General features: G+C 44.6%; 86 protein-coding genes, 1 tRNA gene and 2 pseudogenes (1 of these 89 cut by a window edge). 34 read left to right on the top strand and 55 right to left on the bottom strand.

What is annotated here, in order from left to right:
* From accC to BLT07_RS17660, 5 genes are all read right to left on the bottom strand, one after another.
* On the bottom strand, positions 1–533 hold the beginning of the coding sequence (gene accC / locus BLT07_RS17640; RefSeq protein WP_091872701.1) for an acetyl-CoA carboxylase biotin carboxylase subunit. 820 nt of this gene lie to the left of the window's left edge; the window shows 533 of its 1,353 coding nt (coding positions 1–533); its start codon is at positions 531–533; its stop codon lies beyond the left edge, outside the window.
* 127 nt (positions 534–660) lie between these two features.
* Positions 661–1,158 carry an acetyl-CoA carboxylase biotin carboxyl carrier protein gene (accB, locus tag BLT07_RS17645; RefSeq protein ID WP_091872706.1) on the bottom strand — a complete coding sequence of 166 codons (498 nt, stop codon included), beginning with the start codon at positions 1,156–1,158 and terminating at the stop codon, positions 661–663.
* Between the two features lie 46 nt (positions 1,159–1,204).
* Entirely contained in the window at positions 1,205–2,200 is a 996-nt protein-coding gene (locus tag BLT07_RS17650; RefSeq protein WP_091872711.1) for a beta-ketoacyl-ACP synthase III, read from the bottom strand.
* 274 nt (positions 2,201–2,474) lie between these two features.
* The gene (gene rpmF, locus BLT07_RS17655) at positions 2,475–2,672 is read right to left on the bottom strand and encodes a 50S ribosomal protein L32 (protein ID WP_091872714.1); all 198 of its coding nucleotides are present in this window, start codon (positions 2,670–2,672) and stop codon (positions 2,475–2,477) included.
* Positions 2,673–2,678: 6 nt separating this feature from the next.
* Positions 2,679–3,212, bottom strand: a complete 534-nt coding sequence (locus BLT07_RS17660; RefSeq protein WP_091872717.1) for a YceD family protein — start codon at positions 3,210–3,212, stop codon at positions 2,679–2,681.
* A 344-nt stretch (positions 3,213–3,556) separates the two neighbouring features.
* Here BLT07_RS17660 and BLT07_RS17670 point away from each other — a divergent pair, with 344 nt between their 5' ends.
* Positions 3,557–4,021, top strand: coding sequence for a GAF domain-containing protein (locus BLT07_RS17670; RefSeq protein ID WP_091872725.1), 465 nt, complete (start codon positions 3,557–3,559; stop codon positions 4,019–4,021).
* Positions 4,022–4,150: 129 nt separating this feature from the next.
* Here the strand turns inward: BLT07_RS17670 and pdxA are convergent, their stop codons facing one another.
* Positions 4,151–5,197 carry a 4-hydroxythreonine-4-phosphate dehydrogenase PdxA gene (pdxA, locus tag BLT07_RS17675; RefSeq protein ID WP_091872728.1) on the bottom strand — a complete coding sequence of 349 codons (1,047 nt, stop codon included), beginning with the start codon at positions 5,195–5,197 and terminating at the stop codon, positions 4,151–4,153.
* Between the two features lie 87 nt (positions 5,198–5,284).
* Between pdxA and BLT07_RS17680 the strand changes: the two genes are divergently transcribed.
* Positions 5,285–5,875, top strand: a complete 591-nt coding sequence (locus tag BLT07_RS17680; RefSeq protein ID WP_091872732.1) for a riboflavin synthase — start codon at positions 5,285–5,287, stop codon at positions 5,873–5,875.
* A 79-nt stretch (positions 5,876–5,954) separates the two neighbouring features.
* Here the strand turns inward: BLT07_RS17680 and BLT07_RS17685 are convergent, their stop codons facing one another.
* The 5 genes and pseudogenes from BLT07_RS17685 to BLT07_RS17705 form a co-directional block, all read right to left on the bottom strand.
* The gene (locus tag BLT07_RS17685) at positions 5,955–7,151 is read right to left on the bottom strand and encodes a hypothetical protein (protein ID WP_091872735.1); all 1,197 of its coding nucleotides are present in this window, start codon (positions 7,149–7,151) and stop codon (positions 5,955–5,957) included.
* A complete protein-coding gene (locus BLT07_RS17690; RefSeq protein ID WP_091872737.1) occupies positions 7,148–7,984 on the bottom strand; it encodes a type 1 glutamine amidotransferase in 837 nt (278 codons plus the stop codon). The genes BLT07_RS17685 and BLT07_RS17690 overlap by 4 nt, the downstream gene beginning before the upstream one ends.
* Before the next feature lie 208 nt (positions 7,985–8,192).
* A complete protein-coding gene (locus BLT07_RS17695) occupies positions 8,193–9,290 on the bottom strand; it encodes a carboxylate-amine ligase (RefSeq protein ID WP_091872742.1) in 1,098 nt (365 codons plus the stop codon).
* A 345-nt stretch (positions 9,291–9,635) separates the two neighbouring features.
* Positions 9,636–10,583 (bottom strand): annotated as a pseudogene (locus tag BLT07_RS17700) (ATP-grasp domain-containing protein); the annotation flags it as partial.
* Between the two features lie 150 nt (positions 10,584–10,733).
* Positions 10,734–11,444, bottom strand: coding sequence for an alpha/beta hydrolase-fold protein (locus BLT07_RS17705; protein ID WP_091872745.1), 711 nt, complete (start codon positions 11,442–11,444; stop codon positions 10,734–10,736).
* Between the two features lie 127 nt (positions 11,445–11,571).
* Between BLT07_RS17705 and BLT07_RS17710 the strand changes: the two genes are divergently transcribed.
* Positions 11,572–12,426, top strand: coding sequence for an alpha/beta hydrolase (locus tag BLT07_RS17710; protein WP_091872748.1), 855 nt, complete (start codon positions 11,572–11,574; stop codon positions 12,424–12,426).
* Between the two features lie 42 nt (positions 12,427–12,468).
* Here the strand turns inward: BLT07_RS17710 and BLT07_RS17715 are convergent, their stop codons facing one another.
* The 4 genes from BLT07_RS17715 to BLT07_RS17730 all read right to left on the bottom strand — a co-directional run bounded on the left by BLT07_RS17715 (position 12,469) and on the right by BLT07_RS17730 (position 17,446).
* A complete protein-coding gene (locus BLT07_RS17715; RefSeq protein ID WP_091872752.1) occupies positions 12,469–12,834 on the bottom strand; it encodes a DUF2237 family protein in 366 nt (121 codons plus the stop codon).
* Between the two features lie 112 nt (positions 12,835–12,946).
* Positions 12,947–14,383: a dihydrolipoyl dehydrogenase family protein gene (locus BLT07_RS17720; protein ID WP_091872757.1), complete on the bottom strand. Its 1,437-nt coding sequence runs from the start codon at positions 14,381–14,383 to the stop codon at positions 12,947–12,949.
* A gap of 169 nt (positions 14,384–14,552) precedes the next feature.
* Complete coding sequence (locus BLT07_RS17725; RefSeq protein WP_394331317.1) at positions 14,553–15,668, bottom strand: acyltransferase family protein; 1,116 nt, start codon at positions 15,666–15,668, stop codon at positions 14,553–14,555.
* Positions 15,638–17,446, bottom strand: coding sequence for a sodium:solute symporter family protein (locus BLT07_RS17730; RefSeq protein WP_091872760.1), 1,809 nt, complete (start codon positions 17,444–17,446; stop codon positions 15,638–15,640). Before BLT07_RS17730 ends, BLT07_RS17725 begins: the two co-directional genes overlap by 31 nt.
* Positions 17,447–17,698: 252 nt before the next feature.
* Here BLT07_RS17730 and BLT07_RS17735 point away from each other — a divergent pair, with 252 nt between their 5' ends.
* The 3 genes from BLT07_RS17735 (at position 17,699) to BLT07_RS17745 (ending at position 22,964) form a co-directional block, all read left to right on the top strand.
* Positions 17,699–18,454: a sulfite exporter TauE/SafE family protein gene (locus BLT07_RS17735; RefSeq protein WP_091872764.1), complete on the top strand. Its 756-nt coding sequence runs from the start codon at positions 17,699–17,701 to the stop codon at positions 18,452–18,454.
* Positions 18,455–18,770: 316 nt separating this feature from the next.
* A complete protein-coding gene (locus BLT07_RS17740; protein ID WP_091872769.1) occupies positions 18,771–20,168 on the top strand; it encodes an AGE family epimerase/isomerase in 1,398 nt (465 codons plus the stop codon).
* Positions 20,169–20,399: 231 nt separating this feature from the next.
* Positions 20,400–22,964, top strand: a complete 2,565-nt coding sequence (locus tag BLT07_RS17745; RefSeq protein ID WP_091872773.1) for a zinc-dependent metalloprotease — start codon at positions 20,400–20,402, stop codon at positions 22,962–22,964.
* Positions 22,965–23,150: 186 nt separating this feature from the next.
* Here BLT07_RS17745 and BLT07_RS17750 read toward each other — a convergent pair whose 3' ends face one another.
* The 7 genes from BLT07_RS17750 to BLT07_RS17780 form a co-directional block, all read right to left on the bottom strand.
* Positions 23,151–24,215, bottom strand: coding sequence for a mandelate racemase/muconate lactonizing enzyme family protein (locus BLT07_RS17750; RefSeq protein ID WP_091872775.1), 1,065 nt, complete (start codon positions 24,213–24,215; stop codon positions 23,151–23,153).
* Positions 24,216–24,261: 46 nt separating this feature from the next.
* Positions 24,262–25,332 carry an N-acetyltransferase DgcN family protein gene (locus BLT07_RS17755; protein ID WP_091872778.1) on the bottom strand — a complete coding sequence of 357 codons (1,071 nt, stop codon included), beginning with the start codon at positions 25,330–25,332 and terminating at the stop codon, positions 24,262–24,264.
* Between the two features lie 5 nt (positions 25,333–25,337).
* Positions 25,338–26,399, bottom strand: coding sequence for a pyridoxal-phosphate dependent enzyme (locus BLT07_RS17760; protein ID WP_091872782.1), 1,062 nt, complete (start codon positions 26,397–26,399; stop codon positions 25,338–25,340).
* A 140-nt stretch (positions 26,400–26,539) separates the two neighbouring features.
* Entirely contained in the window at positions 26,540–28,012 is a 1,473-nt protein-coding gene (locus BLT07_RS17765) for a potassium/proton antiporter (protein WP_091872785.1), read from the bottom strand.
* On the bottom strand, positions 28,009–29,328 hold the full coding sequence (nhaA, locus tag BLT07_RS17770) for a Na+/H+ antiporter NhaA (RefSeq protein WP_091872788.1): 1,320 nt from the start codon (positions 29,326–29,328) through the stop codon (positions 28,009–28,011). The genes BLT07_RS17765 and nhaA overlap by 4 nt, the downstream gene beginning before the upstream one ends.
* 218 nt (positions 29,329–29,546) lie before the next feature.
* The gene (locus BLT07_RS17775; RefSeq protein ID WP_245726587.1) at positions 29,547–30,713 is read right to left on the bottom strand and encodes a CynX/NimT family MFS transporter; all 1,167 of its coding nucleotides are present in this window, start codon (positions 30,711–30,713) and stop codon (positions 29,547–29,549) included.
* A 151-nt stretch (positions 30,714–30,864) separates the two neighbouring features.
* On the bottom strand, positions 30,865–31,077 hold the full coding sequence (locus tag BLT07_RS17780; RefSeq protein WP_091872793.1) for a hypothetical protein: 213 nt from the start codon (positions 31,075–31,077) through the stop codon (positions 30,865–30,867).
* 386 nt (positions 31,078–31,463) lie between these two features.
* Between BLT07_RS17780 and BLT07_RS21085 the strand changes: the two genes are divergently transcribed.
* Positions 31,464–31,625 carry a hypothetical protein gene (locus BLT07_RS21085; RefSeq protein WP_175455359.1) on the top strand — a complete coding sequence of 54 codons (162 nt, stop codon included), beginning with the start codon at positions 31,464–31,466 and terminating at the stop codon, positions 31,623–31,625.
* A 63-nt stretch (positions 31,626–31,688) separates the two neighbouring features.
* On the opposite strand, the gene BLT07_RS17790 is transcribed toward BLT07_RS21085, so the two are convergent.
* Both BLT07_RS17790 and BLT07_RS17795 read right to left on the bottom strand, forming a co-directional pair.
* Positions 31,689–33,083 (bottom strand): purple acid phosphatase family protein, encoded by a 1,395-nt coding sequence (locus tag BLT07_RS17790; protein WP_245726588.1) that lies wholly within the window; start codon positions 33,081–33,083, stop codon positions 31,689–31,691.
* Positions 33,084–33,138: 55 nt separating this feature from the next.
* Complete coding sequence (locus BLT07_RS17795) at positions 33,139–34,134, bottom strand: Gfo/Idh/MocA family protein (protein ID WP_091872800.1); 996 nt, start codon at positions 34,132–34,134, stop codon at positions 33,139–33,141.
* 148 nt (positions 34,135–34,282) lie between these two features.
* Between BLT07_RS17795 and BLT07_RS17800 the strand changes: the two genes are divergently transcribed.
* Entirely contained in the window at positions 34,283–35,131 is an 849-nt protein-coding gene (locus BLT07_RS17800; protein WP_091872804.1) for an AraC family transcriptional regulator, read from the top strand.
* 69 nt (positions 35,132–35,200) lie between these two features.
* On the opposite strand, the gene BLT07_RS17805 is transcribed toward BLT07_RS17800, so the two are convergent.
* Positions 35,201–36,472: a hypothetical protein gene (locus tag BLT07_RS17805; protein WP_091872808.1), complete on the bottom strand. Its 1,272-nt coding sequence runs from the start codon at positions 36,470–36,472 to the stop codon at positions 35,201–35,203.
* Between the two features lie 131 nt (positions 36,473–36,603).
* The gene (locus tag BLT07_RS17810) at positions 36,604–37,527 is read right to left on the bottom strand and encodes a dihydrodipicolinate synthase family protein (RefSeq protein ID WP_091872812.1); all 924 of its coding nucleotides are present in this window, start codon (positions 37,525–37,527) and stop codon (positions 36,604–36,606) included.
* A gap of 408 nt (positions 37,528–37,935) precedes the next feature.
* On the opposite strand from BLT07_RS17810, the gene BLT07_RS17815 reads away from it, so the two are divergent.
* Entirely contained in the window at positions 37,936–39,018 is a 1,083-nt protein-coding gene (locus BLT07_RS17815) for a sialidase family protein (RefSeq protein WP_091873065.1), read from the top strand.
* Between the two features lie 302 nt (positions 39,019–39,320).
* Here BLT07_RS17815 and BLT07_RS17820 read toward each other — a convergent pair whose 3' ends face one another.
* From BLT07_RS17820 to BLT07_RS17850, 7 genes are all read right to left on the bottom strand, one after another.
* Entirely contained in the window at positions 39,321–39,761 is a 441-nt protein-coding gene (locus BLT07_RS17820; protein ID WP_139205161.1) for a hypothetical protein, read from the bottom strand.
* 110 nt (positions 39,762–39,871) lie between these two features.
* On the bottom strand, positions 39,872–40,510 hold the full coding sequence (locus BLT07_RS17825) for a hypothetical protein (protein WP_091872818.1): 639 nt from the start codon (positions 40,508–40,510) through the stop codon (positions 39,872–39,874).
* Positions 40,494–40,985 (bottom strand): RNA polymerase sigma factor, encoded by a 492-nt coding sequence (locus BLT07_RS17830; protein WP_091872821.1) that lies wholly within the window; start codon positions 40,983–40,985, stop codon positions 40,494–40,496. Before BLT07_RS17830 ends, BLT07_RS17825 begins: the two co-directional genes overlap by 17 nt.
* A gap of 8 nt (positions 40,986–40,993) precedes the next feature.
* The gene (locus BLT07_RS17835; protein ID WP_091872826.1) at positions 40,994–41,209 is read right to left on the bottom strand and encodes a hypothetical protein; all 216 of its coding nucleotides are present in this window, start codon (positions 41,207–41,209) and stop codon (positions 40,994–40,996) included.
* Positions 41,210–41,383: 174 nt separating this feature from the next.
* The gene (locus tag BLT07_RS17840; RefSeq protein WP_091872830.1) at positions 41,384–42,418 is read right to left on the bottom strand and encodes a serine hydrolase domain-containing protein; all 1,035 of its coding nucleotides are present in this window, start codon (positions 42,416–42,418) and stop codon (positions 41,384–41,386) included.
* Positions 42,419–42,487: 69 nt separating this feature from the next.
* The gene (locus tag BLT07_RS17845) at positions 42,488–43,219 is read right to left on the bottom strand and encodes an NAD(P)-dependent oxidoreductase (protein WP_091872834.1); all 732 of its coding nucleotides are present in this window, start codon (positions 43,217–43,219) and stop codon (positions 42,488–42,490) included.
* A gap of 15 nt (positions 43,220–43,234) precedes the next feature.
* Complete coding sequence (locus BLT07_RS17850) at positions 43,235–44,026, bottom strand: acyltransferase family protein (protein WP_245726589.1); 792 nt, start codon at positions 44,024–44,026, stop codon at positions 43,235–43,237.
* Here BLT07_RS17850 and BLT07_RS17855 point away from each other — a divergent pair.
* Positions 44,006–45,562 (top strand): tetratricopeptide repeat protein, encoded by a 1,557-nt coding sequence (locus BLT07_RS17855; protein ID WP_245726590.1) that lies wholly within the window; start codon positions 44,006–44,008, stop codon positions 45,560–45,562. The two genes, BLT07_RS17850 and BLT07_RS17855, sit on opposite strands and share 21 nt — an antisense overlap.
* A 329-nt stretch (positions 45,563–45,891) precedes the next feature.
* On the opposite strand, the gene BLT07_RS17860 is transcribed toward BLT07_RS17855, so the two are convergent.
* The 7 genes from BLT07_RS17860 to BLT07_RS17890 form a co-directional block, all read right to left on the bottom strand.
* Complete coding sequence (locus BLT07_RS17860) at positions 45,892–46,539, bottom strand: HAD family hydrolase (protein WP_091872840.1); 648 nt, start codon at positions 46,537–46,539, stop codon at positions 45,892–45,894.
* 26 nt (positions 46,540–46,565) lie between these two features.
* Entirely contained in the window at positions 46,566–47,573 is a 1,008-nt protein-coding gene (locus tag BLT07_RS17865) for a Gfo/Idh/MocA family protein (protein WP_175455360.1), read from the bottom strand.
* 125 nt (positions 47,574–47,698) lie between these two features.
* Entirely contained in the window at positions 47,699–48,988 is a 1,290-nt protein-coding gene (locus BLT07_RS17870) for a DegT/DnrJ/EryC1/StrS family aminotransferase (protein ID WP_091872848.1), read from the bottom strand.
* Positions 48,948–51,569: a glycoside hydrolase family 2 protein gene (locus BLT07_RS17875; protein WP_091872851.1), complete on the bottom strand. Its 2,622-nt coding sequence runs from the start codon at positions 51,567–51,569 to the stop codon at positions 48,948–48,950. The genes BLT07_RS17870 and BLT07_RS17875 overlap by 41 nt, the downstream gene beginning before the upstream one ends.
* Before the next feature lie 161 nt (positions 51,570–51,730).
* On the bottom strand, positions 51,731–51,964 hold the full coding sequence (locus BLT07_RS17880; protein WP_091872854.1) for a manganese efflux pump: 234 nt from the start codon (positions 51,962–51,964) through the stop codon (positions 51,731–51,733).
* A gap of 12 nt (positions 51,965–51,976) precedes the next feature.
* Positions 51,977–52,192 (bottom strand): hypothetical protein, encoded by a 216-nt coding sequence (locus tag BLT07_RS17885; protein ID WP_091872858.1) that lies wholly within the window; start codon positions 52,190–52,192, stop codon positions 51,977–51,979.
* 1 nt (position 52,193) lies between these two features.
* A complete protein-coding gene (locus tag BLT07_RS17890; RefSeq protein WP_091872861.1) occupies positions 52,194–53,702 on the bottom strand; it encodes a sodium:solute symporter family protein in 1,509 nt (502 codons plus the stop codon).
* 484 nt (positions 53,703–54,186) lie between these two features.
* Here BLT07_RS17890 and BLT07_RS17895 point away from each other — a divergent pair, with 484 nt between their 5' ends.
* The 7 genes from BLT07_RS17895 (at position 54,187) to BLT07_RS17925 (ending at position 65,679) form a co-directional block, all read left to right on the top strand.
* Positions 54,187–57,600: a SusC/RagA family TonB-linked outer membrane protein gene (locus tag BLT07_RS17895; RefSeq protein WP_091872865.1), complete on the top strand. Its 3,414-nt coding sequence runs from the start codon at positions 54,187–54,189 to the stop codon at positions 57,598–57,600.
* Between the two features lie 36 nt (positions 57,601–57,636).
* Positions 57,637–59,328, top strand: coding sequence for a SusD/RagB family nutrient-binding outer membrane lipoprotein (locus BLT07_RS17900; protein ID WP_175455361.1), 1,692 nt, complete (start codon positions 57,637–57,639; stop codon positions 59,326–59,328).
* Positions 59,329–59,568: 240 nt separating this feature from the next.
* Positions 59,569–61,911 carry a hypothetical protein gene (locus tag BLT07_RS17905; protein ID WP_091872873.1) on the top strand — a complete coding sequence of 781 codons (2,343 nt, stop codon included), beginning with the start codon at positions 59,569–59,571 and terminating at the stop codon, positions 61,909–61,911.
* 41 nt (positions 61,912–61,952) lie between these two features.
* Complete coding sequence (locus BLT07_RS17910; protein WP_091872878.1) at positions 61,953–62,651, top strand: orotidine 5'-phosphate decarboxylase / HUMPS family protein; 699 nt, start codon at positions 61,953–61,955, stop codon at positions 62,649–62,651.
* Between the two features lie 115 nt (positions 62,652–62,766).
* The gene (locus tag BLT07_RS17915) at positions 62,767–63,792 is read left to right on the top strand and encodes a zinc-binding dehydrogenase (protein WP_091872882.1); all 1,026 of its coding nucleotides are present in this window, start codon (positions 62,767–62,769) and stop codon (positions 63,790–63,792) included.
* 182 nt (positions 63,793–63,974) lie between these two features.
* Positions 63,975–64,775 carry an SDR family NAD(P)-dependent oxidoreductase gene (locus BLT07_RS17920; protein WP_091872886.1) on the top strand — a complete coding sequence of 267 codons (801 nt, stop codon included), beginning with the start codon at positions 63,975–63,977 and terminating at the stop codon, positions 64,773–64,775.
* A 10-nt stretch (positions 64,776–64,785) separates the two neighbouring features.
* Positions 64,786–65,679 (top strand): sugar phosphate isomerase/epimerase family protein, encoded by an 894-nt coding sequence (locus BLT07_RS17925; protein WP_091872891.1) that lies wholly within the window; start codon positions 64,786–64,788, stop codon positions 65,677–65,679.
* A gap of 44 nt (positions 65,680–65,723) precedes the next feature.
* Here the strand turns inward: BLT07_RS17925 and BLT07_RS17930 are convergent, their stop codons facing one another.
* Together BLT07_RS17930 and BLT07_RS17935 are read right to left on the bottom strand one after the other, a co-directional pair.
* Complete coding sequence (locus tag BLT07_RS17930) at positions 65,724–67,985, bottom strand: ligand-binding sensor domain-containing protein (protein ID WP_091872894.1); 2,262 nt, start codon at positions 67,983–67,985, stop codon at positions 65,724–65,726.
* A 371-nt stretch (positions 67,986–68,356) separates the two neighbouring features.
* Positions 68,357–69,934: an FG-GAP repeat domain-containing protein gene (locus BLT07_RS17935; protein ID WP_091872899.1), complete on the bottom strand. Its 1,578-nt coding sequence runs from the start codon at positions 69,932–69,934 to the stop codon at positions 68,357–68,359.
* A 117-nt stretch (positions 69,935–70,051) separates the two neighbouring features.
* Between BLT07_RS17935 and BLT07_RS17940 the strand changes: the two genes are divergently transcribed.
* A complete protein-coding gene (locus BLT07_RS17940) occupies positions 70,052–71,470 on the top strand; it encodes a sialate O-acetylesterase (protein WP_217633336.1) in 1,419 nt (472 codons plus the stop codon).
* A gap of 15 nt (positions 71,471–71,485) precedes the next feature.
* On the opposite strand, the gene BLT07_RS17945 is transcribed toward BLT07_RS17940, so the two are convergent.
* The 3 genes from BLT07_RS17945 to BLT07_RS21090 form a co-directional block, all read right to left on the bottom strand.
* Positions 71,486–71,668, bottom strand: coding sequence for a LamG domain-containing protein (locus BLT07_RS17945; RefSeq protein WP_091872902.1), 183 nt, complete (start codon positions 71,666–71,668; stop codon positions 71,486–71,488).
* Positions 71,669–71,737: 69 nt separating this feature from the next.
* Complete coding sequence (locus BLT07_RS20805; RefSeq protein WP_139205164.1) at positions 71,738–71,956, bottom strand: hypothetical protein; 219 nt, start codon at positions 71,954–71,956, stop codon at positions 71,738–71,740.
* Positions 71,957–72,131: 175 nt separating this feature from the next.
* Positions 72,132–72,200: transfer RNA gene (locus BLT07_RS21090), tRNA-Ser, on the bottom strand.
* Between the two features lie 170 nt (positions 72,201–72,370).
* Here BLT07_RS21090 and BLT07_RS17955 point away from each other — a divergent pair.
* Positions 72,371–73,591, top strand: coding sequence for a site-specific integrase (locus tag BLT07_RS17955; RefSeq protein WP_091872910.1), 1,221 nt, complete (start codon positions 72,371–72,373; stop codon positions 73,589–73,591).
* A gap of 526 nt (positions 73,592–74,117) precedes the next feature.
* Here the strand turns inward: BLT07_RS17955 and BLT07_RS17965 are convergent.
* Positions 74,118–75,752, bottom strand: a complete 1,635-nt coding sequence (locus BLT07_RS17965; protein WP_091872920.1) for a helix-turn-helix domain-containing protein — start codon at positions 75,750–75,752, stop codon at positions 74,118–74,120.
* 538 nt (positions 75,753–76,290) lie between these two features.
* Between BLT07_RS17965 and BLT07_RS17975 the strand changes: the two genes are divergently transcribed.
* The 5 genes from BLT07_RS17975 (at position 76,291) to BLT07_RS17995 (ending at position 80,104) form a co-directional block, all read left to right on the top strand.
* A complete protein-coding gene (locus tag BLT07_RS17975; RefSeq protein WP_091872927.1) occupies positions 76,291–77,136 on the top strand; it encodes an RteC domain-containing protein in 846 nt (281 codons plus the stop codon).
* A 222-nt stretch (positions 77,137–77,358) separates the two neighbouring features.
* A complete protein-coding gene (locus BLT07_RS17980; RefSeq protein WP_091872930.1) occupies positions 77,359–77,649 on the top strand; it encodes a helix-turn-helix domain-containing protein in 291 nt (96 codons plus the stop codon).
* 150 nt (positions 77,650–77,799) lie between these two features.
* Positions 77,800–78,315 (top strand): hypothetical protein, encoded by a 516-nt coding sequence (locus BLT07_RS17985; RefSeq protein ID WP_091872933.1) that lies wholly within the window; start codon positions 77,800–77,802, stop codon positions 78,313–78,315.
* Positions 78,299–78,955 (top strand): P-loop NTPase family protein, encoded by a 657-nt coding sequence (locus BLT07_RS17990; protein ID WP_091872936.1) that lies wholly within the window; start codon positions 78,299–78,301, stop codon positions 78,953–78,955. Before BLT07_RS17985 ends, BLT07_RS17990 begins: the two co-directional genes overlap by 17 nt.
* A 45-nt stretch (positions 78,956–79,000) precedes the next feature.
* Positions 79,001–80,104: an endonuclease/exonuclease/phosphatase family protein gene (locus BLT07_RS17995; protein ID WP_091872940.1), complete on the top strand. Its 1,104-nt coding sequence runs from the start codon at positions 79,001–79,003 to the stop codon at positions 80,102–80,104.
* Positions 80,105–80,286: 182 nt separating this feature from the next.
* Here the strand turns inward: BLT07_RS17995 and BLT07_RS18000 are convergent, their stop codons facing one another.
* Complete coding sequence (locus BLT07_RS18000) at positions 80,287–80,919, bottom strand: N-acetylmuramoyl-L-alanine amidase family protein (protein ID WP_091872944.1); 633 nt, start codon at positions 80,917–80,919, stop codon at positions 80,287–80,289.
* Positions 80,920–81,138: 219 nt separating this feature from the next.
* On the opposite strand from BLT07_RS18000, the gene BLT07_RS18005 reads away from it, so the two are divergent.
* The 10 genes from BLT07_RS18005 (at position 81,139) to BLT07_RS18050 (ending at position 88,788) form a co-directional block, all read left to right on the top strand.
* Positions 81,139–81,426: a hypothetical protein gene (locus tag BLT07_RS18005; protein ID WP_091872949.1), complete on the top strand. Its 288-nt coding sequence runs from the start codon at positions 81,139–81,141 to the stop codon at positions 81,424–81,426.
* Positions 81,426–81,707 carry a hypothetical protein gene (locus BLT07_RS18010; RefSeq protein ID WP_091872954.1) on the top strand — a complete coding sequence of 94 codons (282 nt, stop codon included), beginning with the start codon at positions 81,426–81,428 and terminating at the stop codon, positions 81,705–81,707. Before BLT07_RS18005 ends, BLT07_RS18010 begins: the two co-directional genes overlap by 1 nt.
* The gene (locus BLT07_RS18015; protein WP_091872958.1) at positions 81,694–84,123 is read left to right on the top strand and encodes a TraG family conjugative transposon ATPase; all 2,430 of its coding nucleotides are present in this window, start codon (positions 81,694–81,696) and stop codon (positions 84,121–84,123) included. The genes BLT07_RS18010 and BLT07_RS18015 overlap by 14 nt, the downstream gene beginning before the upstream one ends.
* A 7-nt stretch (positions 84,124–84,130) precedes the next feature.
* Positions 84,131–84,715: a conjugal transfer protein gene (locus BLT07_RS18020; protein WP_091872966.1), complete on the top strand. Its 585-nt coding sequence runs from the start codon at positions 84,131–84,133 to the stop codon at positions 84,713–84,715.
* Between the two features lie 11 nt (positions 84,716–84,726).
* Positions 84,727–85,557 carry a hypothetical protein gene (locus tag BLT07_RS18025; protein WP_091872971.1) on the top strand — a complete coding sequence of 277 codons (831 nt, stop codon included), beginning with the start codon at positions 84,727–84,729 and terminating at the stop codon, positions 85,555–85,557.
* Between the two features lie 20 nt (positions 85,558–85,577).
* Positions 85,578–86,192: a conjugal transfer protein TraK gene (locus tag BLT07_RS18030; protein ID WP_091872975.1), complete on the top strand. Its 615-nt coding sequence runs from the start codon at positions 85,578–85,580 to the stop codon at positions 86,190–86,192.
* Positions 86,193–86,206: 14 nt separating this feature from the next.
* Positions 86,207–87,121 carry a conjugative transposon protein TraM gene (gene traM / locus BLT07_RS18035; RefSeq protein ID WP_245726591.1) on the top strand — a complete coding sequence of 305 codons (915 nt, stop codon included), beginning with the start codon at positions 86,207–86,209 and terminating at the stop codon, positions 87,119–87,121.
* Positions 87,118–87,948: a DUF4138 domain-containing protein gene (locus BLT07_RS18040; RefSeq protein ID WP_091872985.1), complete on the top strand. Its 831-nt coding sequence runs from the start codon at positions 87,118–87,120 to the stop codon at positions 87,946–87,948. The genes traM and BLT07_RS18040 overlap by 4 nt, the downstream gene beginning before the upstream one ends.
* Positions 87,949–88,021: 73 nt before the next feature.
* A complete protein-coding gene (locus BLT07_RS18045; protein WP_091872988.1) occupies positions 88,022–88,369 on the top strand; it encodes a hypothetical protein in 348 nt (115 codons plus the stop codon).
* A gap of 224 nt (positions 88,370–88,593) precedes the next feature.
* Entirely contained in the window at positions 88,594–88,788 is a 195-nt protein-coding gene (locus tag BLT07_RS18050) for a hypothetical protein (RefSeq protein WP_091872992.1), read from the top strand.
* Here BLT07_RS18050 and BLT07_RS18055 read toward each other — a convergent pair.
* From BLT07_RS18055 to BLT07_RS18080, 8 genes and pseudogenes are all read right to left on the bottom strand, one after another.
* Positions 88,763–91,177, bottom strand: a complete 2,415-nt coding sequence (locus BLT07_RS18055) for an Eco57I restriction-modification methylase domain-containing protein (RefSeq protein WP_394331318.1) — start codon at positions 91,175–91,177, stop codon at positions 88,763–88,765. The genes BLT07_RS18050 and BLT07_RS18055 overlap by 26 nt on opposite strands.
* A gap of 105 nt (positions 91,178–91,282) precedes the next feature.
* Positions 91,283–91,999: a type I restriction enzyme HsdR N-terminal domain-containing protein gene (locus BLT07_RS21450; protein ID WP_245726593.1), complete on the bottom strand. Its 717-nt coding sequence runs from the start codon at positions 91,997–91,999 to the stop codon at positions 91,283–91,285.
* A 335-nt stretch (positions 92,000–92,334) separates the two neighbouring features.
* Positions 92,335–93,315 carry an IS3 family transposase gene (locus tag BLT07_RS18060; RefSeq protein WP_245726594.1) on the bottom strand — a complete coding sequence of 327 codons (981 nt, stop codon included), beginning with the start codon at positions 93,313–93,315 and terminating at the stop codon, positions 92,335–92,337.
* Positions 93,282–93,434, bottom strand: a pseudogene (locus BLT07_RS21455) (transposase); the annotation flags it as partial. The gene BLT07_RS18060 and the pseudogene BLT07_RS21455, both read right to left, overlap by 34 nt.
* Before the next feature lie 277 nt (positions 93,435–93,711).
* Positions 93,712–94,107: an MORN repeat-containing protein gene (locus BLT07_RS18065; protein ID WP_091873000.1), complete on the bottom strand. Its 396-nt coding sequence runs from the start codon at positions 94,105–94,107 to the stop codon at positions 93,712–93,714.
* A gap of 287 nt (positions 94,108–94,394) precedes the next feature.
* Positions 94,395–94,601 (bottom strand): hypothetical protein, encoded by a 207-nt coding sequence (locus BLT07_RS20810; RefSeq protein ID WP_139205165.1) that lies wholly within the window; start codon positions 94,599–94,601, stop codon positions 94,395–94,397.
* Positions 94,602–94,958: 357 nt separating this feature from the next.
* Positions 94,959–95,747 carry a hypothetical protein gene (locus BLT07_RS18075; protein WP_091873007.1) on the bottom strand — a complete coding sequence of 263 codons (789 nt, stop codon included), beginning with the start codon at positions 95,745–95,747 and terminating at the stop codon, positions 94,959–94,961.
* 71 nt (positions 95,748–95,818) lie between these two features.
* Positions 95,819–96,745, bottom strand: a complete 927-nt coding sequence (locus BLT07_RS18080; RefSeq protein ID WP_217633337.1) for a DUF2268 domain-containing putative Zn-dependent protease — start codon at positions 96,743–96,745, stop codon at positions 95,819–95,821.
* Positions 96,746–97,019: the final 274 nt, after the last annotated feature.

Raw genomic sequence — 97,019 nt, forward strand, 5'->3', positions numbered from 1 at the left:
TCCATTTCCTCCGCTTTCCTCACGGCACGCATACCCTTGCCACCGCCGCCGGCGGTAGCCTTTATCATGACGGGGTAACCCATCTTTTTTGCGACTTTTCTGGCATCGGCAAGGTCTTTCAGCAAACCGTCGGAGCCCGGAACGGTCGGTACGCCCGCTTTCTTCATAGTAGCTTTTGCCGAGGCTTTATCGCCCATTCTGTCAATCTGCTCCCCAGATGCCCCGATAAATTTTATTTCGTGCTCGGCACAGATTTTCGAGAATTTGGAATTTTCGGATAAAAATCCGTAGCCGGGATGTATGGCATCGGCATTGGTAATCTCGGCCGCCGCAATGATATTGGGGATTTTAAGGTAGGATTCGCTACTCGCCGCAGGGCCTATACAGACCGCCTCATCGGCAAAACGTACGTGCAGGCTTTCTTCATCGGCCTTGGAGTAGACCGCCACTGTTTTGATGCCCATCTCTTTACAGGTACGGATGACCCGTAATGCAATTTCTCCCCTATTCGCTATCAATATTTTTTTGAACATGGTCTATTGAATTAATATTCGTGAAAACCAATTTGTCCCCGAGAGTTGGGGATGTGCTTGGCGCTTCGACTTCAGTTGATACCGAGAACAGCCAAAGTACTCAGTGTAACAATTTTAGAATTTACCTTTAGGAGGGGTCCACCATAAACAAAGGCTGATCAAACTCTACGGGCGAGGAATCCTCCACCAATATTTTCACGATTTTTCCAGAAACCTCGGATTCGATATCGTTGAAAAGTTTCATCGCTTCGATCACGCAGAGCACATCGCCCTTTTTGATAGCGGAGCCCACTTCAACAAACGTATCTTTATCAGGGGACGGTTTTCGATAAAAAGTACCAATAATGGGCGACTTGATCGTAATGTACTTTGAATCGTCCTCCTTTTTATTCTCTTTGGATGCTTCGGAAGTAGCCGCTTCCCCGGCTTGTGCAGGTGGTGATGACGGTTGTGTCATCTGGGGCTGCCCCATAGGAATTTGCTGAATGTACGTGGGCTCGTGATGATCAGATTCCGCAGGGCCTGTCTTAATTGTAATCTTCAGATCGTCGGTTTCTAATTTTACCTCTCTGGCCCCTGACTTCGCAACGAATTTTATCAGGCTTTGAATTTCTTTTATATCCATGGAATTTGAATTTTATAGTGTTCGATCGGTTTTGTTCTGTTCTATTTTAATTATACGCCCATGTCAAGTATATCGACCCCCAGGTAAAGCCTCCGCCGAAAGCTGCAAACACAAGGTTGTCTCCTTTTTTAAGCTGTTTCTCATAATCGTACAACAATAGGGGCAGGGTTCCCGATGTGGTGTTCCCGTAGCGTTGAATGTTCATCATCACTTTCGAACTATCAATGCCCATTCGGCTGGCCGTCGCATCGATAATCCGCCTATTGGCCTGGTGGGGCACCAACCAAGCTACGTCTTTATGATCTAGATCGTTCTGCCGCATAATTCGCGCCGCCACGTCGGCCATATTCGAAACGGCGAACTTAAATACCGTTTTCCCTTCTTGATAAATGAAATGTTTTCTGTTTTTGACTGTTTCTTCGGTCGCCGGCATTAAAGAACCACCGGCATCCATGCCCAAAAATTTTCTCCCGTTGCCATCTGCCCGAAGATATTCGTCTTGCAGACCAAGGCCCTCATCGTTCGGTTCGAAAAGCACCGCCCCGGCTCCGTCACCAAAAATAATGCATGTGGTACGGTCGGTATAGTCGATGATGGACGACATTTTATCCGCACCGATCAGCAGCACTTTTTTATATCTGCCGGACTGAATATAGCTCGCCGCGGTCGACATCCCAAAAAGAAAACTGGAACAGGCGGCCAATAGGTCATAGGCAAAAGCATTTTTTGCCCCTATTTCGGATGCTACGAAAGCAGCTGTCGAAGCTACCATACTGTCCGGTGTAGCGGTAGCTACGATAACCAAGTCGATTTCCCCAGGATTTATATTTTTTCTTCGGATAAGGTCTTTGGCAGCCTTTATGGCCAAGAATGAAGTACCTTCGCCCTCTTCAGGTTTTAAAATGCGCCTTTCCTTGATTCCGGTTCGGGTGACAATCCACTCATCGTTGGTATCGACCATACCTTCTAGCATTTGATTGGTCAGCACAAATTTTGGCACGTAACCCCCTACAGCCGTAATCGCTGCCGTTAATCTACCCATCTTACGTCGGTTTGATCTAAAATCCTTTGAAAATCCCTTAAAACTCGTGAAAATTAATCATTTTCCATGAAAAATATTCCAAAAACCAAGTGTTTTTAAAATATAAGCCCACCCATTGATTCTAAAACCACAAAATACAACATCACCTTAGTATATCCATAGATTATTGTAGCTCCGATAAGGCGTGCATTGCAACAAGAAATTTCCATCCATAAAAAAACTCCCGCTTACATCACGGGAGTCCTTGAATCTTTAAGGGTTTGGTCTATATGACCTAAGCTTCGACCTCTTCGGTTTTATCGATTAAAACTTGACCTTTGTAATACAGTTTGCCCTCGTACCAGTGCGCCCTATGGAACAGGTGCATTTCACCAGTCGTCGGATCGGTCGCCAACGTAGGGGCTACCGCTTTGTAGTGGGTTCTTCTCTTGTCTCTTCGGGTTCTCGAAATTTTTCTCTTGGGATGTGCCATCGTATTTTATTTATCCGTTAACAGTTTTTTTAATTCGTCCCATCGGGGATCGTTTTCGTTTTTATTTTCTTTTATTTGCTTGGGCTGCAATTCTTCCAGTTTTTTCAAAGCTTCCGATTGCAAACTGCCATCAAGCACCCCGGGATGTATTCGTTTCAGTGGAACGGCTAAAACCAACATTTCATATACATACTGGGCGATATTGACCTGATGTGACCCGTGGGGAACAATCAAAATATCATCGTCATCGTCATTGTATTCGTCTCCGAACTTTACCACCAGTTCCAACTCGGCCGAAATCGGTTGGTCATAAGGTTCACTCGTCAAATCGCAATCTACATTTACCGTTCCCGTAGCTTCCATCTCGAATTCGAGCATGGTACTCATTTTTTTTAAGGCGACATTTAGAACGATATTGGCCCCATTGAACTCATCATACCCAAAAGACTCAAAGAACGCGTTATCTACCGTATATTGAAAATTGTGTTTTCCTTGCTTTAATCCCGAGAAAGGAATGCTAAACTCCTTTTGCACCATCATTTCAACACTAATTTTAAAAACCTATATGCCTATTATGCTCCTGCTGAGTACAAAGGCGGGCGCAAAGATACTATTATTTTCATTAATACCAAACCCTTACACATGGTCTTAGCGACCGCTTTAAAGTCTTACAATGCTTGCGGCAAATGCCGAAACCTATGTACCTTTAATCTATACAATTGTCGTTCCGTGAAAAAGCAAAAAACAATTTATCGGGAATCTTATCGCCAAGTTTTGAAAAAAATGTTTTACGGCTACGCGCAGGTCGAAGTCCGGTTTGAAATGATAGGTAGGTCCGGCAAATTTTGATACATTAGCTAAAACGACAAAGAAAAATAGTAAAAATGGATATCTTAAAACGTGAAAGCATTAGTTCCTTATTACAACGGACTCCCGTCGATTGGCAAAAAGTTCTTTCTGACTGTATTTCTTGTTTTGGTTGTTCGACCGGAACCCTGCATTTTTTAGTAGCGAACACCGATATATTGAAATTGCAGGCCCAAATCGGTATTCCACAATTCTTACTTCCCAAAGTATCGCAGATTCCCATAGGAAAGGGCATGGCGGGTATCGCGGCTGAGAGGCGAGAACCGGTAGAAATGTGCAATCTGCAGACGGATACTTCGGGAGTAGCCCGTCCGGCAGCGAAAGAAACTAAAGTAGAAGGATCGATTGCGGTGCCTATGATGCTCGATGGCAATTTGTACGGTACGTTAGGTATTGCGAAACCGGTGCCTTATAATTTTACCGAAAACGAACGGAACGAACTTGTAAAAATCGGGGAGGAAATCGCTAAGCATTTAGCTTAAAGCGCTATTCGGCGTTCGGCGTTCGGCGTTCGGCGTTCGGCGTTCGGCGTTCAGCGTTCAGCGTTCAGCGTTCAGCGTAAAAAAAAGGAAATTCTTGTAAACCACAAGAAAATCCCACAGAACTTTTAACTATCGCCGTACCCTTTGACGCTGTAGCGGGTTCTCCGTCAGTTCTAGATATTCCTTGCGGTTCCTGAAAATTGAAATGGCAGTAAATACCGCCTCCTTGAAGGAACTAGGGTCGGCCTTGCCTTGCCCGGCGATTTCGTAGGCAGTGCCATGGTCAGGTGAGGTGCGTATCTTTGATAGACCCGCGGTAAAGTTCACGCCCCTACCAAAGGATAGGGTTTTAAACGGAATCAAGCCTTGGTCATGATATGCAGCCAAGATAGCATCGAAGTTTTTGTAATTATCCGATCCAAAAAAGCTATCGGCGGAATAGGGGCCGAATACCAGATGGCCGGCATCCGACATTTCCTTGATTATGGGTTTGAGTATCTCCTCGTCTTCCTTACCGATTACACCATTGTCCCCGCTATGCGGATTGATACCCAAAAGAGCCACTTTGGGCGCACGAATGCCAAAATCCATCCGCAATGATTTTTCGATGGTCCTGACCTTACTTCGGATCAAGATCGGGTTAATGGCCGAAGACACGTCCTTTACGGCTACGTGATCGGTAAGCAAACCCACTTTTAATCCCTCGGTGACCATGAACATCAAGCTTTCGCCTTCAAGCTCCTGCGTAAGAAAATCGGTGTGCCCGGGAAATTTAAAGTCCTTCGTTTGAATGTTGTTCTTGTTGATGGGCGCGGTGACCAAAACATCGATGTCTCCGTTTTTCAAAGCGTCTACGGCCGCAAGTAAAGATTTCAAGGCGTATTTCCCCCCTTCTTCGGTGGCCTCGCCGAACTTGATATCGGGAATTTCCTTCCATACGTTGACCACATTGACTTTGCCGTCAACGGCCATTGAAGCTTCCTGAACGCCGTTGTATTTAATATCGATATTCAGTTCTTTTTGTTGAAAGGAAATGGTCTTGCTAGAGGCAAAAAGTATCGGGGTACAGAAATCCAACATCCGGGAATCCTCAAACGTCTTGAGCACGACCTCGCATCCAATACCGTTCAAATCACCTATGGAAATACCCAATTTTATTTTACCGTCTTCCTGCATGATATTCTTTACCTTTGTAAGGGTGAATTGATTTATACTTTTTTTTGCGATTGCACTAGCTACAAAACTAGTTAATTTAGACGGAATATGTTTACGGGAATCATCGAAACCTTGGGGGAAATTAAGCGATTGGAGCGCGATGGGGAGAACCTTCACGTCACCATAAAATCACCTATGGCAGAAGACCTGAAAATCGACCAGAGCGTATCCCATAACGGGGTCTGTCTAACGGTCGTAGCTCTAGACGGACAGACCTACACCGTCACCGCCATAGCCGAAACCCTTCAAAAAACGAACTTGAATCGGCTAAAGGTGGGCGAAAAGGTCAATTTAGAACGTGCGATGATATTGGGAAGCCGTTTTGATGGCCATATCGTTCAGGGCCATGTTGATCAAACCGGTGTTTGTACCGCTCGAAAAGAAGTGAACGGCAGCTGGGTATTTACCTTCGAATATGATTCTGAAATGGGCAACCCTACCATTGAAAAGGGTTCGATTACTATCGACGGCACTAGCCTTACCGTAGTGGATTCCGGTAGCAATACCTTCAGTGTGGCCATTATTCCATACACCTACGAACATACAAGGTTTAACGCTTATGAAGTCGGCAGCGTTGTAAATTTGGAGTTCGATGTAATCGGAAAGTATGTGGCGAAGTTGATGAAACAGAATATTTAAAATCGGCAATCTGACACCCCGCTCAATCTTGAACCATGTCGTGGAACTATGCAGATCTATAGAAACAAGCTAAAAGTTTTCATTCCTCAAAAAAGCTGATTGATGATCCGATCCAGGTTTCGTCGACCTGATGCGAAACATTAATCATTTCACCTTTGCTCATCCGGGTCAGATTGATTACTGGTTTCAATCGATTTTCTTCGGTACTCCAGACGTAAAGCATCCGTAGCTCCACCTTTGAATTCTTCTCATTTTTGGTTTTCACCACAGCGGCATATTTCACTTTTTGTTGAAGGATATAGTTCTGTTTTTCTTCTATCGCTTCAATAGTTTTTTGATCGGGATGTAAATTTACACCTTGGCCCGCAAAGGAAAACAAGGGTTTCAATACATAATCCCCTAGATTTAAATTTTTTGGATAGTCGTTCAAATAATAGGATGCCGGTATGTTCTTGTGCTTTAACAAAGGCATAATGCACTTTGAAATCACGAAAAACCAATCGGGGTGGGTAACCCACCGCACGTCAAGGTCGTCGCTAAGATTGAAAGCGACATCAAGGTTTTCGATACGTTGCAGTTCGTCAAAGATAACGCGATTATAAATCCTGTGGATGGGGATTTTTCGACCGTCTTTTTCATAGAAGAGTTTTTTTCCTTGCTTAATGACCTTGGTCATACAGACCACTTCGATACCCAAGGCCTTTTTGGTGGCCCAGAAATCGATGCGCGTCTTTTGCTTTTCGGGGAAAAGCTCCAAAAGGATGACGTTCTCCGGTTTTTCATTTCCAAGGATTACTTCCTTGATTTCCTTGAGATAGCTTTCTTCGTTCAATCCGCTGAAATAATAATTTAGGCCCTCTTTAGGAAGGTTCGGATAGCACTTGCGATACGCCTCTCCAAGAAAAGGCTGGTAAAAGAACAAAGTCGGAAAGGCCTGCAGTTCGATAAGCTGGGGCGTAATACCCCCCTTGCCGTCATCACAAAGTCCGAAATCGATGGCCAAAAAATCAGGATTGCCCATCGGAAGCGGGGATTGTAATTCTTTTGGAATAAAGGTATCCCGTATTTTTTGGAAGTCGATTTCCCCAAGCTGTTCTATTATGGCATCACAAGCGGAAAATACATCCTTTTTTAGGTTTACATCGATAAAAACCGGTGTTTCAGAAATTCTGAAGGCACTGGGTTCCGAATAGGTGTTTTCAATATGTTTGAGTAGATCTTCGTAATATTCCGGTTTGAATTCCGCATTGAACCTATCCCTGATTTCTGATATCATACTACTTGTAATTTTTCGATGTCTATGGCTTCCGCTGCCAACCGTAAGAAATTGGGGATAATCGTATGGTTGGTTTTCATTATCTTTTCATCGTCTACCAATTGTTCCAGCATATTGAGATATTTCCGTTTGCCGTATTTTTTAATGATGGCATTGCGCTTGTCCTCTTTCTTAAAGTGGCGCAACATCCCTTCGGAATCCGCTTCCGGATGAAACTGCACTCCAAAAATCTCCCTGCTGTAACGAATGGCCATAACTGCCCTCTCTAAAGGCACATGCGCGCGCACCTTCTCCCTACATAAGACTTTGCCCTCTAAGGTATCAAGTTTCCATTCAGAAGGACCGACAACTTGATAATCCCTTGAGTCAACGGCGTAAAATGGATTGGCCAAGCCTTCGAGCAATATTTCATGCTCCCCGCTGTTGGTCTTAAATATAGGATAAATTCCAAAAGAGGTAGAGCGGCGCTTAGTGACCTTCGCCAGATCCCAATGCACGCAGGCCAATTGAAACGAATGGCAAATCAAAAAAAGGTGTTTTTTATCCGGTTTCGACAGGTTATGCAAGAGCAGGGCGTCAAGAAAACCGAAATATTTAAACTCCCAATCTTGCCCTGATATTAATGGTGATCCGGGGCCGCCGGAGGATAGATAGATGTCAAAATCATCCAATAGGGGAATCTCTTCATTGACCCTTACCTCGAAAACTTCGTAGTGACCCTCCCTACCTTCTTGCGCCAAAAACTCGCCCGCTAGCATTTTCAGACAGCGCATACCTTCATTGGGCTCTCCGGCATTCATATCGAGAATTGCTATTCTGTATTTGTTGATCATGTTTTTTTCTAATCGTCATTGCGAGCTTTTCAGGCCTTTGGCCTCAAAAGCGTGGCAATCTGTTGAACATCGGCGAATGGCGTTATGAAACTACTTGCCCACTTCAACGGATTGCCACGCCAATTTGGGCTACACCCTCATTGGCTCGCAATTGTTCAGTTAAATAACGCCATTCATGCTTTAATAGTGTGTGTTCTCGATACGATGTCTAAAGCCCCTTCTTTGTCTGCTGCACGATATACTTTGACACATCACACAGGTCGCCAGTTTGTTCGAACACCTTAAGTTGGCGGTCGGCACCTGACCCCTGCTCGAGCATTTGATACACGTAATTCACTTCGCTTCGGCATCCGAGGTCGTCGACGACATCATCGATGAATTCCAACAACTCGTTCATCAACTGATTAAAGTGAACTTCCTCTTCCTTGCCGAAATCGATTAGTTTGGCCTCTACGCCCCATCTTGCGGCACGCCATTTGTTCTCGTTCAGGAGCAGGCGGCGGTAATTTTTGAAAGTCTGGTTCTTTTTGTGCATTTTATACAACTTAGCCACGATACACTGCATCAGGGCCGCGATGCAGGTCACCTCATCGACCGTCATTACGACATCACAGATCCGGAACTCGATCGTTGGATAGAACGGATGCAAACGAATGTCCCACCATATTTTTTTGGCGTTGTCAAGGCAATTGGTACGCACCAGAATATCAACGAACTTGTCATATTCTCCAACGCTGGAAAAAAAAGGCGGAATTCCGGTTCTGGGAAATTTATCGAACACCTTGCTCCGAAATGATTTGAACCCGGTTTCGCGCCCCTCCCAAAACGGACTGTTTGTTGAAAGGGCATAGAGATGCGGCAAAAAATATCGCGCCACATTCAGTATCTCAAGGCCCTCTTCACGACTGGGGATGGCCACATGCACGTGCATGCCAAAAATGAGGTTGCCCCGTGCCACGTCTTTCATTTCCTCGACTATTTCGTCGTATCGGGGTTTCGAAGTAATCAGCTGTTCGTGCCAAAGCGAACTGGGGTGCGTACCGGAAGCGGCCACCTTGAGACCTTCGGCATCGGCCAGTTTGATGATCTGTTGCCGAAGATAGGAAACCTCGTCCCGCACCTGATTTATGTTCTCGCATACATTGGTACCCATTTCAATCATCGACTGGTGCATTTCTTCCTTGATTCGTTCTTGCAGCAGTACCTTGCCCCCATCGATGATTTTCGACATCTGTGACCGAAGCTTGAACGTATCGCTGTCGAGAACCTGGAATTCTTCTTCTATACCCAGTGTGAATTTATGCATGTTGATGGTTTTGTTTGATCAGATTGCCTATTTGGTCTTTTTGGGAGCCGACTTAGCCGGGGATTTTTTAGTTACACCAGTTTTTGGTTTGACAGGGGTTTTGCCTTTGGCAGGGGCTTTAGCTTTCACCGGAGCCTTTTTATTAGCCTCCACCTTCGCTGGGGCCGGAACTTTCGATTTTGTTTGGGCTTTTGACTTGGCGGGCCCTTTTTTGGGCGGTGCCCCTTTTTTATCGGATTCTGTTTTTTTCTTGGCGGCGGCTGCTTTTTTCTTTGCTTCCGTAGCTTTTTTAACCTCTTCCGCAGTTTTTAGATTGACCTTGCCTCTTTTTGGGGCTTCGGGTGCAATCGAATCCTTAACGAAACCGCCCCAAGAGGTATTGTTCTGTTTCGCCTTGTGGGCATTTGCCTTTTCAACGGCATACTTGGCGGAATGCTCGACAATCCAATCAAAATTTTCTTGGCCTACGGAATGTAAATCCGCATCTGGCGCGGGATTACAAAAATCGATGGCGTAGGGTATTCCGTCCCTTACCGCAAATTCTACGGTGTTAAAATCATAGCCAAGGGCCTTATTAAGTTTTAAGGTGTAGTTGTGTATCGTCTTCAATAATTTATCACGTTCGTCACCCGTGGCCTTGATTTCACTCACATACCGCTCGTGAAAAGGTTTTCTAGGGTCGTAGGGCATAATATGCACATATTTTTGACCGAGACAATACACCCGGAAATAGTCGTCAAAAACGATTTCTTCCTGTAACATCATAACCAACTGTCCGGTTTCGGCATGGCTGGCGAAGAGTGCATCTGCATTTTCTACCTTATATACATCTTTCCATCCGCCTCCATCAAAAGGTTTCATGTAAGCGGGGAAGCCGATGTAATTAAATATATAATCCCAGTCTAACGGGCCCACTAGATTTCTGAACGATTTCTCACTCGTATCATTGGGCCTTGTGTTCGAGGGCAATAATACCGTTTTTGGCACGGGAACGCCCAATTCCATTGCCAGACAATTGTTAAAAAATTTCTCGTCGGCACTGAACCAAAACGGGTTGTTGATGACCGCCGTACCCATTAGGGCCGCATTTTTGACATACGATCGATAAAAGGGAACACCTTGCGACATACGGTCGAGTATGACATGATACCCATAATCGATACCCTGTTGCACCTTATCTATCTGAACGGGTTCGGCAACTACTTTACCTTTGCCCAATTCGTTCACTTTGTCTATAAAGGCCCAGGGAAACGTGTCTTCCTGACCGAAAATAATACCTACTTTTTTTGCCATAATAATTTTTGTTTTAATTGTCATTCCCGCACTTCGGCTCTAGTTTATGCTGAGCGCAGTCGTAGCACTAAGCACATGCTTCGGCGGGATTCTTTATGTTATTTTAATATTTTTAGCTAGATCGGTTCATGGTTAAATTGAAGAGATAATTCAAAAAAATCGGTCTATATACTCCGGAAACATCATTTTCCACAGCGGCCAGTCATGGGGCGTCCATTTTTTTTCGTCGTACCAGTGATCAATGCCCTTGGCGTTTAAAATACCGGCCATGTGCAAGTTTTTATCCCTACAGATATCCCAATCTGAAGTGCCCAATACGATTTGCATGTGGTTATACTTCCAGGCTTCCTCATTTTGCATAAACTCATCAGGACAGTTATAATAAATGCGCATGTCGTCGCTCAGCTGGGCCATGTTGCGAATGTTGAACGCCGCACTCATGGCAATCAAATGCGAAACCAGATCCGGAAAGCGAAATGCGGTATTGGCCGCATGAAAACCTCCGAAACTTACCCCGGCAACTGCTACCCGGTGCGTATTGCATTCACCTTGAATATACGGAATCATTTCGTTCCGCAAAAATTGCATGTACAATTCGTAGTTATGGATTTTTTCCTCGGTGATCATATGATCGTGATAGAACGAAAGCATATCCAAAGTTTCCACATTGTAAAGCTTGATTCGCCCCGCTTCGACGAACTGCATCACTGCTCCCGTGAGTCCGAAATCGGTATTTTGGGTAAATTGGCCGCCAGATGAAGGAAACATTAAAATCGGATGGCCCCAATGCCCGGTGACCTCAACATTTATGTTGCGCCCAAGGGTATTCGAATAGTAAGGTATATGTTCAATTTTAGCCATTAGAATAAATATAGCTCAAAATAGGTAAAGATGAGCGGATTAAGGTGCGCAAAAGTAATTTATTTTAAAGCAGACAATATGAATATTTTTAGGATTCGTTATACTTGCACTCCCTTTACAGTAATTTATGCAATTCCAAATCGATTTTATCGGCGCAAAAGGCCGTTTCTTTTCAAAATATTTAGACCGTATCGTCACTTTTCGTTTTATGGCACCCGCCAACTATTGGGATACGAGCTATACCTTTCCCGTGCTTTTAATGAACGACGGACAAGATTTTACGGCCATGAAGCTCGAGAAAACCTTTTCGGAAGCCTATGCCTCGAAGGCTGTGCGCCCGTTTGTATATATTGGTCTTGAATGTAACGAAAGCCGTATTCACGAATACGGCACCGCTTCAACGGCCGATTTCAAGGGACGTGGCGGCAGGGCCCTCGAATATTCAAAATTTGTTATCGAAGAGTTTATTCCTTTTTTAAAAAAGGAATTCAAGGTTTCTACGGATAAAAAGGATTGGGTCTACTGCGGCATGTCTTTAGGGGGATTATCGGCCTTCGATATCGCCTATCGCAATTCCAATCTCTTCAGTAAGATTGGTGTGTTCAGCGGCTCATTTTGGTGGCGCAAGAAAGCCTATGTAAAAAAGGATGTCGCCGACCGAAGCCGTATCTTGCTAGATGTTATCAAAGACGGAAATGCTGCGCCACATCTGAAATTCTGGCTACAAACAGGCACCGATGACGAGAAAGCCGACCGGAACCAGAATGGCGTCATCGATTCTATTGACGATACCTTGGACGTTATTAAAGAACTCCGGGCCAGAGGCTATTCATATCCCGGAGCTATCGTCTATGAAGAAGTTTTGAGAGGAAAACACGACTTGCCTACCTGGGCCAATATTTTTCCGAAATTCGTATTGTGGGCCTTCGGGAAATCGCTGATGACCCCCGCCCAAGGTGGTCTACCTCGATCCTCAAAATAAGGCCGGTAAAAACCGTTGATGTTTGCCCACTCAGCGCCTATATCAAAACTTGTACTCCAACAAAGTTTCAAAATTGGCGTATTCCAACGCTTTTGCATGAGTCGCCTCCAAGACTACTTGGGGCGCCTTGCCCTCTTTCTCGGCTTCGAGCCAGCGTGAGACACAAAGGCACCAAGTATCGCCAGGCTTCAATCCGGGAAACTGCCACTCAGGCCTTGGGGTTGAGAGGTCGTTGCCTTTTGCCTTCGTGTATTCCAAAAAATCTTCGGTCATGATAGCGCAGACCACATGGGTGCCGACGTCTTGCTCACCGGTCTTGCAAAAGCCGTCGCGGTAAAAGCCGGTCATTGGGTCGGTACAGCAAGATTGCAGTTCGGTGCCCAGAACGTTCTTTGGTGTTTTGTTCATCTCTAAATAGCTCTTAACGAATACCGGTCTGAAATTAGTGATAATTCGTGAAACTTGCTTTGCATAAGGCGGTTTAGCGTCTAACTGATGCCGCTTTGCGGAATTTAACGTGTCAATGAAACCAACGGAATACCATCCGAGCCAGTTTCAGTTTCCAGAGTTTCCTTGTTTTTTCAAGGATCCCGCGTATCGTTTTTTGATTGATACGTGCAGCAACGGGATACGGATAGACCCGGTCGTTCAATTCGCTTATTGGAATATTGGCGTGCTTGGCCAGTTCAAGTTCCTGCACCAGTTCCCCGGCATGGGGCGCGATCATGCTACCGGAAAGGATTTTTTTACTGCCGGTACTGTTGCTGTTATCGAGCCATAGCGACATCTGTCCGTAGGTATATTCCTCAACAATAGCCCTGTCATCATGAAGAAAACTTTGGTCATGTCGTTGAAATTCTACGCCCCGTTCCTGTAGCCTGTCTTCCGTAAGTCCGAAATGCGCAACTTGGGGATCGGTAAAGGTGACCCAACTGAGATCGTTCCATGTGTTTTTCTTCTTGAATATCGGAACCAGCAGATTACGCCAGAGCTGCCGCACCATTTTCTCGGCACCATGGGAAAACATATAGCTTCCGGCGGCATCACCGATGACATATACTTTCTTGTTGGTGCTTTGCAGGTATTCATCAACTTTAATCTTTCCTTTTTCCGTCAGTTCGATGCCCGCGGCATCGAAATCCATCCCTTTTGTGTTCACCGTCCTTCCTGCGGAAATCAAAACGGCATCACAGGGAATTTCAAGAATATCTTTTTCTTTGGATGCGATACCTGCCTTTCCATCCTTAAAAAATTGGACTTCCGCATGGCTCGAGATTTGGATGCCCTCTTCCTTAAATCGGGTTTCCAAAATTTCGGACACTTTTTCGGGTTCTTTGTTTAGCAATCGGTCGCCCCTATTGACAATCGTGACTTTTGAGCCCAATCTAGAAAACGCCTGCCCCAGTTCGCAACCGATGGGGCCACCGCCGATGACGACAAGATTTTCCGGCAGTTTACGGCAGTCGAAGAAAATGGTTTCATTGGTGTAGACGTCTACCGAATCCATTCCCTCGATATCGAGCATTCTGGGCGAGGAACCCGTGCAGAGCAGTATGATACGGGCGGTATGGGTCTCGCCGTTCACCTTAAGGGTATCCCTTGAATCAAAAACAGCCTCTCCGATTACCACATCGATCCCTTTTTTGCGTAGGGCCGCGGCATCTTCTGTATCTTTAATAAAGGTCTGCATTTGGTGGATATGGTCTAAAATACGCCCCATATCGGCCTTTCCGCTTGTTTTGAGTCCAAATCGTTCCGCGGATTTCGCTTGGTGAAATTGGTTGGCGATATGAATCAAGGCCTTGCTAGGCACACAGCCGAAGTTCGTACAATCGCCACCGAAGTTATCACCATCTTTTTCGATGAGCAGGGTTTTTAGGCCCAAAACATTGGCAACGCCCGAATTTCCCAGCCCGGCACTACCTGCACCGATTACGATAACGTCGTATTTTTTCATGGAAATATTTTTAGGAAGGAATTGCAATAGTCGTGCTATTACAAAAAACTTACGGTATCGAACATTGCCCTTATGCTATTTGTGGGGTTAGGCTTGCTTCCTACGCTGAATTTTCTACTTCTCGATGCATCTTTCTCCATATGACAAAAACTGTCGGAGTCAGAAAATTTTAGACTTTAATAAAAATCTTACGGGTATACAGTATATAGGCCAGCAAACAATAAAACGCTACTACGGTAAGCCCATATAACAAGGATGAAAGTTGCAGCGACATAAAGTCGTGTACGTAAACCGTGTCGAACAGCCAGCCGTGCAGAGACTTGTCGCCATCTATCTTGATCATGCCCATTATTTTGGAGATAAAACTGGACAGAAAATAAAGGATAATGGCATTGGCACCGGCATATCTAAAAATACTGCCAAATGTGATTCCCTTGACATCCGTCAAGTAATAGATCAAGGCCAGGATGAGGTTGGCCCATCCGGCGGTTACGAGTACAAAGCTGCTGCTCCACAGGGCCTTATTGATCGGGAAAACTACATCCCAAAGGTATCCGAGAATCAAAAGAGCTCCGCCCATACCCATGAGAATGTTGGCTTTTTTGGGTTGTTTCGAGAGCAAGATCAATCCCGTGAAAATTCCCAATAACGAACTAACGATAGATGGAACGGTACTGAGCAGACCTTCGGGATCGTAATCGTCTTTATAGATATGGGTGCCGAAAACCTGTACATCCAAATAATTGGCCAGGTTGTTCGGGGCGCGGTCGAAAGTGGATTCCACTCCGTTTACCGGAACAAACCCCATCAAAAGCCAATATCCTAGTAATAGAACTACCGAAATACCGATCAAAGTCTTCCAATTGCAATTGATAAAGAGGATGGATGCAAAGAAAAACACCACCCCGATTCTTTGCAATACGCCCGGAAAGCGTATATCGGCAAAATCTTTTATAAAGGGGAAGGTTAAAGTAAAGGCGCCGAGAAAAAGACCCAATCCGATCAATTTCAAACTACGGACACTGATTTTTTTATAGGTGCTCGCATCGACCGATTTATTTTTATAGGCGAAGGCAATCGAAGTGCCCACAATAAACAGAAAAAAAGGAAATACCAGGTCCGTAGGCGTATATCCATGCCAACCGGCATGCAAAAAAGGCCTGTATACGGCCGACCATGTACCGGGCGTGTTCACTAAGATCATCAGCACTATGGTCATGCCACGGAAGATGTCTACGGAAAGGATACGGTCTTTCATAAAATATCCTCCTTCATTCTGTTCCATGCCTTTATCAACAAAAAGGCGGAAACAATGGCCACGCCCGTGAGCACCAAAGCCGGAGTAGTTCTACCATAAATCCAGTATCCGGTAGCGAACATAATCGTATATATTAGCACACAGCCCAATAACATTGCGGTTATACCCTGTGGCACACTCCATTTTTCATCTTTGGCAATTGCTTCACCGTCGGCTTTTGCTTCGTTGACTACTTTGGCCCATCCAGGTCCGCCGGGTTGGATTTTTTTATAAAACGAACGAAGTACTTCTGGAGATTCCGGCTGAGTCATATATGTAGCCGCAAGCCAAATTGCGGTGGTTACTAACACTACGAATGGATATTCGGCCCAATCAGGGAAAACCCCAGTTTCGACATCAAAAAGAAAAGGTCCAAGTGATGTGGTCTTTAAAGCAATGGACAAAATTCCGGACGCGAACATGGCCGTAATTTCACTCCACGAATTAATCCGCCACCAAAACCATCGCAGTATGAAAATGAGTCCCGTACCAGCGCCAAAAGTCAGCAGTATTTCGAATATCTGAAGGGCGTTCTCTAAAGCCAAGGCCAAAACAGCGCTTAAAACCATCAGCACAACCGTTGAAATTCGCCCTACGGCCACCATTTGCTTTTCTGTGGCATTAGGGTTGATCTGTTCTTTGTAAAAATCAAAAACAATATACGACGACCCCCAGTTCAATTGTGTGGAAATCGTACTCATATACGCGGCCACCAATGAAGCCAGAACTACACCCAATAGACCGCTCGGGAGTTTGGTCAACATAGCCGAATAGGCCAAATCCTGTCCCAGCTTATTTTCTGCAATATTGGGGAAAGCTTCATGAATACTGGCGACATCTGGAAAAACGATTAGGGAGGCGAGTGCTACCAAAATCCACGGCCATGGTCGTAGTGCATAATGCATAATATTGAAAAAGAAAGTTGCCCCTATGGCATGGTTTTCATTTTTTGAAGCCAACATCCGTTGGGCGATATAGCCGCCGCCGCCAGGTTCGGCTCCCGGGTACCATGAGCTCCACCATTGCACCGCCAAGGGAATGATAAATAACATGATCAGTGCGTTCTGGTTGCTAAAATCGGGTATGATGTCCAATTTTCCCTGTACGTTCTCATGGGCGATCAACGCCTCGATACCTCCGACTTCTGGTATATTGACCAAATAATAGGCAGCTCCAATGGCACCCGACATGGCAACAAAGAACAATAGAAAATCGGTATAGACCACACCTTTAAAACCGCCCAAGGCACTAAAGGTGACCGTTATTAAGCCCGCTCCGACAACGGTTTCCCAAGGTTCAAGTCCCAACATTATGCCGCCAATCTTGATGGCCGCAAGGGTAACCGAAGCCATGGTAATAATATTGAAAAGCGCACCGAGGTAAATCGCACGGAATTTTCTCAAAAAACTGGCGGGCTTCCCACCATACCTCATTTCATAAAATTCAAGGTCTGTGTTGACATTCGATCTCCGCCAAAGTTTGGCATATATAAAGACCGTCAAAAGTCCCGTCAGTAAAAACGCCCACCAGACCCAGTTTCCCGAAACTCCGTGAGTACGGACGATATCCGTGACCAGGTTCGGCGTATCGGTCGAAAAAGTGGTCGCTACCATGGAGACGCCCAACAACCACCACGGCATATTTCTTCCGGAGAGGAAGAATTCGGAGGAATTCTTACCTGATTTTTTGGAGACATAAACTCCTATTCCTAAGACAATCGAAAAAAAAACAATGATAAAGGTATAATCGAGCGTAGATAATTCCATGGATGGTTTATTTTCGGTTTATGGTTTAACAATTTCTAAAGATATTATTTTTTAAGATACTTTTGCTTTCCAACCTAAGAAGTTGTCTTGAGTTTCTTTGTTTAACCGAGATTTGCGGCTTTCACAGCCTAATGAATGTTTTTTGATCAGCATAGCAATAGCAATGGTGAGAGCGAAAAGTAAATTAGGCTGTGAAATGTGGAAATCGCAGGTAAAAAAGAAGTTTAAAACGAGTTCTTCAATACCTTATTTTTGTCTGTAGCATCCACATTCGACATCTCGATTACCTCATGGGCTTTTGCCATTACAGCAGCCTTTATTGTCGGTCTCTCGAAAGCTGGCATCAAAGGTATTGCCATTGTAAACGTTACCTTGATGGCGCTGGCCTTTGAGGCCAAGGCATCGACCGGTCTGGTCGTTCCGTTGTTGATCGTTGGAGATGCTATTGCGGTCGTTTATTACCATCGTCATGCCAATTGGTGGTATATCGTTCGGTTCTTACCTTGGGTGGTTGTGGGCATTCTACTTGGCGTTTATTTGGGGAACGACCTTGACGAAGGGGTTTTTAAAATTTACATGGCCATCATCATTTTGGTAAGCGTTGTCATGATGTACTGGTGGGACCGCCGGAAATCGACTTCCGTACCCACCCATTGGGCCTTTGCGGGGCTCGTAGGGACGCTCGCAGGCATCACCACAATGATCGGCAACTTGGGCGGACCGTTCAGCAACCTATATTTCTTGGCCATGCGGGTGAAAAAAAACGAGTTTATCGGTACGGCGGCCTGGCTTTTCCTGATCATCAACCTCATTAAACTGCCCTTTCATATTTTCGTCTGGGAAACCATAAATGCGGAGACCCTGCTCTTTAATTTAAAACTGGTACCCGGCATCCTCTTGGGCATGCTGGTGGGCGTTCGCTTGATCAAAATCATCAAAGACGATTTCTATCGGAAAATGATTTTGGTGCTAACAGCTTTGGGGGCAGTGATGATCATGATACGGTGAAAAAGAAAAGTACAAGCCGCAAATTCCAAATTTAAAACCTATGTAGCCTAACCATTGAAAAAGGTGTTTGAATCTTAAAAAAGAGAGATATTGCGACATGGCCATAGGTTTTTTCAAAAAACTTACAATGTTGTCATAATTTTCCTGTTTACTCAACTTTCACCTGATAATTTCTTCCCCAAATAGTTCCCATAAATTGCAAAAGATGCAGTAATATCCACTTTTGTAAGACCTGCTGAAATTATATGTAAATTTAGATCCAATTCACATTTCTTGCTTTCATAGGTATTCAAGAACTACACAAAAGTATCCTTGCATGGAGCGACTATCGAAAAACCCAAAAAATTATCCGTTTTTGCCGCTCGTTTTCCTGTTGGTTATCGGATCTTGTAAACAAAAGGAAACTCCTTCTACACCCTTCGAACAATTCCTCCCCAAAATCGAGGCTTCTTTGGATGAACTGGTCGACGTTTGGTATCCCAAATCCATCGACACACTCAACGGCGGATTTTGGTCGGATTTCGATTATAAATGGGATAAGAAAGGTAAGCAGGATAAAATGCTCGTTAGCCAGGCCCGACATGTTTGGACGGCTTCCGAACTGGCTTTATATTATAAGGATGATACATTCAAGGAAATCGCGGCCCATGGCTATCGGTTCTTGAGAGATGAAATGTGGGATAGCGAAAATGGTGGGTTCCATACCCTTTTAGGTATTGACGGAGATTCTTTAAAGGTGCTATCCTCGGGAAAAAGTACGTATGGTAATTCATTCGCCATCTACGGACTCGCCAAATATTATCAAGTTTCAAAGGATACAAGCGCCCTTGAATTAGCGAAAAAAACGTTTTATTGGCTGGAGGAACACGCCCACGATTCCGTATACGGCGGCTATTTCGACGTGCTGCAACAAGACGGCTCCTGGATGCTCGACGTAACCGAAAATGACAAGAACTACGATAATTTTATTAGAAAGGACTGGAAAGACCAGAACTCTTCTATCCATCTTTTGGAAAGTTTTACCACACTCTACGAAGTTTGGCCAAATCCGCTCTTGAAAAAGCGATTGGAAGAACTTTTACTCTTGATCCGTGATACCATTACCACAGAAAAAGGGTATCTGACCCTGCATTTAGAAAGAAACTGGACGCCCGTATCGCTCCGAGATTCTTCGAAAACCTATCGAAAACAACAGTTTTATCTAGACCATGTTTCCTTCGGCCATGATGTGGAGACCGCTTTTCTTATGCTCGAAACTTCCCATGTTCTGGGAAGAAAAAACGATACCACCACCGCCCAAAAGGCAAAAAAAATGGTAGATCATGCCCTGGAATGGGGCTGGGACGAACAAAACGGAGGCTTCTACGACGGCGGTTACTACTGGGGCGCATCCGGTAAACGCACTATCGAAAACCGGGCAAAGGTCTGGTGGGCGGAGGCTGAGGGACTGAATTCGCTATTACTTATGGCGCAATTGCATCCCAAAGATGAACAATACGAAACCCTTTTCAAAAAACAATGGGAGTATTTGGACACCTATCTTATCGACCACGAACATGGCGGATGGTATCCGGAAGGCCTCGACACCGATACCGAAGCCGAAAAAGCGGCCAAGGCACAGGTATGGAAAGTCAATTACCACACTATTCGCTCCCTAATTAATGTGATCACTATGTTAAAAGGAGATTTCGAATTGAGCAAAATTGAACATTGATTCATAATATAAGGTGAAAATTAAGGGGTTTTGCCCTTTTCCTGTTGATTCCCGTAATCAAGAATTGTATATTGCCTTTGGCTTTTGTTGATTCAAACTTTTTTTAATACAAGCGTGACAAAGTATTAAATACCGCCGTAATCGACTGTTACTATTGCGATATTCTGTTAAATGCACAGTTTATCGGACCAAATCCATACTAAATAAGTAATTGAAACGTTCGCTACTTATATGAGACCATTTTTCACATATTTAGGAATACTTCTACTGGCTGGCTCGTGCAGCACGTTGGGCTTAATTGGCAAGTCGGATAAAAAGGTTAATCCCGATATGCTGTCACAAAATAGCGCAAAGACATACGATAGGCTGATTACCGAAAAGGCCATTACCCAAAAGGGGCTATTTGACGTACATAAGGTCGGGAGCAAGTATTATTTCGAGATACCCGACAGTCTGTTGAACCGTGAAATGTTGGTAGTGACCCGGTTTATAAAAACGCCATCGGGCGCAAGCAACTACGGGGGGGAAAAAATTTCCGAAAATACCATAACTTTTGAGAAAGGTCCGACAGACAATATATTTCTGCGGATTGCTACCTTGGTAAGTGCCGCCAATGAAAACGATGCCATCTCAAAAGCAGTGAACAACGCAAACATTACCCCGATTTTAGAAGCCTTCGATATCAAGGCGAACAACGAAGACGCGAATTCCTCAGTTATCGATGTTACCGATTTTATAAATGGGGAGAATCCGTTGCTAGCCTTGGGCAACGAGCAAAAAGACGACTACAAGCTGATGTCGCTCGAAAAAGACAAGTCGTATATCAAGGAGATCCATTCCTTTCCGCTGAATACGGAAATCAAAACGGTAAAAACGTATAAGGCCAAAGTGGGTTCCAACAATCGAAAAGAACTTCCCGCAGCTATCTTGGCGGGCGTTGTGACCTTGGAAATCAACAACTCATTTATTCTGCTTCCTAAAAACCCCATGCATAAACGGTTGTATGATGCCCGAGTGGGCTATTTCGCCAGCTCTTATTTAGAATATGGTGACGACCAACAAAAAGTGGACCGCAATACCTACATCCACAGGTGGCGGTTGGAACCCAAGCCCGAAGACTCCCTAAAATGGCAGCGGGGCGAAATGGTAATACCCAAAAAGCCGATTGTATACTACATCGATCCGGCTACCCCAAAAAAATGGCGGCCATATCTCATTCAAGGTATCAACGACTGGCGGGTCGCTTTTGAACAGGCCGGTTTTAAAGATGCCATTATTGGGGTGGAATGGCCGGAAAACGACCCTACGATGAGTCTGGAAGACTCTCGTTTTTCGGTACTACGGTATTTTGCCTCTCCGTCTAAAAACGCCTACGGGCCGAACATAGTAGACCCCCGTAGCGGCGAGATTTTGGAAAGCCATATCGGTTGGTACCACAACCTGATGAGCCTATTGCACAGTTGGTACATGGTACAGGCTGGAGCCGTCGACAAACGGGCCCAGAAAATGGAATTCGAGACCGGACTTATGGGCGAGCTGATTCGTTTTGTCGCCTCCCATGAGGTGGGACATACTTTGGGCCTTCGGCATAATATGGGTGCCAGTTCGGCCACCCCTGTAGAAAATCTGCGGAACCCGGTATGGCTTAAAAAGAATGGGCACACAAGTTCTATTATGGATTATGCGCGCTTCAATTACGTCGCACAGCCCGAAGACAGTATTCCTACCAAAGATTTAATGCCGCGTATCGGCGACTATGATAAATGGGCCATTCAATGGGGCTATTCCCGTTTACCCGAAAATTTGGAACTCTCCGAGGAAAAAGAACTTTTGAGCCAAATGGTGGTCGATAGTGTTTCGAACAACCCAAGACTTTGGTTCGGCGGCGAGGGTCGCGATTTTGACCCGCGTTCCCAAACCGAAGACCTCGGTGACGACGCCATGCAGGCCAGCATGTACGGCATTCTCAATCTACAGCGTATAGCCCCGTTCCTAAAAAAATGGACGAAGGAGAACAATAGTGACGATTATACCAATCTAGATCAGGTATACAAAGACCTCGTCGATCAATACAAAGACTATGTATTTCACGTGGCACAGAATATCGGCGGTATTTATGTTACTCCCAAGACTATGGGTGAGGAAGGTCAAGTATATCGGCCCGTGGATAAAATGACGCAAAAACAGGCACTGGTTTTCTTGAACGACTATATATTCAAGGAGCCCAAATGGCTGTTGCGTAACGATATTCTGAACGCCATACAATCCCCACAATCCAAGGAGGCGGTCACCAAAACGATGGAAAGTGTTATGATGAACCTGCTTGGGGGCAGCCGCCTGAGCCGTATGACCTTTATCGCCGAGCGCTATGAAGATGAAGACCCGTATACCCCCGAAGCGTATATGGACGATCTTGCCCAAGTGGTTTGGGGCGATATGAACGTTTTTTATCAAACCACTGCCTATCGCAGAAAACTTCAAAAATCATACGTGGCAAACCTCATTACCCTTTACAAGCCCGACGAGGCGGAGGGTATGGTAGAAGGCATCTTGGCCAAACTTTCGGAAGGCTATACCGTTAACACGGATGTTCGCTCGCTTGCCTTAGATAATCTTTTGACCCTACAAGGGAAAATCAAGCGCACCCTTCCCGTTATGACCGATCGCTTGACCATTGCACACCTGAACTATCTCAAAAGGGAAATCGCTACGGTAGTCGGCGAAACCAAAGATATCGATCCGCTGTTTATCCCGTTTCGAAGGGATGTTTCCATCAAGGAAAGTGGCGGGAAGTAAAACCACTTCACCTTATGCCATTTGTAAAAACGTTTTTAGTACAAGTTTCCCAATTTCTTGTTTAAAAAGGGGCGGGTAAAAATAATTTTATGGCTCCGATGTAAACAAAAATCCAATGTTGAGTTTTGCGCATTTAATTTTGAGAAAATTATACTAAATCTCAGGAATGTCTTGGAAATTTGGCATTCAACCTATTTTAACCTCCCCGAGCCCGGACGCCCCCGTTGGATACAATACGCCCTTTTCCAACCGGAAAATACCTTTAAAAGGATCATCTACCACATCTAAATGGCCGTCAAGATCGGCGAAATGGATATTGGGGCGCGACAAAGCGAAATGGAGTCCTGCGGAAATTCCCAGGGCACATTCGTCGTTACAGCCGATCATGCTTTCAAGACCGGCCGCTTTGGCCACGGAATTGATGTGCATGCCCTCTAAAATACCCCCTACCTTCATCAATTTGATGTTGACCATATCGATGCGTTCGTTCTGGGCTAGGCGAAATACATCTCTGAGCGTTTTGATACTTTCATCGGCCATCACCGGAATGGCGACCTGATCGGTCACCTGCCCAAGACGCTCTTCCTTTTCCAATTTTGTGGGTTGCTCGAAAATTTCTATACCTATATGGGCCGTGGCCCTTACAAAAGCTACAGAATCAATGACCGAATAGCCCTGATTACCATCAAAACGAAGAGCCAAATGCGGATGTCTTTCATGCAAGCGGGTCATTTTTTCGATATCCTCAAGCAGGCTGTGCCCTCCTTTTACCTTAACTATGGAAAATCCTTGCCGGACAAACTCATCGGCCTGCCGCAAGGTTTCGTTTACGGGAAGAATCCCGATGGTGATACTTGTGGCGATGCTGGTACGATATCCTCCCAAAAATTGATACAAAGGCACATCGGCCTTTTTTGATATCAGGTCGTGCAGGGCCATATCGACCATGGCCAAAGCGGAAGATTTTTTACCCAGATACGTTTTTAATTCCTTCAGGATAAGGGCATACGTAAAAGGGTTTTTTCCAATTAGATAGGGCAAAATCACCTCTTTTATGGCTTCTTCTACCTCTACCGGATGCTCGCCCGTCACCGCCTTATCGGGTGCCCCACAGCCATAGCCGACGATAGTGCTATCGGTCTCTATTTTTAGAATGAAATTGGTAGATTTGCTTATGGTCTCATAGGCAATCGTGTAGGGTTCGGAAAGTTTTAGGTCAAGGCGTTCGTAGGATATTTTGGTAATCTTCATAGGAAAGTTTTCTTCATTGGCTATATTTAAAGCTCAGTCTTGATTCTCAAATCTTTTCTTTAAGGATTTCGACCAACCCCTCCACTCCATATTTTAACACATCAAATGCCGGCAGTTTTGTTTCGAGGGTAATCTGTTTACAGGCCTCCAAAATTTCATCTTCGGCCATATCTTCATGGTTAACCGTTATGGCGATGACTTTTTTGCCGGAAATGACCTCGATTGCGTTGATCTGTTCGGGAAGGGAATGCATTTTATACCCCGGGAAACCATCGTATTCTGCACGCTTGGGGGCGTGTTGCAAGATGACAAAATCGGGTCGGCCTGCTGCCAAAATCTCAAAACCGCCTGGATATGCGGGGTTCATCAAACTGCCCTGACCCTCTATAACGATAACATGGGGCTTCTCATTTTTATAGGCACTAACTACGGCATGCTCGATCTCGCCCGAGACGAAATCATTGATACAACTGTCCATCACCATGCTATATTTGGCACCTTGCATCCAAGCAGTCTGGCCTGTGCCGATCATTTCCGCTTTCAATCCGGCATCCCGAAGACCGTGAACCAACAACCAAGCGGTGGTACGTTTCCCCAAGGCGGAATCTGTGCCGAGCACAGCTATCTTTAGGCAGTCTACATTTTCGATTTCCCCGGTAAAAAAATGGAGTTGGTCACGATCAGGAGTTTTTCGCACGTCACGGATGCGACAGTTGTTTTCGCCGGCAAGCTGGTTCAAGGTTGCATCGTTGGTCAAAAAATCGTGCAGGCCACTATCAACGTTCCAGCCCATTTCCAAGGCTTTTTTTATGACGGTTTTGGCCGGGTTCGGTAATCGGCCTCCGTCGGGAGCAAGACCTATGACCAAGGTTTGGGGCAGGTTGTCGCTGGACTTTAATTCTTCAATAGCGGTATCCAAATCCTTAAAAATCGGAATCCCGTTGGACTTTCCATCCAGGGTTTTTCCTGCATCTTGTCCGGCGTATTTGCTGTCGAGAACGCCTACAATTTCATAGCGTTCGGTGAAACGCACCAAACCGTGGGCCGTTTTTCCGTTAGGGGTGTTAAAGGCACCTTCGCAGTACACGAGCGCCTTTCCATCAATTGAATTTTTCATGGTGTTTAGTTTTTAGCAGTCAGTACCGCTACAAAGCGGCCCGGCTCAAAATTCATCTTTTCATCAAATTCTAAAAGTGCTATTAGACCCGCTGTTGCCGCCGGCAATATTCGAAAGCCTTCTTTTTTTGCCAAAAGGGAGCTCATTTCCCGCAACTTTTTATCGCTGATATTAAACGCCTCTCCGTTGGACTCCCTCAGTGCGTATAAGGCTTCCTCCCCATCAAAACTGTGCCAGTTAATTAGGGGCTCGTTGTATTTGGTTTCCTTTATCGCCTCGGGAACTAAATCTTTACAATGGTCCAACCCTTGCAAAAACGATTGTACAATTGGGTTTTTCCGGCTCGACGAGGCCGCAATCATTTTCGGGACGCGCGATGTTTTTCCCCTTTTGTACAAACTTACGAACCCCCTATAAATCCCTGCGAACAAGGTACCGTTAGATACCGGGACGGCACAATACTCGGGGGCATCGCCCAATTCGTCAAAAATTTCAAAGGCAATCTGCGAATAAGCCGAAATCTGCAATGGCGTGTTCGAGCCACCAGGATTCGCATCGTACCACTCCTTTTCCTTGGCCAGTTCACTACTTTTTCTTACAACATCTTCGTAACTGCCGGGCATTCGAATAATTTCAGCGTGTAAACCTTCCATTTCTGAAATGCGTTCGGTATGGTAGCTTTCGGGGATGAAGATTTTACAGCGTATGCCGGCTAAATTTGCGGCCAGTGCCATCGCAACACCATAGTTGCCGCAAGTTGCCAATGCGACGGCATCGAATTCACGCCGTAGTGCATCGTACACTTGGGCAAAGGCAATACGGTCTTTTTGGGTACCGGTCGGGTTGTCTCCCTCATATTTTACGTATAACTGGCGCATGTCGAACTCTCTTTCCAAAGTTTTGGCGCGGTGCAGCCCGGTATCACCCACCTCAAGATTTATAATGTCTTCATACGATTCCAAGCGATCCACTAATGATTTGCTTCTGTCCTTCACGAAATCACTCAATTTTTTAGCCTCCGAAGATACTTTGTTCTCGGCGGTCTTCACCCCATCCTTTAAATTCATATCGTAATCATTATCCTATCAAAAGTACTGCCTTTTGCAGAATTTACAGAAAGGCATCCCACTATTTTATTCATACCCAATAGCTGAGGTTTGTACGGTCAAAAAGAGTGTTTTTAAAAGGATTTCCTTATCCCAAAAAGCTATTCGGGTTCGCCACTTTGTATGCACACTTCAACTTCATCGAGCCCTTCTTGGGTATCGGAAAGCACTATTAATACGTCATTGGGCTCGATTACCGTAGCGCCATTGGGCACCACGTAGCTACCATTACGCTCTATCATGGCTATGATCGCTTTTTTCGGAAAATTAAGCCTCACTATTTTTTTGTTCACGGCATAACAATTCTCCCCTACCTTAATCTCTTTCATCGCAGTCTTCGGATTTTCAGCCAAGAATGCGTCCGTGGGATAGCTGGGTCTATCCTCTTTAGGCAAGGCGACTTTCAACCATTTCGAAAAAACACCCAAAGTTGTGCCCTGAATCAAAACGGACGTCACTGATATGAAAAAAACAATATTGAAGATCATTCCGGCCTTTTCAATCCCGGCCAATAAGGGATAGGTGGCGAATACAATGGGTGCCGCACCGCGCAATCCAACCCATGAGATATATAAGCGCCGCTTGAGATTCATTTTGAAGAAAAGCAAACTAATGAACACCCCGATAGGCCTCGCCACTACAATCAAAAAAATGGAAATCAAGATTCCAATGCCAAGAACCGGTACTATTTTCGACGGGAAGACAAGTAGTCCTAAAGTAAGGAAAAGCACAATTTGCATCAACCATGCCAGACCGTCGTACATGCGCATGATGGTCTTTTTATGAATCAGATCTTGATTGCCCAAATATACCGCACAGATATAAATGGAAAGAAAGCCGTTACCCCCCACAAAATCGGTAGCCGAAAAAGTGATGAACATCAAGGCGATGGCGAGCACCGGATATAGCCCTTCAAAACTTAAGCTAATTCTATTTATAACCAATTTACTCAGTTTTCCGAAACCTAGACCTGCCAAGGCACCGACCACCATTTGCAAAAGAAAAAAGGGCATAAGAGAGAGTAAATTCTGTTCCGGATGCAATACAAGTGTCAAAAATGCGATGGTAAGCACATAAGCCATGGGATCGTTACTTCCACTTTCTAGCTCCAACGTTGGCCTCAAATTGGTTTTTAGCGAAAGACTTTTGGCCCGAAGAATAGAAAATACGGCCGCCGCATCGGTAGACGATACTATCGAACCCAGCAACATGCTTTCGTAGAACTTAAAATCGGTCAACAGCCACACAAAAGTTCCGAGAGCCGTGGCAGTCATTAGCACCCCAAGGGTCGATAGCGCAAGGCCTTCTTTAAGAATGGGTTTTACGGTATTCCAATTCGTATCAAGTCCGCCGGAAAACAATATGAAGTTCAAAGCAACCAGTCCGATAAATTGGGCAATTTTAGGGTCGTCAAAATAGATGCCGCCAATGCCCTCGGAACCCGCAAGTATACCGATAATCAAAAAAATTAACAGGGTAGGCACTCCGTATTTGTAAGCTCTCTTGCCAATAATGATACTTAAAAAAAGTAGTAAGGAGCCTATTAATAAAATGTTTTCGATGGTTATGTTCATTCCCCTTTTATTATACCCTTACTCGATTTGCTACTCCATCGCAAAATAAGATATCCGATAATTCCTGAAACCAAAGATCCAAAGATTATACCCACTTTTGAAGAATCGATAAGCATCGTATTACCCGGAAAAGCTAGGTTGGCGACAAATATAGACATGGTAAAACCGACACCTGCCAAGATGGCGATACCAATAATTTGTTTGAAATTACTGCCTTCGGGCAAGACCGCTATCTTCAGTTTTACGCCAATAAACGAAATAATGGCGATACCAAGTCCCTTTCCAACGAATAAGGCAATGGCTATGTTCATCATTATGGGCATGTCAAGTTCCATATCGACGCTGAAAGCAACTCCGGCATTGGCCAAGGCGAAAATAGGCATGATAAAATACGCCACCCAGCCGTGGAGCCCATGCTCTAAACGTTGTAGAGGGGAATTGAACTTTTCCCTCAGGTCTTCGAGATCATCCATATGTTGGTACTGTTCTTTAGACAAAATAGGAAGGCCGTCACGCTCGGTTTCTTTCAGGCGATGAGCGATATTGGTCAGGCTTTCGGTAAAATCCTTCATATTTATCTTTTGCCGTATAGGAATAGTAAAGGCCATAAGCACCCCGGCTATCGTAGGATGGATTCCGGATTTCAAAAAAAGGAACCACACGATCACAGCGAAAACTACCGATAGATATTTAAAGTAAAGGCCTCTAGAAGACAATAAAAAGAGAATGCCCAATGGAATCATCGCGTATAGGATCATAAGCCAATCGATGCCCGAACTATAAAATAGGGCTATCACCAACACCGCCCCCAAATCGTCTACAATGGCAAATGCGGTCAGAAATATTTTCAGGCTAAGGGGCACCCGATTTCCTAAAATCTTAAGAATCGCCAAAGTAAAGGCGATATCAGTGGCCATGGGAATCCCCCATCCGTTGGCCGTATCCGGTGATCGGTTGAGAAGAAGGAATAGCCCGAGCGGAAAAACGATACCACCGATGGCCGCAATCAATGGGAAGGAGGCCTTTCTAAGACTGTTCAATTCGCCAATGATCAGCTCCCGCTTGATCTCAAGTCCGATCAAAAAGAAAAACACCGCCATCAACCCGTCGTTTATCCAAAGGATAAGGGGTTTGCTAAGCTCAAAGCTTTCTGTACCCAAACCGATGTTGTAGCTCCACAGGGCTTGATAGCTTTCACTGAAACCTGAATTGGCCCAGACCATGGCGATTACGGTCGCCCCGAATAGGAGGATGCCGCTAAAACTTTCGATTTTTACAAATTTCTGAAAAGGGGTAAGAATGACTTTTGCTATCATATTCAGATTTGACTTTTTCTTGAAGACAACCGATACGGTTGGCAAAACTTCTTGGGAAACCTTGCTTTTTGAATGGTAAAAATAACAAACGCTTCGACGTTCGTGTCGACTGCGTTAAAGAAATAAACCGGACCGAACCACATTAGACCGGCATAAAGATTCGCGGCGTTTAAAAAACAACCCTCCAATCATCAATTTTCATTTGCGGTAAAAATCTCTCAGACCTTTCCCGGTCTTCCCGCTCCCAGTCCCATAATCAGTTTAAGGACGGCGATCACGAAGAGAAAGACTAGGGAATAGGTCCAACTTCCCGAAAAATCAAAGATGCTACCGAAGATGATCGGGCCTGTGGCGGCAATCAGGTATCCTATGGACTGTGCCATACCCGATAGTTCAGTAGCGGATTCCGCATCGTGGGAACGGAGTACGATAAAAAGGAGGGCCAATCCAAACGTTCCGCCCAGCACAAAACCGATCAACGAAACCCATAGAGCAATCCATCCGAACTGTGGCAACAGCAGGCCAATGATTCCGATAATTTCGACGAGGACCAGAAACCAGACAATACCGCGTTGGTCCCTTCTCTTTCCCGCTAGTATGGGAACGGCCAAAGATCCCAGAATGCCCATAGCCTGAGAGAGGGAAAGCATCCATCCGGAAAAGGAAGCGTCATATCCACGGCTTTGCAGAATGGCCGGCAACCAGGCGAGAATGACATAAAAGGTCATAGATTGCAAGCCCATAAACAAGGCGACCTTCCATGCCAACCGAGACTTGCCCAAGCTTTTCATAGCTTCAAGATAGCTTTGGTTCGTCTTTATTTTCTTCAATCGCGACAGCTGCGGCATCCAAATAAAAAAAGCGATTACAGCCAAGATGGACCATACCCCAAGCGAGCCCCGCCACCCCAACCCGGCGTCATGGGCCAGCGGAACGCTAATACCCGCAGCCAACGAAGCCCCCACTGCCATTACGGAGGAATACAGACTGGTAATAAACCCTGAATTGGTCGAAAAATTGCGCTTGGTCAGACCGGGCAGCAACACGTTGCCAAAAGCGATGGCGATTCCTAACAAAAAAGTGCCGAAATATAGCGCGGGCACCCAAGCAATAGATCGAATGCCAATACCTACGGTCAACAGGGCCATTGCGCCCAACAAAGTGCCGCCGATACCAAACCTTCTTGTAAATAATGGAGCCAAAGTAGATACGGTCCCGAACATCATAAGCGGAATGGTGGTCAAAATGCCCAATAGCGTGGTTGAAAGCCCTGTAGCACCCCGGATATCCTCGATCAATGGGCCGACACTGGCCAACGCAGGCCGTAGGTTGATGGCAATGAACAGAATGCCTGCGATCAACAAGACATTCTTCGATTTCGTCAAGGTCTTCAGAAACTTTGGATTTTAGTTTTGATACACAACATATCGGTCTGGGTGGCAATTTGATATCTGTTGCGAAAAAAATAAACCGATGACCATAATGGCCATCGGTTTACTTTTTCCGTGAAGTAAGGGCTGCGACCCTTCCTTTTTATTACGTGGAGAGCCCAGGTATAGGTTCCATTTTCCCGTTCTTCAATTTTCCGAGAACGGTTACATCTTTGGTCTTTTTGTATTCATCTATAGCCATTATCAATTGCTGCTTGGTTTCCCTAACAATTTTGATTCCTGATTTTTGATTTTTATTGCGGACTTCAATATAATATCCATCGCGAAGTTCCGTCGGTTTTGTGGCAGGTCTTCCCATAATACTGATTTCTTTTTGTTCGTAATTTTAATTAACGATAAACATAGGCAAATTAAGCTAATAAGCTAACTAATTCAGGGTTAAGCTAAAGTTAAAGTATAAATTTTTTTTTTAAGCTCTGTTTTACAATTTTCACGTGCCCTTTTCTAGTTCTTCGTATTTTTAAAAATAGTGCTTGATCTGTCTCTCTAACCAAGGTTGGCGACAGGTGAAAAAAAATCCAATTTAATTGGATTCACCGCACTTAAACCCCTACGTTTCATAGGGTATCGCTCAATAGTCAATGGGTAACCCGCGAACTGAACTTAGTTAAATGAAACATCCATGATTGGTTACAAACACACAGGGGAATGATTATTTTGCGGCGACCCCTAAATTCTATCGATATGAGCGAACAAGTAGTAGCCCTCGAGCAAATAGTTGGCATCGACGTCTACAAAAAAGTGCTTTCGGCGACTGCGCGGGGCACGGGATTCGACCTGCTACTTAAAAAGGAATATAGCAACGTCATACAGACTATCTGCCCGAAGCACTGCTTTTCTATTTAAAAAAACGCAACCTGCATCGTTAGCGATCCAAAACAGATTTGAAACCAGTATTTCCAGAGAAGCTCAATCCTCCTTGACGAAATCCTTTTTCAAACGGGTAGGGCTGTCGGGCACCCTATTTATCAATCGCTTTTTACCGTTTTTCTTGATGATTTCAAAAGCGTCATAAAGGTTTCCTGTGGGGGTGTATGCCCCGTATTTTATGGTATCCTTTGAAACCGTTATGATTTGAAAGAGTTGGGTAAACTCTCCGCGCCGCACCATCCATTGCTGCTCTTCCGACTCGTACATTTTAGGTCCGCTGACCGAAACGGCATAAACGGTACCGGCATCCTTTACCGTGGTAAGGCCCTTGCCCTTATTTTCGGCATAGCCTCTGGCATAGGTATGATCGTGCCCTTGCAATACCAGATCCACCTTGTATTTGTCGATCAAGGGTTTAAGGGCGTCTCTCAATTCCCAATTATCCCTGCCCTCGACCGTTGAGAAAATGGGATAGTGTGTTGTGATGACCGTCCATTTTTTTGTGTTTGCAGCTAGTACCGAATCCAGCCATTTGATTTGCGCCGATCGGGTTTCTAGGTGCTCGTCAAAGCTTTCTGAATCGATGGAGATTAATTTCATGTCTTGATAATCTAACGTATAACAGGTTTCTTTGAGGTCATCCATAGGTCCGTTTTCGGGCAGCGTGAATTGCGGCCTCCATAACGACGACAATACGCCATCGCGGTACTCGTGGTTGCCGGGCGTCATCATGCTCGGAACGGTGGCGTGGATAAAACTGCCGGCATAGAACCATTCGCCCCATTCCAGGTTCGCATCCCTATCATTGATCAGATCGCCCGCGTGCAGCATAAAATCTACCTGTGGAAATTGTCGATAGGAATTGCGAATAACCCGGGACCATAACGATTTTATGTTGTTTTGGGCGTCCCCGAAATAGATAAAACTAAAGGGCTCTTCCATGTCGATTCCCGCAGTGGTAAACTGAAACCATTCGCTCCAGTAGTTATTGTCTTCCGAACCGTTCCCTACCCTATAGACATAAGTGGTGCGAGGTTGTAAATCGGATATTACGGCCGAATGATAAACCGCTTTCACCAAAGGCTCGTTTCTATTTTGGTTTTCAAACCGTTCCGTCTTGGCATCGATCTTACTCATGTTCCCAAGCAAGAATTCGGGGCCATCGGTAGCCACGGCAATTTCTACTACTCCTTGGGCCACTTGCTGATCGGTACGCCAGTTGACCGCAAAACTATGCGCAGGATCAACGGTCAGGTTCGCTATGATACGATCAGGCGTTTTGGATGGGTACATCAGTTTATGCCCGGCCACCGAATCATGTTCGGTATAATGGCTATGGCCATGATGTTCCGTTGCGCCGGGTTCTTGTGCGGTCAACACCAACGCAGACCCTAACGCTACTACTACGAATAGAATACTACTTTGAGTTTTCATGAATTGATTCATTTGTTGTCCAAATTTATTTTGTTGTCCGTGTTCAATAGCCTGTTCAAGCCACACTTACGCGTTTCCCTAATCTATGGCTTTCCTTCAATTTCTCGATGACAATCATATTATTTACGGCGTCATCTAAACCAATAGGTGCTTTATTATTCCCGAGGATGCTTAGGGCAAACGCATCTGCCTGCAAAGCATATTGATCACATACTTCAAAATCTATCAGGGTTCTTTTGTCTTGCTTGACCAACCAAATTTTTGTGGGCCTGTCTTTCGGGGGATTAAAAGGGATTTCAAAAATTAGGCTCCCTTTCGTACCAAAGATTTGCGCCTGTTGATTGTCGGCCAGCTGAGTGGCACAAAAAAAGGAAGACTGTCCCTTTTCAAATTCAAGGATACCCGAGGCCAAGATGTCTACTTTGAATTCAGGATGATATTCGATGTTCGCCAGTACATTTTTCGGCTCTTCCCCGAACAAATATCGGGATATTGAAATGGGATAGCACCCGATATCCATCAAACTACCGCCTCCGAACGGTTTGCTGTTTACTATACTCTGCGGGTCGTCCTCAAAAAAGGAAAAAGAGGACTGAATCGTTTTCAATTCCCCGATTTTACCGGCATCTACCAGTTGTTTGGCCTTGAGCCACTGCGGATGGAACCGGTACATAAACGCCTCCATCACTTTTAATCTTGGGTGTTTCTTTGATTCGTCCACTAATTTCTGCGCCTCTATACTATTTAAGGCAATAGGTTTCTCGATGAGCACATTTTTGCCGGCCCTTAAAGCCTTAATGGCCCATTCAACATGCAAATGGTTGGGAAGCGGGATGTAAACCACTTGAATTTCAGCATCTTCCAATAGGTCCTGATAGCTTCCATAATATCTGGGAATATTGAATTGGTTTGCCGCCTTTTCCGCCCTATCCTTGTTTCTCGAAGCAATGGCCGTCACCGAACAATAGTGGCTTTTTAACAGGGCGGGGATCACCTGCTCAACTGCTATATCGGCGGTGCCCAAAATACCCCATTGTATTTTTTTATCCATAGTATTAGTAGCATCAGCCCTATATTACAAAGTAACCCTAAACGCATTCATTGTACCACCAATATATTACATAAATCATATTATATCTTAACTTAAGAAGTCGAAAATTTTCCGTATCATTATCATATGAGTTAAACTATATCTTGATATGGAATTTGTTTGTGAAAAAATTTTCGTACCCAGCAATCACTCTTTTATATCCCGTAAACTGCCTTTGTCGTCAAATGCGAGGATACATTCCCACAAAAATTACGAGTTGAACTACATCACTTCGGGTGTGGGCAGAAGAATTGTCGGCGACAATATTTCAGGCTTTGAAAAAGGAGATCTGGTGCTTATGGGCCCCGACCTGCCGCATTGCTGGGAGGTTCTTGATACCGAGGGAGATGAAATACCTGCTAGTATCGTTACCCATTTTTCGGAAAACATCATTGATTCTGACTTCTTTAAAATGCCAGAACTTGAAAAAGTGGTCGCTTTGTTAAAACAAGCGAACCGTGGCATACGTTTCAAAAGCGAAAACGATACCAAAATTCGGGAGATATTGACCGACATGGCATGTAGCAAGGGTTTGGAATATTATATCGGACTTTTAAAAATATTCAACCTTCTCATCAAAATCGAAGATACGGTGCGGCTCTCTAATCCCATAAACCGATCCTCGGTCTTTTCAAAAAACATCGATAAAGTAAATAAGGTCTATGAGTACGTTTTTCAAAATATACATGAGGGTATCCGGCTCGATGAGGCAGCAGACGTATTGAACATGGCCCCTAGTTCATTCTGTCGTTTTTTTAAGAAGAAAACGGGCAATACCTTTATGGAATATGTAAAAAACGTACGGGTGGGGATAGCTGCGAAACTTTTGGCCGAGACGGACAAACAGATTACCCAGATCTGTTTTGAAAGCGGTTATAACAACCTGGCCAATTTCAACCATTATTTCAAGGCCAACATGGGGAAAACCCCTTCGGAGTACCGTAAAAATTTTCAATGATGGTCGCGTCCGGTATTCCTGATGTAACGCAATTATTTGTGTTTCCAAAAATAATCTCAAGCCTGTCGTTTATCCGAACCTATTGTGACTTCCGGGCAATTCACCATGTATGCTTATGGCTACCAAAGAAAGTAAGGCGATAAAAACGACGATGGCCAAAAGATACAGTCCCCATCTTTTCGGAGATACTGCGTTGGAACCCACATTTACAAACTCCGTTTTTCCGTTACGGATTATGCTATAAATCACTAGAATATTCAAGAGGTACAAGTGATGGTTCACGCCCATTTTTCCGGCAAATAATCCTGTAACCAAATAACTTAGCACGGCGTACACGCCCAAATAGAGAAAAAGAAAAAATGTGGCATCCTTTGAACCGTAGTTACTGTCTTTTAGCTTCCAGAATACAGAAATCGCCATCAGCGCTAGTACAATTGCGGCTACTATAGTGCTTATGCTGGCAATCTGTTCTACATTTGAAATTTCTCCCAAACGATTCAAAATAGGATCATAGGCCAGTGACTCCCTAAAAATCATCAACGGGATAAAAACCAACAACACGAACAAACTTAAGATATTGACCCAAGTTTTAGGTTTTCCTGCGTCGTCAACCGGCCATTTGGAGCTGAATACCCCATAAGCCATACCCGCACCGCCAAAGAAACCGATGCTGTACTCCATAACGTTCCACATGTTGAACGGTATTTCGAGCACGTTGCCCGTAACTTGCAAAAAGTTGCCAAAGCTGAATCCGAAACCGCCGCCCAATGCCGAAAAGATCGCAACCCGTATGGCGGAATTTCGCTTTGCGCGGGCCATATGCAAAAGCATGGCGAGTCCGGCCCCTAAAATTACGGCCCAGGCTTCCGATCTAGGGGGTGTCATCTTAAACCCGATTTGCTCTATCAGAAAAAAATAGGTAAGTAATGCCCCTGCTACCATTTCCGATACCAGAGCGCCCCAATTGACTTTTGTCTTTTTAGTCGCTTCAAGCACTAGGCCCACCATTCCGCCGCCTAACAATCCGAACAAGGCACCGATGACGAAGAGCATACCTAACCCATAAAATACGTTTATGAAATTATCCGCTTTGCCGTAACCCACAACCTGTCCATAACTGATCATGCCGCCGGCGCCCCACCCAATCGCGGATGCCAAAGCTATCAATACCATTTTAGCGTACCAGTCCTTTCTATTGGAAACTACAACGAGTGCCAGTCCACCAATGGCACCGGCCCACGCGGCGCCCTGTTCGTGACCGAATTGGCCCCTGATCGCCCAAGCCGTTGCCAGCGATAGCGCTACAACCAAGACCCTCGTGTTTTGTTTTTTAGTGCGCATTTTTGGTTAGTGTATCGATTAATTTGTCTTGATAACTTAAAGCTGCATCGCCTAAAGCAATGAATAACACTACGAGCCTATAAACATTGGTTTGTATTCTTATTTTTAAGATTGTGCCTTCAGCGTTCGGGCTATATAATCGAACGAGTGGACTTGCCGTATTCGAACAGGTCTAAATGATGTTTGATTTCATTGCGCTTATCCGTACTAAGTCTTTTCAAGGGAGACGCCATATAATCTTCGCAAATGCCCAAGATGGACAGGGCACATTTTATGGCTTTTATACTTCTTGTCGGCGAATTTTCTACGCTATAGATAGTGTCGTGAATATGCAAAATCTTTTTCCGGATTTTTGCTATGCCCGGCAAGTCGTTTGAAAGGGAAGCTTCGTAGAGGTCAACAAATAATTTGGGAAACACATTGGCCCCTCCCGCAACGCTTCCATGGCCTCCCTTCAAAATGGCGTCGGATAGAAAGAGTTCGTCACCAACGATTACCGAAAAATCCGGAGTATCCTTGAACGCTTCGATAAAAGCATACAGCACCTCAAGGTCCCCTGAACTATCCTTTACACCGATGGCCCCAAGTTCCTTGCCTATTTTTACGGTAGCCGGTGATAGGCTCAATTTGGTGCAGCTGGGAATATTGTAGACTAAAAAGGGTAAAGGCAGCAAGGGCGCGAGCACCCGAAAGTAGTCGTTTATTTCTTCTTCGGCCAACGGAAAATAAAAAGGCGGGGCTACCACGAGCGCATCCGCTCCAGCAGTTTGGGCATGATGTGCTATATCCAAACTTGCTTCCAAAGAGGTGTCCGTAATACCCACCAAAACAGGAACCCTGTGTTCTATAATTTCGCAGGCCTCTGTTATCAATTGCTTTCGCAGCTCGTAGCCCAAACTTGGTCCCTCGCCGTTTGTGCCTAACAAAAAAATTCCGTGTACTCCTCCATCTAAAAGATGTTCGATAAGATTTTTTAGGCCTGCACTATCCAACTCCTTATTTTCCAACAAGGGAGTAATCATCGGCGGGATGATACCTTTCAGGGGCAATTTCATAAATTTATATTTGGGTCTTAACAAATTAACATCAAAACCACGCCTTAAACCACTATAATTTTGTGAGAAACATATTATATATTAACCTTAAATCTGATTTCAAGTCAACTATGAAAGGATTTTAATTATACTTCTACCTTTTCTTTGGAAGCCGTTATACGTAACTTATGATATAATTCAAGGTTAAAAATGGTGTTTACTTATGAGAAACCCCGTTGGCTTTTTGTTGTCGGATGGAGCATTGTTTTTGACCTCTAAAATGGTAGGAAGCATACGTAGAGCGCCCATGTGAGTATGGCCGACGAGGATGAAATAGTATAGTATTTACAGCTAATATTTAACGTATTTTCCGTAAAATATGACTAGCTCGCAAACCTTGAATTTAGTTTATTTACAAAAATGAAAAATATGAAATATTTTTGTCTGCTAACGTTCTCACTGTTTTTCCTTACCTCTAAGGCCCAATCCGTAAAACCGATCGACGTTATGTTAATAGACCATCCCGCCGTAATAACCCAGGAATTTATTTACGAACTCGAAGACGCTTTGACCCCGGAGTGTCACGCCTCTACCGTGGAGGTCAGCAATGGAGCCGTTGTCGCCTCGTGGTTCGGCGGTACCAAGGAAAAAAACAAGGACGTCGGCATTTGGGTATCGCGGAATACGGATGGAACGTGGTCTATTCCAATTGAGGTCGCCAACGGCGTGCAAAAAGATGGTACACGCTACCCGAGTTGGAATCCCGTACTTTTTAAGCCTAAAAATGAACCCTTATACCTCTATTATAAAGTAGGACCCAGCCCGCAAGAATGGTGGGGGCTTTATATGACTTCCGAGGATGATGGCAAAACTTGGTCGGAACCGGTAAAACTTCCGAATGGTATTTTAGGTCCCATAAAAAATCAGCCCGTACAACTAAAGAATGGTACCATTATTTCGCCTTCGAGCAACGAGACCCCATCAGGGGAATGGACCATCCATATAGAAAAAAGTACCGATAACGCTAAAACCTGGACAAAGTCTGAACCCCTGAACGACCCTGCCGAATTCGGGGCCATTCAGCCCGTAGTCTTAAACCATGGAAATGGCAAATTGCAATTGCTCAGCCGGACAAAAAATGATGTGATCTCACAAAACTGGTCGGAGGACAGCGGAAAAACTTGGGGAGAAATGACGGCAACCTCCCTTCCCAACCCGAATTCAGGTATCGACGGCGTGACCTTAAGAGATGGCCGCCATCTGTTGATCTACAACCCTACCAGCAAAAATTGGGGTGATCGGGTGCCATTGAGCTTAGGAATTTCTAAAGACGGCAAGAACTGGGAGCGCGTAATTGAACTCGAACCGCTTCGGGAAACCACCGATAGGGAAGGCGAAGAATATTCATATCCCACTGTAATCCAAGCCGAGGACGGCAAAGTGTACCTAGTGTATACTTGGAATCGGAAAACGGTTAAATATGTCGTTCTGGATCCTTCGAAAATCAAATAGATGCGTACTAGGGATGCGAGCCTTGGCAACTGTATTCCCGGCTTTGTGAGAGAAAGTTAAGAGGGCGGATTTCAACCCGATGTAGTCGAATGGCTCGGGGAGAAATTAACTCAGTTGATTATTGATGCCCGGAAAGACAAGAAGGTTTCAAAGTTTTCGTCGGAGTAGCTCTGAATCTCTAATTTGATACGTAAACGCCGTATTGGAGAAACAGGAAGGCTAAGCGATCAATTAGACTTAGGAACTTTTTAACTACAAAGCGGCAAAAAAGCCGTCATCGGCCCTTGGAACGATACATTTAGTTATAGCAGATTTCCTGAGGCTTCAGCCTTAGAATCCATAGTGCGGCCGATAGTTAAACCGATTAGCATTCCGAAACCGATACCCAATGAAATGCCTACAGACCGCTCAAAACCGGATAAAGCAATCACTCCAAAAAGTAGACCAAAAGAAGATCCAAGAGCTATACCCAAATTAGTATAATACCTTTTGGGGGTTAAGGAAAATGTATCCTTTAAATATTTTTTAAACTGTTTAAGGACTTTATTATAATTTTCAGTAGGTGTATTAAAATTAAGAGCATTAAGCGCGCGCTCTATAGATTGAATTTCAGTTTCTGATAAATTTCTCTTCTCCAAACCGATAATAATTTGAATGAATTCATGGTAAACCTTGATTTCAGATTTTTTACTCTTTTCGGATACTAAACTTTCAAAATAATTAAGTGCGTTTTTTAGTGTCATAATTTCTAGTGTTTTCTTGGTTAGTGGCTGAATAGAAGATTTATTACATGCCGACGTATTTTTAAATATAAGGTTCAAAAATTACTCAACTCAGTACCTTTAGAAAGTGCTTATTTATTTAATTCTTCTATATCAGCAATTAATTCATCTAATTTTTTAAATACCCTGCCATACACCCAATTTAAATCCCATTGATAAATTCTACCCCCAAAGACATACATTAAAACCGCAATTACCAGGGCTATTATCCACATAAAAGTGGGAATTCCATAGATGAGGTGAAATCCGGAATTCAAAATCGCTTCATTCGTCATTTCTTCTGCTTTCAATGCATGTACTATGGGCATCAAAGCTGCCAAAAATATTAGGGGATAAAAAAACCGCATAAGCTTTATGTTGTTTGAAATGGCCATTTTGAGCCAACTGTTAAATAACTTGAGATAATCATAGCTACTCACATTGGCATCAATCTTTTTGAGGGTATTGGCCCGTTTCATGCTTATCCAACATACCCTGATCAAGAGGAAAAAAATAAATGCACCTGCAATTGGAGTTCCCAAGGCAGCGTACACCCCCAACTGTAAAAATGCAAAAATCAAAATGAGGTACATATTAACCTTCATCATTCTTTTAAATTTGTCAATGATATGAATCGATTTTTGGTGATAGAGGTTATTTATTTTCGGTGCAATTAATGCATCCTTTTTAAGAAAACCGGCTTTCCATACATTTTCAATTGATTTTTCCATCTAATAGTATCTTTAATCTGTTTTTAATCCTTTTGACCCTGACTCCAATATTATTCGGATTTGTTCCTAAAATATCAGCAATTTCGATGTATGGTTTTTCTTCTAAATAGAGCATAATAACGGCCCTATCAATTTCTGATAGTTGTCTAATAGCATCATATAATATATTTAGGGATTCGTCTGCAAATGCGTAAGTATCTTCAATTTCCTCAGCTGCCAAAGAATCAGATACAAAATGATGGCCATTATTTTTCTTTTTCTTGAGCAGGGTCAGGCAAACGTTTAATGAAATGCGATAAACCCAGGTACTCCATTGCGATTCTTCACGAAAGTTTTCCTTACTCCTCCAAATTTGCAAACATACTTCCTGAAAATAATCTTCAAAATCCTCCTGAGAATCAGTATAGGCCCTACAAATTTTTATAATTATTCCGGAAAAGGGTAAAATTGATGATATGTAAAAATCGCTCCCCAATTTTTTTTCTACTTCTGGTTTATTGCTTTTTCGTTTTCAGTGGATTCTCTTGATAAAAGCAGAAAGTGCAGTGTATACCCAACAATAAGAATAGTAAATATAGGCATTGAATATTCTGTATCTGACAACACCAAACTACAACCAATCATAACTGCTGCCCAAGTGATTGCACTTATAATTCGAACATTCGTCAACAATCCGATTATTTTCTTTATTGTATCCATTTTTTAATGTTTTCTTGGTTAGTGGCTTAAATCTAAAATTATTACACGCTACTGATCTTTTTAACCGATGTGGCTTGGCTGATATAATTAATTGCCAGCTTCATTCCTGACATGAAATCAATGAATTGAAGTTTGCTGCTGTGCGTCGATTTACTGCGGTCAAGGCTACTTCTTTTATGAGCTCTTTTCCCTTCTCAGTATTTTTATAATACGGTTTATTATAATTTCCGATAAATTCCAGTCGTAACCATCAAAATTAGTTGTATTGATAAATTGAATGACCACCGTGTCGATGTCTTTATGGTATTCTGCAAGACTCTGATAGCCGGGAAGCAGACCTCCATGTTCGTATACGTAGGGATAGATTTCCTGTTCCCCCTCATCAAACACTGACCCATCGTTTAATGCCCTAAGGAATATGCCCACATCTTCTGCTGTCGCTATCATTGAACCATAATCTTCAGCCTTTTGATCATTCTCATACCCCACGTAATAGCCACTCATTAAATCGTTCATATTTACATCACGAATCGATCCGAACGTATGTTTTAGTCCTAAGGACGTCAAAATTTTCTCCCTGATATATTGGAAATGGCCATAACCCACCACTTTTTCAATGAGTTTGGAAAGCAACAAATAATTCGTATTGGAATATTCATAATCTTCATCCGGTTTAAAGTTGGCCGGCATATCAAGGGCATATACAAGAGCTTCTTCACTGCTTTTCGGTGGATTTTCCCAAAAACCGGGATGGTCGGTCAGATTGGGAATGCCGCTCCGATGCTGCACCATCATTCTCACGGTGATTTTTTCTGCATTTTCAATCCTTCCCACAAGTTCTGGAAAGTAATCGGCGAGCGTTTCATCCAATGATAAACGCTTGTCATGTACTAACTTTGTAATAGCAACGGCGACATACAACTTGCCAATACTGGCGATCTTGAATAAGGATTGCGGGTCGGCCGGTATCTGATTCTCTCTATTTTTCCAACCTGCGGCGTAAAAGGCTGGTTCCTTGCCCGCCTCATCAACATACACAATCATTCCGTCAAATTCATATTCAATGGCTTCATTTACTTGTTCTTGAACCGTATCTGGCAGTGGCTTTATCCACGCCTTTACCAAAATCCATGGTACAAACCATAAAGAGCTTATGCTTGCAAGTATAAATACTATTCTGAGCATTTGTTTTGTTTGTTTCTTCTTCATAATGTCATGTTTTGTAAGGACAATGTACTTTTATTAAATTGCTCATATCCAATGTAAAACTGCTTACTATTAATCGGCAGAAGATGTATTGTAAATTACAGGCATTTTCCCTTTCCACTTTTTCCATAAATCACCATCACTTATTAAAGTGGCCATAAAGTGACCCACATTAATACGACTGACTTTACCTCCATTAAAAATAGCACTTTTGGTCGGGGAAGGGTGTATTTCGTAATCAGTGACTTCATTCTCATCGGTTAGTCCATCAGGTCTAACGGCGGTCCATTCTATAAATTGATTGTTCTGTCCGATTTTAGTTCGCAAATAATCTGCGGCCTTTTCGTTATCTACATGTGGTGGTAACAGCAAACGAAGAAGGCCTATAACGCATTTCTGTGCAAATGAAATAGGTTCATTTAAGTCACGATTGCGGTTACCGGTAGTATTCATCAAAATAAACCGTAAACGTTGCTCTGGATTATTGACTTTGATGGCTTCACATAATCTACGCGTAGCATCTGTAACCAATTTCCTAGGCTGTCCATAGACACCTTTCCAAGTTAGGTTATGACCAAGACATGATACAATGGCTTGACAACCATGACTATGTTCGCTCATTTCTCTGTCACCTAATTCTAAAATACTTGCGGGGATGATTTGCAGGCCGTCATTATTTTTCCAAGATTCCGGCAACTTTTCCGGAGACCTTACAATTGCTTTTACTTGATGTTTTTGAATGAGAAGTTGTTCAACCAAATGTTTTCCTGTTGCGCCACTTGCACCTACTACTAAAACCGTCATATTATTTTTATCTAATTAATTTTTCAAAATACTTATTTGCTTCTCTACTTTGGCGAATTTCCATTTCAGTCCGAACAAAGGTCTTAAGAAACCAAGCCTTCTTATGATGAACTCATAGATTAGATAGCACGCTAAACCGGTAAAGGCCACAATGCCTATGAATTTTAATAGGATGGGCATTTCCAATGGCAATATCAACAGGGCCCCGGCATATAATACAAACATGTGGATAATATACACAGGATACGCCGCTTGGCTTAAGTAGCTTAGGGTTTTACTTGGTTGGTTCAAGTATTTATAACCAAAACCGAATATCCCAAAAATCCAGCAATTGGATTCGATGGCCATAAGATATCCAGGTGCTTCGGTTCCAAATTGTGCGAATCTGATCCCGTACAGAATGATGGCCAGACCAGTGTACAATCCTCTCCATTTTAAAACGGTTTGCCAGAAGGGCTTACCACTGTACACCAAAAGAAAACCGAAAAAGAAGGTAAGAAACCCATTAATAAAGCCATGCCAAGTTTGGGCATACATTACAAACGGCTGGGGCTTTACCAGCACCACCTCCATGACAAAAAATAGGCTAATCATCAAAGGTCCAAGGGGATGGCTCATTAGCGCCGATACCGCTCTTTTAATTTTACCGTTCCCCTGATTCTTCAGATAATTAAAAATCGGCAAAAGTAAGAGTACGTACACAAAGATATTTCCCAGAAACCATAAATGGCCTTGATGGGGGTAATAGCCCAAGGGAATACTGTAGTACTTCTGAAAAATAAACATATGCAATGGAACAATGGCCACTATGCCAAAGGTGTTTATTTCGTCAACGGACTCATGGAATCGACCTTGAACAATTTGCAAAAGATCCAAGACTTTAGAGTCGTCAGCCGGACTTCGGCAGAAAAATACGGCAACAATAAGAGGAGTATTCCAGAAATAGCAGAGGACCTACATGTCAACTATGTGGTAGAGGGTAGTGGCCAAAGGGTAGGAAATCAGATATTACTGAATATCCAATTGATCGAAGCTTCTACCGACAGACCTATTTGGGCAGAGCAGTATAGCCGTGAAGTGGTGGATGTATTTGCGCTACAGAATGAAGTGGCAAAAAAAATCGCAGATGCCGTTAAGGCAAAGATGACGCCGGCCGAACTAGCGCAAATAGAAAAAAAACCTACTGTAAATCTAGTAGCCTATGATTTCTATCTCAAAGCCTTGAGCCCCTTCCATATGCGAACCAAAGAGGGATTGGAAAAAGCAATTGCCCTATTTGAGAAGGCGATTGAGCAGGATTCACAGTTCGCTATTGCCTATGCCAATATCGCAATATCCTATTACTTTCTCGATGTAGATCAGAAACAAAAACAATATACCGAACAAATCAACAACTTTGCTGACAAGGCCCTGCTTTACGATACCAAATCTGCTGAAAGCCTCATCGCCAAGGCACTTTACTACATGCAGAACAACGAGTATCAATTGGCCTTGCCACATCTTGAGAAAGCCTTGGAGTACAATCCCAACTCCTCGGATGTAATCCAGATGCTTGCGGTTTTATATGCCGATGCCGTTCCCAATACAGGCAAATATCTGGAGTACGCTTTGAAAGGCATCCAACTCGATATGGCTGCCAAGGATTCCATGACCAAAAGCTATATCTATTTGAGTCTAAGTAACGCACTCATCCAAAACGGTTTTGTGGATGAGGCGTTTACCTATATCAACAAGTCTTTGGACTACAATCCCGGGAATTATTATTCGCCATTTTTGAAATCTTTTATTCTGTACGCCAAGGACGATAATTTGGATCAGACCAAAAACCGATTGATTAAGGAATGGTCCAAGGATACTACCCGATTGGACATCCTGCAGGAAGTGGCGAAATTCAATTATTATCTGGAAGATTATGATAGTGCATTCTATTATTACGAAAAATTCGTCAAGGCGCGTGAAAGAAACGGTCTGGATATTTATCCTCAGGAGGATATCAAGATTGGCTTTGTTTACAAAAAGAAGGGCCTGAATGAACAAGCGGTACAATTTTTCAATGCGTATGCGCGATATTGCGAAAAAGACCAATCAATTTATAAGAGTGCCAGCACGGCGGTAAAGTACACGTATGAAGGGCAGAACGACAAGGCGATCGAGCAACTGAAAGTTTTCGCAACACAGGATAATTACCAGTATTGGATCTTACTATTCATGGAAAAAGACCCGCTCATAAAACCCTTGAAAAGCCATCCGGAGTTTAATGGAATCCTTCAAAAGATTAAAAATCGATTTTGGCAAAAGCAGGCTAAACTGAGAACGTCCCTAAAAGAGAAGGGACTTATATAATCATTCAAACAAGATTTCTATCCGTTTGACCTTGTGAATACCCAATTGAGACATACTCTAATTCTTCTATCTATAATTATGGATTTCATACAGACTGCTCCAAATGAAGCTTGACTAAAATCAGAAAAGTAAGAGTCCCGTATAAAGGCCCGATTGTATTAATTAACACTTTTCCCAAAGCACGGAATCTTTGCCTACAGTTTCACATTTCTGGTCCATTTTAATATTCTTGCTAATCACCTTTCTATGGGACACCTAATTCCTTAAATGAGTTTAAAACAGGATATTTTCTTTGGCTTGAAACGCATTTCTTGAAGCCAATTGCGTTATCACAGGCTTTGTAAAAAAGGTTGGGTAATTTCTGAATACTGGCCTATGATCCGGTCGGCCAGTTGAAGTTTATCAGGGTGTTCAGAGTTGGTAATCGCAATACACTTCATGCCGGCGGACTTTGCCGATTTCACGCCGTTTTCAGAATCTTCGATCACTAAACAATCTTCGCTTTTCACTCCCAGCTTTTCAGCGGTCAAGAGATAGGGTTCTGGGTCAGGTTTTCCGTTTTTGACATCTTCCGCAGTGACTATCGTTTTAAAAAGGCCGCCGATATCGAGCTGGGTCATTACCGTTTCGACCTCATTGCAAGTAGAACTGGTCGTAAGAGCCAAGGTATAGTTGTTGTGAAGTCTTCGAATTAATCCGACTACGCCTGGGTATATTTTCAGATTGTCTTTTATTAATTCCAAATAAAATGAGGTCTTTACGGAAATCAAATCTTCGGTAGTTTTTCCTTTGATCTGAAACTCAGCCATCAATTCTTCGAATGCCGTGATATCCGGTCTTCCTAAACAGTATTTCCTATAAATTTCAGGAGTGATCGCTATGTCCACTTGATCGAATGCTTTTTGGGTCGCCAGTTCGTGACAATCTTCGTCATCGGTTATGACGCCGTTCATATCGAAAATTATAGCGGTTATCATTACTACGTTTCTTGAGGTCTATCCGATTATAAATTCACGACTTCTCCCGTCTTTGCAGATTCGTAGGCCGCATCTACAATACTCAAGACAATCTGACCTTCTGACAAACCGGGATTCGGTTTTTTATTGTCTTTGATGGATGTCATAAAATGTGCCATTTGTCGGTTGTAGATGTCCTGATCGCAATGCTCCTTTCTTTCCGGAAAATCGGGAATGATTTTCTCGAAGGACTCCTCCCCTTTGGTTATTTTCAAAAAGGTGGGGAAAAGGTTGGCATATCCCTTGGTCCCGAATAGGCCGGCACCCGCTTCGGGACCGTCCATATGGGGCTGCCACCAGCCGCTTTCGATGATGCTTTCCGTACCATTGTCCCAAGTGATGACTATAATCCCGGTATCGTCAACGTCATAATCCCCGAAGTGTGTTGCGATGCGGGCGTAGACTTTTAAGGGGATTGGGTCGCCCAACAGATATCGAATGGTATCGATGGCATGTACGCCCATATCGGCCAAGGCACCGCCTCCCGCTAATTTCTTTTTGGTAAACCATCCCGTTGGCCCCCAATTCTCATGGATGCCATAGCCCTTGGTCTTGAAAATCTTTCCGAGTTTCCCAGAGGAAATAGTCTCCTTTACATAATTTACATCCGTATCGAAGCGCCACATGTGCCCGACCATGACCGATCGATCGTATTGCTTGGCAATTTTTTCAATTTGGTGACCTTCCGAGGCATTTATAGCCATGGGCTTTTCTAAGAAAACATGCTTCCCGCTTTCTAGGAACTTGATAGCGTAAGGCGCATGGAATTGATTCGGGGTACATATTACCACGGAATCAATGGCATCGTTCGCCACTATTTTTGATATATCGGTAAAAGCGTTTTCGATATCGTATTCCAACGCAAATTTCTGAGCGCTTTCTATTTTGGTGGTCACAACCGCAGCAATTTGAACGTTCGGTAACGCTTTAAGCGCCCGTGCGTGGTAGTGGGCAATGAAGCCGGCGCCGATAATGGCTACTTTGATTTTATCCATGGAAAAATTTAATTTGGTAAGAGGTTGACACATATTTCGCCCATATCCTTTTTAAGGATTGTCCGTATGGATTCCAAAAATTGGAAATTACAATTATCATGTCACTTCGAGCGCTTCGATTGCGCTCAGCTTGACAAAAGCCAGCTTTCGGCATTATCATATATCTTCTTTATCGCCGTAGCGATAAGGTCCATATCCCCTCGGTTTCCCAATAATATTTTGTGATGTAGGCAGACGGATTCCTCTTTAAAGATACGTTCACAGACCGGCAGCGAAAAACGGGTGGGGTCGATAGCATCCCAGTATGCCTCGTTTAATTTATGCCGTGCGGGTTTGGTGTGCGGCACATATAACGGACAGATGTTCAAAGGTTCATAGCAGGCATCTACCTTAATACCCAGTTCAGCTTCCAGCGCACTTCGGAATTTTTCGATGGGCAAACCCTTAAATTGCTGTTTATGGTACCGGAAGGCAAAATTGAAATAGGCCTTTTTGGTCTCCCTGGCATCTCTTTTTAGGGGAGCGACACCGGGAATTTCCTTTAAAAGTCCGTTAAGATAGGCTCCATTGGCATCTCTAATAGCATTTTGTTCGGGCAGTCGTTTTAGACCTTCGACTAGAATGGCCGCTTGAAATTCGGTAATCCTTAGGTTGCCCGACTGAATGAAATTACCGTCGTCGCCATAATCACCGATACCTTTGTCGACTCCGATGAGGGAGTCGCCCTCAGGTCTACGACCACAGTTTCGTAGGGCATCCAGTTTTTCCGCCAAATCTGGGTTGTCAGTGGTCATGGAGCCGCCTTCACCGGCAGTCAAATGTTTTGAAAGTTGAAAACTAAAACTACCGACATCTCCTATACTACCCGCTTTTTTGCCCTTCCACTCGCCCCCGTGCTTATGGGCGCAATCCTCTATGACATACAAATCATGTTTTTTGGCAATTTCCATAACGGCATCCATCTCGGCAAAGGCTCCGTACAGGTGAACGGGAATGATGGCCTTTGTTCTTGGGGTAATCGCTTTTTCGATAGCCGCGGGGTCGATGCACCAAGTATCCTCAAGCACATCGACCAGAATGGGCGTCGCATTGACATCGATGACAGTTGCGGCAGTGGCCTGCCAAGTCAGACCGGGCACGATAACCTCATCGCCGAGACCTATGCCCATTGCCTCCAAGGCGAGTTGCATGGTCAACGTACCGTTTACTGTACAAATGGCATATTTAGTGCCCGTAAACTCGGCAAAAAGTCGGTTGAACTCCGTTTCCTTCGGCCCGTTGTAAGACCATACACCACTGTTCAGGACCTCGATTAACGCCCGTTCTTCTTCCTTGCCCCAAATCGGCCATTTCGGCCATGGATTTGCGGTCGTATCACAACAGGGCTTTCCGCCTTGAATCGCTAATTTTTGCATAATTGATTGTGTTTAGATTCCAACCTTCTACCTTTAATTCTGCCGCTGCCGAACCTGCAAAAGTAGTCCGTAAGGTTCTTCTTTCACCGGGCAGCAAACTGATAAAGTTATCCTCCCAAAAAATGGGAAGAATAATTTCGCCAGTATCTTTTTCGATTACTTTAAGGTTGATCAAAAAGGCGATGGCTTCGCCTGTATTTTTTACTATAGCGGTCATGGTCTGTTCTTCCACATCCTTTTCAACATTATATGATACCTCTAAATCTACTTTGGGTAGGGTGTTGAGCAAGTTTAAATCCGCATAATGTTTGCTTGGGGTATGATAGGCGAATTCGCCTAAATCCGCAGCGTAATCCAACGTTTCCTCTTGGGTGGACAGCCAATAGAAATTACTGCTGATTTCCCTATTATGTCCATCCGACAAACGCAAATCCAGGAAATAGGTGGTCGATAAGGTTTTAAGAGTATTTATTTTGAATAGGGGAATGGAACTGTCGGCAAGCGCATCGAAAGACAGATTTTCTTCCAATACCAGTTTGGAATCGATATCGTAAATGCGGATATGTGCTTTGAGATCATTAACCTTATGAAAATTGTCATTGATTGCATAAACCTGATGGTCGCCATAGTTGTATACCAAATGTAAGGGTGAGCAGGCTTTTTGTGTCGCATAAAACGCCCCGGTGGGCATTAAATAATAATCGTAGAGCTGCCAGTACATTTTGGGCCAAGCCGCATTCAACATCCATTGGATGATGCCGGTGCATTTACTTTTATTGACCTGAAAAGCCTCGAACATTGGACGCATCAGTTCATAGTTCATGGCCTGGGCTTTTTTATCGAACTCCTCTATGGAATGAGGTCGGCCGTAACGCGCATCCATGGCTTCTATAAAACGATTTAAATCGGAGAACTCGTAGCGCCCGCAGTGGTACTCCCAGATGTCGTTGATCGGCCATAATTTATTTTCGGGAATGAATTTTTTCAGACTATCCAACTGGGGGATTTGCGCGCCCGGTCCCGTTTCGGTATTGAATCCGTAGGCGCCGCCAAAATTGGTGTCCGTAAACCAGTACACAGGGGCGGTATAGGCATAGGGACCCAACATTTTCACTCCCGATGAACCGCTGATTTCACTGACCACGGCTTCGCTGCCGATTACATGCCGGTCGCTACCGACACCTCCTGTCGAATTCAGATAGGGTCGGGTCGGGTCGTATTTGGCGAAGGTTTCGATATATTTTTGCTCCAAGGATCCGATCGGCACTTTGTCACTGGCGACTGTCCAAACAAAGATACTGGGATGGTTGCGCAACCAAATTACCTGATCTTCCCAAGCTTGTGCCACATGTTCGATATCCTCGGACTTGTACACCCCGCCGAAACGTTCGTCGACCGGAACGCCCATGTGGATTTCATGCTCCCAATGACAGCTCCATCCTACCATCAGTAAAATGCCATGTTCATCGCACAGGTCGTAAAGTCTGTGATCTTTCCCCCAAATGCCTTCGAGACGGATGCAGTTGAGATTCATCTGTTTGACGTATCTGACCTGTGCTTCGAGATTTTTATCCGAGTTCCTTAGGAATAGGTCATCGGTCCAACCCGCACCTTTGATCAGCACTTTTTGTCCATTAATTTTAAACCCGCGGTGGATATTGTTCAGCCAATACTCTTCGACCTCTCTTATACCGAACTTCGTATATTCAACGCTTGAAATCTGCCCGTCGACAGTAAACTCCAATTCCAATTCATACAGTTCGGGGCTTCCGAAATGGATTGGCCACCAAAGCCTGGGGTTTTCTATGGCCAATTGCGGGAATTCGGCAGCCGTAAACTCGACCGGTATTTTCTTGTTTGCCGGAACCGTTATTTTATGCTCAAATACGGTGGATTCTATCGTTCCCTTTAAAATCCCAGAGATAGGTTCACGGGTATCGTTTTTTAATTCGGCGGAAACCGTTAGTTCGGCACGCTTCAAAGTTTTTAGGTCTACCTTGGTCTGTATAAAAGGATTTTCAATTCGTACCCCTTTATGAAGTTCTAAGGTAACCGGTCTAAAGATACCCATATTGCCATCGGGAGGGGCAGGATTCCAGTCAACAAAACCCGTACTGAAATCGCCAGGTTTTGGTGGAACAATTTCCACCGCCAACATATTTTCCCCTGCAACAACATGCTCGCTGACATCGAAAGACGTGCGCCGATAGGCACCATTTATCTTTTTGATATCCGTTATCTGTCTCCCGTTGAGCCAAACGTTCGCTTTGTAGTTTATGCCATCGAAATACAAAGCAGCTGATTTTTGGGACTGCAGATCATCAAGTGTGAAATGGGTCGCATACCACCAAGGCACCGTAAAATATTCAGTAGGAATCGCTTTCAAATTATCCCCAAAATAAGGGTTTTCGTATATTTTATTGGCGACCAAGGCACCGAGAACGGTTTCCGGCACATTTGCGGGTATCCAAGTTATCTTCTCATGGTGCAAGGTCGAAATAATCGCCCCCCTTTCTCGAATTAATTTTGAGGTTTGTATTTTCCAATTGTCCGATAGACGTATCTTGATACTCTTCTTCATATCTATATACAAGTAGGGTCAGTTAATACTGAGCCTAAAATCGAGTTTTTCGTCATTTGCCCCTATTATTTCGTTGTTATTTAACGGATTAGCCCATTATGTTTGCCGAAAACCGCTTAAAAATCCTAAAACTTTTGATTTCCATTTGGTACTAACATGCCCTAATTTGCTTCTTCGGGCTTATGTTTTTTCAATGTATGTGTCGCCTTCCATAACATGCCGCCGCCTATGGTCATCAAGACCAGACCAGCCACCATATCGGTCATTTGTTGAATGAAGGTTTCGGTAAAGACCATAGCAAAGGTTATGATGATTCCGAAAAGGAATATAAAAACCCCCAAGGCTCGGTTTATTTCCGCCGTTTTAATTTTGCCCGTTCGCTCTGCTTCGTTCATAATCATTTAAATTCAAAATTGGTAATACACGCTCGCCAAGACAGCCAGCACCGCCAATGACCAAAGTTTTAAATTGTTCCACCAGTGGCGATCCTCTTTAGCAATGCCTTCGTAGACATAGTCGTTTGGCAGTATGAGAACCAGTGCGCCTATAACAAAATAGAGCCCAAAAAATATCAGTTTTGCCGTTTCTGTGGAAATTCCCGAAAGCCAATCGAAATTCAACATATCACAAGGTTTTGTTTTTGGTCACAATTTTTGAGCTGAACACCAAGCCATCCAGTTCTGCCTTCGTGTGTTTTTTGGTCAATAGGCTTACAACTACGTTTACGATAAAGGCCAATAAAAACGACCACCACGAAATATAGAGAAAGGGATCTTCTATGGTAAAGAACCCTGCCTTGAACACATTGAGAAAAATGGCAAAGCCGATACCTATGACCAAAGCCGAAAGTCCGCCCCATTGGGTACTGCGTTTCCAAAAAATTCCCAATAAAAGAATGGCAAACAAAGGCCCTTGAAAATAGGACATAAACGTCTGTATGGCAACGTAAATCCCCGGGAAATCACTGCTTATCGGTGCCGTGGCGACTCCAAGACCCAATAATACTAAAGTGGTTATCTGCCCCACCTTTAAATAATGTCGATCATCGGCGTTCTTTTTAATGAAAGGCTCATAGATATCCTTTGTAAATAAAGTAGCGGTGGAATTCAGCAAAGAATCGACGCTTGACATCAGGCCTGCGAAAAAAGCGGCGAACATCAGGCCTACCAAACCCGGTGGCAATATGGTTTTGATCATCATCGGTAGGGCTTGATCTCCATCGGCCAAATCGGGGTGCACAACAACAGCCATAAGACCAGGGAACAAAACCAAGATGGGAATAAACATTTTCAAGGCCGAACCAAAGATCATACTGGCTTTGGCGTGCCATTCGTTCTTGGCCGTGAGGCAACGTTGCACGATAGACTGGTTGCCGATCATATAGGCGTTGGCCATGACAAAGGTTAGTCCGAATAAAATTCCGGTCCACGGAAAGGGCGATTTGGTATCAATAGGTCGAATAATGTCAAAATGGCTTTGATATTCCGGGCCCATTGTGCCAATTTTTTCTACCATGTTTTCCCATCCACCGACGGCATCGAGACTAAGAAATACCAAGGCAAACCCACCGATGAACATAATAATCATTTGTACGACGTCGGTCATGATTACCGCTGTGATTCCCCCGAAGTAAGTATATAAACCTACAACTCCCGCAGTGGACAAAATCGATATCCAGATCGGCCAGCCCATCAATACGTTCAAAAGCACGGCGCTGGCCCAGAAAAGTACGCCCAGGTCAAGAGCAAAGAAAAGAATCCAAGTTGCGGAAGCGATGGTGCGTACCGATTTATTATACCTTCTTCCCAGGTATTCGGGGATGGTGTACATACCTCCCCGCCAGAAATAGGGAATAAAAATGAAGGCCGCCAGCAACATAGCCGGAACGGAACCCACCCAATCAAAATTACCGACCGCAATTCCGTAACGATATGCTTGTCCCGAGACTCCTACAAAATCCAACGCGCCGATATCGGAAACCACAATCGACATCCCGATGGCCCAAAAGGGCAAGCTTTTACCACCTAGAAAATAATCTTCGGAACTGCTTACGAATTTTTTAAAATAAAGCCCTAGCAAAAGCATACCGACGATATACGCTATAACTATAAAATAATCGATTCCGGATAACATGGTTTGTTTTTGGTTGCAGTTGCAGTTGCAGTTGCAGTTGCAGTTGCAGTTGCAGAAAATAAAAACCTAAACCAATAAGGTTTAAATCTTTTTCCTGTCTTTCGCAATTGTCAATGGTCTACTGATTAGTACAAATTAAACCGAATTACCACTAAATCGCATAGTAAATCTTATTGCCTTTGCATGGAATATCAACCCAAATCTTACGTTGACTTCCGGTAACCTATAATTAAGGTAAAAATTCATCGGTAGCAAGAAATCATATCCTCTTACCGTATAAAGAGTTCGTTGCAACAACCAAAAACGGTTTGCATTCAACAGTATACCGTGCTAACACTATTTTAACCTAAAAGTTACATTTAAAAACAAAAGATAGGTTCAGGGACAAAATATCACCTATAACTAATAATATACTGTATGTTTTCCCAAAATTTTTAACATAGCTTTGAACAGCACTAACTGCTTAATCAAAACTAACAGCCTTATGAAAAAAAGAAACTTGCCATTTTTGACGCTCTTTTTCTTCAGCATGGTCATTGGCACTTTATCTGCCCAACAAGAAGTTACCGGAGTGATCAAAGACAATACAGGAGAAGTATTGCCCGGGGTAACGGTCTTACTAAAAGAAACTGTTACAGGGGTAACTTCCGATTTCGATGGAAACTACAGCATTTCGGTGCCGAACAACTCAGCGGTACTGGTATTTTCATATTTGGGGATGTCAACCCAAGAAATAGTGGTAGGCAATCGCTCGACCATCGACGTTGTTCTTGAGGATTCATCACAAGAACTGGACGAGGTCGTGGTAACGGCATTAGGTATTTCAAGGGATAAAAAATCTCTAGGTTATGCCGTAAGCGAGGTGGGTGGGGATGCTATTGACAACGTTCCCCAAGAGAACGCTTTGAACGCCCTTTCGGGGAAAGTATCGGGGGTGGCCATCAACTCCACGGGGGCTGCCGGTGCTTCGGTAAGTATGGTAATTAGAGGTTCTACCTCACTTTCTGGCGACAACCAACCCCTATTTGTTGTCGACGGCGTGCCTATTTTTAACACCTTGAATAATGTGGGAGGCGTTGGATCGGACAACCGGGTCGATTATGGTAACGCCATTTCGGACATCAATACCGACGATATCGCAAGTATGACCGTATTAAAAGGAGCCAGCGCCGCAGCCCTCTATGGATCAAGGGCCGGTAATGGGGTTGTTCTGATAACAACCAAATCCGGTAAATCACGCAAAGGATTGGGTGTAACCGTAAATTCCAGTACCGTTTTTGATATTCCTTATCTTTACTTGGACACCCATACCAAATATGCTGCCGGTTCGCGGCCCTACACCCCGGATAACTTCCCTACAAACCCCTACGGTGCGATTCAGATCAGCGAGACCGCTTCCGCCTGGGCCGGACCCGCCCTAAATCAAGGCATCAAGGCCATACATTGGCCCTATACGGCCCAGGAATTGGAAAGTGGAATACCCGTGGCCCGCGAGCTCCGTTCCCATAACAATGCGCGAAACTTTTTCAATACCGCCGTTACCACGGCCAATAATATCTCGATACAAGACAATACCGAAAAGATTAATTATCGTCTTTCGTACAATAATCTGAAGAATAAAGGATTTATCCCGAACACCGACCTGAACAAGCATAGCATCAACCTGAATTCATCAATAAATCTGAACAGCGCTATCTCTGTAAGCTCCAGTTTGAATTATACCAAGACCTATTCGGACAACCGGCCGGCCGGAAACCGGGGCGCCAACCCCATACAGGCGATGTACGAACTCGCGCCCCATATCGATGTTCGGGACCTTAAACAATACTGGTTGCCAGGATATGAGGGCCTTTTTCAAAACTCGCCGTTTGAGTTTGGGGATGATCCCACCGAGACCGAATGGAACAATCCCTATTTCTTGGCCAATGAGGTAAATAATGGGTTTGTAAGAAACCGTTTTTACGGCAACGTAAGGGGTGATTGGAAGATTACCGACGATTTCTCAGCCATGGTACGCTATAATTTTGACGAAATCAACGAACAGCGGGAGACCAAAATATCCAACGGCTACACCAATGAAATCAACGGAGCCTATGGCATTACCGATCTCTTCCGCAAAGAAATCAATGTCGATTTTTTGCTGACCTATGACAAGAAATTCGATGATTGGGACTTTAGCGTGTCGGTTGGCGGCAACCAACGAAAATTTGACGCTTCCACTGTAAGTAACGCTACCAAAAATAGGGGACAAGGACTTTTAACGCCTAATCTATTTACGTTGACCAATATTGCAGCGAGCAATCTAGACTTCAGATCTAGCCAACAGGAAAAAAAGGTAAACAGTTTATACGGTTTGGCGAGCATCGGTTTTAAGGATATGTTCTATTTGGATGTCACTGGCAGAAACGATTGGTCAAGTACCTTGCCCGATAGCAACAACTCTTATTTTTATCCTTCGATATCGGGAAGCCTTTTATTGAACAACACGTTCAATATGGGTAATAAAGTGTCATTGGTCAAGCTTAGGGCCGGCTACGCGGAGGTGGGCAACGATACCGACCCCTATAATCTGCAACCCATTCTCAATAGTGGTGGTGCTTGGGGAAATGCCTCACTGCTTTCGGTACCCGGCAATCTTTTGAATGCCGAGTTAAAGCCTGAATCACAAAATTCTTGGGAAGTAGGTGCCGATTTGGCCTTCTTCGGCAATCGCCTGCGTTTGGACGCTACCTACTACGAAAGTGACAACCGGGATCAGATATTTCCTGTAAACAACCCGATTTCTTCGGGTTACGAAACTAAATTTATCAATGCCGGCCTGCTTTCGAGCAAAGGTGTAGAAGCCGGGCTAAACGGTACCATTGTGGCCAGTAACGATTGGAATTGGGATATGGGCTTTGTCTTTACCAAAAACCGCACGAAAGTGGTAGAATTGGCCGACGGCATGAATTCGATAACCTTATGGACCGATGCCAAGGGTGGCGCCATTACCTGGCTTGGTGAAGAGATCGGGAACATTGTCGACCGCAAACTGGTACGGGTAGAAGACCCTAATTCACCCTATGACGGTTGGCCCATCATAGATGACGAAGGTTTTGAAAACAGTGATAGCACGTTGGAAGACGAAGACGGAAACCGGGTCGCCCCCGTTATCGGCAACTTTAATCCTGATTTCATATTGGGTATGACTACTTCGGTATCTTATAAAAACTGGTCGCTTTCCATGAACTTCGATTGGCGCAAAGGCGGGCAGTTCGTTTCACAGACCCACCGGTATGGGGAGTCTGATATGCATACCCAGCGCTGGCTCGATAAATTGCACAACTTTAACGATGTAGGCGATCTTCCTACCTATTTAAAGGAAAATGAAGGTGAATTTTTAACAGAGGATGGCGAATTCTACGTACTGGTCGGTGGGCCTACCGCCGAAGAAGGGGGCTTTCCGGTCGACGATGGGGGCATTACCCTGAGCGACGGGGTCTTTATGCCTGGGGTGCAAGGAGAGTACGACGACAACGGAAATTTTGTGGTGACCACCGAAAACCTGGGCGGGCCAGGTACGGCCTATACCCGGTATCAAGATCATTATGGGTGGGATTTTACGCGGACGTCCCTTTTTGATTCCGATTTCGTAAAGCTTCGTGAAATATCATTGTCCTATGCGTTGCCATCGCAAAGCCTAAGGCAGATCGGAATTCAGAACATGACGATTTCGCTATTCAGTAGAAACCTGATACTTTGGACGAAGGCCGGTATAGGTATCGATCCAGAAATGGCCTTTCAACCCGAATCGGAAACCCAGGGCAGAAGCGGTATTCAGTTTAAGCAAGGCATCGAACGTTTCAATGTAAACCCTTTTGCCATTCCCATCGGTTTCAAGGTCAACCTTAGTTTCTAAATGAGACCTAACATACAACGCAATACAATTATGACTATGAGAACTATAAAAAAATTAATAGGGACAGTCTTGGCAGTGTCCTTCTTTTTGGCATTATCCTGCGACAATGATATTACCGAAATCAACAAAAACCCCAACGGAGTCAATTTAGAGGAAGCCAACCCAAGTTTTCTGCTTGCGGAGGTAATGGCCAAAACCGCCAAGGACGTTGGCGAAAAGGGCTATGCCGAACCCTTGGCCGCTTTTGTGCAGTACGTGCAGAAAGATTCTTGGGGCAACAACGAATATGATTGGGAGGGCAGTGGCTGGGAAACCTATTACAACAATCTACGAACTGCCGATCTCGCCTACACCCGTTCGTTGGAACTCGACATGAAATTCCATCAGGCTGTGGCTATGATTATGAAGGCCCATTTATTTGGCCTATTGACCGATTTTTATGGAGATGTACCCTATTCCGAGGCCTTACGGGGCGATACCGATATCAATCTGCCGAAATACGATGCGCAAGAAACCATTTATAAGGGGATAATTGCCGATTTCGAAGCAGCTTCTGCCCTTTTATCGGGTAACCAAGGTCAACTTGAGCCGTTTATTTCCTCACAGGATATTTATTTTCAAGGGGATTCCGAAAAATGGATCAAATATGCCAATTCGCTGACCCTGCGCTACTATATGCGGCTTTCGGAAAAAGATCCTTCATTTGCAAGTGCCGGCGTTCAAAAAACCTTGGCCAAGCCCTTAATCGCCAGTGTTGATGAAGAACTAGCCGTACCCTATGTTGGTGTGAGTCCCGACGATTCACAACCGAGCAACGGCAAAAGTGGTACCCCCTCAAATTTTACCCGGGTAAAGCCCTGCCAAACCCTGGTCAACGTATTGGACGGGCTGAATGATCCTAGGAGGGAGGTTTGGTTCGCCCCCGTAGCCATTCCCATTAAAGTGGTCGCCCCGGCAGAAGTTCCTGGAGGTGGAGTCGACGTCTTGGTCAACGGGGTTCGCTATATCAACTCGGATAGCTTGGCCGACAATTTTACGATTTATACTCCTGAAACCTGGTTTCAAGACCGGTTAAACGGCTTGACGATGATAGATACCAGTTCGGTCTATGTAGGCATTCCGGTATCGAATCAAGGTACCGAGCCATACACATATAACCTAAACCCGCAACCGACGCAAGGGGGCGACAACGTACATGTTTCCGAAATGAACGCCCAATTCAACGAAGTGGAAGGCCCGAACCTAAAAGCCCGCATTTTAACCTATGCCGAAGTCTCTTTCTTAAGGGCCGAGGCAGCATTAAAAGGATGGGGACCTGATGCGGAGGAAAATTACAACAACGGCATACAAGCTTCGTTCGATGCCTGGGGCATAGGCGAACTTGCAGCGGATTATATGGACAATGACGGAGTGGCCTTCGATGGCTCGCCGGAACAGGTAATGGAACAGAAATGGATCGCGAACTTCTCCTCCGCCTCTGAATCGTATATGGATTGGCGAAGAACGGGCCTGCCCGATCTTAAGCCCGGCCCTTTTGCCAAATCCGATGTTATTCCTGTCCGTTTCGTGTACCCGGACAACGATCGCAATTTTAACCGCGAAAATTATAATGCCGCTTTGGAAAGCCTTCAAACGACAGAATATACCGATGACGTGCCCGGATATGTTGAGAACGACACGCCGTGGTCCAAGCCTTGGGTTTTACAGGGCGTTACGGCGCCTTGGTGATGAGATACCAAATTTCTGAAAAATCCCAAAAACGGTATCCCGAGCGCAGCAGAGGGGCGAAATTCTCCCCGGAATTTCGGAACTAAAAAATGGAAAATACGGGGTTCCGATGATTATGGGTCAAAACATATAATGGTCGAATAACAGGGGGTTATTCTATTTGCTATTATTTTTAGTTGAGTTAGCTTAAAATTACCCGGGGAGACTCGGGTAATTTTTTTAAAAGGAGGATCTAGATTCATGAACAGGAAATTGTTAGAGTTGTTTTTAACGGTTTTGTTCCTATCCTGTAACGGGAAACGTGGGGTTAGTTTGGACTTATCCCAAGCCAGCCTACTCATTTCGCCAGCATGGGAAGAAACTTTCCAAAACACTACGGAGACCATTTTTTCGGAGGAAATCGGGAAACGGACAGGCCTAAAGTTCGACCGCGCCGATGTTTGGGATACGGATACCATAATCGCCATAGCCATAAGCGGGGAAAGCGAACTGTACGGGAGGTCTGTGCCTGCCCGAATCAATACGCATCCCGAATATCAAAAGGAAGGGTACCGTTTCGTACACGAACGTAAAAACGGCAAAGATGTGCTTTGGATTATCGGGGCTGACAAAAGAGGGGTTTTGTACGGTATCGGCAAGTTTTTACGTACCGCCTACATGCAACGGGGTCAGTTATCCATTTCCGAGGATGTGGACACCTCCGAATCGCCCAAATATGCCCTTCGAGGCCACCAGTTCGGTTATCGAGATACCGCCAATTCATGGGATGCTTGGACGGTCGACCAGTTCGACCAACATTTTCGGGAACAGGTGCTGTTTGGGGCCAATAGCTTTGAGAACATTCCCTTTCAAGATCCCGGCTCGAGCGTCCATTTTAAGGTCGATCCGCAGGAAATGGAAATCCAACTGAGTAAAATATGCGCCAAATACGATACCGATTACTGGGCCTGGACCCCAGCCCCTGAAGATTTGACCCAAAAAAATGCCAGCGAAGAAGGACTTCGCAAGCAAGAGGCTTTTTACGCCCGCTGTCCCAGATTGGATGGGGTTTTCGTGCCGGGCGGCGATCCGGGAGACAATCATCCCTCCGAATTGATTCCGTATTTAAAATCCCTTTCGGTTCTACTTAAAAAGTACCATCCGGATGCTGGAATCTGGGTCTCTCTGCAAGGCTTTAACAAGGAAAAGACTGATTATTTTTTTAAGTATTTGGAAGAGAATAGCCCAGATTGGCTTACGGGATTGGTCAATGGGCCCAGCAGTCCTCCTTTACAGTATGAACGAGACCGTCTTCCCAAGAAATACAAATACCGTTTTTATCCCGATATCACCCATACCGTGCGCTGTCATTATCCCGTAGAAAATTGGGATCAGGCCTTTGCGCTGACCTTGGGGCGCGAACCCTGCAATCCGCAGCCTTTTCGCTACACGGAACTTTTTCGTCGGGACGTTCCGATTACCGATGGTTTTATCACCTATTCCGACGGTTCCCACGATGACATTAACAAGGTGGTGTGGAGCCAACTGGGGTGGGATCCGAATAAAAATGTTGGGGATATTGTGACGGAATACTGCCACTTTTTTTTCGGTCCGGAAGTCGCGAAGGCTTCAGCGGACGGCATATTCGATTTGGAACAAAACTGGGACGGTCCGATATCGGAGAACGAAACCATCGAAGAAACCTTGACGCTCTGGGAAAAGCTGGAAGCGGAAAATCCTCAACTTCAGGATAACTGGAGGTGGCAACAACTGGTCATGCGGGCCTATTACGATGCGTACGTTCAAACCCGTCTTGCCTACGAGAAAAATCTGGAACAGCAGGCCTACCAGATGCTTGCCGATGCGGACAATATAGGAGCGGACAAAGCGATGGACCATGCTTTAACACGCCTGCTTCAAGCTGACCGGAAGCCCGTGGCATCATCCCTCAAAACAAAGGTTTTTCAATATGCCGAAAAACTATTCCATTCGATAGGGGCACAAACCGGCGTAGCAAAATATGGCGCGAAAAGTCCGGAAAGAGGAGCTATTCTAGATTTTATCGATTATCCTTTGAACAACAAATGGTGGTTGGAAGACGAATTCAAAAAAATCAGGGAATTCAAAACAGAGAAAGAGAAATTGGGCAGGCTCGAATTTATAAGAACCTATGCGTCGCTTGGACAAGGCAGCTTTTATGATAATATTTCAAGTGCCGATGCCAAGCACGTAACTTCGAAAACCGACGATGCTATCGATTATTTGTGGGAAAACGACGGTTTAAGCAGAAAACGGCTGTCCACACAACTTTTCCAATTTACGCCGACCTTGGAATACGACGAACTTGACCCCGAAGCAGATTATTTGATACGGGTTTCGGGATATGGGGAAGCGCTATTGCGAGCGAACGGACAGCGACTAAAACCGACGAAATATGAAAAGGGATACGAGCAATTCAAGGAATTTCCGCTACCCAAGGATTTGATAATGGACGGGAAACTAAAAATAACTTTCGACAAACCGGATGAAGAGCATTTGAACTGGAGAAAACAATCACGGGTCACCGATGTGTGGCTATTGCGGCAATCCCCAAAAACTCGATAAAAACCAAAAAATCCTTATATTTATAATTCAAGCATAAACCTATGAAACCAATCGTACAGATCTCTCTCGATTTAACAAACATTGACGAGGCCTTGGAAACCGCAGCCCTGGCCATACGTGCAGGGGTGGACTGGCTTGAAGCCGGAACGCCGCTTATTTTGGCGGAAGGCCTGCACGGGGTGCGAAAATTACGGGAGGCCTTCCCTAGTGTGCCAATAGTGGCCGATCTAAAAACCATGGACGGGGGCTATCTGGAAGCGGAAATGATGGCCAAGGCCGGAGCGACCCACGTGGTCGTCATGGCACGGGCCCACGAGGAGACCATAAAGGTCGTGGTGGAGGCAGGAAAGGATTACGGAATAAAGGTGATGGGCGACAATCTAGGCTGTGAAGATCGTATCGAAGGTGCCAAATGGCTCGAGACTCTCGGCTGTGATTACGTGATCCACCATATCGGCTACGACGAACGACGCGGAATAGCCGCACAAGGACTACGAATGCCTAGCCCGCTAGATGAACTTCGGGAAGTGGTACAAGCAGTAAATGTTCCCGTACAAGCGGTTGGTGGGTTGACCTTGGAGCAGGCCATTTGCTGTCCGGAATATGGGGCGCCGATGGTGGTCTTAGGTGCGCCGTTGACGATAGACGCCGATGCCTTTAAGACCGCCGATGGCGATCTGGAGGCTTCCTTACGTCTGATCTGTGAAAAAATTCATGCGTATGGAGAGGTTTCAAAATAGGATGAAGGAAGCTGGTGAGTTATGAGTTAAAAATTAGTCACAATTCGTGTCTACACTTGACACTAATTCCCACCAATTCTTGAAAATGGTCATTTTGCAAAATAAAAAATAAACTATGAAACCCACAGCCGTAGTAAACTTCGCCCCCAAATCAGGGAGTGTGGAACTCCGTGAAATCGACAGACCTTCCATCGGAGAAGAAGACGTTCTCTTGGAAGTCGCCAACGTAGGGGTCTGTGGTAGCGATCTTCACCAATGGACCGCCGACCATAGCTGGCCCGTGAACTATCCGGTCGTACTTGGCCATGAATTCGGGGGCCATATCGTCGAATTGGGAAAACGGGTTAACGGATGGCAGGAAGGCGACCGGGTCGTCAGCGAGACCGCGGCGGTCATCGACCCCAACAGTCCGCTTACAAGACAGGGACTCTATAATCTGGATGCCTCTAGAAAGGGATTCGGCTACGGGGTCGACGGTGCCATGACCCGTTATGTAAGGGTACCGGCCCGATGCCTTCATAGGGTACCCGAAAACCTGCCCTTTGAACAGGCCTGTTTGACCGAACCTTGTTCCGTGGCCTATAACGCCGTGGTCGTGAATTCCAAGATTGCACCTGGCGACCGTGTAATCGTACTCGGACCGGGAACAATCGGTATTCTCTGCGCGGCCATGGCCAGATTGTGCGGGGCCGAGGTCGCTATTGTGGGGCTCGAGGCCGATCGTACCAGACTCGAAATCGCCCGACAATACGGATGTGACCCGATTGTACGGGATGCAACGGAATGGGCAAACAAACAAGATGGACTTGGGGGGGATTGTATAATCGATGCTACCGGTGCCAGTGCCGCTTTGCAAACCGCACTGCAACTGGTGCGACCCAAAGGCCATATCACCAAAGTAGGCTGGGGTCCGAAGCCTTTGAATTTTTCATTGGATGCCCTGGTACAGAAGAATGTTACCCTTCAAGGAAGTTTTAGCCATAATTGGCCGATATGGGAAAAAGTACTATCACTTTTGGCTTCGGGCCAATTGGATGTCAAGCCCATAATAGGAGGCGTTTGGGGGCTCTCCGATTGGCATGATGCTTTTGAGGAAATGCATTCGGGCAAAGTGGTAAAAAGCATTTTAAAACCGGAATGAACCACCTCGTCAGAGCCATCAAGGTATCTGAAACTTGACCCCCGAAGTTTCGGGGCTTCAAGAGCCTAGAAACTAGATTGTTCTTGGCTCTTGGTTCTTAGGTCTTGATTCTTCGTGCATCTTGATTGTCTGGATGCACTTTCCGAGGCTGAGTCACCTTCAATTCTATTGAACAAGAAGTTATGCGTCTACAACAAAAATTAATATTGATAACCGGTGGATATACGGGCATCGGTCGTGCGATTGCCATGCGTTGCGTTGCGGAAGGCGCCAAAGTTGTGGTCAACGGCCTTGACGAGTCCAAGGGTCATACCTTGGTCAAAGAATTGGGCTTCGAAAATGCGTTACACCACACCATCGACATTACCGATCCGGATGCCCCGGAACAATTGGTAAAGATCGCCCTCAAGAAATTCGGAAAGCTGGATGCCGTGGTCAATAATGCCGCTATGGTATCGTCATCGAATATAGCGACCACCGATAGCGCGTTTCTACAGCGCATGCTCGCTGTCAATACCATCGCACCCCTTGCCCTGATCCGAGCCGCCCTGCCCCATTTGGCAGAAACCCGAGGCAACGTATTGAACATCGGCTCTATCAATGCCTGGTGCGGCGAACCCGACTTGCTGGCCTATAGTATGTCAAAGGGCGCACTGATGACCATGAGCCGTAACCTGGGGGATACGCTGTTTCGTGAAAACGGCGTGCGCGTAAACCAGATCAACCCAGGTTGGGTGCTGACGGAACGGGAAGTAGTTGACAAAAAGCAACAGGGCATGCGCGAGGACTGGTACAAAGACCTACCGGACATCTTTGCCCCTGCGCAACGTATTTTTTCGCCGGAGGAGATTGCGGCCGCTGCCGTTTATCTGCTTTCTGACGAATGCGGGCCAGTGAGTGCTCAAGTAATTGAACTGGAACAATTTCCCCTTATCGGCCGGAATCTTCCCAAGAAATGGGAGGGGTCGCATGAAAGAGAGTAAATAACAAAATATGCCAAAACTAGCCGTATTCCCCAAAGCCTTTATGCAGGCGCTCTGCAAAGACGGTACGATGAAACTTACCGAATGGATTGATTTGGCCTGTGGTTTGGAGGTCGATGGTCTAGAATGGTACGCAGGTTTTTTGGAAATGGCAGACCGTTCGCAATGGACCGGCTTTCGTCAACAGGTGGAAGATGGCGGAAAGGTCATTCCCATGCTCTGTTGCTCCCCTGATTTTACCCATCCCGATAAGGCCTACCGCCAAAAAGAAATCGAAAAGCAGATGCATTGGATCGAGATGACCCATAGTTTGGGCGGTTCGTATTGCAGGGTGCTCTCGGGACAAAGGCGCCCACAGCTGACCATGGACGAGGGCATATCCTTGGCGGCGGAGTGTATCGAGACCTGTCTGCCCAAAGCGGAAAAATTGGGTATCACCCTAATATTGGAAAACCATTACAAGGACGATTTTTGGGAATATCCGGAATTTGCCCAGAAAATGGATGTTTTTTGTCGCTTGGTCAATCGAATCGACCACCCCAATTTCGGGGTCAATTACGATCCGAGCAATACTTTTTTGGCGGGCGAAGACCCCTTGGAACTACTCTATCGGGTCTCCGACCGCGTAGTCACTATGCACGCCAGTGACCGTTACCTTATCGAAGGAACCATCGAAGATCTAAGAAAGGAAGAGGGCGGGGCCGTCGGCTATGCCCAACGCTTGCGCCATGGCGAAATAGGAAAAGGCCTCAACGATTACGATGCCATATTTAAGGAGTTGCATCGGGTAGGCTTCGATGGCTGGATCAGTATCGAAGATGGGGTAGACGGCATGGAACAGCTCGAACGTAGTGTTGGTTTTTTACGCAAGAAAATAGTGGAGTATTGGCATGATTTTAGTTGATACCCTACTCTTAATCAGTGCCGATAGGATGAAAATGATTTCGACTACATCGCTTTGCGGGCTTTACCTTCGTGCACCGGCCCTCCAATAACTCCCAAATACCGCCCCATCCAATAGGGCAACAACCAGATATCCCCAGCAGAATATTCTTCAGTGCCATCACCGCCTAACTTATCCAATTGGAACATGTTGGCGTTGTGCCGCTGAATACGCCTTTCGTCGGGGGGCAGTACTTCGCGGGTGGTCTGCTCCCTGAAGTTCGGGGCTATCATTACAATGTCCTTTCGATGGCTGTTCTCAATGTCCCAAGTTATCAAGTCCATAGGATGTTCCCGAAGATACCATACGGCTTCGTCCAAATCAAATTCGGGGGTGCCGGTGAGTGCGGTCATGATATTCCATAAACCTTCCTTTTCGGGGCGCTCGATTTCCCAATGGTCGATAATCGCCTTTTTATATTTAGCTTTCAGGGTGTCGTTAAAGGCATAGTTGTACAATCCCCAATAGCCCACAAAATACATTTCATCATCGGAATGGTTCCAGGATTCGGACAACATTTTGCTCCAGTCATCGGCATCATCAGGTGCATTCGCTACTTTAGCCATAGGGTACATCAAGTTTTCGAGATACCCGTGATTCTCCATCAGGTCAAAGGCTTTTTCCTTGTATTTCTCTTTGCCCGTAAAATGGTACGCGGTCTGAAGCATTCCGATAATATTCGAGGAATTTATTTTGCGGTCCCCGACCATTTTCGGTCTTGAGTTGACATACTCGGGGTTCCATCGGCCCCAGGTGGTCGGTTTGCCATCATAATCGACCATGTACAAATCGTTCCGAACGACATGGCTCATCAAAGTATCTATAAGAATAATCGCGCGATCTTTCAACTCGTTGTCCATCAGTTCGGCCATGGCTCCATAAGCGAAAATATGGCCAATGGCCTCGTCACTGCTGGTAGTCGCCTTCCAGTCCCACTCTGGATCCGAGCTGTTTTGCCACCGCTCTGGGTCGTGCAGCACATCGATATAGCCGCTGCGATCGAACGATCGGGACGGGAATCCAGGAACAGGGTTGATACTAAACAAACGCTCCATGGCATCCATCGATTCCCGACAGTTTTGCAGGGCTTCCTCAGATCCGGTAACTGCATACCGAAAAACTTCTCCGGCAAGGTACATGGTCGTCCAAAGTCCATCATTATCGGAATCTGAAAGCCTTCCGGAATCAATGTCCCCATTGTCCAAATCTACCAACGAGGCGTTGAAGCCATAACGGATATGCCTGTCGCGCACCTGTTTCTCGTAGTATTGGGCTTTATCAAACAGGGTCATTTTCTCAAATACGATCTGGCCCAGGCCGTTATTTGTCAATATCAATATGGAACCATCGGTACCTTTTGAAATATGTTCGACCCTGTTGCTGGGCAACCAGCGTTTGCCGTAGTAATAATCGATGCCATCTTCCCGCAGTTTGAACGCGCCTTGGGTCGAGCCGAACCACAATTGGCCGTCGATCGTTTCCACATCGGTAATTTCCGTGGCAGGGAGTTCGATATGCCTATCGCCGATTTGCTTTCCCGAAGACGAATCCACAACCAAATAGCCCGAACTTGTGCCTATGATCAAATCGCTGTTGTTAAATGCAAACGCGGTAAAAGCATCTCCTTGCATCGTAGTTTTAAATTCATTCGTGACCGTGTCAAAGTTCGCCACTGATTTTTCGCCCAAGACCCAAAATTTCTTGCCGGTCTTATCATAAAGAATATCTTTTATGGTATCGTCCATCAATTCCCCGTTCCATGTAACCTTTGATTTTGACAAAAACTCAAGTGAGGCACCATCGCTTATCATAAAATCGAAACCCTCACCAGAAGTAACCATATATGCTTTTGGCAAATCGTGCTTAAGATAAAGGGTGCCGGCCCACGCATTGCTAAAAACCGCGGTATCGTCGACGTAGACAAATTGCTCTTGGTAAACGCACATTCCCTTGACATTTTTATCGGTAAGTGGCCGGTAGGTTTTGTCTTTGACCAACTGACCGGGATATAAAAACTGGCCGTCGTGCGTACGAAGAATACCTTCGGACGATGCGACCTGGATTACGCCATTTCTATCCATAAAAACTTTGGATAGGGTGGTGTTTTCGTCTTCACAATCGTATTTGATGGCATAATCCTGAAGGTAAGGCACATCATCATAAACGGGCATTGCCGCAACGGAGTCCGTTTCCTTCTCGGTATGGGTACAGGATAGGGATATAACTGTGATGATGGCAAAGAGGAAAAAAGGGTTCGGATTTTTCATCTATACTAAGGCTTTGTGGTTGGTTTTCGTTGACCATTATGGGCATAGCGGCACTATATTCAAACAAATTAACCGAATAAAAAGGTAATTTGCTTCTGCTATTTTACAGGGTTTGCGTGGTATTTTGACCGGATATTGGTGTTAAGCCGGAATTAGGGGTCAAAAAGTTAGGATAGTTGAAGTTCGGCAAGTGAACTCATCTCGAGTTGTTGTTTGGAACCGAGATTTTTTGCTTTTGTGTTCTGATGAAGGATTTTTGGAGCAGCATAGTCATAATTACGGTGCGAGAAAAAGACAAAATTAGGGCGCAAAATGTGCGAATAGTAGGTAAAAGAATAACTTAAGATAAATTCAATATTGATTCAACAATTTTATCGCAGCGTATTCTCAAGTAGGATAACAGAAGGACTGTCGGTCAACCACTTTTTACTGAGTCCGGTAGTATCTCCCTTTGCCAAAAATTGCACGAACGACCCGAGCGCCAAATCGATATCGCCGTCCCCATCGATATCGCCCGCATCCATAACGATCCATCGTCCTTTGGTCGATTCGGCGAACGTGTAGGCATCAAAATTTGAATTCCCTTTATTCTCAAGATACACAAAGCTTTCTTCGGGCGAATTGGTATAATCGGGAAAAAAGGAAATTGTAGCTATGTCCAAATCCCCATCCATATCATAGTCCCTCGGCAGGGCTTTATAGGCCCCGTTCTGATGGTAGAAATAGGATTGCTCAAAATTCAGTTTCCCGTCATTGAGAAAAATATATACGCCGTGATACGCTTTCAATATCGGGGTTTTATCCGCATTATCTCCACAGACGTAAAGAATATCGTCGAACCCATCCCCATTAAAATCGGCAAGTTCAAAATATTGGCTGCCGTTTAGCGGTGAGAAGCTCAGCAGCCGTTTTTCCTCAAAAACACCATTTCCCGAATTTTGAAAATAAAAAAGACCCTCGTCGCCCTGGGCCATCAGCACAAATATATCGTTGTGGCCATCCGCATTATAATCCTTAATAATCGCTTTAATGGCACCGGGCTTGCTTTTTAAAATATGGGCGGTATAGGTCCCGTCCCCTAAATTTTCGTGCCAGCTAAGTTTCCCCGTAAGGTCGCCATATTCGCAAGCGACGACATCTTCAAATCCATCTCGGTTTAGGTCCCCATACGCCATATTTACCGGACGCTGTAGCTTCGGAATCAGCATTTTTCCAGCTGTTGAATTTTTTACAATTTCGTCCAATCTAAATTTTTGGAGTGCGCCGTCGGACAGGTCGTTGGGAAAAACATTTTTCCCAATGGTGGTCAAGTAGACCGTATCGGCATTTTCATGATACTGGATTGGGGTGTTCGCGAAAGGAAAATCCCCCTCTTTTTCGAGATTAGGGGTCAAAAAGGTCAACCTATTGCGGTTGCGTTTGCTGTCGCTGAATACAAGCCCCCTTTTATCAGGAAGAATTTTGACCATGGCCGTCAGCGGTGGGCCGTTTACAAATGAAGCCTCGGTATACTTGAAATGCCTCAAGCCTTTTTTAATTGTGGTAATGCGTTTCGGGGGAAGGATGGTATCCGGGGCGTTATCCACATAATAGGAAACTATCTTCGTCCAATCCTCCCTGGCCAACATCGGTTTTTCGGGAAAGACGTTCGCCTTTTTAACAATAGATGCATTTCGGAAAGAGCCAAAGATACTATCGGGCTGATGTTCACCATTGAAGATGCCCAATCGATTGCCCATGGCGGGCAAAACATCATTTTCCCAAATTGGTTTCGATAAAGTTTCGGGACTTACGAACGAATGGCAGCTTGCGCAATGAATATGGGCCAATGCTTGGCCGGAAAGCGCTGAAACCGAAAGGGAATCGAGAACGGTGTTTTTAGCTTCCTTGGTTTGATTGCATGAAAGAACTAAACCCACCAAAAAGCATACTGGAATGTGTAGTTTCATATTAATTCATATCCCTTATAACCCTCATGATATAGGAATTATTTATATCTTCAACCTCATTTTTAATCCTTCTGAAATAAAAATAGGCTTAAAATTTTCAAATACAATTTATTACCAATGAAGAAACTACTTTTTATACTCCTTTTTATTCCCAATCTCTTTTTTGCACAATCGGCATTGCGGTTGCCCGATATTCTTAGCGACCATATGCTACTGCAGCAAGATTCAGAAGTGAAGTTCTGGGGATGGGCCAACCCACGTTCAAAAATCCAGATTATCACGGATTGGAACAGCGACACCCTTAGAACAACGGCAAGCAATAAAGCAAAATGGGAAGCCCTACTAAAAACGCCAAAGGCGGGAGGTCCCTTTAGTATTCAAGTTTTAACTGAAGAAGAGAGGATTACTATCGAAGATGTTATGATCGGTGAACTTTGGATCTGTTCGGGACAATCGAACATGGAATATAACGCGGACAAAGGCATAATCGATGCCAAGACGGCCCTGCCGGACAGCAAAAATGATCAAATCCGGTTTTTCTTTGTTGAAAAAGCAACAGCCGATTATCCACAAGACGAGCTCACGGGGCATTGGGAGATATGCGGTCCCGAAAGTATGCGCAAGTTCAGTTCGGTCGGTTACTTCTTTGGACGAAAATTGAACGAAGAACTGAACATCCCCGTCGGGCTTATCAACTCAAACTGGGGAGGAACTCCTGTAGAAACCTGGATTCCCAATGACGAAATCAAGGATTTGGAAAAAGTACAGGCCGAAGTCCAGAATTTAAATGACAGTGAAGGCTGGGACCGTGATATTGCTACCACCTATAATGCCATGATCCATCCCCTCACAAAAATGAGGATTGCTGGCACTATCTGGTATCAGGGGGAATCGAATACCCCGAATGCGAATTCCTATTCAACCCTTTTTACCACGATGATTGAAGGATGGAGGGCAAAATTCCAAAACGAATTTCCATTTTATTACGTGCAGATTGCTCCTTTTCAAGGTTATAGCATCCCTTTTAGTGCGGCCATCGTACGGGAGCAGCAGCAAAAGGCATCATCCTTTGAGAAGTCGGGAATGGTAGTTATTTCCGATTTGGTAGACGACGTGGACGACATCCATCCTAAATATAAAAAGGAGGTGGGAAATCGATTGGCCAATTGGGCCTTGGCGGAAACCTACGCCAAAGAAACACCGAAGTATACGTTCGCGACAGTAAAGGAACAAAAAATCAATGGCGCTAAGATTCAGGTCTCTTTCGACAATGTAGGTGAAGGTCTCGTCGTAAAGAGAAAACGTATCGAGGCCCTAGAAATCGCCGGGGCAGATAAGAAGTTTTATCCCGCCGACGGGAAAATTGACAAAGACACAAGTACCCTAATCGTAACGTCTAAAAAGGTTAAAAATCCTAGGTTTGTTCGCTATATGTTCGGAAATGGAAGCATAGGAAACCTGTTCGATGAATCGGGTCTGCCTGTTGCCCCGTTTAGGACGGATGAGATTGTTTATGATGTATCGGAAAACCCGTAGCGTCTGAGTACCTCTTTAAAAATAGTATTGATAAATCCGCACATAATCAATTTCAAAGGTGTCAAAGGTGAAATCCGGTGGAACATCTCCACCCAAATTACCGCCCATAGCTATATTCAATAGGAGATAGTGTGGGTTGTCAAAAGGGTTGTCTTGCGTGTTCGGAAGATCAACGACCACATTGTCGTCTACGGTCAATTTTATCTTTTATTTATGGAAATATATATTATCGACATCAATGGTCATGGCACCCATGGGTGGCCCTGCTTAAATGAACTGTGCAATATTAGATCTGGCGGTAAGTCTGGGTAAATCGGTAAAAGGGATGTCTAGAGATAGCCATGTATTTTGTTGTATATCTGAAATTGTTATTTCATGTTCCGTATCGTCCCCGCCATCAAAGGCCCAATCAGGCCCAAAATCTACAAGCTTTATCCTGATTTCGGTGGCATCGGCCGTCCATATATCCGTATGGAAGAATTCCATATCAGAGGCAAAATAGCCGTTTCAGAGGAAAAAATAATTGAATTGGTTAATAATGATTTACTTATCGCATTGCCATATTGAACGTGGCCAAACGATTACCAACCCCCTTCCAGTACCCTTAGAAAATAAAAAATCCATAACTCCTTAATTAAAAGTGTGCTATGGATTTAAACCGTGGTCCCACCTGGGCTCGAACCAGGGACCACCTGATTATGAGCCAAGTTTTTGGACTCCAAACCACACCACATCATAACATAAATACTTTATTTTCAACAATTTAATGAATTTTGTACTCATTTAAATTTGTTTATAACTATCCGTTTGCGTGCAAATTGCGTGCAAATTTTTATGGGTAATTCCTTAAATTTGTGTGAGTTATATTTTTTCTGCGTGCAAATTTAATCTCTTTAATAGATGAAAACCAGTGTAACCCTTAGTTTGGACAAAAGGCGTTCCCAAAAGAACGGTGACTATCCCATTGTTCTGCGCCTTACCCATTATAGAAAAACAACCGGAATTTCTACAGGACAATCGATACCGGAATTATTCTGGGACCAGAACAAAAGTAAGGTCAAAAAGAACTATGATGGAATAAAATCCGTTGGCAATCTGAATAATTTTCTGCTAAAAGAATTGGGAAATGCCCAGGATGTAATTAATAGGCTTCATGAGAAAGGGGAACTCAGTTATCTATCCTTGGTCCAGGTCAAGGATTACATTGTAGGAAAAGGTAAATACAGGTCGTTTTTTAAGTTGGCAGCCGATCTGGAACTGGGCTTAAGAAAATCAAACCGGATCGGAACGGCCGACACCTATAAACATGCCGTAGCCGCATTAAAGAATTTCACAAATAAACGGGATGTAAAAATAAACGAAGTGAACTATGATTTTCTAAAAAGGTTCGAGACTTTCCATTTATCCAAAGAAAGTAATACTTTGAACGGATTGGCCTCCTATATGCGAACAATCCGAGCGATTTATAATAAGGGGATAAAAGCCAAGTTTATAGAAAAAGAAGCCTACCCTTTTGAGGATTATAAGATAAGGACTACCCCAACAGCAAAAAGGGCCATTGACCACAGTTACATCAAGATGATTCTGGAACTGCAACTTGAAAAAGGCACATGGCCATTTCATTATCGCAATTATTTTTTAATTTCCTATATGTTGTTCGGAATGTCCTTTATCGATATGGCATTCCTGCAGGTCAAGAATATTGTTAATGGTCGGGTAAAATTCCAAAGAAAAAAAACCTCAAGAGGTTATGACATAAACTTAACTTCTCAACTTGAAGAAATATTGAAGTTTTATATAGATGGTAAATCAAAAGAGGATTATATTTTACCGGTTATATCGGAGGAAACGTTGGAAGGGAGGTACAAACAAGTGAGAGGTGCCAGAAAGCGATATAATAAAGGTTTAAACAAAATAGCCGAGCAATTTGGGCTTGAGGAGAACCTTACATCCTATGTCTCCCGTCATAGTTTTGCGACACATGCCATGCTAAAGGATGTTCCTCTTCAGGCCATTTCAGCTATGTTGGGTCATCAGAAACTGAACACGACCCAAATTTATTTAAAATCCCTGCCTAGTAATATTCTCGACTCCTATCAGGAACAACTGGTTATTAGATAAACAGAAATAAATCAATGCTGGATGAAACCGGACAAAAGTTCTTAAAATAGTATTGGAGCTTTGAACATCCAATATCCAAGGTGGATAAACGGGAAAGAGAAAATAAGTTCAACGAACGCAACCGGAACGAGGGCAGGTTCTGCTAGGCGAAGCAGGGCTACCGGCTCAAAAAATGATAAAGGCGAAACCGAGCGGAACTTGCCATTCATGGACAGATATGGAGCTGTTCCCAACCAATCCGGTCAAGTTCTCACAACTGCACGATTTTTCAACTCTGATTTTTTGGATAAAACCCATTTAGCATACATAGACTTTTGACGTTAATTTTTGCTGATAAAAGATTGCAGTCCCTGTACTTCTCCTATCGAGCAATTTCTTCTCATGCAACGCCGCGAATTTGCTAATGTTCTTCTTAGTCGAATTTTTACGGGGCCAACGGGTCCTATAAGTTTATGAAAGAAATCCGAAAACTTGTCTTTATAGACCGTCGGCGTTTTGAAAAAAATTCCTTTCAATAAATTTGTAGCTAATAATTGGATTGTTTCCGCCGTTTGATTCGAGCGAGGTAGTCCCTTGGCTTTATTTTCAGAAACTTTTCGAAAGCCCTATTGAACGCCCTCAAGGATGTAAATCCGTAAAGTTTGGCAATGTGTTCCAGTGTATAGATCGATATTTCCGGATTATCGGCCATATCACCGAATGCATAACGGGCGCGTAGACCGTTTATATAGTTGCTATAGCCCTTTTTGTATGTGTTCAAATAATTGGAGAGGTACGCATTATTTGTGTGCGCTGCGGATGAAAGCTTTTGGAGTGACATCGTGGGCTCCAAGAAATGGTCGTTTGCCTCGAACTTTTGGAAGAACCTGTCGAACTGGTCTTTAAGCTCTGTAGATAATGTGTTTCTATTTTGGTCTACGACCGGTTTAGGACCATGGATCGTCCTTAAATAATTCCCCGGATTTCCGATCGCTTCCCTTAGCCGCCTTTTCTGTTGGAAAGAACGTCTTAGGAAAAATATAACGGACGCTATGAATAAAACCGAAAGCCCAATGATCGTGTAGGTCAAATTCCTTTTGGTGGCCCGGTCGGTACGAAGCCGGTTTCTTCTTTCCATAAGCAACGGCAGATCATAATCCGTATCGACCCTTGAAATAAGCCCCTTGGATTTGGATCCGAGGATACTGTCTGCCACCATAAACTTTTCTATGTAGGCCAATTGTTCCCCGTTTTGGTCCTTTCTTTTCGCGTTCTCGTAGAGCCTGTAATACACGTTTTTTATTTCGGGAAAATAAATTTGCGGTTCTTGGTCCAGGGACGAGATTTCCTTAAAATAATAAAGGGTACTATCGGCATTGCCCATTGCCTCGTGGGCAAGCGCGGTATAGTAATATGAACTGCCCAGGTCTATCGTGTCCGCGGACAGGGCCCTTGACTTTTGAAGGCTGTCCAATGCCCTTTTTAGGTTTCCCTTCATATATTGCGAAACACCGTTGAGCCTTAAAAGGGATGCATAATGAAACGTATCCTTTTCCAGTAGGGCTTCATGGATTCCGATAGTACTATAATAGGAAAGGGAATCGATATTTTCCAGTCCATAATGGCAATTGGCAAGGTTAAAATAAAGCCCCAAACTATCCTCCGGACCCAATTGGGCATATCGATGGTATAAGGCAAGGGATTCGGAAAAGTCCCCGGCCATAAATTTGATCGCCGCCAGGGCGCTTGTCGTGGCCCTAATATAATACCCGTTGTTGGTCTCGATGCTCAGTCTTCTGGCCTTCAGGTAAAAAGCCAAAGCTCTTGTAAAATCATTGTTGTCATAGAAATAATGATCGCCGTTCGTGGTCAGACCAAAAATTTCCTCCGTATTGTTCAGCCCTTTGGTCGAATATTCCAATGAGTCGAGATAGGGTAGATTATTTGGATGGCTGCGGTAAAGATAATTACCGTAATGCCCCCATGAGACCGCCGAAGAATCTTTTTCCATGCGTGCCCGTTCGGTCAGATAATCGGACAGGGCTATCGCATCGGAACTGTCCCTTTGCCGATATATAAAATCCATTATCCGGGGCAAGGGCTCATCCTTTAACGTATCGTTTTGCCCCCAGATCTGCCATGAAGAACAGATTAAAAAAGTTAAGACCGGTATCTTTAGCATGTCCTGGGTATTGTGGAACCGTCAATTACAATATCTTCGATATCGTCGAACAGTTCTAAAAATATATCCGTGTTTTTGGTCTGCCCTACCCGTTCCCGTATTTCGGCAATGTCCCGCTATACCCCTAACTGCATCATGACCATGGCCAGGGATGGAGCTCCGCAGTCCATGGCATCAAACTGTGCTTGTGACGGATATGTAGTATAAAACATAAGTTGAAAAATAGTCGCCGCCGTTTACCACGATAAGATAATACGCACAGACCGTTATTACATATAAAATGGGTAGAATGCCCAATATCAGGGATGAGATGACCTTTTTATAAAAAAACTAAACCTTGATCCGTCAATTTCATCGAACAAAATTGTTACGGACCACTGGCTTAAAATCACTCCGAACACTGGATTTTTGAATACAACTACATGCCATTTTATAAAACAGGATTCCAATTTATTAAACCGTATTTCTTCGATTTTCGGTTGCCCGATTCGGGTCATATATTTAACTCATCTACTCAAAGACCAAAATTCGCTAGGAGATGCCTTACAAAGAATTGTTGTCCGATTTCGAAAAAAGATTAAAGGAACTGCAGAGGGCGGCTTCAAGTCCGTTGAAGGAGGCCATGGCCGGCATCCAAATTTGTAACACTGCCCTTTCCGATTTCCGGGAAGCGGTAGCGGAACACGGATTTAAAAACAGGGAAGCCGAGATCCATTTCTTTAAAAACGTGAAGAGCGGACCCCTTCGTTTTTTGATATATTTCACGGAGGTACGCTCCTGTGAAATGAAAATGCCCAAGTGGGGGTTAAAGTCCAAACTAGAATTTATCGAGGCGGAAATCAACAGGATCAACTCTTTCTTCGACCATAACCTGGACTTTCAACTTTACATGGAAAATGGAGGTTCTGAAAAGGACGAAGGATACTTTACACGCAAACATCTTAAGGACCAACCTTTAACCACATCGTACCCTTATTTTAGAGACCCGTTGTTCAACACTTCACATGACGAGTTATGGGCGATGGTAAAAGGCTTCGGACTATATGGGAATTTTTTGGGAAAATTAAAGGTCCAATTGACCGATACGGCAAACCAAACACCGAGCTCGCTCGAAACACCACATCCTCCCTTTCGTTTCACCATGCCCCCTACGGCGGCCATGGAATTTATATACGCCTTCAAGGAACTAAGGGCTTTCAACCATGGCAATTTCGATATCAAACCTTTCACGGACTATTTCTGCCAGGTGTTCGGTATCGAGATAAAGGACCCATACGGTCTTTTTGTACAGATAACCAATCGCAAGACCAAACGGGCCAAGTACATCCAAATGCTCCTGGACGCCTTTCTAAATTCGTTGGAAAGACGCGACGGATATTCATAGCGTACGTATATACCCTATAGTTTATTATATCATCCATTCTATTGAATTCCCTTGCTCTTCTTTGACGTGGATTGTACCGAATTAGGGCGATTTGGTGCAGACGTCGGACCCCGACAAATTTATATCCTCCATTTATATACCCTATAAAAAAGTCCGGCGGTCCTGCCCAAATTTGCCGAAGAAGGATTTTAAAAGGATCCGGATGAACTAAAATCGATCAAAATGCCAGCAGCGATTATCACTACCGATGACCTACATGAATTTAAATTGGAGCTCTTTGAACGGATACGGGAAATCCTATTGGAAAAAGCCGTGGAGGAAAAGAACAAGACATGGCTCCGCTCAAAGGATGTCATGGGGCTGCTAAAGATCAGCCATGGAACGCTCCAGAACCTTAGGAACAACGATACCATCCCCAGCCATAAGATCGAGGGCCTGATCTTTTACGATGCCCACGAGATCGATAAGATCTTAATGGACAACAGAACCATTAAGCATTCCCGGGACCGATGAACTACATAAAGCACCTGAACGCCGCCTTCCGTAAAATGTATTCGGATTCCCGCCTTCACAGCGGCCATATCAGCCTGTACATGGCCCTCTTTTTCTATTGGAACCTGCAACCGTTTCGCCGACGGTTTCTATGCCAACCGTATCGAGATCATGAAGATGGCAAAGATCGGTTCACGAACTACCTATCATCGGTTGATCAAAGAGCTTTCCACGTGGGAATATATCGAGTACCTGCCCACCCAGAACCCGAACCGAAAAACAACGGTCAGAATGTCCCATATATGTACCGACAGTAGTACAGAAACGGGACTTAACGGTACACTTATGGAACGTTACTGTCCCAAAAATGTACTATCTACCTTATATAATAAACAAAACAAACAATATAAACTCTCTAAGAGAAAGCCGAAAAATGAATTTGAAGTCTTTGATTTTTTTAAAAGAAAAAAATGGCCGGCCATGGAGGCCAAAAAGTTCTACAACCACTATCAAGGGATCGGCTGGAAAATAGGCGGCAAGGTGCCGATCGAGGATTGGACGGCGATCGCCGGGAACTGGATGCTAAAGGCCGATGAAATAAAAAAAACGGCGCCGCTCAAAATAGTCCCGAAAACCGGGGACCATCTCATGACAAGCAATCAAAAAAATTATGGTGAACCCCTCTAAAATAACCGAAGGCGGCACGGTCCATTCCCTCGGGGAGTTCGACGGAAAAAAAGTGGACTACGATTTCGCGAAAATACTCGCGTATCTCAATGCCAAGGGCAAACGGCTGTTCGGCCAAAAATTCCATATCTGGGAGGAAAACCTCGATATCGTCTACCGGTTGAGCGTGTATATGATCAAGGACACAGAGGCCTGCCAAAAGTTCGGGATCGACCCCGACAAGGGAATCCTGCTTACCGGTCCCGTCGGGTGCGGGAAGACAACCATCATGAAACTCATCAGGCACATAGTTCCCCATATCAGACCCTATGAGATCATCCCGGCACGGAACATCACCTTCGGTTTCAACAACCTTGGCTACCGTATCATCGAGGATTACGGGAACAATAGCTTTTACTGTTTCGACGATATCGGGGTGGAGCCCATCGGAAGGCACTTCGGAAAGGATTGCAACGTCATCGGTGAGATCCTGCTCTCGCGCCACGAAGTGTTCCTTAAAAGCCGCGTCAGGACCCACGGGACTACGAACCTCAATGCGGACGAACTGGAGGAAAGGTACGGCGAACGGGTACGGAGCCGGATGCGGGAAATGTTCAACCTGATCGCCTTTAAAAAGGACGCAAAGGACAAAAGGAAATAATAACGGATTTCCGTTTTTGCGGGAATATTAAAAACCAATACACTTATGAAAATAGCCACTTTTAACATCCAGAATTTGTTTTACCGGAACAGGGAACTCCTCCAAAAAAACCGATCGAAAAATGCGGCCGATTGGATAGCTGAACTGGACATGCTTTTACGAAAATATCCCAAAGGTCGCGGAGATAGCAATCGGATCAACGATCTCTCCTGTCTTCTGGGTTTTGACAAAATGGAGGATATGCCCTATGCGATATTGAAGAACAAAGCGGGAGAACTCTGTTTTACAAAACAGGGATTCCGGAACACGGCCAAAGCCTCCTTTTTGACCGATTGGGAAGGTTGGGTAAAAGTGGCGAACGGACCGCTCCATGAAAAGGCCGTTTTCAGCAAAGCTTACGTAATCGCGGAAACCGACCCCGATGTCCTGATTCTTCAGGAAGTGGAGGACCGGGCCTCGCTGATGGAGTTCAACACCGAATTTCTTCCTTTGCTCAAGATTTCCCCGTATCAGGAGGTAATGGCTTTCGAGACCAATGATCCGAGGGGCATGGGAATGGGATTAATGCTCAAGAACGGTTATCGGTTGAACGGTGTAAAAAACCACCTTTACGATCTGGATGCGGACGGTCTTGCCCTGTTCAACATGGATTGCCAGGAATATGAGATCGGTACCCCCGATGGAGATACAATCTGGGTTCTGTCCAACCAGTTCTCGCTGGATGATGTGCAACGAAAAAAACAGGCCGAAAAGGTGGCCAAAATCTACAACCGGATGCGATCGGAAGGCAAAATGGTACTGGTCTGCGGTACGCTCAACGACGTTTCGTATAGCCATGCCCTATCCCCGCTGATAAGGGAAACCGATCTGAAGGATATCAGCAGGCATGGACGGTTCAAAACGGATACCGATCAAGGCAGGGACGGCAGTTATTTCAGGTTGGGGGCCTATCGTCTCGGGGTAAACATCAAACAAAAGGATTATTTACTTCTACCGCCGTACTGGTTCGAAAAAGTCCAAAAAGCCGGGATGAACAGAAAGGGGACTTGGCCGGATCGAAAACCCAATTGGGCGTTATATCCTTCGATCGGCGGAAAACATCATGCGGCCAGTGAACACCCATTGGTCTGGGGGGAAATCGATCTTTGAGTTATTGAAAACCACCTTTTTGCGCGTTAACTAAGTTTCCACAAATTGTAAGGTAAATAGATGTCCAATGAAGATACTTGCCGTTGAAAACGGATTACTTTTTCCTTTTCAATAGTCGCCATATGGTCCCTGTAAATTCTACTAATATCGATTTTAACAACCGGGCCAATGTTTTTGTAATTTCAATCATGGTAGAAGTATTTTACAAGTGTTTCCAATACTAAAAGCGCATAGGCGGAGATACTTGATTTTTTATCGTTATGCTCCGCCTCTTCCGCATTCGACAAAAACCCCAGTTCCAACAAAACACCGGGGCAATTCCCGGTTTCACGGAGCACCTGAAAGTTACCGTATTTGATTCCCCGGTTTTTAAGCCCCAGCTTTTGGTTCAGTCCGGCCGTGAACGATCCGGCCAGACGAGCGGCTTTTCCATTACCCCGTTTTATATAGACCTCAATGCCCTGGGCCTCATTTCGGATGGCTTGGTTACAATGGATGGAAACAAAGACATCGGCCTTTAGGGCATTGGCAAGTTTCGTCCTGTTTCCCAAGGAAATCAACGTATCGGTATACCGTGTGGAATAAATTGCCAGACTGTCCCCGAACATTTCCCTATTCAATCGGAGTACTTCCGCCGCTATCTTAAAAACCACATCTTTTTCCCTGACCCCGTTGATTCCGGTGGCACCGGAATCCGTTCCCCCGTGCCCCGGGTCGATCACGATAATCGGCCGTTGATATTTTTCTTGCCCGAAAGCATCGTGAAAACCAACCGGAACGATCCAGATAAAAAAACAAAACCAAATTCCCTTCATCGCATGAAATTTTAACTGCGTGTTGCACAATTTTCATCGATTTCCGCGAACGGCTTAGAATCCGTGAAATTTTAACGCTTCGGACTGTTAATTTTTCGTCGATTCTCTGGATTCCCTCCCATCCTTTGGAAATTCCACAAGTATTAGCGAACGGCAATCGGTTGTTCGCCTAGACACATCAATAATTAACCGCGGATTTGATCCGCAAAACAAACAGTTATGAAAAACCGGACCAAAATGCTTTTGCTGTTATTGTTGGCAACGGTGCCTACCTACGCCCAAATCGGCGGGATCGAGGATTCCGTTAACGAGATTTCCGATACCATTAGGGTAATTTTCCCGATTATCCTCGGGGTTATTTTCCTTGTGGGCTTTTTGTTCAACGCCGGGCATTTCTTCGGTGAAAACGCCGACTTGAAAAAAGGTATTACCCGCGTACTGGTCTTTGTACTGATCGCCGGCGCGGTGGTCGGTATCTTCACCTATCTCATAACCCTTGTCGTATAATGAAGGATTATAAAGTATATCGCAACATTCGCAAGCGGGCATTGATATATGGGCTTCCCGTCTCCTTGTTCGCCTTGCAGATGTTAGGGGTTATCGGCTCGCTGTTGGTAATCATATTTTCCTTTGGCCTGTTTTTGGTCATCGGAGCGGTAAGCGTAAACCTTACGCTGTACTTCATCCTTTTGAAGTTGACCCACCAGCCCCATCTATTACATTTCGCCAAGGTCTTTCCCTCGGCCATTTCCAACAAGAAAACCTCCCCTTTACATTATGAGGATTAACCTGACACAACATTATCCGATAGCGGACATACAGTGCAATATGGTCTTTGCCAACAACGGCAACCTGGTCCTTTGCTACAGGGCCGATTTGCCCGAGATCTATTCCCTTTCGGAAAAGGATTTCGAGGATATGCACGGTAGTTGGTTCCAAGCGCTGAAATCACTTCCCGCCGGGACGATGGTACACAAACAGGATGTTTACAGAAAACGACCTTACGCCGCGGAGCAACTGCCGAATTCCACCTTTTTGGAAAAGGCGACCCATGCGCACTTCAAGGGCCGCCAGTTCATATCCCATGATTCCTATCTATTTTTTATCTGGCCCAAGAACAAGGGGCTTAACAGGGCCAAGTATGTCAATCCCTTTAAAAAAGTGGCCAAGGCCGTGCCCGAAGGCCTGACAGACTCTTTGAACAGCTTTGTAAGTGCGGTAAAGGATTCCGTAGGATTTCTGAACAATAGCCAAAAAATGGATTTTGTTCCGTTGAACCAAATAAAGATCCTGTCCCTGACCGATAATTTCTTCAACGGCTTCAACGAGGGTTTCGATACGGATATCGTCCTCAATAAGGACCATGCCCAGATCGGGGACCACTTTTTCGATGTACTGGCCGTCAACAACGAGACCTGCTTCGGGGAGAGCGTGCATAGCAGTAAGACCGATGATGCGTTCACCTCCGATGATTTTGTATTTCACCAAGGTTTTATCGACGGACTTGGGCTTAACCTCAATGAAAACCATATCGTCAACCAGATCATCTATCTGGACGATAAACACAAATGGCGAAAACTGTTGGAAAAACGATTGGAGGAACTTGGAAAGAGTTCCAATTTCGGTACTCAAAATAAGGTGGTGCACGAAAAGATCATTGCCATCCTCGACCAAATTAACCAGGACGACAATGCCAGGATCGTCCGTGGACATCTCAACGTAGTCTTCTGGAGCGGTCGCAAGGACGAACTGGGCCCAATAGCATCCCGCATCAAAACGGAGTTCAAGGAACTGGACATCGTGCCCTATTATCCCAAGGGCGAAGAACGGAAAAATTATCTACTGAACAGCTACTGTTGCTTTTCTTCCAATTTCTCGGACGAGGATCTGTACGTGACCGATCTGAAACATTCGCTGTGCCTTCTGATCAACAATACGAACTACAAGTCGGATACCACCGGTATCATTTTCAACGACCGCCAACATAATACCCCGGTGTTAAAGGACGTATGGGACGAACGGAAAAAGCGGATCAAGGCGCGGAACTTTGCCATCTTCGCCCCGACCGGCGAGGGAAAATCCTTCCTGGCCAACAACATCCTTCGGCAATATTTCGAGAGCGGCGTCCGCCTTGTCATCATCGATCTCGGTGGCAGCTACACCAAGTTCGCGAAATTATATCCCGAGCAATATATCACCTTGCGCTACGAGCAGGGCAAGAGCCTTGGCATCAACCCTTTTTTTATAACAAAGGCCGACGATGTCGGCCCGGAGCGGTTGGAGGACCTCACGGTCTTCCTTTTGGAGCTCTTCGCTTCGGGTCTTAAAGTCGCCAAGGCACAGGAGGTGGCAATGAAAAAAATCCTCCGGAACTACTATATGGGCAATCCCAACGGGACGCATTCCTTGGAGGGGTTCTACAACTTTGTCAGGGACAGTAAGGAAACCCTGCTTGGCCGGCTCGGTATCGATGCCGCCTACTTCAACATCACGAACTTCCTGCATATCATGTCCGAATACGTTGGGGACGGACTCTACAGCTTCCTGTTCGAGGTCAGGGAGGACCAGTCCTATAAATTGGAGGACAAACGCCTGATCGTATTCGAACTGGACGAGGTAAAGGACAACAAGGAAGTGTTGTCAGTAATGCTCAAACTGATAAAATCCGCCATCCAACGGACCATTTGGCGGAACCGGGCGGAAAAGGGCATTATCCTTTTCGACGAGTTCGCAAAACAGCTCAAGTTCGACAATGTGCTGGAAAGCGTTGAGTTCTACTATCAGGCCATCCGAAAGCAGAACGGGGCCATCGGCATCATACTGCAATCCATCAACCAGTTACCGAGCAATTCCACCTCGGCGAGCATCCTTGAGAACACCCAGATCATCTATAGCCTAAGAAACGAAAAGGGCTATGCCGAGCTGGTCAAACGGTTGAACCTCTCAAGCCACGACCTGAACCAATTGAAGTCCATCAAGAACGACCTGAAGGGGGAACGAAAGTACACCGAAATATTCATCAAGATTGGGAAGGAGAGCAATATCTTCCGATTGGAAGTGCCACCGGAGGTCTATGCGGCCTACCTGACCGAGGGCTCGGAAAACGAGATTATCATGAAGCTCTATCGGGAACATGGCGATATGCCAACGGCCATCAACGAGTTCGTAAAAATGAAATTTCAAAAATCATATTCATCCAATTAAATCCATTATGAAAACACTAAAAAAAAGAACGATGATTTTATCCGCCCTGTTCGTTATGGCAATGGGGGCGAAAGGCTCCGCCCAGGGCATACCGGTATATGACAATGTCGGCTTTATATCGCTGGTCAAACAGATTTTCGAGTCCGCCAAGCAGACCACTGAAATGATCAAGACGGTCAAATTCCTGAAGCAGGCCAAGGAGGCCATAGACAAGGTCAACGATGCGGTGAAACAGTACGAGGCCGTGAAAGAAATTACCTCGAATAATGAGGCTTTGGTCAATATGGTCAGAAACGACCTGAAGGGTATTTTAAATTCTCCCTATATCCGTCGGGGCGAAGTCGATGCAGTCTCCAACGCTTTCAACACCATTATCGACGGCTCGTTGCGAAATCTGGAATTTATGAACCAGGTGCTGTCCAACGACTTTCTGAAATTGAACGATGGGGAACGCTTGGCGATCCTTGAGAAGCATCGCGACGATTCCAAGAAAATGGTCGCTGACATAACCCTGAAGAACAAGCGGTATAAAATGATCATTTCGTTCCGTGAGATGCAGGACAAGATCAACAACAGGGAAACCAACTACTAAAGCCGATAAATATGCTTTTATCCATCGGATTGGAATATGTCGACGCCGTTTTTCAAACTATCAAGGATAGCGATTTCGCGGCCTATACGATTATCGGAATGAAGGCCTTGGCCGTCCTTTTCTTCCTCGTCAATATCCTAAAAAAGTATTACGAGGGAGGGGCCTCGGACCAAGGATTGACCTGGGGACTGACCCCGACCGAACTGATCAAGAATTTTTCGGTCGTTCTGGTGGTCATTTTTTCCACCGAGGTACTGGATGCCTTCGATTCCATTTTAGTGGCCATCGAAGGGCAGTACCGGGGAACGGCGCCTGTACTTTTGCCGTTGGGTATACAGGAAGTAGAAGTGGAGGAGGATTTGGGACTGTTGGATGCCACTACCAAGGCAATGGGCCTTTTGTATGAATGGCTCGTTACGCCCTTTTTGGGAATTCGCATGCTCGCCTGGGGGTTTGGGCTTTTGCTGTGGGTACTCGATCTGTTCATTTATCCACTGTTTTTGGCCGAACGCTATTTTCTGTTGGGCATCATGCAGGCCTTTTTCCCTTTGGTCATCAGCATGGCGGTATTCGAAAAGTTCAGGGATATGGGCTACCGTTTTTTTAAGCTCTATGCCGCGGTCTATATGATCGTTCCCGCCTTCTTTCTGGTCAACGTTTTCGTGAACGAGCTACACAGGGAGATTACCGACAATTTTTGGCCGAATCTTTTCGGGACGGACTTTGGAAGCGAGCTGTTCGCACCGGTCATCGAATTGGCGGGGATAGGGTTCATCCTGTTATTAAAATTCAAGCTTTACAAACGGGCCACAAGTTTCACGTTCCGGTTGTTCAGTCCATAATCGACCTTTATTAGAAACCTATGAAAACACCTTACCAGAATATTTATAGCGTCCTAAGGACCAATCGGTTTATCGTATTGGCGGTCGTAATTACCTGTCTGTTGACCAGTAGCTTTGCTGTGCTTACCGTGTTCCGTTTCAACAACAGAATGTTGAACAGTGCCTTTGTCGTAAATACGGACGGCTCGATCATTCCCCTGAAACTGGTATCACAAAAAGAGAATATCGAGGTCGAGGCGCTTTCCCATCTAGACCTCTTCCATAATTATTTCTACGGGATAGATGAAAGCAATTATGAGCGGAACCTCGAAAAGGCCTTGTGGCTGGGCGACAGTACCGTCGATAATATATATAGGCAAAAGAAAGCGGACGGGGTCTATAATCGACTCCTGCAATACTCCCTTGTACAAAAGGTACTTTCCGTGGATACCGGGCTGACGCTGGACAAAAAAGGGATGTCCTTTAGGACGGAGACCGTTTTCGAGATCAACAGGGGCTCGGCCGTCGACCGCTACCAATTAATCACCACTGGCAATTTGATTACCGTGGACCGGAATTTCCCCAATAACACCCACGGCCTCTTGATCACCGATTTCTTCGAAAGCTCCCTAAAGAAAATCAATAACCGACAATAGCGACAACAATGGAAATGGACAGGAACAAGATCATCTTTATTAGCTTAATCGGTCTCGTACTGAGCTTTATTATCTGCTATGCCGTCTTCGTTATGGACGACGATGGTAAGGCCGAAACCGTTCTGACGCAGACCGATGTGCCGGAACTAAAGGACGGACAAAAGGAATACGGCTCGAAACTGGAGGCCATCAACGACCTAAAGGAGGTAAGGGAATCCAATGCCCCGAGCATCTATGACGAATCCCTTTTGGACTCTACCGGAACGTTCGACCCGCTACACCGGCAAAAGGAACGGCAGCAGATCGTCGATAGCATATACAGGAACGGGCGGATCGATTATGGATCGGGAACCGCCACCGATACCGGAACGAATTATAATAACAATGGCCAACAAAATTCAAGGGAGGAAGGTCGGCCGTCGCTGCCCGATTTCCCGAAGGCCCATAATGCCTTCTTCGAGGTGTCCGAAAAACCCGGGACCAAGACCGTCGACGGCATGGCCGCAAAGACCGATTCCTTTATCATGGTGGAGGTAAACGGCGAGCAGACGGTCAGGAACGACGAGCGTTTGGAGCTCCGGTTGGCCGAGGACGCACTGATCAACGGCGAAACGGTTCCCAGGAACTCATTGGTCTACGGTTTTGCCAGTTTCAAGGCGAACCGGGTGTCCGTCCACATCACCAACATCGATAACAGGGCCGTCGATCTCAAGGCCTTCGACCTGATGGACGGAAATGAGGGCATCTACATCAAGAACAGCGTCCGGGCCGAGGCGACCGGGGAGGTAATCGACGATATCGTACAGGACATCAATATACCCGGGGTTCCCCAGATCGGTGGCATCAAACAGGTCTTCCGCCGGAACAACCGGAACGTAAGGGCCACGATATATAACCAGTACCAACTCATTTTAAAACCTTCGCTATGAAACTATTTTTGATAGCCATTTTATTGGTAATCCATACCGGTATGAATGCCCAAAACCTAAGGACCATATTTACCAATGAAAGGGATGCCGTGGCGTTGTTCTTTCCGAATACGATACGCCAGGGATTGACCGGTTCGGAAAGCTTTACGTTCAGCTACAACAGGGAGAATCCCCAGCATGTGGGAATCGTCCAAGGTGTCAAAGGCGACCGGAGCAATCTCCTCGTTATTACCGAAAACGGGGACGTGTTCAGCTATCGGTTGGTTTACCGGAAGGTCTTGGATACCCTTAACTATTTCGTGGCGGGTACGGAACGTATCGGTAACGAAGCTCCTGCGTCTATATTTTCGGGAATAGATTCTATATCAAAAGTGGGTTCTACTAAAAAACCAGACCCCGGAAAGGTCGATTCACTTCGGTACCGCAAGGAACATTTCAGGAAGTTCAGTTCATTTCACCTGAAACACAATGACAACCTGCTGAAAAAAAGGCGCAAACAGGGTTTGGTCTTGCGGTTGAAGGATTTGATATATGACCGTACCGAGGTGTACGCCTTGGTCGAGATCGGGAATCGGTCCGGTATCGATCTTGAAACGGATTATCTGAAAGTCTTTAAGGTGCACGGTAATAACAGGCGAAAATCTTCCTACCAGAAACTGCCGCTGGATATTTTATATCGGCATAATTTCCCGGACAAGGTCAGGGATGGGGAAAGCGCTTCTTTTGTCGTGGTTCTTCCCAAGTTTACCTTGGGGGATTCGGAGAAACTGATGCTTGAGTTGAGTGAACTTCATGGGAGCCGGAATATCCGGTTGTTTTACAAATAAGAAGTTTGTTTGACGTAGCAGTAAAAATTGAAACCCGGGCCGACACCGGTTAAACTTTAAACAAATTATAGTTATGGGATTGAACAACTTTTTCAAGATCAATTTGCCTTATGGCATCAGACGGAACGAGCACGGGCAATGGGCGGCTTTTAACAGGGAGTATAGGCCCTTGGGAGACAACAATCCTTTTAAATGTGTAACCGAATCTGATTTCATTTACACGGATTACGGCAGGTTACCGGACAGATTTTTGATGAACCTGGCGGATGATCCAAGTTCCGTTCAAATGGACGAAAATAATGTGATAATCAAGGTGTTTTTTTATAATGACACGACCAACCCATCAAATCATCCGGAAAAGGGATATTGGGAAAAATACTTCGGGAAACTGAGAAAGCTTTTTACCAAACAGGCTGGATAAATTTCATCCATAATAGTTCGCCAGTTTTGATAGGTTTTGGCAGATTATATCAAAAACAGGTGGTGCTCCACCAGGGGGAGATTGAAACGGACCTGGATTCCATATCCCGGTTTCTCAGTGTCTCGGAGTATACCCATATTGTCGACCTGCCCTTGAACAGGCGCACCGTGAACGTATTGCCGCGAATGAAGGGTTTGTTAGGTTAGCAGTATAACTTAAAAGATATGGAAAAAGTTTCTCTCTCGGAGTTGGCCCTTCAGAAAAATGCGGGAAGAAGGACATTGTTCGAGACCGAGGAGCTTTGCCTCTATACCGGCATAAAAAATGTTGCCATAATTGTGAAGAATCATTCAGACAGAGTTTATAATGCCCACCAAAAAGTAACGTTTCCCATCATTGTCTACGTTCCACAATTTTAATTTCTTCTTCCGTCAGTCCGTACAAACCATAGACCATCTGATCAATCTCTTTCTCGGTCCGGTGAATTTGGTTTTGTAGTTCTTGGGCTTTTTTCTTATTCTCCTCAAAATAGGTAAGCCACTCACTCTCTTCCTTCAAGGTGAGATTTACCTTTTGTTTTTTCAGCTCTTTCAGAAAGGAAGCAAACTCCAATTGATGCCAGTTCTGCAGCTTTCTGCTCAATTTTTCAAGTCCAAATTTGGATTGTACCAGATCTGATAACCCGGTCAGACTTTCATTTAGTGCCTTTGTCAAGGCAATCATTGAATTGACCGAATCGTCCAATTCACCGTTGAGATCAGGAATCGGTATCCTACCAAAATATTTCCAGATAAGTTGACATCCATTTTGGATCTGTGTGCAATACTTTGTGATAAGCCACCAGCCCATTTTAGAATTCAATACACCCACAAGGCTTCTGTTCTCACTGGGAATTATCCACATAGAATCATTACAATACAAACCGTTCTCATCAAAAATAAAACAGGGCTTTATCTGAAATTTTTGATACATGATTTTCACCTTCTGAAAATCGGAATAGTACTCACAAGCCCGCAGCTCCCACCAAAAATCACCTTTATCCGTTCTTTTCTTTGCCTTTGTTTTAAAAGGTGCCAACCACTTAGATATTGAAGGATACGTTTGAATCATCCACTCCCAAGCAGTCTCTTCATCACAATCACCTATTTGGGACTTGGTAAAGCCTTTTTCAAGGAGCAATAAGTAGTTTTTTGGTATAGGACTCGTATAAGGTTGTACTTCACGTCCCAGCAGAAATGGAAATAGAAATTGTTCCGCCTTGAAATCATCTTTAATCATTTGATCTTTTACTTCCTCAGATATTAAAAATGCTTCCGTTAACCCTGTTAAAACGCCTCTTAGGGCTCTGCCTTCAGTAAATTCCTGAAGAGATTTAAAAACACTTTCAAGCCTAACCAGAAGTTCCTTATCCTTTTTAGATGAGATTACCCAGGTCTTTTCGTCAAACCCTTTCGTTTTATAGCTCTCAAAGCTTAATGTCACATTGGTCTGAAAATCGGAGGCGGTGGCAGATTTCAATACAGCGACATCAAATTCTTTTGCAGGTGTGGTATTTTCTGCAACAAAAATAAGAGGGTAGGTCGTTGCCCCTTGAAATATCTGAATATCCCCGAAATCTATCAATTGCTTTAATCTTTTGGTTAAAAGATATTTTCGCAACGATTTTCCATAGCCGGCTTGCAACCATTTGTTCGGCATTATGAAAGAGAGCTGTCCGAAGGGCTTTAAAATCTGGAAACCTTTTTCGACAAAAAGAACATATAGATCACCCCTCTTGTCAAAGGTCTCGAAACCTACTTTTTCCAACTTAAGGGAGGCATCTTTTATGGCTTCCAGTTTTACATAGGGCGGATTCCCTATCACCACATCAAAACCGCCATCTGCGAAAACCGTTGAAAATTCATGTTGCCAGTTAAAAGCCTTATCGCCTGCCACCTTTTTATCTTCGATAAGGCTATTGCCGCATTTGATATTGCTACTGAGGTCGTTCAATTTTCTTCGCGGCTGTGCGGTGCGCAACCATAGGGAGAGCTTGGCAATTTCTACCGATTCTTCATTGAGGTCGACACCATAGATGTTGTTTTCGAGAATGGTATTTTCAATATCGGCAAAAATAAGGCCGCCACCCAATACTTTTGCCTTTAGCTCATCGATATAACGATGCTCTTTGATCAGAAAGTCCAAGGCCTGATTTAAGAATGCACCCGAACCACAGGCCGGGTCACAGATGGTCAGGTGTATGAGCCAGTTGCGATAGTCGTCGAGTACCTTCACCAGTTCCGCCAATTTCTTTTTCGGACGGTTGGTGCGGCCTTTGAAATATTCCTCTTCCTTGAAACCGAGTTCGGTTTTCTTTTCATCGCACAGCTTCCCCACCGTATTTTCGACAATATATTTGGTGATGTATTTTGGGGTATAGTACACCCCATCCTTTTTACGTTTGCTTTTTTGCTTATCGAACTCGGTACCTTCGATCTCGGCGTTAACCCCTTCGATCTCGTTCAGGGAATTTTCGAAAATATGACCCAAGATGTTTACCCCGACCTGGCTTTCAAAATCATATTTGGTCAATTTTAAGGTGTGGCGATATAATAGATCGTCATCTATTTCCAGCCCGTCCAAAACGGAATCCGGCTGAAAGAGTCCGCCGTTATAGGCATATATTTCGGCCCGGCTCTGCGTACCTTTTCTACCGGTGTCCAAATACTGAAAGTATTGTTTGAAGAGGTTGTACAATGGGCGCTCATCCCCAAAGTCCATATCGGCTTTCCATTTGTTCAATATCTGGAGCGTAGAATTTGGAGTCAATAAGCCCCTATCCTCCGCAAAAAAGATAAACAGAAAGCGGTCGATAAGCTTCTGGGACTTTTTGAACAGTGCCAGTTTTACATTCTTGCTAAGAGTTTGGAGTTCTTATTTATAAGCGAGGTCGGTAGTAATTTCCTCCAATTCCTGTTGTCGAGCAGTTCGGATTCTTTTCGCGTTCCGTTTGACCAGATCTCGAAAAAGCTCCCGTTTAAAAATGGAATAGTCTTTATAGAACTCTTTGGTTATCCGTTCCTCTACCACCAAGGAATCCTCCTTTATTTTTAAGGGAACATGGCTTAGGATATTGCCCTTATGAAGGCACAGATGCAACAGCCCAAAATCGAGTCCGGAAAGTTCGAACAGATCGAACTCCAAGAATTCGGTCGCGTCGTTGATATAAAAGCGAAGCTTTTCAAAGTTGGAAGTAATGACGTAGACGCATCCCTTTTGGTTGGCCTTATAATCGAACGCCTGCCTACGGATGCTTTCCAAATCTTTGGTCCTGGTGCCCTTCAGTTCTATGACCCCGATGGCCAGGCCGTTTTTCAAAATGGCGCCATCGGCCTTACGATTGTTCTTTTGGTTCTTGAATTCGGTGGTAAGATCGAATTCCGGATCGGGGTTGATGGTGTAACCGAGCACTTTCACAAAGAGCTCCGTTAAAAAGGTAGCCTGGAACTGTTCTTCTTTTGCGTTTCGAATGTTCTCCTGCCTAACGGGATGTAAGAAGTATTCTGAATACCTTATGTAGGCTTTATCCAGTGTTGCCTTATCCTGTTGTTTGAGGTATTTTTTAAGTACGGAAGATTGATATAGAGCCATTCAAAAAGTTGGTCGGGTTTCGGTCTTTAAAAATAGGGTATTTTTCCGGTTGAAGGTAAAATCTAACGGGAAACTCTATTTCCGGACTCTTTACGAAAGGTGGGTTATGTATGTAAAGAGAATCGTTTATTTGAACTTGTATTAATTGTTCAGATTCTTGAATGGATTAAGTGAGTTTACCAAATCGACCCCTTTGAACAGCATCCAAATTTGAACGAAATAGTAGATGATTATGTAAGCTTCCCACGTTTCGAACTGCTTGTTAATCCAAAATTATGCTTTTTTCCGTTTTAAATAGGTCGGCTTTCTTTTCATGATGTTTCTTTAAAGCCGATTTATTTTAAAATGCGCCCAGCGGTAGCGACACGCCTCCTTTGAGCGTATTTTACCGGTGGTATCCTTCCCAGTCCGTCGTGCGGTCTGTGATGGTTGTAATCGTTCATCCATATACGCGTTTGTTCCCGTACCTGGTCTATGTTCTCGAAGATGTACTTGTTCAGTACACCTCTCCTGTACGAACCGTTGAAACGTTCCACGAACGCGTTCTGGGTCGGTTTTCCCGGCTGTATGTATTTGAACACTATACCGTGCATTTCGCTCCAGTCCTTCGTGAGATGGGCTATCAGCTCAGGGCCGTTGTCCATCCTGATCTTCTTCGGCTTTCCCCTTTTATTGATCAGGTGGTTCAGCACCCAGACGATACGGTTGCTCGGCAACGAGAAATCGACTTCTATATGTAGCGCCTCTCGATTAAAATCGTCTATGACGTTGAACGACCTGAAACGGCGCTTGTTCTCCAGTACATCGGTCACGAAATCAATGCTCCAGGTATGGTTGATCTCGGCAGGGACCTCCAAAGGTTCTTTGACCCTTGCCGGCAAGCGTTTTTTGTGCTTTCTTCTAAGTGGCAGGCCGAGCGCCTTGTATACGCGATGGACACGTTTGTGGTTCCATGGCCTTCCCTCGTTGCGCAAACGGTGGTACGCCTTCCAAAAACCTTCTTCCGAATGTTCGCTTGCCTTCTGTCTTAAGGCTTCCTCGATATGAGAATCATCCTTCGGCAAAGGTCTGTAGTAATAAACGCTCTTACTCATATTGAGAACACGGCACGCCCTGCTGATACCGTAATGAATAAGTTCTTTGGTAATTCTTCGCTTACGGCAGGGCTTCAGAGCTTTTTTTCGATGATCTCCTTTGCCATTTGATGGTCGAGTGCCAAGGTCGCGTACATCTGCTTGAGCTTGCGGTTCTCCTCCTCGAGCTCTTTGAGCCGTTTGAGTTCCTTGGAATTCATTCCGGCGAACTTGGAACGCCACTTGTAAAAAGCGGCGGGACTTACGCCATGTTCGCGACTGATCTGATCGACACTTTTACCATTGTCGAACTCCTTCAAGATCTTGGCGATCTGCGTTGGTGAAAATTTGCTCCTTCTCATACTGTTTAAAATTAAGATTATTATTCTACTTTTAAACAGTTCGGTTTTAGGGGAAGCTTACAATTATCCACACTAGCCCAGCAAAGTTCACATCAAAGAAATCCCCACCATTTCTGACAATATAATATCCAGAAATGAAATGTAACTCCTCAGATTAGAACGGACTTCTAAGCTCAATGAAATTGATAAAGCGCGCAGTTAAGTAACTCCTAGCAGCCAACATAATAAAAACGAGACTTACTAAAGATGACCAGATTTTCACCCTCGGTTTACGACTTTATGGTTGTGGCGCATTTGACTTGGAGTTAAATTCACGCTTTAATTTACCCTTGGACCATCGCCCTTGAGTAATTATCCCGTCTTGACTTAAGATGCCTCGCCCATGCTCAAGGCTATTTTTCCAGTTTCCGTTATAGTAATCCCCGTCAGCATACGTGAATTTGCCTTGCCCATGTCGCTGGCCATTTTTCCACTCACCCTCATAAACATCACCGTTGGTATAACGAAGTGTTCCCTCGCCATGCCAAGACCCATTTTTAAATTCACCTGTGTAAATATAGCCGTTGTCATATTCGCACACAGCGCGACCGGTGTAGTCATCAATCGCGTTTTCAAGGATGACCGGGAACCCATTATAGGACAGATATGTATCCTCTTTTTCTTGTCGCGGCATTGTGGCCTCGTCTTTGTCTGGATGGAATTGAATCGATTCCTCGCGCTCCGTAGATGGGAGGCTCTGAACAGACCGCACGGTCTACGTGCGCTCATCTTGTTCCTTGATCACAGAAGGAGGCGTTGTCTCAATGCGGATTTCTGGTTGCGGCATTTTTTTCTTGGTGGGCGTGATCACATCCTCATCATTCTCGCCAAACAATGCCCCAGCTAGAACAAGGGCTGCAAGACCGAACGCACCATAGGCAAGATTCTTGAAACAACCACTTTTATTCCCATTCTCAGGAGTCAGTGGTGGGTCTGGGCTATATATTTTTCCAGAACCAGCACATCCAGTACACATTTCATTTCTACTATGGACGAAATCGTACGAATAACCAGTTCCACCACATTTTCCACAATTAACTCGTGCCATGTTTTTGTCTTTAATTCAATTGCGGCTTTGTTTAGTATCTGTGCTTCTTCCTTGCCGGGGGCGTAGATAGCCGTTGTCATGATATTCGCACCATTCAATCTGCAGCATATTAAGCGTAATTATTTTCCTTAGTTTTAACCATACAATCGAACGATTACACCTTTTTTTTGGATAATGTTTTGTTAAAGTTATTTTCGCTATCGTTTATTTAGACTTTGCAATAATTAATATTTTTTCAACGATGATATAGCATGACAATTGGAGAAATGAGGGACATTTAGCATAATTGTATCTTTACCCGTCAACTTCTCCCTTCACCTTTTCTATATAATCATTGGTCTGTTCCATGGAAATAATAATTTCCCCTAGTCTATTGGCCATTTGCTGTTTTGTCATTTGTATCGTTTAATTAGACTTTAAGTAATCTCTTTACCATTCTAAATGTTTCCAGGTTTTGTGAAAAATTCCACTATTCTATCTTCTTCAAGTAATTTATCGGTAAACCTATTTATTTCTTCACTTGACAGTTGGGGCAATTCGATTTGCATTGATCTTAAACTTCCGTTCTTTTGCGGTGCTATTAAAATTGTTTTTCCAAAATCGAGATTAAAAAGTCTAGTGCTGACAATTGCATAAGATTCGTTTTCCGGTGTTGTAAAAGCTACGTAATCAATCGTGGAGTTTTTGGTCTTATAAAATCCCTGTCCTACATAATCTGGATGGTTGCGAGAAATAATTTCACTACCTACATGTGAGAAATCAACCGAATCAATGGTATCGGTCAAAACGAGTATTTGAAAAAATATTTCGTCCTTTCTATTTTGTAATCGTTTCTGGTTTAGATTGTTCTTCTTAACGAAAAAGCTGTTGTACAATATTATTTTGTCCTTTATTGTTTTGTAGTACTTCCCGGCACCGCTGTATCCAAAATTGCCTAGACCGGAGAAGGTTCCCTTCCCTATTAAATCATAATTGGGTACTGGGAAGGCACCAAACATGAAGGGACCGGTTGGTCTCTCGTTCTTATATGAAAGGTCTGTTTTTAACATTTCAGTGTCCCAATAAGAAGAGTCTTGTCTTTTCTTAACCACCAGTGACCTTAATGAATCTGGGAAAATTACATGATGAGAATTTTCACCTTTATCAATAACACCAACTTTATCAGGATTACTATCTGAACAAGAAAACGCGATCGCTATTGTTATTATGAGAATTAACTTCTTCATTAATAAAATCGTTTATTTGAACTTTAGAGAACTGGACTGGGGCTTTTCATAGAATATAGTGCTAGCCACAGCTATTTTTCGTTGATATAACCTTCATATCCGCTTTTTTCCAAAACTTCTTTAGCGTCCATTCCGTACAATTCTTTCCACGAATCTTGTCCGTGTTTTTTAACATAGTTTTCTATAATTCTAAAACCTAACCAATAATAAAGGGTTTTAGGTGCATCCGGATAAAGTTTATGCGTGTCGTTCCGCAATAATGGATTGTCGCCCGACTTGTCGTCAAAATATGGTTTAATGCTTTTGAAAATGTCCTTTTCTCTTTGCAAATACCAATCCCAATCGTTTTCGGTCATATTTTCGACCGCCTCCCATTTTGTGATATTCCCATCGAAGAATGCCCAAGTGAAATAGCAAGCAAATCCCTCGTCTATTGTCAAAAACAAGGCGGTGCCAGATGATGGGTCGTTTGATGTTAGTGGCTCGTTGGCCAAATGGTTTAATTCGTGCGGTATTCCTTTTTCGATTGTGTAGGCTACATCATAGTCTTTATTGTTCAGTTCAAAACAAAACTCCTGTCCGCTGCAACCTCCAAAACCTATTCCTTGAAATGGGGTAAAAAGGATGCTTATACTTGCCTTTGGGCTATGTGGCACTAATTTTTTAAATCGGTAAAGATTGGCATTAAGGGCCGAATCGATGTTTATGTCCCGGAGTTCGTTTGCCCTTTGCTGGAAAAAAGCTTCGTTTTCAGTATAAAGCGTTCTGTTCCATTCGACCATTCCATTAGTAGTATTGAATTTTGAACTATTTTCCTCTCCGAAAATCATTGCGTAACAATTGTCCCATAGTTCTTGGTGAGGTCGATAAACTTTTTCAATAATCATTATACTATCAAAGTCCGTTCCTCGATGTGCCAAAATTTGGCTTTTGAAAAGATTTTTGATAACTATATCGTTAACTTTTATACTGTCCGACAGCTTTGTGATTCGTTCCATAAATTCCGATTCGGAATTCCAGTTTTTATTTCCATTTATAGCGTCTTTACAGGATAAACTTCCAAATAAAAGTCCGAATGATAATATTAGCAGTATTTTTTTCATAGCTGTGGATAACTATTGTAAATAGCAACAAGTTACTATTTTGTAATCACTTTAATTTCGGCCAATGATGTAATCGTGGCCGTTGCAGAAGTGCTCTGTGCGTAAGATATTGACCCGAGCAGGCTGTTTTTACGGAGCCTTTTGGAGAACGGGTCTTGGCTGGATCTGC

The organism is Pricia antarctica, from assembly GCF_900101815.1.
In the GTDB taxonomy this organism is placed as follows: domain Bacteria; phylum Bacteroidota; class Bacteroidia; order Flavobacteriales; family Flavobacteriaceae; genus Pricia; species Pricia antarctica.

Excerpts from the sequence above, each read along its gene's own strand:
- accB (WP_091872706.1), bottom strand. The coding sequence starts at position 1,158 with ATGGATATAAAAGAAATTCAAAGCCTGATAAAATTCGTTGCGAAGTCA.
- BLT07_RS17650 (WP_091872711.1), bottom strand. The coding sequence starts at position 2,200 with ATGGGTAGATTAACGGCAGCGATTACGGCTGTAGGGGGTTACGTGCCA.
- rpmF (WP_091872714.1), bottom strand. The coding sequence starts at position 2,672 with ATGGCACATCCCAAGAGAAAAATTTCGAGAACCCGAAGAGACAAGAGA.
- BLT07_RS17660 (WP_091872717.1), bottom strand. The coding sequence starts at position 3,212 with ATGATGGTGCAAAAGGAGTTTAGCATTCCTTTCTCGGGATTAAAGCAA.
- BLT07_RS17670 (WP_091872725.1), top strand. The coding sequence starts at position 3,557 with ATGGATATCTTAAAACGTGAAAGCATTAGTTCCTTATTACAACGGACT.
- pdxA (WP_091872728.1), bottom strand. The coding sequence starts at position 5,197 with ATGCAGGAAGACGGTAAAATAAAATTGGGTATTTCCATAGGTGATTTG.
- BLT07_RS17680 (WP_091872732.1), top strand. The coding sequence starts at position 5,285 with ATGTTTACGGGAATCATCGAAACCTTGGGGGAAATTAAGCGATTGGAG.
- BLT07_RS17685 (WP_091872735.1), bottom strand. The coding sequence starts at position 7,151 with ATGATATCAGAAATCAGGGATAGGTTCAATGCGGAATTCAAACCGGAA.
- BLT07_RS17690 (WP_091872737.1), bottom strand. The coding sequence starts at position 7,984 with ATGATCAACAAATACAGAATAGCAATTCTCGATATGAATGCCGGAGAG.
- BLT07_RS17695 (WP_091872742.1), bottom strand. The coding sequence starts at position 9,290 with ATGCATAAATTCACACTGGGTATAGAAGAAGAATTCCAGGTTCTCGAC.
- BLT07_RS17705 (WP_091872745.1), bottom strand. The coding sequence starts at position 11,444 with ATGGCTAAAATTGAACATATACCTTACTATTCGAATACCCTTGGGCGC.
- BLT07_RS17710 (WP_091872748.1), top strand. The coding sequence starts at position 11,572 with ATGCAATTCCAAATCGATTTTATCGGCGCAAAAGGCCGTTTCTTTTCA.
- BLT07_RS17715 (WP_091872752.1), bottom strand. The coding sequence starts at position 12,834 with ATGAACAAAACACCAAAGAACGTTCTGGGCACCGAACTGCAATCTTGC.
- BLT07_RS17720 (WP_091872757.1), bottom strand. The coding sequence starts at position 14,383 with ATGAAAAAATACGACGTTATCGTAATCGGTGCAGGTAGTGCCGGGCTG.
- BLT07_RS17725 (WP_394331317.1), bottom strand. The coding sequence starts at position 15,668 with ATGGAACAGAATGAAGGAGGATATTTTATGAAAGACCGTATCCTTTCC.
- BLT07_RS17730 (WP_091872760.1), bottom strand. The coding sequence starts at position 17,446 with ATGGAATTATCTACGCTCGATTATACCTTTATCATTGTTTTTTTTTCG.
- BLT07_RS17740 (WP_091872769.1), top strand. The coding sequence starts at position 18,771 with ATGGAGCGACTATCGAAAAACCCAAAAAATTATCCGTTTTTGCCGCTC.
- BLT07_RS17745 (WP_091872773.1), top strand. The coding sequence starts at position 20,400 with ATGAGACCATTTTTCACATATTTAGGAATACTTCTACTGGCTGGCTCG.
- BLT07_RS17750 (WP_091872775.1), bottom strand. The coding sequence starts at position 24,215 with ATGAAGATTACCAAAATATCCTACGAACGCCTTGACCTAAAACTTTCC.
- BLT07_RS17755 (WP_091872778.1), bottom strand. The coding sequence starts at position 25,332 with ATGAAAAATTCAATTGATGGAAAGGCGCTCGTGTACTGCGAAGGTGCC.
- BLT07_RS17760 (WP_091872782.1), bottom strand. The coding sequence starts at position 26,399 with ATGAATTTAAAGGATGGGGTGAAGACCGCCGAGAACAAAGTATCTTCG.
- BLT07_RS17765 (WP_091872785.1), bottom strand. The coding sequence starts at position 28,012 with ATGAACATAACCATCGAAAACATTTTATTAATAGGCTCCTTACTACTT.
- nhaA (WP_091872788.1), bottom strand. The coding sequence starts at position 29,328 with ATGATAGCAAAAGTCATTCTTACCCCTTTTCAGAAATTTGTAAAAATC.
- BLT07_RS17780 (WP_091872793.1), bottom strand. The coding sequence starts at position 31,077 with ATGGGAAGACCTGCCACAAAACCGACGGAACTTCGCGATGGATATTAT.
- BLT07_RS21085 (WP_175455359.1), top strand. The coding sequence starts at position 31,464 with ATGAGCGAACAAGTAGTAGCCCTCGAGCAAATAGTTGGCATCGACGTC.
- BLT07_RS17790 (WP_245726588.1), bottom strand. The coding sequence starts at position 33,083 with ATGAAAACTCAAAGTAGTATTCTATTCGTAGTAGTAGCGTTAGGGTCT.
- BLT07_RS17795 (WP_091872800.1), bottom strand. The coding sequence starts at position 34,134 with ATGGATAAAAAAATACAATGGGGTATTTTGGGCACCGCCGATATAGCA.
- BLT07_RS17800 (WP_091872804.1), top strand. The coding sequence starts at position 34,283 with ATGGAATTTGTTTGTGAAAAAATTTTCGTACCCAGCAATCACTCTTTT.
- BLT07_RS17805 (WP_091872808.1), bottom strand. The coding sequence starts at position 36,472 with ATGCGCACTAAAAAACAAAACACGAGGGTCTTGGTTGTAGCGCTATCG.
- BLT07_RS17810 (WP_091872812.1), bottom strand. The coding sequence starts at position 37,527 with ATGAAATTGCCCCTGAAAGGTATCATCCCGCCGATGATTACTCCCTTG.
- BLT07_RS17815 (WP_091873065.1), top strand. The coding sequence starts at position 37,936 with ATGAAATATTTTTGTCTGCTAACGTTCTCACTGTTTTTCCTTACCTCT.
- BLT07_RS17820 (WP_139205161.1), bottom strand. The coding sequence starts at position 39,761 with ATGACACTAAAAAACGCACTTAATTATTTTGAAAGTTTAGTATCCGAA.
- BLT07_RS17825 (WP_091872818.1), bottom strand. The coding sequence starts at position 40,510 with ATGGAAAAATCAATTGAAAATGTATGGAAAGCCGGTTTTCTTAAAAAG.
- BLT07_RS17835 (WP_091872826.1), bottom strand. The coding sequence starts at position 41,209 with ATGGATACAATAAAGAAAATAATCGGATTGTTGACGAATGTTCGAATT.
- BLT07_RS17840 (WP_091872830.1), bottom strand. The coding sequence starts at position 42,418 with ATGAAGAAGAAACAAACAAAACAAATGCTCAGAATAGTATTTATACTT.
- BLT07_RS17845 (WP_091872834.1), bottom strand. The coding sequence starts at position 43,219 with ATGACGGTTTTAGTAGTAGGTGCAAGTGGCGCAACAGGAAAACATTTG.
- BLT07_RS17855 (WP_245726590.1), top strand. The coding sequence starts at position 44,006 with ATGCAATGGAACAATGGCCACTATGCCAAAGGTGTTTATTTCGTCAAC.
- BLT07_RS17860 (WP_091872840.1), bottom strand. The coding sequence starts at position 46,539 with ATGATAACCGCTATAATTTTCGATATGAACGGCGTCATAACCGATGAC.
- BLT07_RS17865 (WP_175455360.1), bottom strand. The coding sequence starts at position 47,573 with ATGGATAAAATCAAAGTAGCCATTATCGGCGCCGGCTTCATTGCCCAC.
- BLT07_RS17870 (WP_091872848.1), bottom strand. The coding sequence starts at position 48,988 with ATGCAAAAATTAGCGATTCAAGGCGGAAAGCCCTGTTGTGATACGACC.
- BLT07_RS17875 (WP_091872851.1), bottom strand. The coding sequence starts at position 51,569 with ATGAAGAAGAGTATCAAGATACGTCTATCGGACAATTGGAAAATACAA.
- BLT07_RS17880 (WP_091872854.1), bottom strand. The coding sequence starts at position 51,964 with ATGAACGAAGCAGAGCGAACGGGCAAAATTAAAACGGCGGAAATAAAC.
- BLT07_RS17885 (WP_091872858.1), bottom strand. The coding sequence starts at position 52,192 with ATGTTGAATTTCGATTGGCTTTCGGGAATTTCCACAGAAACGGCAAAA.
- BLT07_RS17890 (WP_091872861.1), bottom strand. The coding sequence starts at position 53,702 with ATGTTATCCGGAATCGATTATTTTATAGTTATAGCGTATATCGTCGGT.
- BLT07_RS17895 (WP_091872865.1), top strand. The coding sequence starts at position 54,187 with ATGAAAAAAAGAAACTTGCCATTTTTGACGCTCTTTTTCTTCAGCATG.
- BLT07_RS17900 (WP_175455361.1), top strand. The coding sequence starts at position 57,637 with ATGAGAACTATAAAAAAATTAATAGGGACAGTCTTGGCAGTGTCCTTC.
- BLT07_RS17905 (WP_091872873.1), top strand. The coding sequence starts at position 59,569 with ATGAACAGGAAATTGTTAGAGTTGTTTTTAACGGTTTTGTTCCTATCC.
- BLT07_RS17910 (WP_091872878.1), top strand. The coding sequence starts at position 61,953 with ATGAAACCAATCGTACAGATCTCTCTCGATTTAACAAACATTGACGAG.
- BLT07_RS17915 (WP_091872882.1), top strand. The coding sequence starts at position 62,767 with ATGAAACCCACAGCCGTAGTAAACTTCGCCCCCAAATCAGGGAGTGTG.
- BLT07_RS17920 (WP_091872886.1), top strand. The coding sequence starts at position 63,975 with ATGCGTCTACAACAAAAATTAATATTGATAACCGGTGGATATACGGGC.
- BLT07_RS17925 (WP_091872891.1), top strand. The coding sequence starts at position 64,786 with ATGCCAAAACTAGCCGTATTCCCCAAAGCCTTTATGCAGGCGCTCTGC.
- BLT07_RS17930 (WP_091872894.1), bottom strand. The coding sequence starts at position 67,985 with ATGAAAAATCCGAACCCTTTTTTCCTCTTTGCCATCATCACAGTTATA.
- BLT07_RS17935 (WP_091872899.1), bottom strand. The coding sequence starts at position 69,934 with ATGAAACTACACATTCCAGTATGCTTTTTGGTGGGTTTAGTTCTTTCA.
- BLT07_RS17940 (WP_217633336.1), top strand. The coding sequence starts at position 70,052 with ATGAAGAAACTACTTTTTATACTCCTTTTTATTCCCAATCTCTTTTTT.
- BLT07_RS20805 (WP_139205164.1), bottom strand. The coding sequence starts at position 71,956 with ATGGAATTCTTCCATACGGATATATGGACGGCCGATGCCACCGAAATC.
- BLT07_RS17955 (WP_091872910.1), top strand. The coding sequence starts at position 72,371 with ATGAAAACCAGTGTAACCCTTAGTTTGGACAAAAGGCGTTCCCAAAAG.
- BLT07_RS17965 (WP_091872920.1), bottom strand. The coding sequence starts at position 75,752 with ATGCTAAAGATACCGGTCTTAACTTTTTTAATCTGTTCTTCATGGCAG.
- BLT07_RS17975 (WP_091872927.1), top strand. The coding sequence starts at position 76,291 with ATGCCTTACAAAGAATTGTTGTCCGATTTCGAAAAAAGATTAAAGGAA.
- BLT07_RS17980 (WP_091872930.1), top strand. The coding sequence starts at position 77,359 with ATGCCAGCAGCGATTATCACTACCGATGACCTACATGAATTTAAATTG.
- BLT07_RS17985 (WP_091872933.1), top strand. The coding sequence starts at position 77,800 with ATGAAGATGGCAAAGATCGGTTCACGAACTACCTATCATCGGTTGATC.
- BLT07_RS17990 (WP_091872936.1), top strand. The coding sequence starts at position 78,299 with ATGGTGAACCCCTCTAAAATAACCGAAGGCGGCACGGTCCATTCCCTC.
- BLT07_RS17995 (WP_091872940.1), top strand. The coding sequence starts at position 79,001 with ATGAAAATAGCCACTTTTAACATCCAGAATTTGTTTTACCGGAACAGG.
- BLT07_RS18000 (WP_091872944.1), bottom strand. The coding sequence starts at position 80,919 with ATGAAGGGAATTTGGTTTTGTTTTTTTATCTGGATCGTTCCGGTTGGT.
- BLT07_RS18005 (WP_091872949.1), top strand. The coding sequence starts at position 81,139 with ATGAAAAACCGGACCAAAATGCTTTTGCTGTTATTGTTGGCAACGGTG.
- BLT07_RS18010 (WP_091872954.1), top strand. The coding sequence starts at position 81,426 with ATGAAGGATTATAAAGTATATCGCAACATTCGCAAGCGGGCATTGATA.
- BLT07_RS18020 (WP_091872966.1), top strand. The coding sequence starts at position 84,131 with ATGAAAACACTAAAAAAAAGAACGATGATTTTATCCGCCCTGTTCGTT.
- BLT07_RS18025 (WP_091872971.1), top strand. The coding sequence starts at position 84,727 with ATGCTTTTATCCATCGGATTGGAATATGTCGACGCCGTTTTTCAAACT.
- BLT07_RS18030 (WP_091872975.1), top strand. The coding sequence starts at position 85,578 with ATGAAAACACCTTACCAGAATATTTATAGCGTCCTAAGGACCAATCGG.
- traM (WP_245726591.1), top strand. The coding sequence starts at position 86,207 with ATGGACAGGAACAAGATCATCTTTATTAGCTTAATCGGTCTCGTACTG.
- BLT07_RS18040 (WP_091872985.1), top strand. The coding sequence starts at position 87,118 with ATGAAACTATTTTTGATAGCCATTTTATTGGTAATCCATACCGGTATG.
- BLT07_RS18045 (WP_091872988.1), top strand. The coding sequence starts at position 88,022 with ATGGGATTGAACAACTTTTTCAAGATCAATTTGCCTTATGGCATCAGA.
- BLT07_RS18050 (WP_091872992.1), top strand. The coding sequence starts at position 88,594 with ATGGAAAAAGTTTCTCTCTCGGAGTTGGCCCTTCAGAAAAATGCGGGA.
- BLT07_RS21450 (WP_245726593.1), bottom strand. The coding sequence starts at position 91,999 with ATGGCTCTATATCAATCTTCCGTACTTAAAAAATACCTCAAACAACAG.
- BLT07_RS18065 (WP_091873000.1), bottom strand. The coding sequence starts at position 94,107 with ATGCCGCGACAAGAAAAAGAGGATACATATCTGTCCTATAATGGGTTC.
- BLT07_RS20810 (WP_139205165.1), bottom strand. The coding sequence starts at position 94,601 with ATGACAACGGCTATCTACGCCCCCGGCAAGGAAGAAGCACAGATACTA.
- BLT07_RS18075 (WP_091873007.1), bottom strand. The coding sequence starts at position 95,747 with ATGAAGAAGTTAATTCTCATAATAACAATAGCGATCGCGTTTTCTTGT.
- BLT07_RS18080 (WP_217633337.1), bottom strand. The coding sequence starts at position 96,745 with ATGGAACGAATCACAAAGCTGTCGGACAGTATAAAAGTTAACGATATA.